At 65.1% G+C, this 115,343-nt stretch carries 81 protein-coding genes and 3 tRNA genes (2 of these 84 cut by a window edge); 24 read left to right on the top strand and 60 right to left on the bottom strand.

From position 1 onward, the window contains the following. The 12 genes from ACQR03_RS02505 to ACQR03_RS02450 form a co-directional block, all read right to left on the bottom strand. Positions 1–308, bottom strand: partial view of an ABC transporter ATP-binding protein gene (locus tag ACQR03_RS02505; RefSeq protein WP_315749615.1) — the 5' end (the start) only. 1,765 nt of this gene lie to the left of the window's left edge; the window shows 308 of its 2,073 coding nt (coding positions 1–308); its start codon is at positions 306–308; the stop codon falls past the left edge of the window. A 238-nt stretch (positions 309–546) separates the two neighbouring features. Further along, positions 547–2,610, bottom strand: a complete 2,064-nt coding sequence (locus tag ACQR03_RS02500; protein ID WP_315714567.1) for an FAD-dependent oxidoreductase — start codon at positions 2,608–2,610, stop codon at positions 547–549. 338 nt (positions 2,611–2,948) lie between these two features. After that, a complete protein-coding gene (rpoC, locus tag ACQR03_RS02495) occupies positions 2,949–7,148 on the bottom strand; it encodes a DNA-directed RNA polymerase subunit beta' (protein WP_316185887.1) in 4,200 nt (1,399 codons plus the stop codon). A gap of 131 nt (positions 7,149–7,279) precedes the next feature. Next, positions 7,280–11,398, bottom strand: coding sequence for a DNA-directed RNA polymerase subunit beta (rpoB, locus tag ACQR03_RS02490; protein WP_315714569.1), 4,119 nt, complete (start codon positions 11,396–11,398; stop codon positions 7,280–7,282). Between the two features lie 548 nt (positions 11,399–11,946). Continuing rightward, the gene (gene rplL, locus ACQR03_RS02485) at positions 11,947–12,324 is read right to left on the bottom strand and encodes a 50S ribosomal protein L7/L12 (RefSeq protein ID WP_172108050.1); all 378 of its coding nucleotides are present in this window, start codon (positions 12,322–12,324) and stop codon (positions 11,947–11,949) included. 60 nt (positions 12,325–12,384) lie between these two features. Then, the gene (gene rplJ / locus ACQR03_RS02480; protein ID WP_008963452.1) at positions 12,385–12,903 is read right to left on the bottom strand and encodes a 50S ribosomal protein L10; all 519 of its coding nucleotides are present in this window, start codon (positions 12,901–12,903) and stop codon (positions 12,385–12,387) included. Between the two features lie 712 nt (positions 12,904–13,615). After that, positions 13,616–14,263: an Isoquinoline 1-oxidoreductase subunit gene (locus ACQR03_RS02475; RefSeq protein ID WP_315749613.1), complete on the bottom strand. Its 648-nt coding sequence runs from the start codon at positions 14,261–14,263 to the stop codon at positions 13,616–13,618. Beyond that, positions 14,260–16,440 carry a xanthine dehydrogenase family protein molybdopterin-binding subunit gene (locus tag ACQR03_RS02470; RefSeq protein WP_315749611.1) on the bottom strand — a complete coding sequence of 727 codons (2,181 nt, stop codon included), beginning with the start codon at positions 16,438–16,440 and terminating at the stop codon, positions 14,260–14,262. The genes ACQR03_RS02475 and ACQR03_RS02470 overlap by 4 nt, the downstream gene beginning before the upstream one ends. 2 nt (positions 16,441–16,442) lie before the next feature. Beyond that, the gene (locus ACQR03_RS02465; RefSeq protein ID WP_315714572.1) at positions 16,443–16,907 is read right to left on the bottom strand and encodes a (2Fe-2S)-binding protein; all 465 of its coding nucleotides are present in this window, start codon (positions 16,905–16,907) and stop codon (positions 16,443–16,445) included. 164 nt (positions 16,908–17,071) lie between these two features. Beyond that, positions 17,072–18,022 (bottom strand): 2-hydroxyacid dehydrogenase, encoded by a 951-nt coding sequence (locus ACQR03_RS02460; protein ID WP_315749610.1) that lies wholly within the window; start codon positions 18,020–18,022, stop codon positions 17,072–17,074. Positions 18,023–18,057: 35 nt separating this feature from the next. Beyond that, the gene (locus ACQR03_RS02455) at positions 18,058–19,770 is read right to left on the bottom strand and encodes a bifunctional protein-serine/threonine kinase/phosphatase (protein ID WP_315714574.1); all 1,713 of its coding nucleotides are present in this window, start codon (positions 19,768–19,770) and stop codon (positions 18,058–18,060) included. A 38-nt stretch (positions 19,771–19,808) separates the two neighbouring features. Further along, a complete protein-coding gene (locus ACQR03_RS02450; protein WP_315749608.1) occupies positions 19,809–21,068 on the bottom strand; it encodes an MFS transporter in 1,260 nt (419 codons plus the stop codon). Positions 21,069–21,669: 601 nt separating this feature from the next. Here ACQR03_RS02450 and nirB point away from each other — a divergent pair. The 3 genes from nirB to ACQR03_RS02435 are packed head-to-tail and all read left to right on the top strand — an operon-like array spanning position 21,670 to position 27,147. Next, the gene (nirB, locus tag ACQR03_RS02445; RefSeq protein ID WP_315714576.1) at positions 21,670–24,129 is read left to right on the top strand and encodes a nitrite reductase large subunit NirB; all 2,460 of its coding nucleotides are present in this window, start codon (positions 21,670–21,672) and stop codon (positions 24,127–24,129) included. Then, positions 24,126–24,452, top strand: a complete 327-nt coding sequence (gene nirD, locus ACQR03_RS02440; RefSeq protein ID WP_315749607.1) for a nitrite reductase small subunit NirD — start codon at positions 24,126–24,128, stop codon at positions 24,450–24,452. Before nirB ends, nirD begins: the two co-directional genes overlap by 4 nt. Positions 24,453–24,462: 10 nt before the next feature. Then, a complete protein-coding gene (locus ACQR03_RS02435; RefSeq protein ID WP_315749605.1) occupies positions 24,463–27,147 on the top strand; it encodes a nitrate reductase in 2,685 nt (894 codons plus the stop codon). Between the two features lie 128 nt (positions 27,148–27,275). Here the strand turns inward: ACQR03_RS02435 and rplA are convergent, their stop codons facing one another. From rplA to secE, 4 genes are all read right to left on the bottom strand, one after another. Further along, positions 27,276–27,968, bottom strand: coding sequence for a 50S ribosomal protein L1 (rplA, locus tag ACQR03_RS02430; protein ID WP_315714579.1), 693 nt, complete (start codon positions 27,966–27,968; stop codon positions 27,276–27,278). 6 nt (positions 27,969–27,974) lie between these two features. Next, complete coding sequence (rplK, locus tag ACQR03_RS02425) at positions 27,975–28,403, bottom strand: 50S ribosomal protein L11 (protein ID WP_012045056.1); 429 nt, start codon at positions 28,401–28,403, stop codon at positions 27,975–27,977. Between the two features lie 235 nt (positions 28,404–28,638). Beyond that, complete coding sequence (gene nusG / locus ACQR03_RS02420; RefSeq protein ID WP_284423110.1) at positions 28,639–29,196, bottom strand: transcription termination/antitermination protein NusG; 558 nt, start codon at positions 29,194–29,196, stop codon at positions 28,639–28,641. Further along, positions 29,196–29,387, bottom strand: a complete 192-nt coding sequence (gene secE, locus ACQR03_RS02415; RefSeq protein ID WP_006611822.1) for a preprotein translocase subunit SecE — start codon at positions 29,385–29,387, stop codon at positions 29,196–29,198. Before secE ends, nusG begins: the two co-directional genes overlap by 1 nt. Before the next feature lie 425 nt (positions 29,388–29,812). On the opposite strand from secE, the gene ACQR03_RS02410 reads away from it, so the two are divergent. Continuing rightward, complete coding sequence (locus tag ACQR03_RS02410; RefSeq protein WP_434840919.1) at positions 29,813–31,054, top strand: ABC transporter substrate-binding protein; 1,242 nt, start codon at positions 29,813–29,815, stop codon at positions 31,052–31,054. 89 nt (positions 31,055–31,143) lie between these two features. Here the strand turns inward: ACQR03_RS02410 and ACQR03_RS02405 are convergent. After that, positions 31,144–31,219, bottom strand: a tRNA-Trp gene (locus ACQR03_RS02405). 150 nt (positions 31,220–31,369) lie between these two features. Between ACQR03_RS02405 and ACQR03_RS02400 the strand changes: the two genes are divergently transcribed. Then, positions 31,370–32,605, top strand: coding sequence for a serine hydrolase domain-containing protein (locus tag ACQR03_RS02400; protein ID WP_434840918.1), 1,236 nt, complete (start codon positions 31,370–31,372; stop codon positions 32,603–32,605). 87 nt (positions 32,606–32,692) lie between these two features. Here ACQR03_RS02400 and ACQR03_RS02395 read toward each other — a convergent pair whose 3' ends face one another. Further along, a complete protein-coding gene (locus tag ACQR03_RS02395; protein ID WP_315714582.1) occupies positions 32,693–33,460 on the bottom strand; it encodes an SDR family NAD(P)-dependent oxidoreductase in 768 nt (255 codons plus the stop codon). A 175-nt stretch (positions 33,461–33,635) separates the two neighbouring features. After that, a complete protein-coding gene (locus ACQR03_RS02390; protein WP_434840917.1) occupies positions 33,636–34,343 on the bottom strand; it encodes a histidine phosphatase family protein in 708 nt (235 codons plus the stop codon). Between the two features lie 146 nt (positions 34,344–34,489). On the opposite strand from ACQR03_RS02390, the gene ACQR03_RS02385 reads away from it, so the two are divergent. Continuing rightward, positions 34,490–35,275 (top strand): SDR family NAD(P)-dependent oxidoreductase, encoded by a 786-nt coding sequence (locus ACQR03_RS02385; protein WP_315827325.1) that lies wholly within the window; start codon positions 34,490–34,492, stop codon positions 35,273–35,275. Positions 35,276–36,236: 961 nt separating this feature from the next. On the opposite strand, the gene ACQR03_RS02380 is transcribed toward ACQR03_RS02385, so the two are convergent. Then, the gene (locus ACQR03_RS02380; RefSeq protein ID WP_434840916.1) at positions 36,237–37,193 is read right to left on the bottom strand and encodes a phosphotransferase family protein; all 957 of its coding nucleotides are present in this window, start codon (positions 37,191–37,193) and stop codon (positions 36,237–36,239) included. Positions 37,194–37,496: 303 nt separating this feature from the next. Here ACQR03_RS02380 and ACQR03_RS02375 point away from each other — a divergent pair, with 303 nt between their 5' ends. Further along, a complete protein-coding gene (locus ACQR03_RS02375; RefSeq protein WP_434840915.1) occupies positions 37,497–37,790 on the top strand; it encodes a hypothetical protein in 294 nt (97 codons plus the stop codon). Between the two features lie 116 nt (positions 37,791–37,906). Here ACQR03_RS02375 and ACQR03_RS02370 read toward each other — a convergent pair whose 3' ends face one another. Together ACQR03_RS02370 and ACQR03_RS02365 are read right to left on the bottom strand one after the other, a co-directional pair. After that, the gene (locus ACQR03_RS02370; RefSeq protein WP_315714587.1) at positions 37,907–38,965 is read right to left on the bottom strand and encodes a phosphotransferase family protein; all 1,059 of its coding nucleotides are present in this window, start codon (positions 38,963–38,965) and stop codon (positions 37,907–37,909) included. A 280-nt stretch (positions 38,966–39,245) separates the two neighbouring features. Continuing rightward, on the bottom strand, positions 39,246–40,481 hold the full coding sequence (locus ACQR03_RS02365; protein ID WP_315749560.1) for an acyl-CoA dehydrogenase family protein: 1,236 nt from the start codon (positions 40,479–40,481) through the stop codon (positions 39,246–39,248). Positions 40,482–40,711: 230 nt separating this feature from the next. Here ACQR03_RS02365 and ACQR03_RS02360 point away from each other — a divergent pair, with 230 nt between their 5' ends. Both ACQR03_RS02360 and ACQR03_RS02355 read left to right on the top strand, forming a co-directional pair. Next, positions 40,712–41,374, top strand: coding sequence for a TetR/AcrR family transcriptional regulator (locus tag ACQR03_RS02360; RefSeq protein WP_315714589.1), 663 nt, complete (start codon positions 40,712–40,714; stop codon positions 41,372–41,374). A 51-nt stretch (positions 41,375–41,425) separates the two neighbouring features. Then, positions 41,426–41,665, top strand: coding sequence for a hypothetical protein (locus ACQR03_RS02355; RefSeq protein WP_315749556.1), 240 nt, complete (start codon positions 41,426–41,428; stop codon positions 41,663–41,665). Between the two features lie 236 nt (positions 41,666–41,901). Here ACQR03_RS02355 and ACQR03_RS02350 read toward each other — a convergent pair whose 3' ends face one another. Next, a complete protein-coding gene (locus ACQR03_RS02350; RefSeq protein ID WP_434840914.1) occupies positions 41,902–43,128 on the bottom strand; it encodes a CaiB/BaiF CoA transferase family protein in 1,227 nt (408 codons plus the stop codon). 346 nt (positions 43,129–43,474) lie between these two features. Here ACQR03_RS02350 and ACQR03_RS02345 point away from each other — a divergent pair, with 346 nt between their 5' ends. After that, positions 43,475–44,041, top strand: coding sequence for a hypothetical protein (locus ACQR03_RS02345; protein ID WP_315714592.1), 567 nt, complete (start codon positions 43,475–43,477; stop codon positions 44,039–44,041). A gap of 120 nt (positions 44,042–44,161) precedes the next feature. Here the strand turns inward: ACQR03_RS02345 and ACQR03_RS02340 are convergent, their stop codons facing one another. Continuing rightward, positions 44,162–44,902 carry an NUDIX hydrolase gene (locus ACQR03_RS02340; protein ID WP_316192732.1) on the bottom strand — a complete coding sequence of 247 codons (741 nt, stop codon included), beginning with the start codon at positions 44,900–44,902 and terminating at the stop codon, positions 44,162–44,164. A gap of 107 nt (positions 44,903–45,009) precedes the next feature. Between ACQR03_RS02340 and ACQR03_RS02335 the strand changes: the two genes are divergently transcribed. Together ACQR03_RS02335 and ACQR03_RS02330 are read left to right on the top strand one after the other, a co-directional pair. After that, positions 45,010–46,047, top strand: coding sequence for an SPFH domain-containing protein (locus tag ACQR03_RS02335; RefSeq protein WP_434840913.1), 1,038 nt, complete (start codon positions 45,010–45,012; stop codon positions 46,045–46,047). Beyond that, complete coding sequence (locus tag ACQR03_RS02330) at positions 46,034–46,966, top strand: sugar kinase (protein ID WP_315714595.1); 933 nt, start codon at positions 46,034–46,036, stop codon at positions 46,964–46,966. Before ACQR03_RS02335 ends, ACQR03_RS02330 begins: the two co-directional genes overlap by 14 nt. 105 nt (positions 46,967–47,071) lie before the next feature. On the opposite strand, the gene ACQR03_RS02325 is transcribed toward ACQR03_RS02330, so the two are convergent. The 4 genes from ACQR03_RS02325 to ACQR03_RS02310 all read right to left on the bottom strand — a co-directional run bounded on the left by ACQR03_RS02325 (position 47,072) and on the right by ACQR03_RS02310 (position 52,353). Beyond that, positions 47,072–49,033, bottom strand: coding sequence for an alpha amylase C-terminal domain-containing protein (locus tag ACQR03_RS02325; protein WP_434840912.1), 1,962 nt, complete (start codon positions 49,031–49,033; stop codon positions 47,072–47,074). Between the two features lie 20 nt (positions 49,034–49,053). After that, complete coding sequence (locus ACQR03_RS02320; protein ID WP_316164528.1) at positions 49,054–49,425, bottom strand: tRNA-binding protein; 372 nt, start codon at positions 49,423–49,425, stop codon at positions 49,054–49,056. 503 nt (positions 49,426–49,928) lie between these two features. Further along, positions 49,929–50,840 carry an AraC family transcriptional regulator gene (locus ACQR03_RS02315; protein ID WP_434840911.1) on the bottom strand — a complete coding sequence of 304 codons (912 nt, stop codon included), beginning with the start codon at positions 50,838–50,840 and terminating at the stop codon, positions 49,929–49,931. Positions 50,841–51,360: 520 nt separating this feature from the next. Further along, positions 51,361–52,353: an AraC family transcriptional regulator gene (locus ACQR03_RS02310; RefSeq protein ID WP_315714599.1), complete on the bottom strand. Its 993-nt coding sequence runs from the start codon at positions 52,351–52,353 to the stop codon at positions 51,361–51,363. A 662-nt stretch (positions 52,354–53,015) separates the two neighbouring features. Here ACQR03_RS02310 and ACQR03_RS02305 point away from each other — a divergent pair. Beyond that, complete coding sequence (locus ACQR03_RS02305; RefSeq protein ID WP_434840910.1) at positions 53,016–53,390, top strand: hypothetical protein; 375 nt, start codon at positions 53,016–53,018, stop codon at positions 53,388–53,390. 631 nt (positions 53,391–54,021) lie between these two features. Here ACQR03_RS02305 and ACQR03_RS02300 read toward each other — a convergent pair. The 8 genes from ACQR03_RS02300 to ACQR03_RS02265 all read right to left on the bottom strand — a co-directional run bounded on the left by ACQR03_RS02300 (position 54,022) and on the right by ACQR03_RS02265 (position 63,171). Further along, positions 54,022–54,996, bottom strand: coding sequence for an ABC transporter ATP-binding protein (locus ACQR03_RS02300; protein ID WP_316172066.1), 975 nt, complete (start codon positions 54,994–54,996; stop codon positions 54,022–54,024). Beyond that, positions 54,993–55,982, bottom strand: a complete 990-nt coding sequence (locus tag ACQR03_RS02295; RefSeq protein ID WP_434841198.1) for an ABC transporter ATP-binding protein — start codon at positions 55,980–55,982, stop codon at positions 54,993–54,995. The genes ACQR03_RS02300 and ACQR03_RS02295 overlap by 4 nt, the downstream gene beginning before the upstream one ends. Before the next feature lie 34 nt (positions 55,983–56,016). Then, positions 56,017–56,868, bottom strand: a complete 852-nt coding sequence (locus ACQR03_RS02290; protein ID WP_410051823.1) for an ABC transporter permease — start codon at positions 56,866–56,868, stop codon at positions 56,017–56,019. A gap of 59 nt (positions 56,869–56,927) precedes the next feature. Then, positions 56,928–57,869 carry an ABC transporter permease gene (locus ACQR03_RS02285; RefSeq protein ID WP_315714604.1) on the bottom strand — a complete coding sequence of 314 codons (942 nt, stop codon included), beginning with the start codon at positions 57,867–57,869 and terminating at the stop codon, positions 56,928–56,930. Positions 57,870–57,884: 15 nt separating this feature from the next. Further along, positions 57,885–59,486 carry an ABC transporter substrate-binding protein gene (locus ACQR03_RS02280; RefSeq protein WP_316202192.1) on the bottom strand — a complete coding sequence of 534 codons (1,602 nt, stop codon included), beginning with the start codon at positions 59,484–59,486 and terminating at the stop codon, positions 57,885–57,887. A gap of 228 nt (positions 59,487–59,714) precedes the next feature. Continuing rightward, positions 59,715–60,674, bottom strand: a complete 960-nt coding sequence (locus ACQR03_RS02275; protein WP_316172068.1) for an N-carbamoyl-D-amino-acid hydrolase — start codon at positions 60,672–60,674, stop codon at positions 59,715–59,717. 75 nt (positions 60,675–60,749) lie between these two features. Further along, a complete protein-coding gene (locus ACQR03_RS02270; RefSeq protein ID WP_316202193.1) occupies positions 60,750–62,279 on the bottom strand; it encodes an aldehyde dehydrogenase family protein in 1,530 nt (509 codons plus the stop codon). A 10-nt stretch (positions 62,280–62,289) separates the two neighbouring features. Further along, positions 62,290–63,171, bottom strand: coding sequence for an NAD(P)-dependent oxidoreductase (locus ACQR03_RS02265; RefSeq protein ID WP_316202194.1), 882 nt, complete (start codon positions 63,169–63,171; stop codon positions 62,290–62,292). A gap of 108 nt (positions 63,172–63,279) precedes the next feature. Between ACQR03_RS02265 and ACQR03_RS02260 the strand changes: the two genes are divergently transcribed. Continuing rightward, positions 63,280–64,236 (top strand): LysR family transcriptional regulator, encoded by a 957-nt coding sequence (locus tag ACQR03_RS02260; protein ID WP_316202195.1) that lies wholly within the window; start codon positions 63,280–63,282, stop codon positions 64,234–64,236. Positions 64,237–64,319: 83 nt separating this feature from the next. Further along, a complete protein-coding gene (locus tag ACQR03_RS02255) occupies positions 64,320–64,643 on the top strand; it encodes a hypothetical protein (RefSeq protein WP_315827313.1) in 324 nt (107 codons plus the stop codon). Between the two features lie 142 nt (positions 64,644–64,785). On the opposite strand, the gene ACQR03_RS02250 is transcribed toward ACQR03_RS02255, so the two are convergent. The 3 genes from ACQR03_RS02250 to ACQR03_RS02240 form a co-directional block, all read right to left on the bottom strand. Then, positions 64,786–65,133, bottom strand: coding sequence for an integrase core domain-containing protein (locus ACQR03_RS02250; protein ID WP_434912207.1), 348 nt, complete (start codon positions 65,131–65,133; stop codon positions 64,786–64,788). Between the two features lie 40 nt (positions 65,134–65,173). Beyond that, positions 65,174–65,458 carry a transposase gene (locus ACQR03_RS02245; protein ID WP_434912206.1) on the bottom strand — a complete coding sequence of 95 codons (285 nt, stop codon included), beginning with the start codon at positions 65,456–65,458 and terminating at the stop codon, positions 65,174–65,176. 266 nt (positions 65,459–65,724) lie between these two features. Beyond that, a complete protein-coding gene (locus ACQR03_RS02240) occupies positions 65,725–67,050 on the bottom strand; it encodes an NAD(P)/FAD-dependent oxidoreductase (protein WP_434841506.1) in 1,326 nt (441 codons plus the stop codon). A gap of 241 nt (positions 67,051–67,291) precedes the next feature. Between ACQR03_RS02240 and ACQR03_RS02235 the strand changes: the two genes are divergently transcribed. Continuing rightward, a complete protein-coding gene (locus tag ACQR03_RS02235) occupies positions 67,292–67,768 on the top strand; it encodes an Lrp/AsnC family transcriptional regulator (RefSeq protein WP_008962239.1) in 477 nt (158 codons plus the stop codon). Positions 67,769–67,776: 8 nt separating this feature from the next. Here ACQR03_RS02235 and ACQR03_RS02230 read toward each other — a convergent pair whose 3' ends face one another. The 7 genes from ACQR03_RS02230 to ACQR03_RS02200 form a co-directional block, all read right to left on the bottom strand. Continuing rightward, on the bottom strand, positions 67,777–69,429 hold the full coding sequence (locus ACQR03_RS02230) for an ABC transporter ATP-binding protein (protein ID WP_315827312.1): 1,653 nt from the start codon (positions 69,427–69,429) through the stop codon (positions 67,777–67,779). Further along, positions 69,430–70,284, bottom strand: a complete 855-nt coding sequence (locus ACQR03_RS02225; RefSeq protein ID WP_434841507.1) for an ABC transporter permease — start codon at positions 70,282–70,284, stop codon at positions 69,430–69,432. Then, a complete protein-coding gene (locus ACQR03_RS02220; RefSeq protein ID WP_316202808.1) occupies positions 70,281–71,231 on the bottom strand; it encodes an ABC transporter permease in 951 nt (316 codons plus the stop codon). The genes ACQR03_RS02225 and ACQR03_RS02220 overlap by 4 nt, the downstream gene beginning before the upstream one ends. Before the next feature lie 82 nt (positions 71,232–71,313). Continuing rightward, positions 71,314–72,921: an ABC transporter substrate-binding protein gene (locus tag ACQR03_RS02215; RefSeq protein WP_315827310.1), complete on the bottom strand. Its 1,608-nt coding sequence runs from the start codon at positions 72,919–72,921 to the stop codon at positions 71,314–71,316. A 50-nt stretch (positions 72,922–72,971) separates the two neighbouring features. Beyond that, the gene (locus ACQR03_RS02210; RefSeq protein ID WP_315714617.1) at positions 72,972–73,691 is read right to left on the bottom strand and encodes an HAD-IA family hydrolase; all 720 of its coding nucleotides are present in this window, start codon (positions 73,689–73,691) and stop codon (positions 72,972–72,974) included. Between the two features lie 156 nt (positions 73,692–73,847). Next, on the bottom strand, positions 73,848–75,224 hold the full coding sequence (locus ACQR03_RS02205; protein WP_315749522.1) for an aspartate aminotransferase family protein: 1,377 nt from the start codon (positions 75,222–75,224) through the stop codon (positions 73,848–73,850). A 13-nt stretch (positions 75,225–75,237) separates the two neighbouring features. Continuing rightward, positions 75,238–76,080, bottom strand: a complete 843-nt coding sequence (locus ACQR03_RS02200) for a GNAT family N-acetyltransferase (protein WP_315749520.1) — start codon at positions 76,078–76,080, stop codon at positions 75,238–75,240. Between the two features lie 169 nt (positions 76,081–76,249). On the opposite strand from ACQR03_RS02200, the gene ACQR03_RS02195 reads away from it, so the two are divergent. Both ACQR03_RS02195 and ACQR03_RS02190 read left to right on the top strand, forming a co-directional pair. Beyond that, complete coding sequence (locus tag ACQR03_RS02195; RefSeq protein WP_315749518.1) at positions 76,250–76,918, top strand: haloacid dehalogenase type II; 669 nt, start codon at positions 76,250–76,252, stop codon at positions 76,916–76,918. A gap of 14 nt (positions 76,919–76,932) precedes the next feature. Continuing rightward, positions 76,933–78,207, top strand: a complete 1,275-nt coding sequence (locus ACQR03_RS02190) for an NAD(P)/FAD-dependent oxidoreductase (RefSeq protein WP_315749516.1) — start codon at positions 76,933–76,935, stop codon at positions 78,205–78,207. Between the two features lie 21 nt (positions 78,208–78,228). On the opposite strand, the gene ACQR03_RS02185 is transcribed toward ACQR03_RS02190, so the two are convergent. After that, entirely contained in the window at positions 78,229–79,152 is a 924-nt protein-coding gene (locus tag ACQR03_RS02185; protein ID WP_315749515.1) for a 2-hydroxyacid dehydrogenase, read from the bottom strand. Between the two features lie 215 nt (positions 79,153–79,367). On the opposite strand from ACQR03_RS02185, the gene ACQR03_RS02180 reads away from it, so the two are divergent. Beyond that, positions 79,368–80,264, top strand: coding sequence for a GNAT family N-acetyltransferase (locus ACQR03_RS02180; protein WP_315749513.1), 897 nt, complete (start codon positions 79,368–79,370; stop codon positions 80,262–80,264). Between the two features lie 130 nt (positions 80,265–80,394). After that, on the top strand, positions 80,395–80,832 hold the full coding sequence (locus tag ACQR03_RS02175) for a DeoR/GlpR family DNA-binding transcription regulator (protein WP_315750028.1): 438 nt from the start codon (positions 80,395–80,397) through the stop codon (positions 80,830–80,832). A gap of 203 nt (positions 80,833–81,035) precedes the next feature. Here ACQR03_RS02175 and ACQR03_RS02170 read toward each other — a convergent pair whose 3' ends face one another. Continuing rightward, positions 81,036–81,302, bottom strand: coding sequence for a hypothetical protein (locus tag ACQR03_RS02170; RefSeq protein WP_315749512.1), 267 nt, complete (start codon positions 81,300–81,302; stop codon positions 81,036–81,038). Positions 81,303–82,510: 1,208 nt separating this feature from the next. Here ACQR03_RS02170 and ACQR03_RS02165 point away from each other — a divergent pair. Next, positions 82,511–83,674, top strand: coding sequence for a hypothetical protein (locus ACQR03_RS02165; RefSeq protein ID WP_316202810.1), 1,164 nt, complete (start codon positions 82,511–82,513; stop codon positions 83,672–83,674). Between the two features lie 57 nt (positions 83,675–83,731). Here ACQR03_RS02165 and ACQR03_RS02160 read toward each other — a convergent pair. From ACQR03_RS02160 to ACQR03_RS02150, 3 genes are all read right to left on the bottom strand, one after another. Further along, positions 83,732–83,805: transfer RNA gene (locus tag ACQR03_RS02160), tRNA-Gly, on the bottom strand. 425 nt (positions 83,806–84,230) lie between these two features. Further along, positions 84,231–84,839, bottom strand: coding sequence for a TMEM175 family protein (locus ACQR03_RS02155; protein WP_315714627.1), 609 nt, complete (start codon positions 84,837–84,839; stop codon positions 84,231–84,233). A 158-nt stretch (positions 84,840–84,997) separates the two neighbouring features. Further along, positions 84,998–85,789, bottom strand: coding sequence for a hypothetical protein (locus tag ACQR03_RS02150; RefSeq protein WP_315749510.1), 792 nt, complete (start codon positions 85,787–85,789; stop codon positions 84,998–85,000). Between the two features lie 372 nt (positions 85,790–86,161). On the opposite strand from ACQR03_RS02150, the gene ACQR03_RS02145 reads away from it, so the two are divergent. Continuing rightward, positions 86,162–88,051: an acyltransferase family protein gene (locus ACQR03_RS02145; protein WP_315749508.1), complete on the top strand. Its 1,890-nt coding sequence runs from the start codon at positions 86,162–86,164 to the stop codon at positions 88,049–88,051. A 6-nt stretch (positions 88,052–88,057) separates the two neighbouring features. On the opposite strand, the gene ACQR03_RS02140 is transcribed toward ACQR03_RS02145, so the two are convergent. After that, a complete protein-coding gene (locus ACQR03_RS02140) occupies positions 88,058–89,956 on the bottom strand; it encodes an acyltransferase family protein (RefSeq protein WP_316202811.1) in 1,899 nt (632 codons plus the stop codon). Between the two features lie 234 nt (positions 89,957–90,190). Between ACQR03_RS02140 and ACQR03_RS02135 the strand changes: the two genes are divergently transcribed. Beyond that, positions 90,191–90,661 carry a hypothetical protein gene (locus tag ACQR03_RS02135; RefSeq protein ID WP_315714971.1) on the top strand — a complete coding sequence of 157 codons (471 nt, stop codon included), beginning with the start codon at positions 90,191–90,193 and terminating at the stop codon, positions 90,659–90,661. Positions 90,662–90,753: 92 nt separating this feature from the next. On the opposite strand, the gene ACQR03_RS02130 is transcribed toward ACQR03_RS02135, so the two are convergent. The 7 genes from ACQR03_RS02130 to ACQR03_RS02100 all read right to left on the bottom strand — a co-directional run bounded on the left by ACQR03_RS02130 (position 90,754) and on the right by ACQR03_RS02100 (position 113,944). Beyond that, the gene (locus ACQR03_RS02130) at positions 90,754–105,813 is read right to left on the bottom strand and encodes a VCBS domain-containing protein (RefSeq protein ID WP_434841508.1); all 15,060 of its coding nucleotides are present in this window, start codon (positions 105,811–105,813) and stop codon (positions 90,754–90,756) included. Positions 105,814–106,225: 412 nt separating this feature from the next. Then, entirely contained in the window at positions 106,226–106,537 is a 312-nt protein-coding gene (locus ACQR03_RS02125) for a hypothetical protein (protein WP_315749503.1), read from the bottom strand. Positions 106,538–106,656: 119 nt separating this feature from the next. After that, the gene (locus tag ACQR03_RS02120; RefSeq protein ID WP_434841509.1) at positions 106,657–107,637 is read right to left on the bottom strand and encodes a transglutaminase-like cysteine peptidase; all 981 of its coding nucleotides are present in this window, start codon (positions 107,635–107,637) and stop codon (positions 106,657–106,659) included. A gap of 301 nt (positions 107,638–107,938) precedes the next feature. After that, the gene (locus tag ACQR03_RS02115) at positions 107,939–109,273 is read right to left on the bottom strand and encodes an HlyD family type I secretion periplasmic adaptor subunit (RefSeq protein WP_315749499.1); all 1,335 of its coding nucleotides are present in this window, start codon (positions 109,271–109,273) and stop codon (positions 107,939–107,941) included. Position 109,274: 1 nt separating this feature from the next. Next, positions 109,275–111,458, bottom strand: a complete 2,184-nt coding sequence (locus ACQR03_RS02110; protein WP_315714635.1) for a type I secretion system permease/ATPase — start codon at positions 111,456–111,458, stop codon at positions 109,275–109,277. Between the two features lie 252 nt (positions 111,459–111,710). After that, on the bottom strand, positions 111,711–113,240 hold the full coding sequence (locus ACQR03_RS02105) for a TolC family outer membrane protein (protein WP_315729346.1): 1,530 nt from the start codon (positions 113,238–113,240) through the stop codon (positions 111,711–111,713). Positions 113,241–113,858: 618 nt separating this feature from the next. Further along, positions 113,859–113,944 (bottom strand) — tRNA-Tyr (locus ACQR03_RS02100). Positions 113,945–114,160: 216 nt separating this feature from the next. On the opposite strand from ACQR03_RS02100, the gene rlmB reads away from it, so the two are divergent. Further along, positions 114,161–114,991, top strand: coding sequence for a 23S rRNA (guanosine(2251)-2'-O)-methyltransferase RlmB (gene rlmB, locus ACQR03_RS02095; protein WP_315714637.1), 831 nt, complete (start codon positions 114,161–114,163; stop codon positions 114,989–114,991). A gap of 57 nt (positions 114,992–115,048) precedes the next feature. On the opposite strand, the gene ACQR03_RS02090 is transcribed toward rlmB, so the two are convergent. After that, positions 115,049–115,343, bottom strand: partial view of a hypothetical protein gene (locus ACQR03_RS02090; RefSeq protein ID WP_315749495.1) — the 3' portion only. Its footprint extends 152 nt past the window's final position; only the last 295 of its 447 coding nucleotides appear in the window; its start codon lies off the right edge, out of view — the gene reads right to left on this strand; the stop codon is at positions 115,049–115,051.

Below are 115,343 nucleotides of genomic sequence, written 5' to 3'. Positions count from 1 at the left end.
GCGAGCAGCGGCGAGACGAAGCCGTAGATGGTTGCAAGCGCACCGGCGGCCTCGCGGGCCGTGTAGACGACGAGATCCTCGTCGTCGTCATCATCGTCGAGGTCGAGGCCGGCCTCTTCACCGTCCTCCTCGTCATCGTCCTCATCGTCGCCGACGACGTCAGCCTTCTCTGTCGCCGACGTCTTCGCTGTTCCGGATTTTGGAACGGCAGGCACGGCCGCCGCCGGCCCCCGCTTGTCCAAATCATCGGCAGGATCAGCTGCCGTTGCGGACGTCTGATTTCGCGGCGGTGAAGATTTGGGCGCCATTCAACGAACCGATCCTGCACGGCCAGTATGACCGTAACGGATTAAAGCGGCTCGGCTTTACCACCTGTGTCCGCCTGCCGCCAGCATTCTCGCCATACGGTGCCGCACCCGCCGCGACCAAGACGCGGCCCTGTCACGCAACCAGCACGGTCACAAGCGCCGCGGACGCAAGACAGCATCGAGATGCCGGTCAACGCCCGCGGCCCTGCCTCGAAATGCCGGCGGCTGTGCCGCGAGCCTAGTCTTCGTCCTCGACCTTGTCGAAGAACGAATAGCGCAGGCTGTCGGCGTCGGCGTACCACTGGCCGGGCCCCTTGTTGGCCGCGAGTGTCGCTGCCCACACCTCGTCGGTGCAATCGCGGCGGTGCATGGCCAGATCGAACCCGTTGCCGAAGAACAGCTCCGACCACTCCCACCAGGTGCCGAGCTTCTTGACCCCACGCAGCAGGTCGTAGCGGTCGACCAGCGCCGGAGCCATGTCCGAGGTGATCGAGCCGAACACGAGGCCGGTCTTGACGACGCGGTTGAGCTCGCGGATCGCGCGCGCAACCTGCTTGTCACCGAGATGGCAGAGGCTGGTCTCGAACACGAAATCGAACTCACCGGTCTTGAATGGCATATCGGTGATCGAGCCGAGCTTGTTGTATTTCCTCAGCGCCTTCGGCGTCTTGCCATGGATGTAGCGGTTGTTCTCGATGCCCCAGGCATCGATGCCGCGCTCGCGGAGCGCTCCCACCAGTTCACCGCTCGCGGAGCCGGCGACCAAGAGCTTGTAGCCTTTGCCCTTGCCGGCCCGGTTCCAAACGATCTTGATCAGGCTGGTCAGATAGTCCGGATCGGTGAACTGCGACCACGCTTCGCTGTACGGCCCCTGCCCGCGATAATTGTCGAAATAGTCACGGTCGATCTTGTCGGACAGCGGCGTTTCGGCCTGCGAGCGGGCGCGGCGCAGCCGCATCATTTCGGTCAGGATGATGTCGGTGGCGGCGTCCGACGAATCGAGCAGCCCGTTCAGGGTCGAGTCGAACAGATAGTCACCGACCACGACGATGCCGGGGTGCTCCTTCGGCTCAGGCCGGTGATTGGTCATGACGTCGCGTACCGGCAGACCGCCGGGCAGCGCGTTGACGGACGACAGCCAGCGGTGGATCTTGCCTTCCATGAAGTGTGCGCGCGCGTCGCCGAGCGCAGCAGGGAGCGACTTCAGCGCGGCATCGATCAGCTCCTGGTCCGAGAGGTTGGCGAAGGCGAGCGCATCCGAGCCCGCGATCAGCCAGTTGAGCACGCCGTGCTTGCCGACATCGTGGCGCGAGCCCTCGTTGTAGATGCAGCAGCCGCCGAACGCCTCCGACATGAACCAGGAGCCCGGAATCTTCTCGCCCCAGAACGGCTCGTCGAACAGGATCGAGACGCGCAGATAATGCGCGGGACGATCGAAATAGGCGATGTGCTTGACCATGGACTGGCGCAGCTTCTCGCCCTCCCAGCCGACCGTCGACAGCCAGGAATGCGGCAGGCACACCAGGACGAGATCGAACTCGCGCGTCTCCGGCCCCTTGCCGTTCATCATGTTGAGCCGGTAGCGACCCGCCTCGGTCTTGCCGATGCGGAGCACGCGATGATTGAGCTGGATGTCGGCATCGACCTCGGAGCGCAGGCACTCGATCAGTTGCTCGTTGCCGTTCTGAATCGAGTACAGGCCGATATAGTCGTCGATATCCATGACGAAGTTCTTGAGCGCATTGAGGCCGTTGGTGTTGTGGGCCTCGGTCGCGAGGTCGGAGCGCGACATCACCTTGAAGAAGCGCTTGGCCGTGGGATCCTCGACCTCCTCGTCGAGCAGCTCTTCGCAGGTCTTGTAGGCCCAGGGGTGCTCGTTATCGTGGGCGCCGACGCCCTCGTAATATTCGACCGGCGACATCACGTCGGTACAACGCTTGCGGAACGCCTCGACCGCAGCGGCCGTCTTCGGGCCGTATTTGCGGCGCAGCCCCGGCACGTCGTCGAGCAGCTCGCCGTCGAGTTGGACCTGCAGCGCATCCATCGGAATCGTCTGCAGCCCGAAATGCTGGATCAGCTCGCGCAGCGGATCGGGGCCGGTCATCGAGTAGTCGTAGATTTCCGCGACACCAGCCTCATACATCGCCGGTGCGGTATCGAACTTGCGCGTCACGATCTTGCCGCCGAGCCGGTCGGATGCCTCGTAGATCGTCACCTTGCAGAGATCGCCGAGTTTGCGCCTCAGATACCAGGCGCTCATCAGGCCACCCGGACCGCCACCAACAATCGCAAGGTCAAGCATCGAAGTTCCGCCATCTCCGGCTGTCAGCGACGTTGCCGGTCGTCCATACAGGGGTCCTGCCACCCTCGGGGCTCGATCGGCCATAGCGTAACCGGCCCGCAAAAGATTTGCGCCGGAGCAAATCGGCGCATCGCCACGGGAATCGACGGAAATCAGCTCAGCGGATCTGATGCTTCCAAAAGCGCCTCTGTCCCTGAAGGGAAGATGAACAACGGGGCAGCAGCGCGGCAACAGGAGAAGAAAATGTCAAAAAAAGGCCGGCAAACGCCGGCCTTTTCTACGCGTGATGAACGCACGGCAGACCCCGACACCGTCGGGGTCATGCCGCAACCGTCCGTTTACTCCGCCGGCGGCAGCGCGAGCGGCTGAGGCTCGGGCTGCGCCGGCACGATCGCCGCCTGCTTCTCGCGCTCGTCGAGAATCAGCTTGTCGCGCTTCAAGGCGACTTCGCGGATGCGGGCCATCGAGGCGCCGGTGCCGGCCGGGATCAGACGTCCTACGATGACGTTCTCCTTGAGACCCTCGAGTGGATCGATCTTGCCGTTGACCGCCGCCTCGGTGAGGACGCGGGTGGTCTCCTGGAACGAGGCCGCCGAGAAGAACGACCGGGTCTGCAGGCTCGCCTTGGTGATGCCGAGCAGAACCGGAGTGCCTGTGGCCGGCTTCTTCGCCTCCTCCACGGCCTTCGCGTTCAGCAGGTCGAACTCGATCTTGTCGACCTGTTCGCCCGAGATCATGTCGGTATCGCCCTGGTCGGTGATCTCCACCTTCTGCAGCATCTGGCGGACAATCACCTCGATGTGCTTGTCGTTGATGAGCACGCCCTGCAGCCGGTAGACCTCCTGGATCTCGTTGACCAGGTAGGCCGCGAGCTCCTCGATGCCCTTGATCGCCAGGATGTCGTGCGGCGCCGGGTTGCCTTCGACGATGAAGTCGCCCTTCTCGACGATGTCGCCATCCTGCAGATGGATGTGCTTGCCCTTCGGGATCAGGTACTCGCGCGGCTCCTCGGTCTTGTCGACCGGCTCGATCGAGATGCGACGCTTGTTCTTGTAGTCGCGACCGAACCGGATGGTGCCGGCGATCTCGGCGATGATCGCGGCATCCTTCGGCTTGCGCGCTTCGAACAGCTCCGCCACCCGCGGCAGACCGCCGGTGATGTCGCGCGTCTTGGCGCTTTCCGTCGAGATACGCGCGAGGATGTCGCCCGGCTTCACCGTCGAGCCGACGTCGACCGACAGAATCGCGTCGACCGACAGCATGTAGCGGGCATCGCCGCCGCGGGCGAGCTTGAGCACCTTGCCGTCCTTGCCCTTGATCACGATGGCCGGACGCAGATCCGCGCCACCGCGCGTTCCACGCCAGTCGATGACCACGCGCTTGGCAATACCGGTGGACTCGTCGAGCGTTTCCGAGATCGACAGCCCCTCGGTCAGATCCTCGAACCCGATCGTACCCTCGGCTTCCGTGAGGATCGGACGGGTGTAAGGGTCCCACTCGGCGATGCGCTGGCCGCGCTTGATCATGTCGCCGTCGTCGACATGCATGCGCGCGCCGTACTGGATGCGGTGCGTCGCACGCTCGGTGCCGTCGGGGTCGACGATCGTCACGACCATGTTGCGGACCATCGCGATCAGATGACCCTCGCTGTTGCGGGCGATCGCCTTGTTCTTGATGACCACCTTGCCTTCGAAGTTCGATTCCACGAAGGACTGCTCGTTCAGCTGCGCCGCACCACCGATGTGGAAAGTGCGCATCGTCAGCTGGGTGCCGGGCTCACCGATCGACTGCGCGGCGATGACGCCGACGGCCTCACCGTGGTTGACCGGCGTGCCGCGCGCCAGATCGCGGCCGTAGCACATCTTGCAGATGCCGTTGACCAGCTCGCAGGTCAGCGCCGAGCGGATCTTCACCTCCTGCACGCCAGCCTGCTGGATGGCGTCGATGTGGCTCTCCTCCATCAAGGTGCCGGCCTTGACGAGCACCGCGTTGGTCGCGGGATCGCGCACGTCGTCGCAGGGCACGCGGCCCAGGATGCGCGAGCCGAGCGAGGCCACGACCGTGCCGGCATCGACGATGGCGCGCATCTTGATGCCGAGATGGGTGCCGCAATCGTCCTGCGTGATGATGCAGTCCTGCGCGACGTCGACCAGACGACGGGTCAGGTAGCCCGAGTTCGCGGTCTTCAACGCGGTGTCCGCGAGACCCTTGCGGGCGCCGTGGGTCGAGTTGAAGTACTCGAGAACCGAGAGACCTTCCTTGAAGTTCGAGATGATCGGCGTCTCGATGATCTCACCCGACGGCTTGGCCATCAGGCCGCGCATGCCGGCGAGCTGACGCATCTGGGCCGGCGAACCGCGGGCACCGGAATGCGACATCATGTAGATCGAGTTGATGTCGGCATCCGCCCCCGTCGCCGTCTTCTTGGTGACGGAGATCTCCTTCATCATCTCCTTGGCGATCTCTTCGCTGGCCTTCGACCAGGCGTCGACGACCTTGTTGTACTTCTCGCCGTGGGTGATCAGACCGTCATTGTATTGCTGCTCGAAATCCTTCGCCAGCGTACGGGTGGTGTCGACGATCTTCCACTTGCCCGCCGGCACGACCATGTCGTCCTTGCCGAACGAAATGCCCGCCTTGAAGGCGTTGTAGAAGCCGAGCGCCATGATGCGGTCGCAGAAGATCACCGTCTCCTTCTGGCCGCAGTGACGATAGACCTGATCGATCACGCCCGAGATCTCGCGCTTGGTCATCAGCTTGTTGATGACCTCGAACGTGACGCGCGGATGCTTCGGCAGGAGATGGCCGAGCATGACGCGGCCCGCGGTGGTTTCGATCCAGCGCTTGGCGATCTTGCCGGTCTCGTCCATGCCCTCCCAGCGATACTTGATCTTGCTGTGGAGATGGATGGCCTTGGCGTGCAGCGCATGCTCGAGCTCGGCCATGTTGCCGAACGCCATGCCCTGGCCGGGCATGCCCTCGCGCATGATCGAGACGTAGTAGAGGCCGAGCACGATGTCCTGCGACGGCACGATGATCGGCTGACCGTTGGCCGGATGCAGGATGTTGTTGGTCGACATCATCAGGACGCGCGCTTCCAGCTGCGCTTCGAGCGACAGCGGAACGTGCACGGCCATCTGGTCGCCATCGAAGTCGGCGTTGAAGGCCGAGCAGACCAGCGGATGCAGCTGGATCGCCTTGCCCTCGATCAGCACCGGCTCGAACGCCTGGATGCCGAGGCGATGCAGCGTCGGCGCGCGGTTCAGGAGCACCGGATGCTCGCGGATGACCTCGTCCAGGATGTCCCAGACCTCCGGACGCTCCTTCTCGACCAGCTTCTTGGCCTGCTTGACCGTCGTCGACAGGCCCTTGGCGTCGAGCCGCGAATAGATGAACGGCTTGAACAGCTCGAGCGCCATCTTCTTCGGCAGGCCGCACTGGTGCAGGCGCAGCTCGGGACCGACCACGATGACCGAACGGCCGGAGTAGTCGACGCGCTTGCCGAGCAGGTTCTGACGGAAGCGACCCTGCTTGCCCTTGAGCATGTCGGCGAGCGACTTCAGCGGACGCTTGTTGGCGCCGGTGATGACGCGGCCGCGGCGGCCGTTGTCAAACAGCGCATCCACCGCCTCCTGAAGCATGCGCTTCTCGTTGCGGATGATGATGTCGGGCGCGCGCAGCTCCATCAGCCGCTTCAGGCGGTTGTTGCGGTTGATGACGCGGCGATAGAGGTCGTTGAGGTCGGAGGTCGCGAAACGGCCGCCGTCGAGCGGCACCAGCGGGCGGAGGTCCGGCGGGATCACCGGAACCACGGTCATGATCATCCATTCCGGTTTGTTGCCGGAGTGGCGGAACGCCTCGACGATCTTCAGGCGCTTCGCGAGCTTCTTGTGCTTGATGTCGGAGTCGGTCTCCTGCATCTCCGCACGCAGCGTCTGCTCGAGCTTCTCCAGCTCGAGGCCGCGCAAGAGCTCACGGATGGCCTCGGCGCCGATCATGGCGGTGAAGCTGTCCTGGCCGTATTCGTCCTGCGCCTTGAGGTACTCGTCCTCGGACAGCAGCTGACGGTCCTTGAGCGCGGTCAGACCCGGCTCGAGAACGACGTAATATTCGAAGTACAGGATCCGCTCGAGATCCTTCAGCGTCATGTCGAGCAGCAGGCCGATGCGCGAGGGCAGCGACTTCAGGAACCAGATGTGCGCGACGGGAGCGGCGAGCTCGATATGGCCCATGCGCTCGCGCCGGACGCGCGACAGGGTCACCTCCACCGAGCACTTCTCGCAGATGATGCCCTTGTACTTCATCCGCTTGTACTTGCCGCACAGGCACTCGTAGTCCTTGATCGGCCCGAAGATGCGGGCGCAGAACAGGCCGTCGCGCTCGGGCTTGAAGGTACGGTAGTTGATCGTTTCCGGCTTCTTGATCTCGCCATAGGACCAGGACAGAATCTTCTCCGGAGACGCAATCGAGATCCGGATCTGGTCGAAGACCTGAGCCGGCGTCGTCGGATTGAAGAGATTCATAATTTCTTGGTTCATCGTATTCTCCTCGCGGGCCGATCGGGGGTCGGCCGCAAATTCGAAAATCTCTCAACGGGCGCCTTGTCCTGACCCGCGGGGGAAGGCGCCGGCACCCGGCCGTCCGAGACGGCCGGGCATGACCTCTTGAACTACTCGGCGGCTTCCGACGTCGGCGCCGGTCCGAGCTTGGAGTTGTGCAGGTCGACGTTGAGGCCGAGCGAGCGCATTTCCTTGACCAGCACGTTGAACGATTCCGGAATACCGGCCTCGAACGTGTCGTCGCCGCGCACGATCGCCTCGTAGACCTTGGTGCGGCCGGCGACGTCGTCCGACTTCACCGTCAGCATCTCCTGCAGCGTGTAGGCCGCGCCGTAGGCTTCGAGCGCCCACACCTCCATTTCGCCGAAACGCTGGCCGCCGAACTGGGCCTTGCCGCCCAGCGGCTGCTGGGTGACCAGCGAGTACGGGCCGATCGAACGCGCATGGATCTTGTCGTCGACCAGATGGTGCAGCTTCAGCATGTAGATGTAGCCGACCGTCACCTTGCGATCGAACGCATCGCCGGTGCGGCCGTCATAGACCGTCGACTGACCGGATGCGTCGAGGCCGGCGAGCTTCAACATCTCCTCGATGTCGGCCTCCTTGGCGCCGTCGAACACCGGCGTGGCGATCGGCACGCCGCGGCTCAGATTGTGACCAAGCTCGATCAACTCGTTGTCGTTGAGCGACTTGATGGTCTCGTCATCGCCGTAGATCCGCTTCAAGGTCTCCTTCAGCGGCTTGACGTCCTGCTTCGACAGGTAGGCATCGACCGTCTGGGCGATGCGCTTGCCGAGGCCGGCGCAGGCCCAGCCGAGATGGGTCTCGAGGATCTGCCCGACGTTCATGCGCGAGGGCACGCCGAGCGGGTTCAGCACGATGTCCGCATGGGTGCCGTCCTCGAGGAACGGCATATCCTCGATCGGCACGATCTTGGACACGACGCCCTTGTTGCCGTGACGGCCCGCCATCTTGTCGCCCGGCTGGATCTTGCGCTTCACGGCGACGAAGACCTTGACCATCTTCATCACGCCGGGCGGCAGCTCGTCGCCACGCTGCAGCTTCTCGACCTTGTCGAGGAAGCGCTGTTCCAGCCCCTTCTTCGACTCGTCGTACTGCTTCCGCATGGCCTCGATCTCGGCCATCAGCTTGTCGTTCGGCGAGGCGAACAGCCACCACTGCGACTTCGGATACTCGTCGAGCACCGCACGCGTGATCTTGGTATCCTTCTTGAAGCCCTTCGGCCCCGAGATGCCCTGGCGGCCGTCCAGCATGTCGGCGAGACGGCTGTAGACGTTGCGGTCCAGGATCGCCTGCTCGTCGTCACGGTCCTTGGCCAGACGCTCGATCTCTTCCCGCTCGATCGCCAGCGCACGCTCGTCCTTGTCGACGCCGTGACGGTTGAAGACGCGGACCTCGACGATTGTGCCCTGCACGCCCGGCGGCACCCGCAGCGAGGTGTCGCGAACGTCGGAGGCCTTCTCGCCGAAGATGGCGCGCAAGAGCTTTTCTTCCGGCGTCATCGGGCTCTCGCCCTTCGGCGTGATCTTGCCGACCAGGATGTCGCCGGCGCGCACCTCCGCGCCGATATAGACGATGCCGGCTTCGTCGAGGTTCTTCAGCGCCTCTTCCGACACGTTCGGAATGTCGCGCGTGATTTCCTCCGGACCCAGCTTGGTGTCGCGGGCCATCACCTCGAATTCCTCGATGTGGATCGAGGTGAAGACGTCCTCCTTCACGATCCGCTCGGAGAGCAGGATGGAGTCCTCGAAGTTGTAGCCGTTCCACGGCATGAACGCGACCAGCACGTTGCGGCCGAGCGCGAGCTCGCCGAGATCGGTCGACGGACCGTCAGCGATGATGTCGCCCTTCTTGACGATGTCGCCGACCTTCACCAGCGGACGCTGGTTGATGCAGGTCGACTGGTTCGAGCGCTGGTACTTCATCAGCCGGTAGATATCGACGCCCGACTTGGTCGGATCGAGATCTTCCGTGGCGCGGATGACGACGCGGGTGGCGTCGATCTGGTCGATCACGCCCGAGCGGCGCGCCGCGATCGCGGCGCCCGAGTCACGGGCAACCACGCCTTCCATGCCGGTGCCGACGAACGGCGCCTCGGCGCGAACCAGCGGCACCGCCTGGCGCTGCATGTTCGAGCCCATCAGCGCGCGGTTGGCGTCGTCGTTCTCGAGGAACGGGATCAAGGCCGCGGCAACCGAAACCAGCTGCTTCGGCGACACGTCCATGTAGTCGACCTTGTCGGGCGTCATCGGCACGACTTCGCCGGCATGACGGCAGACCACGAGGTCCTCGGTGAAGCGGCCCTTGGCATCGAGCGGCACGTTGGCCTGCGCGACGCGGTAGCGCCCCTCCTCCATGGCGGACAGATACACTACCTCGTCGGTGACGCGGCCGTCCTTGACCTTGCGGTACGGCGTCTCGACGAAGCCATACTTGTTGACGCGGGCGAACGTCGCCAGCGAATTGATCAGGCCGATGTTCGGACCTTCCGGCGTCTCGATCGGGCAGATGCGGCCGTAATGCGTCGGATGCACGTCGCGCACCTCGAAGCCGGCGCGCTCGCGCGTCAGACCGCCCGGTCCGAGCGCCGACAGGCGGCGCTTGTGGGTGATCTCCGACAGCGGGTTGGTCTGGTCCATGAACTGCGACAGCTGCGACGAGCCGAAGAACTCGCGCACCGCGGCGGCGGCCGGCTTGGCGTTGATCAGGTCCTGCGGCATCACGGTGTCGATGTCGACGCTCGACATGCGCTCCTTGATGGCGCGCTCCATGCGCAAGAGACCGATGCGGTACTGGTTCTCCATCAGCTCGCCCACCGAGCGGACGCGGCGATTGCCGAGATGGTCGATGTCGTCGATCTCGCCCTTGCCGTCGCGCAGGTCGACCAGGGTCTTGATGACCGCCAGGATGTCTTCCTTGCGCAGAGTGCGCTGGGTGTCCGGCGCATCGAGCTCGAGGCGCATGTTCATCTTGACGCGGCCGACCGCGGAGAGGTCGTAGCGCTCGGCATCGAAGAACAGCGACTGGAACATCGCCTGCGCCGAATCGAGCGTCGGCGGCTCGCCCGGACGCATCACGCGGTAGATGTCGAACAGCGCGTCCTCACGCGTCATGTTCTTGTCGGCCGACAGCGTGTTGCGGATGTAGGGGCCGACATTGACGTGGTCGATGTCGAGCAGCGGCAGGTCCTTGTAGCCCTGCTCGTTCAGCACCTTGAACAGCTTGTCGGTGATCTCCTCGCCGGCCTCGGCATAGATCTCGCCGGTCTTCGGATTGACGAGATCCTCGGCGATGTAGTTGCCGAGCAGCTCCTCGTCCGACATGCGCAGCGCCTTCAGCCCCTTCTCCTGGAGCTGGCGGGCGGCGCGAACGGTGAGCTTCTTGCCGGCCTCGAGCACGACCTTGCCGGTGTCGGCGTCGATCAGGTCGTTGACGGTCGAATAGCCGCGGAAGCGGTTGGCGTCGAACGGAACGCGCCAGCCTTCCTTGATGCGCTTGTAGATCAGCTTCTTGTAGAAGGTCGACAGGATCTGCTCGCCATCGAGACCGAGCGCGAACATCAGCGACGTCACCGGCAGCTTGCGGCGACGGTCGATGCGCGCGAACACGATGTCCTTGGCGTCGAACTCGATGTCGAGCCAGGAGCCGCGATACGGGATGACGCGGGCGGCGAACAGCAGCTTGCCCGACGAGTGGGTCTTGCCCTTGTCGTGGTCGAAGAACACGCCCGGCGAACGGTGCATCTGCGAGACGATGACGCGCTCGGTGCCGTTGACGATGAAGGTGCCGTTCATGGTCATGAGCGGAATGTCGCCCATGTACACGTCCTGCTCCTTGATGTCCTTGACCGACTTCGCGCCGGTCTCCTCGTCGATATCGAACACGATGAGGCGCAAGGTCACCTTGAGCGGCGCAGCGAAGGTCATGCCGCGCTGACGGCACTCGTCGACGTCATATTTCGGCGGCTCGAACTCGTAGCGGACGAACTCCAGCATCGAGGTGCCGGAGAAGTCGGAGATCGGGAATACCGAGCGGAACACCGCCTGCAGGCCCTCATCCGGCCGGCCACCCGTGGGCTCGTCCACCATCAGGAACTGGTCGTAGGACGCCTTCTGAACCTCGATGAGGTTCGGCATCTCCGCGACTTCCTTGATGTGTCCAAAGAACTTGCGAACGCGTTTGCGACCGGTGAATGTCTGCTGCGCCATCGTGGCCTCTCATTTCGTCGCCCGGAGGGGCGAACCTTCCGAAACAGCGGCTGCCACCGCCCCTTCGGGTTGAATTTCGATCCATTTCGAGGATCTGAGGCCCAGAGCCGGAACGGAAATGTCCCAGATCTGTTCTTCAGACCAGCAAAACGCAAAACGACGCGCGAGGCGCGAGGACGCACCCGCTCGTCACAACCATCTCGTCACGGACTGCAAAAGCCCGAAATTGCCTATCTCCCAACGGCTTACGGACGGAGACGCCACTCCACCGATCAACCGGCTTTTCGTGCTGCCGACCCAATATGGGTTGACAATAATCGAGATTCGAGAGCGAAGCCCCTAAATCTCCACACTTTTCCGTGTTCGGCCCACAACGGACGGTTCCGTTGCACGCCTTTTGCAGTGATTCCGAGCCGCGCCCAATACCCCTGCAAAACTCCTTGTCCACATGATGACCGGGCGATGTTACCACCCGATCATCATAATCTGTCGAAAGCCCCCGACCTGCCCATGGCAGCCCAGGGACTTCGTTCGCGCAATCGAAGCGATTACTTGAGCTCGATCTTGGCGCCGGCCTTCTCGAGCTGAGCCTTGATCTTCTCGGCCTCGTCCTTGTTGACGCCTTCCTTGACCGGCTTCGGAGCACCCTCGACCAGGTCCTTGGCTTCCTTCAGGCCCAGGCCGGTGATGGCACGGACTTCCTTGATGACCTCGATCTTCTTGTCGCCGGCCGAAGCCAGGACAACGGTGAACTCGGTCTTCTCTTCCGCCGGAGCGGCAGCGGCGCCACCAGCGCCCGGAGCGGCGACGGCCACGGCGGCCGCGGCGGACACGCCCCACTTCTCTTCCAAGAGCTTCGCGAGCTCAGCAGCCTCGAGAACGGTGAGGGCCGAGAGGTCGTCGACGATCTTCTGCAGGTCAGCCATTGATGTAGTCCTTTAGTGTGGTTCGGTTCGAAACCAGGTTGTGAGTGTTTGCGAAGGGCGTCAGGCCGCTTCGCCCTTTGAGGCATGAGCCTGAATGACGCGCGCGACCTTGGCCGCGGGAGCGTTGGCGAGCTGGGCCAGCTTGGTCGCCGGAGCCTGGATCAGGCCGACGAGCTTGCCGCGCAGTTCGTCCAGCGACGGCAGCGAGGCCAGAGCCTTCACGCTGTCGACATTCAGGACGGTTGAGCCCATCGAGCCGCCGAGAATGACGAACTTTTCGTTCGCCTTGGCGAATTCGATGGCAACCTTGGGCGCCGCGACAGGATCGTTCGAAGTTGCGATCACGGTCGGCCCCTTCAACAGGGGACCGATGCCGACGACGTCCGTGCCTTCAAGAGCAATTTTGGCGAGACGGTTCTTCGAGACCTTCACCGACGCACCAGCCTGCTTCATCTGCTTGCGCAGGTTCTGCATCTGAGCCACGGTGAGGCCGGAATAGTGAGCGACGACGGCAACGCCCGTGGTCTTGAAGACCTCGTGCAGCTGCTCGACCGCCTCTTTTTTTGCCGCTCGTTCCACAGCAAGCTCTCTCCGGTTGGCGGCCTTCGCCCGAAAGCGGGACCGCCGGGTTGCACCCGCCATCCCACCAAACCTGACCTCCGGACGGAAGAACCCGAGGACACGAAAGGCAAAACGGCGATGAATAGCCTGCCCTTCCGAAAGCCCTGAGAGCCCGCGGAGTGTCGAGGTTCGAACCAAACCTGCATGCCACCACGACAAAGGCAGTGGACATGCCGAAATCCGGTCTTCACCCGTCTATGCAGGCTGGATGATTAAGCCATTGAGGAAACTGGATTTCCGCGCCGGCGCCTGCAGTCTCGGACAGGATTCGGAGTGATCGGCGAACCGACCTCCCCTGCGGCATTCGAGAGCAGAAAGATCCTTCTTCCTTCCGAGAAATCCAAACGGATATCCTCAAAAGGAATGCTGGCTCCTCTCAACTTTCGGAATGCGCGCACAGGCGCGCCAGCAACAGCCGGCCCGCCTGGAAGCCGGTTCTTTAACGGGTCCATTGCGACTTGCCAAGACCCCAAGAGCAAAAATCGCACCAGTTGGGCCATGCCGTGGAGCCGGGTGGGAGCCCCGTCGCCCGGATGAGCGGCAGCCGGCGCGCGGGACGCGCGTCGGCGATAGCGACATGCGGGGTCTCACGTGCTCTGCCGGAAAACCCGGATGTCGCTGCGCTCATCAGGGCCGAGGGGCATTGCACGCGCAGGGGCGCAATCCCGCCTCAGCCCTTCGGACAGGCCGCTCCGGCGTCGGCCCAGGCCTTGATCAGCTCGCCGAACTGCTTCTGGGTTCCCGGGGCCGGGGTCCGCCCAGCTCCCGGATTCCAGCCCCAGCCGACCAGCTCATCCTCAGCCATATGGTGAATCAGCTGCGCCATGGTCTTGCCGCCGTTGCGATTTGGATCCTTGATCTGTGCGCAGATCTGGCCGAGCGACTTGCCCTGCCAAGCCATCTCGATCGGGGCCAGCTGCCACTTGGGATTACCGGGCACGCGCGCCGCGTCGAAATTGGCCTCGTGGTGGCAGGTCGTGCAGGCGAGCCCGCCGGGGGCACCCATGCCGGCCTCGCCGCGGACCACCAGCGGCTGATGCGGAATCATCCTGTCGGTCTGGGTCGGCCGGTCGCCGGCCGGGTGGCAGTTCATGCATCGCGGTGACTGCAGCACCTTGCCGGCCTCTTCGAACAGCGCCACGGCGCGCTCGTCCTTGCTCTTGATCCTGGCGAAGTCCGCCACCGGCTTGAGCCCGCCGGCGACGTGCGTGGCCTCGGGCGCCGCATCGGCGCGCCGCAGTGCCGGCAGGGCTACGATCGCAACCGCAGCCAGGCTGCCAGCGAGCAGCGCCATCGTCGCCGTTCTGAACAGGCTCATGCGGTGTCTCCCGGCCGGATCGGCAGTTGGGTCGGGCGCGGCAGACCCAGCCTGGCCATGGCGTTGGCGACGGCAGGTCCCAGCGGCGGCACGCCAGGCTCGCCGACTCCCGAGGGTTTCTCGGTCGACGGCACGATCGCAACCTCGATCTGCGGCATCTCGTGGATGCGCAGCGAGCGGTAGGTGTCGAAATTGCCCGACACCGGTCGTCCCTCGTCGAGCGGCTGCTGCGCATAGAGGATGTGGCCGAGCGCAAAGCCGATGCCGCCCTCCATCTGGGCGCGGATGATGTCGGGATTGACTGCGACGCCGCAGTCGACCGCGCACCACACCTTGTGCACGACCGGTCCGTCGGCCCCCATCGACAGCTCGACCACCTGGGCGACGTAGGTGTTGAAGCTCTCGACCACGGCAACGCCGCGGGCGCGGCCCGCCTCGAGCTTGGCGCCCTTCCAGTCCGCGAGCTCGGCGACCGCCTTGAGCACACCGGCGTGACGCGGCTTGTCGGCCATCATCGCCAGTCGTCCCTCCACAGGATCCTGGCCGGCGGCTTCGAGCAACTGATCGACGAACGCCTCGACGGCGTAGCCAGTATGGGTGTGGCCGACCGAGCGCCACCACAGCACGGGCACGCCGACATCGACCTGATGCAGGTCGCAGCGGAAATTCGGCACCTGGTAAGGGATCTCGTTGGAGCCCTCATAGGCCGTCGAATCGAGGCCGTTCTTCATGGTCATCGCCTCAAACGGCGAGCCCTTCATGATCGACTGCCCGACGATCGTATCCGACCACGCCACGATCTTGCCGTCGCGGACCACACCGCGCATTCGGTGCAGGCTGAACGGTCGGTAGTAACCGCCGCGCATGTCATCCTCGCGGGTCCACACCAGCTTGACCGGACGTCCCGGCCCGATCGCCTTGGCGACCTGCGCCAGCTCCATGGCGACGTGGGTCGACTGCTGCGCCCGCCGGCCGAAGCTGCCGCCGGCGAGAATCGTCTTGAGATCGACCTTGGCGATGTCGAGCCCAAGCACCTGCGCGATCACGGCGTGATCAGGCGTCGGAAACTGGCTGCCATAGCGCGCCGAGGCGGTATCGCCCTTCCAGTGAATGAAGGCGTTGATTGGCTCCATCGGCGCATGGGCCAGATAGGGAAAGACGAACTCGGTCTCGATCAGCTTGCCGCCCTTGGCGATCTCGGCGTCAACGTCGCCCTCCTGCTTCACCAGGGCGCCCTGCTTCTTCGCACGGGCGCGAAACTCCTCCAGCAGTTGCGCCGTGCCGCGCGTCTCCGCCTTGCTGTCGTCCCAGGTGATCTTGAGAAGGTCACGTGCCGTCTTCGCCGGCCAGAACCCCTCGGCATAGACGGCTACACCGTTCGGCACCTCCTTGACGTCGACCACTCCCGACACGGCCTTGGCCGCCGACGCGTCGAACGACGCCACCGTGCCGCCGAACCGCGGCGAGCGCGCCACCAGAACGGTCAACGTCCCCGGATCCTTGATGTCGAGCGTGTACTCGGCCGAGCCGTTCGACTTCGCCACGCTGTCGAGCCGGGTCACCGCGCCTTCCTTGCCGATCAGCTTGAAGGCGGAGGGATCCTTGAGCTGCGGGTTCGCCGGCACCGGCTGCTGCATCGCCTTGGCGGCCAGCGCGCCGAAGCCGCTCTGCTTGCCGGACGGATGCTTGATGAGGCCCTTCTCGACCGTGATCTCCTCGGCCGGGACCTTCCATTCGTCGGCGGCCGCGGCCACCAGCATCGCGCGCGCGGCGGCGCCGACCTTGCGCATCTGCTCGTAGGAATTGGCGATTGCGCTGGAGCCGCCGGTACCCTGCACCCCGAACAGCAGGTTTTTGTAGAGCACCGGATTCGAGGGCGCATGATCGGCGCGCATCTGCGACCAATCGGCATCGAGCTCCTCGGCCACCAGCGTGGCCATGCCGGTGAACGGGCCCTGCCCGAACTCGATGTGCTTGCAGAGAACGGTGACAGTGTCGTCCTGGCCGATCACAAGGAACGTGTTCGGCGCGATGTTGACGGACTTCGCCGCGTCTTGCGCGTAAGCGACACCATTGCGGGCGACATAGGTGGCGAGCGCCAGCCCCGCTCCCGCCTTCAGCAGCGAGCGGCGGGACAATGTCGGAGCGGACGTGGCGGGCTTCATATGCACATTCATGATCAGCCCTCCAACGTCTTGGCTGCGGTATGGATGGCAGCGCGGATGCGCACATAGGTGGCGCAGCGGCAGATGTTGCCGTTCATCGCGAGATCGATGTCCTCATCGGTCGGCTTGGGATTAAGGCCGAGCAGCGCGACCGCGCTCATGATCTGGCCGGACTGGCAGTAGCCGCATTGGGGCACGTCGAGTGCCGCCCAGGCCTTCTGCACGGCCGCACCTTCCTTGCCGCTCAGCCCTTCGATGGTGGTGATCTCGCTCTTGCCCACCGCCGACACCGGCAGCGAGCAGGAGCGAACGCTCTGGCCGTCGAGATGCACGGTGCAGGCACCGCACTGCGCCACGCCGCATCCGTATTTGGTGCCGGTCAGCCCGGCATTGTCCCGGATCGCCCATAACAAGGGCGTATTCGGGTCGACGTCGATCTGATGCTCGCGCCCGTTGATCTTGAGGGTGAACGCCGCCATGCCGCTCTCCTGAATTGCAGGAGAGGAACTTAGAAGCGTTTGAAAATCACTCGCAATTCACAGAGGCGTGCAGTGCGTCAGAATATTTCTGCACCACGCGTGGAACTTATCTGCGGTCTGCGCGTTTGGCGTTGCGGTGCTGGGGGAGCGCCATCTGCGCTTGCCTATCCGACCCGAAACGGCAGTGGCTCCCCTGCAAAGAACGCCGTGAGATTGGCCACCACGCATTCCTGCATCGCCACGTGAGACTCGCGGGTGTTGCCGCCGATATGCGGCGTGACCACCACGTTCTGCAACGACGTCAGCCCATCCGGGGCGTACGGCTCGGTTTCGAATACGTCGAGCCCGGCGCCAGCGATGATGCCGTCCTTCAGCGCTACCAGCAGCGCCCCTTCGTCGATCACGGAGCCACGCGAGATGTTGACGACATGGCCATCGGGCCCGATCTTCTTCAGGAGATCGGCATCGACGACGTGCGTGGTCTCCGCGCCGGCGCGGACCGCGATCATCAGCACGGTGCACCATTCGGCCAAGGCATCAAGGCTTGAAAAATACTGATACGGCAGATCGTCGTGGCACGTGCGGCTGAAATAGCCGACCTCGGTCTCGAAAGCGGCGACGCGCGCGGCGATCTTGCGGCCGATTTCGCCCATCCCGTAGACGCCGACCTTGCAGCCGGACAGACCAGGCGGCGGCTTCAACAGCGGCGACGGCCGGGCCTCCACCCAGCCACCGGTGCGCACATAGGAATCCGCCGCCGTCAACCGCCGCACGCTCGCCAGCATCAGCATGAGCGCGACATCGGCGACCGCTGCAGCGTTCGCGCCGGGACTGTGGCCGACCACGATATTGCGCGCCGCGGCCGCCTTCAGGTCGACGCCATCATAACCCGTGCCGTAACAGACGATGGCCCCGAGCGCCGGCAGCCGGTCCATGTCGTCGTCCCCCAGAGGCGTGCCGCCGGCTGTGATCAAAGCCCGGATCTGCGCAACCTCCTCCGCCGGAAACACCTCGTGCGCCGGCGTGCCGCCGCTGTCGAGCAGCTCGAAGCGATCGGCGAAGCGCTGGGTCAGCGACTTCGGCAGGCGGGAATAGATCAGGACCTTCTCGGGCATCGGGATTACCTATTCGGGCGGTCGCACGTCGCCACTCAGTGTCGCGTCAGCAGGCTCAGCAGAATGATGATGATGATGAATTGAAGCGCGCAGAGCATCCTCCAGAACAACAGCGGGTTGCGGTCGTGAAGCGAGCGACGCTTGGCGATCGCCGGACCCGCCCATGACGCACCGTTCTCCAACTCGTGGGCGAATTCGATGGCATCACCGTAACGCTGTGCAGGATCGACGTTCAACGCCTTTCCGATCACGGCGTCGAGCCAGGCCGGCAGTTCCGGTCGGTAGCGTGAAATCGGCACCGGTTTGCCGAAGCGCGGGCGCGAGAACGGCTCGATCTCGCCGAACGGATAAGAGCGCGTGAACATGCGGTAGACGGTGACGCCGAGGGCGAACAGGTCGGACGCTTCGTCACCCGGCTTACCGGCGAACAGCTCCGGCGCCATGTAGCTCGGGGTCCCCGGAATATCCTCGGCCGGAAAGTCCTCGAACCGCGGCACGCGCGCGACCCCGAGATCGATCAGGCGCAAGCCGCCGTTCTCGAGCAGGATCACGTTGTCCGGCTTGATGTCGCGATGGATGATGCCGGCCCGGTGCAACGCCACCACCGCGCGCACGAGCTTGGTCGCGATCGCGGTGCCCTCCGCAAGCGACAATCGGGGCGGCCGGTTCAGACGCTGCTCGAGCGTCTCCCCCGCGTAGAATGGCATTGCCGAATAGAGCCGGGTCTGGCGCTCGACGGGAAGCTCGATGATCTCGCCGATCCAGATGCTGCGCACACGCGCAGCGACCCAGGCTTCGCGAATGAACGCCAGGCGGAACGAACCTTCGCTCGCGACGCGCGGATGCGGAAATTTCAGGACGACCTCCCTGTCACCCTGCCCCGCGTCGATCGCCTTGAACAGCCGGGAGTAGCGGCCATCGGACAGGAGTTCGCCAAGCCGGAATCCGTCGATCACGTCACCGGGCGAAGGCAGCTCGCCGATCGGCAGGGACGAGATCGAACCGGTGAGCTCGTCGCGGTCAGCGGGCGGAAGATCGACGACGTCGAGCACCAGCGCCGTCGAATTGTCATTGCTGCCGGCCGCGAGCGCGGCGGCGACGATCCCGCGCGCGGAATCGTCCGGGGGCGTGCGCTCGGCGAGGATCTCCTGAAGGCGCGAATCCGGCAGGATGCCGTGGATGCCGTCGCTGCAGATCAGAAACCGGTCGTGCTGACGCATGCCGAGCGTCGTGTAGTCGAAGCGGGCGAACTGCTCGAAACCGATGCCCCGGTTGAGGACGTGGGCAAGGTCAGCGCGGCCCGCGACATGGTCGGTCGTCAGACGCTCGAGGCGCCCTTCGCTCAGGCGGTAGACGCGAGTGTCCCCGACGTGGACGACGTGGCAGGTTCGCCGCGACAGCACCACCGCGGAGAAGGCGCAGCTCATTCCATGCAACTCGGGGTCGACGCGGCCCTGCGCATGGATCCAGCTGTTGATGGCTTCCAGCGCACGCGCGGCTCGGCTTCGCACGCCCGCCGTCTCGGGCAGAGAATGATAGGCATCGATGAAGCCGCGGACGGCGAGCTCCGCCGCCTCGCGCCCACCCTTGTGGCCGCCGACGCCGTCGGCGACGGCGGCGACGATATCGCGATCCGTCGCCCCCTGCAGGCCAAGGCGGGCGCCGACGTAATCCTCATTGTTCGGTCGCTTGCCGGTCTCGCTAGCGAAGCCGACGCGAACCTGAAGATTGCGATGCGCGCCGGCCACGCCTGAACACCTTGCCTATGGAGCGACGGCGCGTCGGGTCAGACGCGCGCGCCGGAAACGGCGCCCCACGTGGTGCGCCAACGGACCTTGACCATGGCAAGTCCGACGAAACCGAGCAATGCCAGCAAACCAAAGAACAGGAAGCCGGCCCCGAATCCGCCGGTCATTCCCTTGGCCGTGCCGAGCGCCTGGGCGAGGAAGAATCCGCCGATGCCGCCTGCGCAGCCGACGAGACCGGTCATCAGGCCGATCTCGTGGCGGAAGCGCAGCGGAATGAGCTGGAACACCGCGCCGTTGCCCATCCCGAGCGCGAGCACGCCGATCGAGAACAACAGCACCGAAATCCACGCAATGCGTGGCATGTTCATGAGCTCCCAGCCCGCCTGGGTCGGCGCAGCCGGCCCTTCCGGCATGAAGGCGATCACGACATAGGCGGCGACCACAATGCCAAACAGGATCGAGAGCGACCGGATGCCACCGATCCGGTCCGCAATGAGACCGCCCACCGGACGGAAGCCGGAGCCGAAAGCGACGATCAGCGCCACCAGCAATCCGGCCGCCACTCCGGAGACATGATACTGCACCGAGAAGTACAGCGGCAGGGCGTTGGCGAGGCCGACGAAGCCGCCGAAGGTGATGAAGTAGAAGAACATGAACCAGCGGCTGTCGGGATCGCGCAGCAGGCCGCCATAGGCCTTGAGCGAGACCGGCTTGCGTTCACCGGGCGCATCCTTCGCGGCGACGATGTAGTAGATCAGGACCACGACCATTGGGATGAGCAGCACCCCGAAAACGGCCTGCCAGCCCCAATGTTCGGCGATGGTCGGCGCGAGCAGCGTGTCGAGCACGACGCCCATGTTTCCGGCCCCTGCGATCCCCATCACGATGCCCTGATACTGCGGCGGATACCAGCGGCTGGCCTGAGGCAGCGCGACGGCGAACGAGGCGCCGCCGATGCCGAGCACGACGCCGAACAGCTCGACGGCCAGCTTGCTGGGGAGTCCGAAATAGGCAACGCAGGCGGTCGCCGTCATGACCACCAGCTGCGCGATCACGCCCGTGCGCTTGGCGCCGATGGTGTCGGCCAGAATGCCCATGGGAACACGCAGCAGCGCGCCTGCCAGCACGGGGATCGCGACCAGCGTGAACTTTTCGTTGACCGCAAGATTCATGTCGCGGGCGACATAGACGATCAGCGGTCCGAGTGCGACCCAGGCCATGAAGCTGATGTCGAAATAGAGGAAAGCAGCCAGCAGTGTCGGCCAATGACCGGCCTTCTTGAAGTCGTCGAGCTTCATGGTCTCAAACCTCGTGACGCAGGCGCGCGCGAGCAGGCTCGGCAGGAGCTGCGTAAAGGGGACAAATTGTCGGGTGAGTTGAGCGGCGGTCTCGTCGTTGAGATACGCCCGGTCCTGCCCGCCTTTCAGCAAGTTTCGCACCAACTTTGGTGATTCACGTTTTTCTCAACCCGTACCGGCGCTTGGGACTTCGAAGCCGCAGTTCTACGGATCGCTGATGCTCAACATGAACGCAGGGCCCGCCTGCACCGCGCGCACAGTGATGGCTTTTTGAGCGCCCGCCGAAGCCGACGCGATCGGTACTCGAACGGCAGGGCCTCCATCGAGGATGCACATAATCTGATCTGCCGCGGCTACTATTTGAGCGCAGGTGTCGCCAGCGGCGCGCGCAAGCGGCGGCTCAACCCTTGAATTACCGCGATTTCCGGCGACGACCCGAATGGCACGAGATTTGAATTAGTTGGCTCGCGACCGTCATTGGCGACGATCAGCTTTGCCCGCAGTTGGGCCTCCCCCAAAATTCAAACATGACCACAGCGACCGATGGGCCGATGCCCGTTCGCGTCGCCGCTGGATATCGCTGGCATTCGAAAGGCAGACCATGCTCGACAAGACGATCAAGCAGAAACTGGTGGTGATCGGCAACGGCATGGCCGGCATTCGCACGGTGGAGGCACTGCTGGAACGGGCGCCTGATCTCTACGACATCAGCGTCTTCGGCGCCGAGCCCTACGGCAACTACAACCGCATCCTGCTGTCGCCGGTGCTCGCGGGCGAGAAGACCGTCGACGACATCATGCTGAACACGGAGCAGTGGTACGAGGACAACCAGATCACCCTGCGCAAGGGCGAGACGGTCACGATGATCGACCGCCGGAGCTGCGAGGTGGTCACCGAAACTGGCGAACGCTATCCTTATGATCGGTTGCTGATCGCGACCGGCTCGAGCCCGATCGTTCTTCCGGTCCCCGGCGCCGCCCTGCCCGGCGTCATCGGCTTCCGCGACATCAAGGACGTCGAGCACATGGTCGAAGCCTCGACGCGACATCGCCACGCGGTCGTGATCGGCGGCGGCCTGCTCGGCCTCGAAGCCGCCAATGGTCTGATGAAGCGCGGCATGAAGGTCACGGTCGTGCATCTTCTCGACACGTTGATGGAGCGCCAGCTCGACCCGGTCGCCGGCGGCATGCTGCGCAAATCGCTGGAGGAGCGCGGGCTGGAGTTCAAGATGCCGGCGCAGACGCAGGCCATCCTCGGCGAAACGCACGTCACCGGCGTCCGCTTCACCGACGGCACCGAGGTCGCGGCCGATCTCGTGGTGATGGCCGTGGGCATCCGTCCCAATATCGAACTGGCAAAGAAGGCCGGGCTGTACTGCGAGCGAGGCATCGTGGTCTCCGATACGATGCAGACCTATGACGGTCGCATCTACGCCGTCGGCGAATGCGTGCAGCACCGCCGTCAGACCTATGGTCTGGTGGCGCCGCTGTTCGACCAGGCGAAGGTCTGCGCCAATCATCTGGCGATGAAGGGATTCGCCACCTATGACGGGTCAGTGGTCTCGACCAAGCTGAAAGTCACGGGCATCGACCTGTTCTCTGCCGGCGACTTCGCGCCGGGACCCGACAAGGAGGAGATCGTCCTGCAGGATGCCAATCGCGGCGTCTACAAGCGGATCATCCTGCGCGACAAGAAGATCGTGGGCACCGTGCTGTACGGCGACACCATCGACGGGCCATGGTATTTCCAGCACATGCGCGACGGCACCGATGTCTCCCACATGCGCGAACGTCTGGTGTTCGGCTCGGCGCATCTCGGCGACGGTGGCCACGGCGGACAGAACTCGGTTGCCGCCATGAGCGACGAGGCCGAAATCTGCGGCTGCAACGGAGTCTGCAAGGGCGCGATCGTCAAGGCGATCAGCGAAAAGAAGCTGTTCACGCTCGACGACGTGCGCGCCCATACCAAGGCGTCGTCCTCATGCGGCTCGTGCACCGGCCTGGTCGAGCAGGTGCTGGCGTTCACGCTCGGCGGCGACTACTCGGCGGCGCCCAAGGTGAAGCCGGTCTGCGCCTGCACCGACCACAGCCATGACGACGTCCGGCGCGTCATCATCGAACAGCAACTGAAGTCGATCCCCGCTGTCATGCGATTCATGGACTGGAAGACGCCGAACGGCTGCCATTCCTGCCGACCCGCCTTGAACTACTATCTGCTCGCGACCTGGCCCGGCGAGTATCGCGACGACCAGCAATCCCGCTTCATCAACGAGCGCGTTCACGCCAACATCCAGAAGGACGGCACCTACTCCGTGGTGCCGCGGATGTGGGGCGGCGTGACCACGCCCGGCGAATTGCGCGCGATCGCCGACGTCGCCGACAAGTTCAACATCCCGACCGTCAAGGTGACCGGCGGACAGCGTATCGATCTGCTCGGCGTCAAGAAGGAAGATTTGCCGGCGGTATGGGCCGATCTCAACGATGCGGGTATGGTCTCCGGCCACGCCTACGCCAAGGGTCTGCGCACCGTGAAGACCTGCGTCGGGTCGGAATGGTGCCGCTTCGGCACCCAGGACTCCACCGGCCTCGGCATCAAGATCGAGAAGTTCATGTGGGGATCATGGACGCCCGCGAAGGTGAAGCTCGCCGTCTCCGGTTGCCCGCGCAACTGCGCGGAATCGACCTGCAAAGATGTCGGAGTGATCTGCGTCGATTCAGGCTACGAGATCCATTTTGCGGGCGCCGCCGGCCTGCACATCAAGGGCACGGAATTCCTGACCAAGACGGCGACCGAGGACGAGGCGCTCGAGATCATCGTCGCGCTGACCCAGCTCTATCGTGAACAGGGCTGGTACCTGGAACGGATGTACAAATGGTGCGACCGCGTCGGCTTCGACAACATCCACAAGCAGGTGGTCGAGGACGTCAAGAACCGCAAGGCGCTGTTTGAACGCTTCGCCTATTCGCAGCAATTCTCGCAGAGCGATCCATGGGCGGCGCGCGCCCGTCGCGGCGTCGATCGCAACGAGTTTACGCCGATGGCCGAATTGGAGCTCGCATGACCACCTGGTTTCAAGTCGGCCCGCTCGACGACATTCCCCCGCTCGGCTCGCGCGTCGTGCGCACGCCGCGCGGCAACATCGCGGTCTTCCGCACCGATGGTGACGAAGTCTTTGCGCTGGACGATCGCTGTCCGCACAAGCAAGGCCCCTTGTCGCAGGGCATCGTCCACAACCGCCGTGTGACCTGCCCGCTGCACAATTTCGTCATCGAGCTCGCGACCGGACAGGCCGTGGCACCCGACCAGGGCTGCACGCCATCCTATCCCGCGAAAGTCGAGGATGGCGTGGTATGGCTGTCCCTGCAGCAGACGGCCGCGGCCTGAACGGTATCGCATGAGCGTCAGGACGACATGCCCCTATTGCGGCGTCGGTTGCGGCGTCGTCGCCGATCGGGACGGCTCAGGGACCATCAGCGTCCGAGGCGATCCGCAGCATCCCGCCAATCTCGGCCGGCTGTGTGGCAAGGGATCGGCGCTGGCGGAAACGATCGATCTCGGGGGACGTCTGCTCGAGCCGGTCGTGAACGGACGGGCAGCCGGCTGGGATGAGGCGCTCGACCTCGTCGCGAGCCGTTTCACCGAAATCATCCGCGACCATGGACCGGATGCCGTCGCATTCTATGTTTCGGGGCAGTTGCTGACCGAGGACTATTACGTCGTCAACAAGCTCGCCAAGGGCTTCGTCGGGACGGCGAACATCGACACCAATTCGCGCCTGTGCATGGCGTCGAGCGTCGCGGGCCACAAGCGCGCGTTCGGCAGCGACACCGTTCCGGGCTGCTACGAGGACCTTGAGCAGGCCGGCCTGCTGGTCCTGGTCGGCTCCAACGCCGCGTGGTGCCATCCGGTGCTGCACCAGCGCATGCTGGCGGCCAAGGAGCACAATCCCGGCTGCCATATCGTCGTTGTCGATCCGCGGAGGACCGCGACCTGCGAAGGCGCCGACCTGCATTTGCCGCTGCGTTCCGGAAGTGACGCGGTGTTGTTCAACGGCCTGCTCGCCTATCTCGCACGCGGCGGCTATGCGGACGACGGCTTTGTCAGTGAGGTCACCAGCGGCGTTGAATCGGCGCTGCAGGTCGCCGGCCGGCAGACAGTCGCCGAGACCGCGGCGGCCTGCGGGCTGAGCGAGGGCGCGGTCGAGCTGTTCTTTTCATGGTTCGCGAAGACGGAACGCGTTGTCACGCTCTATTCCCAGGGCGTCAATCAGTCGAGCAGCGGGGTCGACAAGGTCAATGCGATCATCAACTGCCATCTCCTGACTGGCCGTATCGGCCGTCCCGGCATGGGACCGTTCTCGCTGACCGGCCAGCCCAACGCGATGGGGGGCCGCGAGGTGGGCGGCCTCGCCAACCAGCTCGCCGCGCATCTCGATATCGAGAATGCCGAGCACCGCGAGCTGGTGAAGCGATTCTGGCGGTCACCGGTGGTCGCGCCAAAAGCGGGGCTGAAGGCGGTCGAAATGTTCGATGCGATTGCCGATGGCCGCATCAAGGCAGTCTGGATCATGTCGACCAACCCCGTGGTCAGCCTTCCCGACGCCGATCGGGTTCGTGCCGCGCTGGATCACTGCGCGTTCGTGGTCGCGTCCGATTGCATGCGCGACACCGACACCAACCGGCATGCCGATGTCCTGCTGCCCGCGCTCGCCTGGGGCGAGAAGGACGGCACGGTGACCAATTCGGAGCGCCGGATCTCGCGGCAGCGGGCGTTCCTGCCCGCACCAGGCTCGGCGCGTGCCGATTGGCGCATCATCTGCGACGTCGCGCAGCGGATGGGGTTTGCCGGTTTCGACTATGGCAGCGCCGCCGAGATCTTTCGCGAGCACGCGGCACTGTCCGGCTTCGAGAACAATGGCACGCGCGATTTCGACATCTCGGCCCTGAGCACGCTCGACGGCCGCGCCTATGAGGCGCTGGCGCCGATCCAGTGGCCCGTGACGCGGGACTTTCCGACCGGCACGGCGCGGATGTTCGAGAACCGGCAATTCTTCACCGGGGATCGCAGAGCCCGTTTCGTGGCAGTCACGCCGCGACCGGCGCGGAACGCCACCAGCCGGGACTATCCGCTGGTCCTGAACACCGGGCGCATTCGCGACCAGTGGCACACCATGACGCGGACGGGAAAATCCGCGCGGCTGCTCGCGCACATCTTCGAGCCTTGCGCCGAATTCCACCCGGAGGATGCGCGCCTGGCCGGTCTGGAGAACGAGGCGCTGGTGCGGCTTACGAGCCCCTGGGGCAAGATGGTGGCGCGCGTCGCGATCTCGACCGAGCAGCGGCGGGGCTGCGTGTTCGTTCCGATGCATTGGAACGAGGAGTTCGCCGGCGCTGGCCGTGTCAACGCGCTGGTCAATCCCGCGACTGATCCGCTGTCGGGTCAGCCCGAGTCCAAGCATACGCCGGTGAAGGCGGAGCCCTATGCGCCGAACTGGCACGTCTTCATCCTGAGCCGGCAGGAGATCCGCCGTCCGCCATGCGAGTACTGGGTGCAGGGCAAGGTCGGAGCGTGTTTCCGGCTCGAGCTTGCCTTCGACCAGCGGCCTGCGAGTTGGCGCGAGTGGGCCGCCGAACAGCTTGGGATCGCCGGAACGGAGATCGATTGGATTGCGTATCGCGACCCGGCCGCCGGCCGGTTCCGCTACGCAGGCGTATCGGATGGCCGGCTGCAGGGCTGCGTCTTCGTCGCGCCCGACCAGCGGCTGGGATCGCGGTCGTGGCTGATCGGCCTGTTTGCCGAGCAGCGGCTGTCACCGAACGCCCGCAACGCCCTGCTCGCGGGCCAGCCATTGGCGGCCGCCGACGACATCGGTGCGGTCATCTGCTCCTGTTTCGGCATTGGTCGTAACCAGATCTCGTCGGCGATCCAGAACGGCGCAGGGAGCGTCGAGGCCGTCGGCCAACGTCTGAAGGCCGGGACCAATTGCGGCGCCTGCAAGCCCGAGATCGGCAAGCTGCTGGCGGCTGCGAGGCCCAGCATGCGATCCGAGGCCCGGACATCCGAAGGCGCCCGGGGCTGAGCCTCGTTGTGTTTTGCGCCGGCCCGGCTGCAATTTTGCAGCGGGCGTGCCGCTCACTTGGGGTGCGGAAATGCGAAGGGCGGGATCGATTGCCGATCCCGCCCCACTGCTGACGATGTCCGAAGGTGTTACGCGAGCAAGGTGCCCGGCTCGACCTTGACGCCCGGGCCCATCGTCGAAGACACGGCGACGCGCTGGACGTAGGTGCCCTTGGCGCCGGCCGGCTTGGCCTTCACCACCGCATCCGCCAGCGCCTTGATGTTCTCGACCAGCTTGTCCTCGGCGAACGAGGCCTTGCCGACGCCGGCCTGGATGATGCCGGCCTTCTCGACGCGGAACTCGACCGAGCCGCCCTTGGCGCCCTTGACGGCGCCAGTGACGTCCATGGTTACGGTGCCGATCTTCGGATTCGGCATCATGCCGCGCGGACCGAGCACCTTACCGAGACGGCCGACCAGCGGCATCATGTCGGGGGTGGCGATACAGCGGTCGAAGTCGATATTGCCGTTCTGCACCTTCTCGACCAGGTCCTCCGCGCCGACCACGTCGGCGCCGGCGGCCTTGGCTTCCTCGGCCTTCGCGCCGCGGGCGAACACGCCGACGCGGAGCGTACGGCCGGTGCCGTTCGGCAGCGTGACGACGCCACGGACCATCTGGTCGGCGTGGCGCGGATCGACGCCGAGGTTGATCGAGACCTCGATGGTCTCGTCGAACTTCGACACGGCCCGCTCCTTGATCATCTTGATCGCGTCAGCAAGCGGGTAGAGCTTGGTGCGATCGATGCCCTCGCGGGCCTTCTTCAAACGCTTTCCGAGTGCCATGGCGCCTTACCCCGCAACTTCCAGACCCATCGAGCGGGCGGAGCCCTCGACCATCTTCATGGCCGACTCGATCGAGTCGCAATTCAGGTCCTTCATCTTCTTCTCGGCGATCTCGCGCACCTGCGCCTTGGTCACCTTGCCGGCCTTGTCGCGACCCGGGGCCTTGGAGCCCGACTGGATCTTGGCGGCCTGCTTGAGGAAGTAGGACATCGGCGGGGTCTTCATCTCGAAGGTGAAGGACCGGTCCGCATAGATGGTGATGACCACCGGGATCGGGGTGTTCTTCTCTTCCTTCTGGGTCTGGGCGTTGAACGCCTTGCAGAACTCCATGATGTTGAGACCGCGCTGACCGAGCGCCGGACCGATCGGCGGCGACGGATTGGCCGCGCCGGCCGGAACCTGAAGCTTCAGGTAACCGGTTACTTTCTTTGCCATTATGACTCTCCAATGCGTTCGCGATTCTGCCTGATGCGAACGCAACGCCTTGGGGCGACAAAACCCGTCAGGCGAGGTTTGGGACCGTGGTCCGGCGCGCTTGGCCCGGCTGGCAAAGCCGGTCACGCCTCCCACGAACGAAATCGCCCCCCGTTCGGGGAGCGAAGCGCGCCCGATACACGAGATCGGACGAAAAGGAAAGCCCGGGACGCCGAGAGAGCCGGCAGCCCGGCCCTTAACCGACGATCTTCTCGACCTGGTTGAATTCCAGTTCGACCGGCGTCGCACGGCCGAAGATCGACACCGCGACCTTGACGCGCGAGCGGGCCTCGTCGATTTCCTCGACCACGCCGGAGAACGAGGCGAACGGGCCGTCGGCGACGCGGACGTTCTCGCCGATCTCGAACGACACCGAGGATTTCGGCCGCTCCACGCCTTCCTGCATCTGGTTCAGGATGCGCATCGCCTCGCCTTCGGAGATCGGCATCGGCTTGTTCTCGGCGCCGAGGAAGCCGGTCACCTTGGGCGTGTTCTTGATCAGGTGGAACGCCTCGTCGGTCAGCTTCATCTTCACCAGCACGTAGCCAGGGAAGAACTTGCGCTCGGCGTCGATCTTGCGGCCGCGGCGCACCTCGGTGACCTTCTCGATCGGCACCAGCACCTGCTCGAACAGGTCCTCGAGATTGCGCTGCTTGGCCTGCTCGCGGATCGACTCCGCGACCTTCTTCTCGAAGTTCGAATAGGCGTGGACGATGTACCAGCGCTTGTCGGAGCTTTGCGTTGCGGTTGCCATCAGTGGATGCCCAGCACGAGGGTGATGAGATAACGGATGATCTGATCGGCGGCGAAGAAGAACACCGAGGCCAGCGCCACCATCACGAACACCATGATCGTGGTGATGGTGACCTCGCGACGGCTCGGCCACGAGACCTTGGCGGTCTCCGAGCGCACTTCCTGCAGGAATTTGAACGGGCTGGTAGCCATCGTCAGGGGTCCGCGTCCGTCATCGGACGATTGAAGAGTTGACTGGGAAAACCGAACAGCCGTCCGTGGCCCACCCTCTTGTCGGAGAGATGAGCCGAATCCACGGGCTCGCTTGTTCGGGGAGTGAAAAGCCGCGCCGGATATCCGCTTTTGTCGCGGGCCGGCTGCAGGTTGCCAAGATATCTACTGTCCGGCCGGCCAAAGGTCAAGATATGGGCATGCCGGGCGTCGGCGGTCATTCCCGTGGCAGGCCCCCGCCAGGCTCGCAACAACGCGGTTTTTCGTGTCGCGGCAGGCCATTTCCGCACCACGGCAGGTTGAGCAGTTGCCGCGACGAAATGCCCGCGGTGGAGCGGTTCCTGCTCTTGCCGGGCCTGCGGCGCCCGCTCATTCTCGTCCGCACGAGAACAATCCGGAGGAAACCCATGACCTTTGCCCCGCGCAAGGGACGGACGCGCCTTGCCGCCGTCAGCCTTGCTGCTCTCGGTCTTGCCGCTCTCGCCCTCACCGCCGTCCCTGCCTGTGCCCAGGCCCAAGCCCCGCTCAAGATCGGCGTGCTCGGCGACTTCTCGTCGGTCTATTCGGACATTGGCGGCCAGGGCAATCTCGAGGCGACCAAGCTCGCGGTCGAGGCGTTCGGCGGCAGCATGTTCGGCAAGCCGATCGAGGTCATCAGCGCCGACCCGCAGAACAAGGCCGACATCGCCGCCGCGATCGTGCGCAAATGGTACGAGAACGAGGCCGTCGACATGGTGATCGACATGCCGACCTCGGCCACCGCGCTGGCCGGCATGGAGATGTCGAAGCAGTTCGAGAAGCTGATGATCGTGACGGATGCCGCGAGCTCCGACATCACCGGCAAGTCCTGCTCGCCCTACACCGTGCACTGGACCTACGACACTTATGGAAACGCGCACACGGTCGGCAGCGCGATCGTCAAGAACGGCGGCAATACCTGGTTCTTCATCACCGCCGATTATCTGTTCGGCCATTCGATCGAACGCGACACCGGCGACGTCGTGCGCGCCGCCGGCGGCACGGTGGTCGGCAGCGCCCGGCATCCTCTCAACAACCAGGACTTCTCGTCCTTCCTGCTGCAGGCGCAGGCCAGTAAGGCCAAGATCATCGGCATGGCCAACGGCGGTGGCGACACCATCAACACCATCAAGCAGGCCGCCGAGTTCGGCATCGTCGCCGGCGGCCAGAACCTCGCCGGCATCGTGATGTTCATCTCCGACATCCACAGCCTCGGCCTGAAGCTGGCGCAGGGCCTGATCATCACCGAGGCCTATTACTGGGACCTCAACGACCGCACCCGCGCGTTCGGCAAGACGTTCTTCGAGCGCATGAAGCGGATGCCGACCATGAACCAGGCCGCGACCTACAGCGCCACCCTGCACTATCTCAATGCCGTCAAGGCCGCCGGCACCCGCGACACCAAGCCGGTGCTCGCGAAGATGCGCGAGACCCCGGTGCGTGACGCCTTCACCGACAACGGCATCCTGCGCGAGGATGGCCGCATGGTGCACTCGATGTTCCTGTTCGAGGTGAAGAAGCCCGAAGAGTCGAAGGGCCCGTGGGACTATTACAAGGTGCTGGCGGAGGTGCCCGGCGACCAGGTGTTCCGGCCGATGAAGGACGGCAACTGTCCTTATGTGAAACAATAAGGGGTTTCTGAAATGCATTCGGGGCTCGCGCGTTGCGGGCCCCGGCCTCACCTGTCTCGTCGATTTTTGGCTTAAGTGCTTGATCTCGCTGGCAGGAGTGGAGAGGCTCGAACTCCCAACCCCCGGTTTTGGAGACCGGTGCTCTACCAATTGAGCTACACTCCTAGCGAGCCGGGACAGTGTCGCCGGTTCGCGCGCTTTGAAGCATAGACCTCACCCCGAATGCAAGGGTGCAATGGGGCAAATCGACTGGTCAGACCACAACTTCCGCGCCAGACTTGATGCAAACCGACAACAGGACTTCAGGGAGAGCCCATGACCCCGCCGACTGCCGCATCCAGCGCGCACCTTTCCGCGCTCCGCTCGCTGACGCCGCCGCTGCCGGATGACCGCCCCGAGGCGCTGGGCCTGTCCCAGGCTCGGCTGCAGCGAGCTTCGGATGCGTTCAAGCGCGAGGCCGACAAGGGAACCATCCCCGGAGCCACCCTGCTGGTCGGCCGCCGCGGCCGGATCGGCTGGTTCGACGCCATCGGCCGGCAAGCGCCCGACGCCGACACGCCGATGCGGCCGGATTCGATCTTCCGCATCTTCTCGATGACCAAGCCGATCGTCTCGCTCGGGATCATGATGCTGGTCGAGGACGGCGAGCTGTTGCTGTCCGACCCGGTCGCCAAGTTCATCCCGGAATTCGGCGAGCAGAAAGTGGGCGTCGAGACCGGCGGCAAGCTGGAGCTTGTCCCGGTCGCCCAGCCGATGACGGTCCAGGACCTGCTGCGCCACACCTCGGGCTTGGCGTATGAGCACACCGGCACCGGGCCGGTGCACCAACTCTACCAGCAATCGCGAGTGCGCAGCCGCAAGATCACCAACGCCGAGCACGCGACGATCGTCGCCGGCCTGCCACTGATCTGCCAGCCGGGCGCCGAGTTCAACTACAGCCGCTCGACCGACATCCTCGGGCGCATCATCGAGGTTGTCTCGGGCCGGACGCTCGGCCCCTTCCTTTCCGAGCGCATCCTCGAGCCGCTCGGCATGAAGGAGACCGGCTTCTCCACCGCCGAGGCGAATGCTGGCCGGCTGGCCGAGCCGTTCGCCAAGGACCCGTGGACCGGCGAGGCGGTCAACCTGTTCAAGATGACCGAGCAGCCGCTGATGGAATCCGGCGGCGGCGGGTTGGTGGCGACCACGATGGACTACGCCCGGTTCTGCGCGATGCTGCTCGGCAAGGGCAGCCTCGACGGCACCCGGCTGGTCGGCCGCAAGACGCTGGAGCTGATGGCGTCGGACCACCTCGGTCCCCATGTGAAGACGCAGGGCACGCTGCTGTCGCCCGGTCACGGCTTCGGCCTCGGCTTCGCCGTGCGTCGCGAGGCTGGCATCGCCCCCTTCCCCGGCTCGCCCGGCACCTTCTTCTGGAGCGGCATCGCCGGCACGTTCTTCTGGATCGATCCGAAGGAGGAGCTGTTCTGCGTGTTCATGGCGCAGGCCCCCGGACAACGCGACTATCTGCGCACGCTGGTGCGCGACGTGGTGTACGCGGCGGTGGAATGAGGGCGGCGCGCAGCAAATGCTGTCGTCCCGGCGGACGACAGTTGAGAGTGTGGCGGCATCATCGCGCACCACACCCGTATGTCCCCCTCAACTGATCGTCGCGCCGCCGTCGATCACCATGGTCTGGCCGGTCATGAAGTTGCCCGCGGCGGAGCCCAGGAAGACCGCAGCACCCGCGATCTCGTCGGGGATGCCGATGCGGAGCAGCGGCGAGCGCGCGGTCGAGGCCTTGAGGTTCTCCGGATTGTCCCACAGCGCTTTGGCGAAATCGGTCTTGATCAGGCCGGGCGCGATGCAGTTCACGCGCACATTGTGCGGGCCGTATTCGCAGGCGAGGTTGCGCGCGAGCTGCATGTCGGCAGCCTTGGAGATCGCGTAGGCACCGAGGATGGTCGAGCCCTTCAGGCCGCCGATCGACGACACGATGATGATCGAGCCGTCCTTGCGCGCGATCATCTGCGGCACGACCATGCTGATCAGCCAGTTGTTGGCGACGATGTTGTTGTCGAGGATCTTGCGGAACTGATCGTCGGAGATGCCGGCGAGCGGCCCGTAGTAAGGATTCGACGCCGCGTTGCAGACCAGCACGTCGATCTTGCCGTAGATGCGGTTGGCCTCGTCGACGAGGTTCTGCAGGTTCTCCTTGCTGGAGATGTTGGCGGCGACTGCCGCCGCCGTGCCTGCACCGAAGCGGTCATTGATCTCGCGCGCCACCTGGTCGCAGACATCGGCCTTGCGCGAGGAGATCACCACCTTGGCGCCGTGCTCGGCCATGCGCTCGGCAATGGCGAGCCCGATGCCACGCGTGGATCCGGTGATGACGGCGACCTTGCCGGTCATGTCGAACAGGGTCATGGGGAGTTCCTCCTACTTATTTGGCTGTTGTCGGTTTCGAAATTGGCACGGCGACGTCCACGAGACTTTTCCGCGGTGCCAGTGACTGCGCCCTCTCCCACAAGGGAAGAGGGTGCACTGCCCGTGTGGCGGGCGAGATTTTTGAACGACGCGCATAGCAACTCACTATCTCGTTTCACGCCAGCTTGCTCGTCGTCACCTCCGGCCCGGCCGGCTGGTGCATCGCGCGGTGCGCGGCGTCCGCGATCCAGGGCTGCTGATTGACCATCGGCAGCCGCCATGTACTCGTCTCGCCGGCCACGATGTGGTCGAGCCGGGTCACCGAGCAATTGTCGATGTCGAAGGCGAGCCCCTTCTCGACCAGGCCGCCGAGCGCCAGGCCAACAGCCGCCTTGATGGTGCCGCCATGGCCGACGGCGATGACGTCGCGGCCGGCTTCCGAAACCGTGATGCGCGCAATCGCCGCCGTCACGCGGGTGTACAGATCCATGTAGCTCTCGCCGCCCGGCGCCGGCTCATCGATGTCGGCGAACCAGTGGCTGCCCGCGGGACGGCTGGCCAGGAACGCGGCGCGGTTCATGCCCTGCCATTGCCCGAGATGCTGCTCGGCAAAAGCGGCCTCCCTGATCATTGCCGCGGGACGCGGGAATCCGGCGGCCCAGATCGCCTCCGCCGTCTGATGCGTGCGCATCAGATTGCTCGCATACCACACCGCGCTGCGCGGCAGGATTTTCGCGACCGCCTCGAACACCTCGCGATCGGAGGTATCGCAGGCGATGTCCGACTGGCCGTAGATGTTGCCGCCGTCGCTGCGCACCGGCGCGTGACGCACCCACCACCAGCGCGTGGTGACGACAGAAGGTTTCGTTCCATCAGCCGACATCGCTCAGACCCTTCCCTCCGCTCGTCTCCCGCTGTACGTGAAGGCCCAGATCGTCTCAAGCCGCTTGGCGATCTCAGCACGTTTGAAACGGCGTTTGAATTCCGTTGCGCGGCACGCAACTGATCACAATTGAAGCAGGAGGAAACATGGGCCGCCTCGAAGGCAAATCCGTCATCATCACCGGCGCCGGCAGCGGCATCGGCCGCGCCGCATCCTTGATGTTCACGAAAGAAGGCGCGCGACTGATCGCGGTCGATCGCAGCGAGGCCGTCAAGGAGACGGTCGAGATGGTCAAGCAGCAGGGCGGCATTGCCGAAGCCGTGCTCGCCGACGCCGGCTCCGAGGCCGATGTCTCGGGCTTCATCGACCGCGCCGTGGCGACCTACGGCAAGCTCGACGTGATCTGGGCCAATGCCGGCATCTCCGGCGGCTTGATCCCGATCGCCGAGCAGACCGTCGAGCACTGGCAGGAGATCCTGCGCATCAACCTGATCGGCCCGTTCCTCGCGGTGAAATACGCGATGCCGCACATGGTGCGGCAGCAGCGCGGCGCCATCGTCTGCACGGCCTCCGTCGCGGGCCTGAAATCCGGCGCCTCGGGCCATCCCTACGCGGCGAGCAAGGCCGGCGTCATCAGCCTGGTGCAGACCACGGCGTACTCCCTCTCCGGCACTGGCGTGCGCATCAACGCGGTGTGTCCCGGCCTGATCGAGACCGGCATGACCAAGCCGATCTTCGACGGCGCCAAGGAGCGCGGCACCGAGGGCAAGATCGGCCAGCTCAATCCGCTGAAGCGCGCCGGCCAGCCGCATGAGATCGCCGCCATGGCCCTGTTCCTCGCCAGCGACGAGGCCTCCTACGTCAACGGCCAGGCTTTCCCGGTCGACGGCGGCCTCACGGCGTCGATGCCGTACGCGGGAAAACCGATCTAGCGCTGTCGCCCCTCGCACTGGTGTCGACATCGCCTCTCCTCTGTCATCCGTCATGGCCGGGCCTGTCCCGGCCATCCACGTCGGTCGGCACGCGAGGAGCGACGGGATGCCCGGGCCTTCGCCGCGCCGAAGCGGCTTCGGCCGCGCAGGCGGGACAAGCCCGGGCATGACGAGCTTGGGACTGCCGGCATCGCGCCCCACAAATCGCTCGCTGTCGAACTCATCGACATGCGTGAGCGATCTCGCGACGCCCCCGCGCCCGAGTGATCCTGAATTTCACCGCCCTTCCATCGAAGGGCGCAGGGAAGGCCAGGCGTCGGCCGACGCCTGCGGCCCGCCTGCGTAAAAAAATGCAGGCGGCAGGTACCACAGGTGCAGCCGGAAAACGCCCGGCCTTCCCTGCGCGATGGTCTTCACGCTTATACGCAGTCTGCCTGGTGCGCCGGGCTTTCTGGCCACCATTGTCCGCGCGGCGCGCAAGCGCCGTCGCGACGTAGCACCAGCATCGGGGTGCCAGCACGCTGCGACTTCACGTCCGCGCCATGCCGTTCGTCCGCGCATCCCTCCGGACACGCTGCGACATGATCGCGGCCACCGCTCCCGCCCCGCGTGTCGTGACGATCGCGCGCAACGCCCCTTCGGTGGGACGGGATGGGCGCATCAGATCATAAATTCCGAAAAAGCGAAAGCAAAATCTTTTAGCCTTCCGGACTGGACGAGACCATCACATTGACCGCGCTCGCGAACTTTCTTCATCGGCGACGATGATTGCAGTCATAACCGCAGCCTGCGCGGGGCCGACAACGCCACGCTCGCACATGCCGATTTGCCCGACGGGCAAGCGTTGGCCGAACGGACCTGGATCACGATGCGCTTCCAAGGAAACGCATCATGATCTCATCTCTTTTTGTTTGAGCATGATCCTTTCGGAAAACCGGTTTCCACTTTTCCGGATCATGCTCTAGCCGCTCACAAGGCGGTCGAGGTCCTCGATGAGCGGCGCGAGCTTTTCGGCCGCCCCAAACTGCCGATACCAGCACCACAGCTCCAGCGAGAACAGCAGACGATAGATCGCGAGCGTCGGCTCGATCTTCGTTCGGCTCATCGGACCATAGCCGCCCAGAAACGCCTCGCGCTGCTCCGGCGAGAGATAGTAGATCGCCTTGGCGACATCCTTGAGCGGGTCGCCGGCCAGCGCGCCCTCGAAATCGACCACACCGGTGAGCTCGACCCGGCCCCCGGTGACGCGCGCAAGCACGTTCCCGGGATGAAGATCATTGTGACACAGCACCGGCGCGCCGCAGGCGGCGAACAGATCACTCGCGTCGGCCACCTGGCGCGCGATGCGCGCGGCGAGATCAGCCGGCCCGCCGCGGCTGCGGAATTCGCCCAGTTTGCGTTCGAACTGGGAGGTGAGATAGCTACGATTGTCGGCATGGCCCGACATGATGCCGTCGGCGCCGATGTAGCCAAACGCATCCATCGCAATGTCGTGAAAGGCACGCGACAATCGACCGACCTGCTCGAAAGCCTCACGCCGCTCCGGCGCGGACAGCGCTTGTTCGAGAGGACCGAGCGGATCGCCGTCGAGCCGGCTCATGACCACGTAGTCCAGGCCGATCAGCTCGCGCGAGGCGTCCGCCGCGCGCAGCCGCGGCGCCGGCACCGGCAGGCGGTCCCGGACCAGATCGAGCAGGCGCGCCTCCTTGCGCATCTTCCAGCTCATGCTGTCAGGATAGATCTTCAGCACCAGTGACGGCTGGCCGCCTTGCAGAGCCAGCGCATACACGGCACTGATCTCCCCACCATACAACAGCGACACCGAAGCGACCCGCGCGTCGATCTCCGCGCGCGCAAGCATCGCATCGGCGGTTGCGGGATCGACCTCGAGATCCGGGCGAATCGAAACCGGCGACATGGCAGCAAAGCTCCGCTCGCGGGACATTCCTGCGAGATGGCCTGCGACGACCGTTTCCTAACTGCGCGCGCCCGTCGTGGTCAAGCTCCCGGCAGTCAGGTCAATGCGCCGCGCGGACCAACCCGTGTCGATGGAGCGTGGCGGCAAGACCATCGCGTCGCCATGAGCCACGCTCGGGTTCAAGCATGCCCCCCTAATGACCGGCGATTTTTTACGCCCACGTCCTCGAACCCCCTTCTCCGAGCCGCCGTCGAACCTCGCAAGCGGACCATTCCGGCCTCGCCGAAACGAAGGATGGTTAACATGTCGAGACTATCGAAACTCGCGCTGCTCACCCTGATGGCCGCCACGGCGGCTGGCCCGCTGGTGACGAACGCAAGCGCCCGTGAATTCCAGTGGCCGGGCTGTGAGCTCGTCTCCTGGACAGCCTGCGGCACCGAGGTCCAGGTGCAGCAAGCCATGCGCCGTCAGAGCCGCGACACCTCGCCGATCTACATGAAGCAGACCGATCCGCGCTACAGCGGCGCGATGACCACGGCCGGTGGCGGCGGTGGAGGTGGAGGTGGAGGTGGTGGTGGAGGCGGCGGCGGGCGGTGATTGGCCTAGCCGGCGCGCGGAATTCGTAGCCCGGATGGGCGGAAACGACATCCGGGTTCATCGCCGCAGCGCGTGTGACCCCGGATGTCGCTTTGCTCATCCGGGGCTACAGGAGACTACACCGCCCCCGCCTTCTGCGCATAGGACCAGGCCTGCTTGGTCATGGGCACCATGCGCTTGACCGACTCGATGGCCTTGTCGTTGGCGGCGGTGCCGTCGCGGATGCGGCCGATGATGCCCTGCAGGATGCCGGCGAGCCGGAACAGATTGTAGGCGAAGTACCAGTTGAGATCGGGCAGCTCGGTGCCGGTGACCCCACGATAGATCTCCGCCGCCTCTTCCATGGTCGGGATGTTCAGCGCTTTCAGGTCGACGCCGTCGAGGCCCGGCATGATCCACTGCATCAGCAAATAGGTGAAGTCCGCCATGGGATCGCCGAGCGTCGACAGCTCCCAGTCGAGTACCGCGATGACGCGCGGCTCGGTCGCGTGGAAGATCATGTTGTCGAGCCGGTAGTCGCCATGCACGATCGAGACGCGCTGCTGCGCCGGCAAGGTGCGCGGCAGCCACTCGATCAGCTTCTCCATTTCCGGCAGATGCTCGGTCTCGGAGGCGCGATATTGCTTGGTCCAGCGGTCGACCTGGCGGGCAAAGTAGTTGCCGGGCTTGCCGAAGTCGGCGAGGCCGATCGCCGCCGGATCATAGCTGTGCAGCCTGGCCAAGGTCTCGATCTTGCTGGTGAAGATCGCGCGCCGCTCGGGCGCTGCGACATGCGGCAGGGTCGGATCCCAGAACACCCGACCCTCCTCCATCGACATGATGTAGAAGGCAGCGCCGATGACGCTGTCGTCGTTGCACAGCGCATAGGCCTTGGCGACCGGAAAGCCCTGCTTGCCGAGCGCGGCGATGACGCGGAATTCGCGATCGACCGCGTGCGCCGACGGCAGCAGCTTGCCGAACGGCTTTCGTCGGAGCACGTAGGAACGCGCCGGCGTGTTCAGACGATAGGTCGGGTTCGACTGGCCGCCCTTGAACTGCAGCACGGTCAGCGGGCCCTGATAGCCTTCGACATGCTCGGCCATCCAGGCCGCGAGCTTGGCCTCGTCGAAACGATGCCGCTCCTCGACCGGCTTGGTGCCGGAGAATTCTTCGTCCTTCTTGACGCCGTCGGCCACGACGAGGCTCCCTTCTCACGTGTTCGTCATTCCGGGGCAGCCCGCAGGGCTGAACCCGGAATCTCTATCTTGGCGGACCCATCTTTGGATTCCGGGTTCGACGCTGCGCGTCGCCCCGGAATGACGCAAGTGGTGCGTCACCGCTCGGCATTAGAATTCGTAGGGTGGGCAAAGCGAAGCGTGCCCACCCTGTTGCTTTGAACTCGAAAGTGGGTGGGCACGCATCCGCCCCCGCGCTCTGCGCGGCGACGGACGCTTTGCCCACCCTAGAAGTCGACGCTCAATGCCGCGGCTCGTTGGCGTATTTCTTCATCTCGAGCCGGGCAATGGCGCGGTTGTGCACCTCGTCCGGGCCGTCGGCAAGACGGAGCGTGCGGATGTTGGCGTAGTCCTTGGCGAGACCCGCATCATCCGACACGCCGGCGCCGCCGAACGCCTGGATGGCGTCGTCGATGATCTTCAGCGCCATGTTGGGGGCAGCGACCTTGATCATCGCGATCTCGCCCTGGGCGGTCTTGTTGCCGACCTTGTCCATCATGTCGGCCGCCTTGAGGCACAACAGCCGGCACATCTCGATGTTGGTGCGGGCCTCGCCGATGCGCTGCTCCCACACCGAATGCTCGATGATCTTCTTGCCGAAGGCCTGGCGCGTCATCAGCCGGCGCACCATCTTCTCCAGCGACTCCTCGGCCTTGCCGATGGTGCGCATGCAGTGATGGATGCGGCCCGGACCGAGACGGCCCTGCGCGATCTCGAAGCCGCGGCCCTCGCCGAGCAGGATGTTCTCCGCAGGAACGCGGACGTTCTCGAGCAGCACCTGGGCATGGCCATGCGGCGCGTCGTCGAAGCCGAACACCGGCAGCATCTTCTCGACCTTGATGCCGGGGGTGTCGAGCGGCACCAGGATCTGCGACTGCTGCTGATGCTTGGCGGCCGACGGATCGGTCTTGCCCATCAGGATCGCGATCTTGCAGCGGGGATCGCCGACGCCCGACGACCACCATTTGCGGCCGTTGATGACGTAATGATCGCCGTCACGCACGATCCGCGTCTCGATGTTGGTGGCATCCGACGAGGCCACGGCCGGCTCCGTCATCAGGAAGGCCGAGCGGATCTCGCCGTCCATCAGCGGGCGCAGCCATTTGCGCTTCTGCTCCTTGGTGCCGTAGCGGATGAAGACTTCCATGTTGCCGGTGTCGGGCGCCGAGCAGTTGAACACCTCGGACGCCCAGGAGATGCGGCCCATCTCCTCGGACAGCAGCGCATATTCGAGATTGGTGAGGCCGGCGCCGCGGAACTCGTCGTCCTCATGCGGCGACGGCGGCATGAACATGTTCCAGAGGCCTTCCGCCTTCGCCTTGGCCTTGAGGTCCTCCAGGATCGGGATCACCTTCCAGCGGTCGCCCTCGGCGTCCTGCTGCTTGTAGATCGGCACCGCCGGGCGGACATGCTTGGTCATGAAGCTGCGCACGCGCTCCAGCCATTCCTGCTGCTTCGCCGACATCGTGAAGTCCATGGGACTCTCCTTGGGTGTTTCCTCTGAAACTTTGGCCGCAGTGTCGGCCCGCCCACGGCGTCCGTGCAAGTGTGATCTTGCGCGACACGACCGCGCGAACCGTCGCTGCAGCGCCGAAATGTCGCCCCACGGAAGAACCGTGATTGACATTGCGGCCGTCTCAAACAATAGTTTCATACAATTGTTTGAAACGCAACTCCCACCCCGCTTCATCGTTCGGGAGGACGAGCATGGCGACCGACCAGACCCGGACTGCGATCCTGATCGCCGCCGAGCGGCTCTATGCCGAACGCGGCTTCTCCGACGTGACCTTGCGCGACATCGTGGCGGAGGCGAACGTCAATCTCGCCGCGGTGAACTATCATTTCGGCTCCAAGGACGAGCTGATCGCCGAACTGTTCGTGACCCGCTCGATCGCGCTCAACCGCGAGCGCCTGCGCGAATTGCGTGAAGCCGAGGATGCGGGCGGCGGTCGCGCCGACATCTCCGACATCCTGCGCGCCCTCGTGGGCCCGATCCTGCGCGGCTGCCTTGGCCCTGAGAACCAACGCTCGGCGGTGGCGCAGTTCATGATCCGCGCCTCGATCGAATCGGTGCCGCCAATTCGCCGCATCAAGACCAAGGAAATCGACCATTTGCGCAAATTCGCCGGCGCAATGCAGCGCGCCCTGCCCGACAGCTCCGAGGTCGATCTGTTCTGGGGCCTGCATTTTGCGCTCGCCATGGCGCATCACACCATCCGCGAGAGCGAGCGCCTCACCAAGCTCTCCGACGGCCGATGCGACCTCGACGATGTCGAGGATGTGATCGCGCGGGTGGTGCGCGGCGCCGTGCTCGGCTTGACCACGCGCGATCAGACGGCAAAGTCGAAGGCCAGGATTGCAGCGCGCTGAGCGCCGATCGCCACAGATGACGTCGCCACCAATGACAATGGAACTCGCCCGATGACGGTCCGTTCGCGATTGATCCTGGCCGCTGCGGCCAGTGCGCTCGCCATGATGATGGCGAGCGAGCCGGCGCTGGCGCGCGGCGCCGCCGCCAGCATCATGAACTCGCCCGGCTATCAGCGCCGCTTGCAGGAATCCCGGCAGCAGCTCGGCACGCCGCCGCCTGCCCCATACGTGGCAGAGCCGCGCTATCACCGCCCCAAATCGAAGCGGCATAGGCATCACCGCACGCGATAGCCGCGCGTCCGCCTGCTCCATTCCCGCTGTCATTCCGGGGCATTCGCGCGCAAGATGGCGAAGCCATCTTGAAACAGCGCGAATGAGCCCGGAATCCATAACCACGAACAGCAGTCGTTCGGAGACAGCGGCCACGTCCAGCTCGCTCTACCATGACCGCTTGTGGCTATGGATTCCGGGCTCGCGCTTACGCGCGCCCCGGAATGACAAACGGAGAGAGCGGGGATCCGGAGGAGCTACACCACGCCCTGCTGCTTCAGCGCCGCGATCTTCGCCGCGTCGTAGCCGAGCCCCGACAGCACGTCCTGCGTATGCTCGCCGAGCAGCGGCGGCGCGCGATACTCGGTGATCGGGGTACCGGAGAAGGTCAGCGCGTTGCGGATCAGGGACAGATGCGGCTCGAACGGGTGTTCGACCTTCACCTCCATGCCGCGCGAGCGGACATGCGGATCGGCGAACACGTGGGCGAAGTCGTTGACCGGCCCGCACGGCACGCCCGCCTTCTCCAGTTCCTCCAGCCAATGCGCGACCGAGTTCTTCAGGAACAGGCCGGCAAAGATCGCCATGATCTCCTTGCCGTTGACGACGCGGTCGTTGTTCCTGACGAATTTCGGGTCGGTCGCCAGTTCTGGCGCCCCTAACACCGCGCAGGTGCGCGCGAACTGCGCGTCGTTGCCGACCACCAGCATCAGTTCGCCGTCGGTGCAGCGGAACACGCCGGCCGGCATGCCGCCATTGCCCCAGGTGCCGCGGCGCGGCGGCGACTTGCCGTTGATCAGGAAGATCTGGGCATAGTGCGACAGCGAGGCAATCACGGTGTCGAACAGGCAGACGTCGATATGCTGGCCGCCGCCGCCATTGACGTCGCGGTGATACAGCGCGGAGAGGATGCCGATCGAGGTGTTCATGCCGGTCATGTAGTCGACGATCGAGGGACCGACCTTCATCGGCCCCGCCCCCGGTTCGCCGTCCATGTGGCCGGTCACGCTCATCAGCCCGCCCATGGCCTGGAAGATCGCATCGTAGCCCGCCCGCGGTGCATACGGCCCGGTCTGGCCGAAGCCGGTCACCGAGCAATAGATCACCTCGGGATTGACGGCGCGGATCGCCTCATAGTCCAGGCCATAGCGCTTGAGATCGCCGACCTTGTAGTTCTCCATGAACACGTCGCAGTCCTTGGCGAGCGCGCGGATGATCTCCTGCCCCTCCGGCGAGGCAATGTTGACCGTGACGGACTTCTTGTTGCGGTTGGCGCAGATGTAGAAGGAATTGTTGTTGTTGGCCTTGCCATCGGGGTCCCTGAGGTAGGGCGGACCGAACGCGCGCGCATCGTCGCCGGTGCCGGGCCGCTCGATCTTGATCACCTCGGCGCCGAGATCGGCCAGCATCTGCGCGGACAGCGGTCCGGCCAGCACGCGGGTCAGATCGAGAATCTTGATGCCAGAAAGCGGCAGGGCCGACATGGAGTTCCTCCGGAAGCTTTATTCCTTGTGGCGGACATCCCGAGCGAGAGCCCCGCCTGTCACCCGCGGATACACCATTTCCCGCGCCGGAGCACTGCGCTGGCGGCATGCCGCCTTGCCGTGGACCGTCGCCCGCATGAGCGCAGCGACATCCGGGGTCGCCACCGGCGCTCATGCCGAACCCGGATGTCGCTGCGCGCATCCGGGCTACGCAGCCATGCTGACTTTCTTGCTTCGTTTTGTGTGCAGCCTGCGGCGGGACACATCCAGAAACACGGAACAAGGAGCTGTTAAGCGTTCCGGTCGCACCTGGGCGCAGGTTTGATGTCGCAACCCGGAGCACGCCATGACGTCGATCTCTGCATCCTCCATGAGCGGATATTCGCCGCTCGACCTGCTCAAGCAGGAACTCACCAAGGAAGTCTCGGCCGGCAAGGTCAGCTCCGCCGACCAGACTGCGCTGTCCTCGGCGCTCGACGACATCGATTCCGCATTGCAGAGCGGCAGCTCGTCGTCATCGTCGAGCTCCAGCGCGCCGCCGTCGCCCAAGGAGATGCAGTCGAAGATCGACGATCTCATCCAGAGTGAGGTCGACAGCGGCAAGCTGACCTCGGACCAGGCGACCGAGCTGAAGAACGTATTTGCCAACGCCTTCTCCGGCGGTCCGGGCGGCGCGGGTGGCGCCGGCGGTCCGCCGCCGGCCCCGCCGAGCGATGAGTCCAGCACCGACACCACGTCGAGCACCTCCTCCTCGTCGTCTTCATCGTCCTCGTCCCAGGTCGAGGAGCTGTTGAAGAAGCTGCTCGAGGCGCTGCAGAGCTCGAACAACAGCAAGACCTCATCCTACAGCGCCAGCGGCACGAGTTCGTCGAGCTCGACCAGCAAGTCGCTGGTGGTGGACTTCTCGGCCTGACCGGCGAGAGATGGAGCCGTTTGGCCCGGATGAGCGCAGCGACATCCGGGTTCTCCGAGACTCCGCGTGAGACCCGCATGTTGCTTCGCTCATGCGGGGCTGGAAGAGGCGACCACGCCGTCAATCCGGCGCGTTGAACGTTCTGGCGAAATACACCGGCGCCGCCGCCGCCTTCAGCCGATAGAGCTGCGCCGGACGGTTCGGCCCCTTGCGCATCTTGGCGATCGGCTCGATCAGGTCGGCCGAGAGCATGCGGGTGCGAAAGGCGCTCTTTTCCAGCGGACGATCGAGCACGATCTCGTAAGTCCGCTGCAGCTCGGGCAGTGTGAACTCCTCCGGCATCAGATAGGCCGGCAGCGAGGTGTACTCGACCTTGTTGCGCAGCCGCTGCACGGCGGCCTGCAGGATCTCGGCATGATCGAACGCGAGATTCGGCTTCACGCTCATGCCCACGAGCGGAAACCATTGCGCATCGGCCGCGAGCGCGGCCTCCGCCGCTGACGCCGGGATCAGCGCAAAATACGCATGCGTCGCCGACCAGCCGCGCGGATCACGGTGCGCACTGCCCCAGCTGCCGAGCTGCTCCAGATAGGTGCTGATGACGCCGGTCTTCTCGGCAAGCTTGCGCCGCGCGCAGGCTTCGAGATCGCGATCCTTGTCGACATCGACGAAACCGCCCGGGAGCGCAAACGCGTCCGGGAACGGCTCTCCCTCGCCGTGGCCGCGCCGCACCAGCAGCACGTGCAGCGCCTCCAGCCGGATCGTGAAGATGACGATGTCCACCGTGGTCAGCGGCCGCGGAAAATCCAGTCCGCCCGCTCTCGCAGCCGCTCCGCCGCCCTGCCCCTGCCGTGCTGCCATACCGTCCGCCCCCGAATTTGTCCCTTGACACTAGCACACTTAGTTGTACTGTCCAACTTACTAAGTTGGCGTAACACACTTATGCCATTGAACGTCAGGAGGCCGCCATGTTCGGCTTACGCTTCATCAAGGCCCAACCCACCACCTATCTCCTCAAGTACCGCGCCGGCAGCGTGGTCGAGGAAGGTGCCGGGCTCTCCACCTTCTATTACGGGCCCGCCACTTCCCTGGTCGCGATCCCCATCGGCAGCCGCGACGCCGCCTTCATCTTCCAGCAGATCGCCCGCGACTTTCAGACGCTGACGATCCAGGGCCAGGTGACCTACCGCATCGGCGAGCCGAGGAAGGCGGCGGCGATGCTCAACTTCACGCTCAAGCGCGACGGCAAGACCTACGAGTCCGATGACCCGGAGGAGCTGCCGCAGCGCGTGCTCGGCGCGGTCGAGGTGCTGGCGCAGCAGGCGGTCAAGGACATGACCCTGAAGGAAGCGCTGCGCGCCTCCGACCGCATCGCCGAAACGATTGCGGCCGGATTGAAGCGGCGCGCCGACATCGAGGCGCTTGGACTGGAGATCCTCGGCGTCGCCGTGCGCGCGGTGAAGCCGACGCCGGAGACCGCCAAGGCGCTGGAGGCCGAGGCGCGCGAGGCGATCCTGAAGACCGCGGACGAAGCCATCTTCGCGCGGCGCAATTTCGCCGTCGAGCGCGAGCGGGCGATCCGCGAGAGCGAGCTCGACACGGAGATCGCGGTCGAGCAGAAGAAGCGCTCGATCCGCGAGACGCAGATGGATGCGGAGGCCAGCGTCGCCGCGAAGAAGAACGAGCTGCGCGAGGCCGGCATGGTCGCCGATATCGGGCTGGAGGCGAAGCGGAAGGATTTCGTGTCGCTGAATGCGGCGAACACCCGCACCTTGGCGGATGCCGAAGCCTATCGCGTCGGCGCGCTGATGAAGATCTTCGAGGGCGTCGACACCCGCGTGATCCAGGCGCTCGCCGCCACCGGCATGCAACCCGGCCAGTTGATCGCGCAGGCGTTCTCGGGCCTCGCCGAAAAGGCCGAGAAGATCGGGCAGCTGAACGTCTCGCCGGAGCTCCTGAACAGCCTGATGCAGAAGCCCGCGGAGGCCGCCCGTGTCCGGCAATGACCGCAAGGTGGTGCTGGTCGTCAGGAGAACGCGGCTCGAGGAGCTGATCACCAGATTCCTCACCGCGGACCAGGCCCGCTTCTATGTCGAGCATCTCGGCGCCGACTTCTCCGACTACGAACGCGAGCACGCGGCCTACCAGGCCGCGCGCTTGACCAGCGTCCAGACGCTGGAGCGCTGGGGCCGCTACCAGATCGTCGACCGCGGCTTCCTGCCGAACTTCATCTTCGGCCCCGCCGACATCGTCGCGGCGCTCGGCCCCGACGGGCTCGTCGCCAACACCATGAAATATCTCGACGGCCAGCCGCTGCTCGGCCTGAACCCGGACGCGGCCCGGCATGACGGCGTGCTGCTGCCGTTCGCGCCGGCCGATCTCGCGAGCCTGCTGCCGGAGGTTGCTGCCGACCGGCGCGCGGCCAAGGCGGTGACCATGGCGCGCGCGAGCCTCGCCGACGGCCAGGTGCTCCATGCGGTCAACGACCTCTTCATCGGCGCGCGCACGCATGTCTCGGCCCGCTACGAGATCGCGACCCGCGAGCATCAGGAGCGGCAGTCCTCCAGCGGCCTGATCGTCGCGACCGGACTCGGCTCGACTGCGTGGTTCAAGAGCATCGTCACCGGCGCGCTGGCGATCGCCGGCAACTTCGGCAGCCCCACGACGGGCGGCGACTACACCGCCCTGCCCTGGGACGCCCGGAGCTTGCGCTTTGCCGTGCGCGAGCCGTTCCCGAGCAAGACGTCACAGACATCCCTGGTCTGCGGAGGGCTGAACGGCGCCGAAACACTGCGCCTGCGCTCGCTGATGCCCGAGAACGGCGTCATTTTCTCCGACGGCATCGAGGCGGATCACCTCGATTTCAATGCGGGGACGGAAGCGGTGATCGGGATCGCGGAGCGCCAGGGCCGGTTGATCGTGTAGCCACACGGCGAAGCTCGTAGGCCGGATGAGCGCAGCGACATCCGGGATCATCGCAACAGTCGTGGGACCGCGGATATCGCTGCGCTCATCCGGGCTACGCGTCCGTCACTCCCTCGCGAACACCAGCACGCCATTCGCCGGAATCGTCACGTCAGCCGAGCTGCGCTGGCCGTGCAGCGGCGGGCCGCCTGCGGTGACCGAGCCATTGTTACCAACCACATCCGGATTGACCCAGTTGTCATAGACGTCGCTGTTGAATACCTCCTTCCACTGCCCCGCTGCCGGAAAGCCGATCGCGTAGTCGCGCCATGGCGTCTCGCTGAGGCTGACGATCACCATCACGTCGTCGCCCTGGCCGTCCCAGCGGTGGAAGGCGAGCACGCGGTTGCCGTCATGGACGTGGACGATGGCGCATCCCTCCGCGGTCAGCGCCGGATGGGTGCGGCGGATCGCGATCAGCTCGCGCGTGAAGCGGATCGCATCAGCGGTGATCTTGTCCTCGCCGTCGAGCAGCGCCCAACTGATCGTCGTGTCGGGGTTCGGCGTGTCGCTCCATGGTTTGTCCTCGAACAGTTCCTGGCCCATGAACAGCATCGGGATGCCCGGCGCGGTCAGCAACAGGCCCGTGGCGACGCGGCTGCGGTTGCGCGCATACCAGCAGCGGCTGTCGACGGGATCGGCGAGGCGCGGGATGCGCGGCTCGCGGCCGGCATAGACGATGTCGTGGTTCTCGATCGAGTTGACCGCGCGCCAGCGCTTGTCGAGGCTGAGATCGGCGATCGCCGCGGCGATCGGCTGCATCGGGACGACGGCGCCCGCGCCGCCGGCCGCGCTCGCGACGGCGCCGCGCACCGCGAGCCGCAATCCGTCGCTCCAGGTCGCATCGAAGCCGGCGCCGCCATGCGCGATGTCCCTCACCACCCACGGGTTCACCGGCCAGTATTCCGCGATCTGGATCGCATCCGGCTTCTCCGCGCGCAGCGCTTCGGTGAGCTGCTGGCAGGTCGCCCAGCCGCCGAAGCGGTCCATCACGCTGACCTCGTCGAAACGCAGGCCGTCGGCGTGATACTCGCGATAGAACATCACGGCGTTGTCGACGAGATACCGCCGCACGTCGGCGTTCCAGTAGGCGAACACCTGGCCGCCCGCCCAGCCCTGATCGGTGAAATACAGGCTGCGATTGGGATCGCCATAGGCCTGACGGTCGAAGAACCAGATGCTGCTCTCGTCAAAACCGCCGCCGGCGTGGTTGTAGACGACGTCGAACAGCACGGCGATGCCATGGACATGACAGACGTCGATCAGCGCGCGGAGCTGGTCGTCGCAGTGACGCACCACGCCGATATCGGCGTAAGGTGTCGCGCCGGCTGCGACGAGGATCTCGTTGGTGCGTTTGAAGTAGGCCGCGAGATGCGCGTCTTCTGCCTCCCCGTACTCGGTCTCCGGGCTGAACAGGTCGGTGCCGTTGTAACCCATGCTGAACATGGTCGGGAATTCCTGCACCGGCAGCAGCTCGATCGCGTTGACGCCGAGCTTCGCCAGATGCGGCACTCGCTCGATCACGTCGAAGAAGCAGCCGTCGGGATTGCCCGCCTTCATGTCGAAGGTGCCGACATGGAGCTGATAGATCACGAGCTCGTTGTTGGGCGGCGGCGTGTAGTCGGTGTCGTGCCAGGGAAAAGCGTGCGGATTGCGCAGCACCGAATGCGCCTGCGGAAACGGCGGATCGACCGTAAGCAGCCGTGCATGCGGATCGCGCTTGTAGCCGGAGCTGCCTTCACCCTCGACGAAGTACATATAGGCGTCGCCGTCCTTCAGAGACGGCACGAAGATCGCCCAATGGCCGTTGCCGATCGGCGCCAGCCGGCAGCTCGCGTCCTGCGCCCAGTCGTTGAACGGGCCGGAGACGTAGACCGCCTTGGCATGCGGCGCGAACACGCGGAAGGTGGCGCCGCCGGTCACCAGGGTGCCGCCCATGGGAGCCTGGAGAAGATGCATCTGCCTGAGCGAAATCCTGAGGCCTTCGGGGAACGGCGGCAGCGTAACAGGTTCGAGCAGCATATCCATGGCGGTCGGCTCTCCGCGCGTCAGAACAGCCGCGCGCCGTTCGGCACGCGCTTGTCGGGCTGGAACAGCACGACGTTGCCCTGTTCATCGGGAAAGCCGAGCGTCAGCACCTCGGACATGAACTTGCCGATCTGGCGCGGCGGGAAGTTGACGACGCCGGCCACCTGGCGGCCGACCAGGGTGGCCGGATCGTAGAGCGTGGCGATCTGGGCGCTGGAGCGCCTGGTGCCGATGCCGGGCCCGAAATCGATGGTCAGCTTCAGCGACGGTTTGCGCGCCTCCGGATAGGGCTCGGCCGCGACGATGGTGCCGACGCGGATGTCGACGGCCAGGAACTGGTCGAAGCTGATCCCTGCCGCCGCCGGCGCTGTGGGATCATGGGCAAGATGCATGGCGGCCTCATCGAACGCGACCGCGCGGGAGGGCTTGCGGTGCCGACGCGGTCTGGGCCGGAATCTTTAATCGCCATAAGGTCTCCTGACAATGCACCCGCCCGGCGACGGCACGGCATATGGACGATTGGCTGTATTGGTGTGGCAGGCCGGTCGCAGGCTGCGAAGCCTTCAATCGCAGGCTGGGCAAGCGGGGGGTTGCCGCTGCCCCGCATCGCCGAGCGGGAGGTGCGTGAATCGCCATGGCATGTCGCTAGCGGCGAATCGCCGCGTGCACGCCTTGACCCGCCCTGCAGCATGTCCGCCGCCGAGCGCATGACTATGACACGTCGCCCGTAATGTCGCAGTTCGGTCGCTTTGCCTCCAGACGCAGCACGGTGGCCCAGCCTGGCTGCGAATACTGGACATCATCAGCAAGCTTCGCCGGGCACAACCTGCCCACCGCGCGTTGCTGGCCCCGGCGCTCTTTGGAATGGTCCTGCCCGGCGCCTCTGTCAGGCGAGCTAGGCGGCTCGCCGCGAGCGCGACAGAGTGTCGGATGGAAGCTCACCGAACATCTCGCGATAGTCTCTTGCGAAGTGTCCGAGATTTCCGAAGCCGCAATTGAAGGCGACTGCAGAGACGGAGGTGCGCTGATCTGCCCCCGAGAGCCTCTGTTTTGCCTGTCGCAATCGCACCGTTTTTGCAAACGTCGTCGGAGAGTATCCGCGGCTTTTTTTAAACGCCGCATACAGCGCGCGGATGCTGACGCCTGTCTGCGATGCCAGCTCCTCGATCGTGATGGCGCGCCCACAAGAGGCCTCGATATACTCTTCGGTCAGCCGAACGATCCGCGGCGCGACGTCCTTTTCGTCTCTCTCCAACAGCTCGCTGAAATTGTGGCGGTGAGCCGACAGGAAGGAAACGATGAGAGCCTGCTCCAGTTCGGCCAGCACCGCGCGCGGCAGCTCTGTAGCCGTCGCATCCAGCTGATGAGCGAGGAACATCGTCAGATCGCGCAAAACCAGAGCGTTCGGCTGCACCGCAGCCGCCATGGGATCGAACCTGAGGACGCCAGCCGGCTTTGCGCCCAGGAGCGTCGTCAACGACCTTTCCAGCGCCCCCGTACTTATTCGAAGAATGAGCTGCGCATAACCTGGCTCGAACACAATCCTGATCGGTTCACCCGGCGGAATTATACAGGCCTGCCGCTCAGTTATCGCGATCGCCGTACGATTTAGAACGGTCAAAGCTCTGCCTTTGAGGCCAATTTGCAGGCGCGCGAAGTCGCCCTCCGGGAACTTAACGACCGACGTTCCCCCGTCATATGAACAAAAGCCAAGGCCGATATTCGCAAGCCGAAGGTAGTTGCCCACCCCCAGGAAGCCATCTGGCTTGGTGACTGTGAAGCCAGTTGCCCCGTAGACGGTACGCAACGCGTGCTCCATCGCCTCCGGATCGTCTGTACGAATGACGGGAGCCCGGCTCAGCAGGCTTACGGATTGATCTAGGTTCATCGGAAGATGGTACCTCGGTTTGACCGAACTGATACTCCGGGAAAACACCGGTCAGCGGCGAGGTGTCGCAGTTCCATCTTCTTCATCGATGCGCTTCAATTTCCTTCCAGATTACTACTTGGCCTCATCTCATGAGGTCTGCGCTGGACGACGCGGCAACCCTCCCGCCTACCCCCGAGAGAATATCCGCCATGAAGTTGAAGCTCGCTGCGCGTATCCAGCAGCGACGTCAGGTGAACGTGACCCGAACAAGTTGAAAAGCGCGGCGCTTTCTACGAGACGAGAATATTCGAAAGACCTGACCCGCTTCTTGGCGCCTCGCCGCAGTCGGACGGCGTCATCATGATTGGCTCTCAGCTTGAGTTGGCGACCCGCGCTTTGCTTCGCCGCTGCCCAAGCGCTATTGGGACTGGCCTGACCGACGCTTCTGTAAGGCGAGCTAGGCGGCTCGTCGCGAGCGCAACAGAGTTTCGGATGGAAGCTCACCGAACATCTCGCGATAGTCTCTTGCGAAGTGTCCGAGATTTCCGAAGCCGCAATTGTAGGCGACTGCAGAGACGGAGGTGCGCTGATCTGCCCCCGAGAGCATCTGCTTTGCCCGTCGCAATCGCACCGTTTTCGCAAACGCCATCGGCGAGTATCCGCGGCTCTTCTTGAACGCAGTATAGAGCGCGCGGATGCTGACGCCTGTCTGCGACGCCAGCGCCTCGATCGTGATGGCGCGGTCCCAAGAGGCCTCGATATACTCCTCGGCCAGCCGGACGATCCGCGGCACGACATCCTTTTCGGCTCTCTCCAACAGCTCGCTGAAATTGTGGCGGTGAGCCGACAGGAAGGAAACGATGAGAGCCTGCTCCAGTTCGGCCAGCACCGCGCGCGGCAGCTCTGTAGCCGTCGCATCCAGCTGATGAGCGAGGAACATCGCCAGATCGCGCAAGACCAGAGCGTTCGGCTGCACCGCAGCCGCTATGGGATCAAACTTGAGGACACCGGCTGGCTTTGCACCGAGCAGCGTCGTCAATGTCTGCTCCAACGCCCTCGCGCTTATTCGAAGAATGAGCTGCTCATAACCTGGCTCGAACACAATCCTGTTGGGTTCGCCAGGCGCAACTATGCAGGACTGCCGCTCAGTTATCGCGATCGCCGTGCGATTCAGAACGGTCAAAGCGCTGCCTTTGAGGCCAATTTGCAGCCGCGCGTAGTCGCTTTCCGGGAACTTGACGACCGCCCTCGCCCCGCCATAGGCACAAAAGCCAAGGCCGATATTCGCAAGCTGAAGGTAGTTGCCCACCCCCTGGAAGCCATCTGCCTTGGTGACTGCGAAGCCAGTTGCCCCGTAGACCGTACGCAACGCGTGCTCCATCGCCTCCGGATCGTCCGTACGAATGACGGGAGCCCGGCTCAATAGGCTCACGGATCGGTCCAAGTTCATCGGTCTGTCCTCACTCACGGCTCGCTTGAATACTGAAGAGTACGTCCTCCGGACTGATCCAAGTCAACTCCGCGAAACTCCCGTCACGCGGGAGGCGGCCAGGCGCCGCAGCTCGATCATGTTCCCGACTTCTCACATGTTAACTTGAGCAGGTAACTGGCTAGTGTTGCGGCTAATTCTGAGCAACGTTTGCAGAGTTTGGACTTGAGAATAACTTCAAAATCGCCGCGCGACGCGCTTCAATCTCGTTGAGATGAGCAGGCAGCAGGTTCTGTAGAGTGCGACCGTAAGAGAGGAGATGAACGTGGCGGCACGGGAACCGGCATCCCGGCGAAGTGGAACTCATGAGTTCCGTGCTGGACGAGGCGGTGATCCCCTGCCCAAGGCCGGGCAAAACTCCACCACGAAATCAAGACTCGCTGAGCGCATCCTCGCAGCGACAGACAGGGTTGAACGTGACCGAGCGAGCCGAGACCCGCGGCACTTTTGGGAGACGATAATGTTCGGAACACCAACACACCTAACCGGCGACGCTCGGCGCTTGAGATTCTCGATCTTGCGAAGCAGGTCACCGAAGCGATGAACTTATGCCCTTGTCACAACGCGAACCTGGCAACGTCCACACGCCTGTCGATATGAGGCGAGATGAAGTGAGTCCAATCATGCTTATCAAGACGGTCACGTTGCATTCTCTTAGTTATCTTGTAGGCATTACCAGTTCAGTGGCGGTGCACCAGGTCATCCCCTCGCCGGGCACAGCGAGCGTCTTCCAGTCTGGCACCGCTGCAATAGGTCATCAGCAGGTCGCCAATCGCTCGACCAAGAGCGATAAGTTGCCAATCAGGCAGGCAAAGCGTCAACTCAACGTGCCAAGTTTCAATTTCGGAACCAACTGTAAACCGCCGATTGATGTCCGTGGGCGCTGCTTTGCAGACGCCGGAGGGACCCGCAAGGTCGCGCTGACCGCTCGCGGCCCCCTTCGCGGCATACCGATTGTTTTGAACCAAATTGGTCCTGATGCGACAGATCTCGTGTAGTGGTGGTGCAGGCAAAATGACCGATATTCGAGGCGGCGACCTGTCCAATCATTCGGTATTGAAATCGCTAAGCAGAATCCGCACAGCAAAGCTACACCTCGGTCGGCCGACGTCGCACCAATCGACAGAGGCCGCCCTGCTGTCGCAGATCGCGCTTTGCGACGTTCTATTGGACGAAATTCAATCGGTCGCCCGCAGCCTGAAGCGGGCGAGGCCGTGCCCCGGTGAGCCGACGCCTGGTCGCAACCGGGCGCGGCTGCGGTACCATTCCTCAAGACATGATCTGCAGCGACGACGCGCGGCGCAGCGATGCCGCATGCCGTCGAAGTTTCGTTCGGTCGCCACCTAGCCCGGACGAGCGCAGCAACATCCGGGTTCGCCGACACGGCACGCAAGACCGCTGGCGCCGACACGCGTCCTGCGCGCCGGCTGTCGCTCATGCGGGCTACGCGCTGCGCCCATATCCGCGCGAGAAACGCACCATCTCTCCTCCCTCATTGCGAGCTGCGCTCGCAATGAGGATTGGCGCGGCAGTCTCGTGCGTCAAGCTGTCATTCGCACCGGGCGCAGTGGGCAGGTCGCTTCGCGGCTTTCGCCGCGTAGCGCCTTTGCCCACCCTACGCTACTACAACTACGCATTCTCCAGATGGCACGCCACCCACTGGTCCTCGCCCTTCAGACGCAGCTCGGGCGCCTCCATTCGGCAGCGGTCGAATGCGAGAGGGCAGCGGGTGTTGAAGCGGCAGCCCTTGGGCGGGTTGACGGGGCTGGGAACGTCGCCCTTGAGAATGATCGGGGTGCGCTCGGCGCCGGGTTCGGGAATTGGGACGGCTGAGAGAAGCGCCCTGGTGTAGGGATGGCCGGGAGACGCAAAGATCTGCCGTCTGGGGGCGAGCTCGACGATGCGGCCGAGATACATCACGGCGACGCGGTGCGTCATGTGCTCGACGATGGCGAGGTCGTGGCTGATGAACAGCAGCGCGAGGCCGAATTCGCGCTGCAGGTCCTGCAGGAGGTTGACGATCTGCGCCTTGACGGAGACGTCGAGCGCGGAGACCGCCTCGTCGCAGACGATCAGGTCGGGCTTGGCGGCGAGCGCCCGCGCAATGCCGATGCGCTGGCGCTGGCCGCCGGAGAATTCGTGCGGGCGGCGGTTCACGGCGTCGCGCGGCAGCCGGACGATCTCCATCAGCTCGGCAATGCGCGCATCGCGCTCGGCCGCAGTCTTGGCGAGGCCGAAATTGTTGATCGGCTCAGCCAGGATGTCGCGGATCCGCATGCGCGGGTTGAGGCTGGAGAACGGGTCCTGGAACACGACCTGCACGCGGCGGCGCATGTCGCGCAGGCTGCCCGGGCCGAGATCGTCGATCCGCGTGCCGTCGAGCACGATCTGGCCGGCCGTGATGTCGAACAGGCGCAGGATGGCGCGGCCGACGGTGGACTTGCCGCAGCCGGATTCGCCGACCAGCGACAACGTCTCGCCGCGCGCGATCTCGAACGACACGCCGTCGACGGCGTGCACCCGGCTCTTGGCTCGCCCAAACAGGCCGCTGCGGATCGGGAAATGCTTCTTGAGGTCGTTGACCTGGAGCAGCGGCATGGTCATGCGGCGGCCTGCTCCTTGGCAGCGAAATGGCAGGCGGCGATGTGATGCTTGGCCTTCTGCTCCAGCCCCGGCGCATATTGGCGGCAGACGTCGGTGGCAAGCGCGCAGCGGCCGGCGAACACGCAGCCCTCGATGCGCTGCTTGAGGTCCGGCACCTGGCCGGGAATTTCCGCGAGACGCCTGGTCTCGCCCGACAGCGACGAGCCGAGCTTGGGCAGCGCGCCGAGCAGGCCCTGCGTATAGGGATGGCGCGGCGAGCGGAACAGCTCCCTGACCGGCGCTTCCTCGACCTTGCGGCCGGCATACATCACCATCACGCGCTCGGCGACCTCGGCCACGACGCCGAGATCGTGGGTAATCAGGATGATCGCGGCGCCGACGCGCTGCTTCAGCTCCAGCATCAGCTTGAGGATCTGCGCCTGGATGGTGACGTCGAGCGCGGTGGTCGGCTCGTCCGCGATCAGGAGCTTCGGGTTGCAGGCCAGCGCCATCGCGATCATCACGCGCTGGCGCATACCGCCGGAGAGCTGGTGCGGATATTCGCGCACGCGGCGTGCCGGCTCGGGGATGCCGACCAGCGTCAACATCTCCACCGCGCGCGCCTCGGCCTGCGCCTGATCGAGCCCCTGATGCAACCGCAGGGTCTCGCCGATCTGGCGGCCGACCGTCAGCACCGGGTTGAGGCTCGTCATCGGCTCCTGGAAGATCATCGAGATGTCGTTGCCGCGGAGCTGACGCATCTCGCGGTCGGAGAGCTTAAGAATGTCCCTGCTCTCGAGCTTGATCGAGCCCGCGATCTTGCCCGGCGGCTCCGGGATCAGCCGCATCATCGACATTGACGTCACCGACTTGCCGCAGCCGGATTCGCCGACGATGGCGAGCGTCTCGCCGGGGTTGACGTGGAAGGAGACGCCATCGACGGCACGGTTGATGCCGGTCGGTGTGCGGAAATGGACCTGGAGATTCTCGACCTCGAGCAGCGGCATCATTTGAGCTCCCGGCGATCTCTGACTGCGCTGCTCATGGGCTCTTCGCCATGCGCGGGTCGAGCGCGTCGCGGAGGCCGTCGCCGACAAGGTTGACGGCGAGCACGGTCACCGAGAGGAACGCGGCGGGGAAGAACACGATGAAGGGCTTGACCTGCCACAGCGCGCGGCCTTCGGCCATGATGTTGCCCCAGGACGGGATGGTCGGCGGCGTGCCGGCGCCGATGAAGGACAGGATCGCCTCGGTGATCATCGCGCTGGCGCAGATGTAGGTCGCCTGCACCAGCATCGGCGCCATGGTGTTGGGCAGGATGTGGCGCAGGATCACCATCGGCGTGCGCGTGCCCGAGGCGACCGCGCCATCGACATAGGGCTGCTCTCGCAAGCTCAGGACGACACCGCGCACCAGCCGCGCGACGCGCGGGATCTCGGCAATGGTGATGGCGAGGATGACGTTGCCGACGCTGCCGCGCGTCAGCGCCATCAGCGCCACCGCGAGCAGGATCGGCGGTATCGACATCAGCCCGTCCATGCAGCGCATCAGGACGCCATCGGCCCAGCGCAGGAAGCCGGCGACGAGACCAATGGTAAGGCCGATCAGGGAGGCGCCGAGCGCCACCGCGAGGCCGACCGTCAGCGAGACGCGGGTGCCATAGAGCACGCGGGAATAGATGTCGCGGCCGAGCGCATCGGTGCCGAACCAGAAATCCGCCGACGGCAGCCGCGTGCGCTTGGCCGGCGCGATCGCGGTGGGATCGACGGTGAAGAGGAATGGCGCGAACACGCCGATGATGACGAGCAGCAGCAGGAGCGCGCCGCCGATCGCAACCGTCGGATGGTTGCGCAGGAAGCCGATGGCGCCGCGCCGGATCTTCGGCGCGACCATCAGGTCGGGCAGAACAGGCGCGAGGACGAGGCCTGGCGGCGGCGATATGGAGGTGGCGGTCAATAGCGGATCCTCGGGTCAACCAGGGTGTAGGTGACGTCGATCAGGAGATTGACGAGCACGTAGACGAAGCTGAACAAGAGCACGATGCCCTGGATGACCGGATAGTCACGGCGCAGGATGGCATCGATGGTGAGCCGGCCAAGGCCCGGAATGGCGAACACGCTCTCGGTGACGACGGCGCCGCCGATCAGGAGCGCGATGCCGATGCCGACGACGGTGACGATCGGCACCGCGGCATTCTTCAGCGCATGAATGAACAGGATGCCGCCCTGCCCCAGGCCCTTGGCGCGCGCGGTGCGGATGTAATCCTGCTGCAGCACCTCGAGCATCGCGGCGCGGGTGATGCGCGCGATCAGCGCGATGTAGACGCAGCCGAGCGCGACCGCCGGCAGGATCAGGTTCTGCAGCCACGGCCAGAACCCTTGGGCCAGCGGCGTGTAGCCCTGCACCGGAAGCCAATCGAACTTCAGCGCGAAGACGTAGGCCAGGATGTAGCCGACCACGAACACCGGGACCGAGAAACCGAACACGGCGAAGGCCATGATGATCCGATCGATCCAGGTGCCCGCCTTCCAGGCCGCGATGACACCGAGCGGCACGGCGATGATGATCGTGAGGACCAGGGTGACCATCATCAGCGACAGCGTCGGCTCGATACGCTGGGCAATCAATGCCGACACCGGCAGGTTGGTGAAGATCGAGGTGCCCAGATCGAAGTGCAGCAGACGCCAAACCCAGCTGCCGAACTGGACCAGGAATGGCTGGTCCAGTCCGAGATTGGCTCTGATACGCTCGACGTCGGCCGGGCTCGCCTGGTCGCCTGCGATCACAACGGCCGGATCACCCGGCGCGATGTAGAGCAGGCTGAAGACGAACAGCGCGACGATCGCCATCACCGGCAGCGTCGACAGGACTCGGCGGAGCGCATAGGTGAGCATGGGAGGTCTTTCGCCCTATGCGGTCTTCGACACGCCCCAGAACAAGGGGATCGGCCCCTTGGTCACGCCCGAGACATTCTTGCGCCAAGCAGTATAGCCGAGGAAGAACCCGGTGGGTGCGAACACCACGTCGTCGATCGCCGCCTTGTTGATGCGGCCGGCGACCGCCTTCTCCTCGTCGAGCGACTTGGCGTTGAACCAGTTGGTGATCTCCTTTTCCACCGGCTCGCTGGTCGGCCAGCCGAACCAGGCCTTGTCACCATTGGCCCGTAGCGCGGTGTAGGCGGCCGGGTTGATGCAATCGGCACCTGCGTGCCAGGTGTGGAACATGTGCCAGCCGCCTTGCGAAGGCGGCGTCTTCTGCGCGCGGCGGGCGCCGACGGTGCCCCAATCGGTGGCGACGAAGTCGACGGTCATGCCGAGCTTCTTGAGGAGATCGGCGGTAACGTCGCCGAATGCCTTGGTGATCGGCTGGTCCTGCGCGACGACGCAGGTGATCGGCTCACCCTTATAGCCGGCCTCCTCAAGCAGCTTCTTGGCCGCCGCGAAATCGCGTTTGCCTTTGAGGATGTCGCCGCCCGCCTCGGTATAGAGCGGCGTGTCCGGCGTGAAGAAGCCGGGCAGCGGCTTCCACAGCGCGTTGTCGTCGCCGACCAGCGCGCGCATATAATCTTCCTGGCTCATCGCCATGAGGATCGCCTGGCGCGCCTTCACGTTGTTGAACGGCGCATGCAGGTGGTTCATGCGGAACGAGCCGACATTGCCGAGGGGATCGCCGATGTCGACGCCGATGTTCTTGTTGCCCTTCAGCACCGGCACGAGATCGGTGATCGGGTTCTCCCACCAGTCGACCTCACCGTTCTGCAGCGCGGCAGCCGCGGTCGCAGGATCCGGCATGATCACCCATTCGACGCGATCGACCAGCACCTGCTTGCCGCCGGCGAGCCACACCGGCTTCTCCTGGCGCGGCACGTAGTCGGTGAACTTCTCGAACACGGCCTTGGCGCCCGGCACCCACTCGCCCTTGACGAATTTGAACGGGCCAGAGCCGACATATTCCGACATCTGCTTGAACGGGTCGGTCTGCGCAATGCGCTCGGGCATGATGAAGGCGCAGGGCGCATTGCCCTTGCCGAGCGCGAACAGCATCTTCGGATAGGGCTGCTTCAACACCCATTTGAAGGTCTTGTCGTCGACGGCCGTCAGTTCGTTCTGCAGCGCCTTCAGCATCAGGCCCATCGGATCGCGCGCCGACCAGCGCGTGAGGCTGGCGACGACGTCCTTGGCGAGCACCGGCTCGCCGTCATGGAATTTCAGTCCCGCGCGCAGCTTGAAGGTCCAGGTCAGGCCGTCGTCGGACACCTGCTCGGATTCCACCATCTGGCGCTGCGGCACGAACTGGTCGTCGATGCCGTACAGCGTGTCCCACACCATCGCGGCCGCGTTGCGCACGACATATTGCGTGCCCCAGATCGGATCGAAATTGGCGAGATTGGCCTGTGGCACAAAACGCAAGGTGCGTGCGGCAGCGCCTTGTGCGATCGCCGGCGCCGCAATCCCCGTCAGCGCCAGACCACCCGCGCCCGCCAATCCCTTCAATACCGTCCTGCGATCCATGTTCTCTCCTGATGCAACACGCCAAGTTCAATTGCCGAATTTGTAAGCAAGGCCCATGCCATGCACGTGGAGTGCATTCATTTGAACGCAAATGAGGCACGGGGCGCAAGCATTTGCGTAGCCCGGGCGAGCGCAGCGACTCCGGGTTCTCCGGCACAGTTCATGCGAACCCGCATGTCGCTTTCGCTCATGCGGGCTACGGAAAGTGCCGTGCAGCAACATCGTGCGTCACGCCTGCTTTGTGACGGGCGAGCCGTCGGCCATCAGCGTCTCGCCCTTGCGCTCGACGATCATGCCGTAAGCCTGCGGCTGGCGATGGACGTCGAAGTTGAAGACCGTCTGCTTGTAGGATCTGCACAAATCGAGGTCACAGCGCGCCAGCGCGATCTCATCGCCCTTGGTGGCACAGGCCGCGACGATCTCGCCGGAGGGTGCGATGATGCAGCTGCCGGCGATGTGGTCGATGCCCTCCTCGATGCCCCCCTTGGCGACGCCGATGACCCAGGTGCCGTTCTGATAGGCACCGGACTGCATCACGAGGCGGTTGTGGAACAGCGAGAGATCGTCATGCTCCGGCGCGGGCGGATTGTGCACCGGCGTGTTGTAGCCGATCAGCACCATCTCGACGCCCTGCAGTCCCATCACGCGATAGGTCTCCGGCCAGCGGCGGTCGTTGCAGATCGCCATGCCGATGACGCCACCGAAGGCGCTGGAGACGCCGAAGCGCTTGCCGGGCTCGAAATAGCGCTTCTCCAGGTGCTGGAACTTGCGCCACGGCTCGTGCTCGGCATGTCCCGGCAGATGCACCTTGCGGTATTTCGAGACGATCGCGCCGGTCTTGTCGACGAGAATGGCGGTATTGTAGCGGTGCACGATGCCGCCCTCGAGCGCCAGCTCGGCATAGCCCAGGCAGAAGCCGATGCGCAGCTCCTTCGCGAGCGCGAACAAGGCCTGCGTTTCCGGCCCCGGCATCTCGCGCTCGAAATAGAGGTCGATCTCGGCCTGATCGGCCATGTACCAGCGCGGGAAGAACGTCGTCAGCGCGAGCTCGGGATAAACGATCAGGTCGCAGCCATTGGCGTGCGCCTGCCGCATCAACGCCATCAGTCGCGCAACCACCGCGGTCCGTGTTTCGCTCTTGGCAATCGGGCCGAGCTGACCAATGGCGACGTTGACGAAGCGCGGCATGTTTCCGTTCCTTATTTCGGAACTAAGTGGTCGTTCCGTGGCGCGCAGCTCTTGCACCGATCATGCCATGCCCGCTCAGTCGCGCAAGCCCGGCGCGTAGCCGAACGCCACGGCCGGCTCGGCCGCGGTCTCGACCCACACGCTCTTCACCTGCGTGTATTCGTACAGCGCCTCGATGCCGGAGGAGCGGCCATGGCCGCTGTTGTTGTAGCCGCCGAACGGCGAGGCGACGTTGATGGTCTTGTAGGCGTTGATCCAGAACGTCCCGGCCTTGACCTGTGCTGCGACGCGATGCGCGCGCGCGACATCCCTGGTCCACACCGCGCCCGCGAGGCCGAACTCGCTGTCATTGGCGATCGCGATCGCCTCCGCCTCGGTGTCGAAGCGGATCACGGCGACGACCGGACCAAACACCTCCTTGCGCGCGATACCCATGGCGTTGGTGACGTTCTTGAGCACGGTCGGCTTGACGAAATATCCGCCGTCCTGCGCCACGCCATTTGCGCCAGCGACGATCTCCGCCCCCTCCGCCGCGCCTTCCCGGATCAACGACAGCACGTGATCATATTGCCTGGCGTTGTTGATCGGACCGATCTCGGTGTCCGCCGACAGCGGATCGCCGCATCTGATCTTCGCTGCACCTTTTGCGACCAGATCGACGAAGCGGTCATAGACCGCGCTCTGCACCAGCAGCCTGGAGCCGGCGACGCAGCTCTGTCCGGCGCCGCCGAAGATCGCGGCCTGCGCGCCGACGGCGGCGCGTTCGAGATCGGCATCGGCGAACACGATGTTGGCGGACTTGCCGCCGAGCTCGAGCACCGACGGCAACAGCCTGCGCGCCGCAGCCTCGCCGATCAGCCGCCCGGTCGGTACCGAGCCGACGAACACCACCTTCCTGACCGCGGGCTGCGCCAGCGCCGCCTGCCCCGTGGTGTGGCCGAAACCGGCGAGCACGTTGACGACGCCCTTCGGCAAGCCCGCGCGTTCGGCGATGCCTGCCAGCGCCAGCGAGGTCAGCGGCGTCAGCTCCGAGGGCTTGAGCAGCACGGCGTTGCCCATGCTGATCGCCGGCGCGATCTGCCAGCCCGCGGTGAAGATCGGCGCATTCCACGGCGTGATCTGCAGCACCACGCCCATCGGCTCGCGACGCGTGTAGTTGAGATGGCTCGACGGCACCGGGATGACGTCGCCGTGGAATTTGTCGGCCCAGCCGGCATAGTACTCGAACATCTCCGCGACCTTGGCGACCTCGCCCCTGGTGTCGCGGATCGGCTTGCCGGCGGACAGCGCTTCCAGATGCGCCAGCGGCTCGGCCGCGGCGAGGATCGCCCGCGCCACCGCCTGCATCACGCGGCCGCGGCCCGCGGCGGTCAGCTTCACCCATTCCGCCTGCCCCGCCCCCGCAGCAGCAGCCGCCTTGGCCGCCACGTCGGCACCGGCATCGGCATAGGTGAACAGCAATCTGCCGGTGGCGGGATCATTCACCGAGACCGTCGCGCCATCGCCGACGATCAGGTCACCGCCGACATGGGAGCCAACGGCCTCCAAGTCAGGCCAGAACGGCAGCGTGGCGGCGCGCAGGCGGGGATCGATGAAATGGGTCATGGCGGCACGCTCACGGCTTCGCCATCGGACCGAGCTGTAGCTCGACGATGCGGTTGAAATCATCAGTGTCGGCGATGCTGGCGGCGCTGTCCGCCCAGATGCGCGCGGTGTCGGTGGCCATCGGCAGCGACAGTCCGAGCTCCCCGATGAGCTGCGCCGCGAGCCTGACGTCCTTGCGCATCAGCTGCATGGTGAAACCGGAATCGAAGGCGCCGTTGAGAATCCAGTTGGGCACGTTGACGATCGTGACGCCGGAGCGGCCGGAGCCGGCATTGAGCCCTTCGAGCAGCCGCACTGCATCAACGCCCGCCGCATCGGCGATGCGTAGCGCCTCCGCGGCGGTCAGCAGATGCGCGGCGCAGAGCAGATTGTTGACGATCTTGGCGACGTTGCCGGCGCCGACGCCGCCGACATGGACGCGCTTGGCGCTCACGCGCTCCAGCACCGGCAGCACGCGCGCGAGATCATCGCCGTCGGCGCCGATCACCATGGTCATGGTGCCGGTCGCCGCGCCCTTCGGCCCGCCGCTGACCGGCGCATCGACGAAGCCCATGCCGCGCGCCTTGAGAAGGGCTGCGAGCCGGCGCGAGGTCTCGGGATGCGAGGTCGAGGTGTCGACGATGACGACGCCGGCCCTGGCATGCGCGAGGATGCCGCCGGCGCCTTCCACGACATCGGCGACGATGCCGGCGGTCGGCAGCGACAGGATCACGATGTCGGCGGCGGCGATCACGCTGCCGATGCCGTCGACAACTACAATGCCCTCGGCCGCCAGCGCCGCGCGCGTCGCGGCCAGCGTGTCGTAGCCCGTGACGGCAAAGCCCGCGCCCTTCAGCGTCAGCGCGATGCCGCGCCCCATGTTGCCAAGTCCGATGATGCCGATCGCGGTCACGTGGCCTCCTGCCCAGATTTGCCTCGCCAGCGTAGCCGCACGATTCCGGGGCAGACATCAGCGCCGCCCGCCGCTAGTGTTGACCTCAGGTCAACAGCTTCCAAAGCCATGTCCGCCCTGCTCGATCACCACCGCCTGCACTATCTGCACGAGGCGATCCGCCTCGGCTCGGTGCGCGCCGCCGCCGAAGCGCTCGACGTCAACGCGTCGGTGATCAGCCGGCAGATCGCGCTGCTGGAAAAGGAGCTCGGCCTCACTTTGCTCGAGCGCCTCAGCCGCGGCATCCGCGCCACCGAGGCCGGCGCGCTGCTGGTCGAGCGCTTCCGGCAATGGCAGGCCGATCAGGCCGACACCGTCGCCAAGCTGCGCGAATTGCAGGGGCTCAAACGCGGCCATGTCGACATCGTGCTCGGCGAGGGTTTCGTCAGCGACCTGATGTCCGGCCCGCTCGGCCAGTTCTGGCAACGCCATCCCAACCTCACCATGGCGTTCGATCTGGCCGGCACCAACGAGGTCGTCAATGCCGTCGCCGAGGATCGCCATCACATCGGCCTGGTGTTCAACCCATCAGCCGATCCGCGCATCCGGATCGCGACCGCGAGCCGGCAGCCGCTCTGCGCGATCATGCCGCCGGATCATGCGCTCGCGCGGCTCGGCCGTCCCTTGCGCTTGCGCGAGCTCGCCGATCACCCCCTCGGACTGATGCATCCGAGCTACGGCACGCGTCAGGTCGTGGCAATGGCGGAGGCCGCCGAGCGCATCGCCCTGTCGCCGAAGCTCACCACCAGCTCCATCAACGTGCTCCGCCACTTCGTCAGGAGCGGCCTCGGCCTGACGCTCCTGCCGGCCTTCGCGATCGCCGCCGATCTTGCCGACGGCTCCCTTGCCGCCGTGCCGGTGGACAACCGCCTGCTGGCCTCGAGCGAAGCCTGCGTCATCACCCGGCGCGGCCGCGAGCTGCCGCATGCCGCCAGCCATCTGCTGCGCTTTCTCAGCGGCCAGATGCGGGCGTTCCGGGTCGGAGGACCCGCCGGCAAGACCAGGACGCGCGGCGCCGGACGTTGATCCGCACAGATCATCACGGATCGTTTTCCGTTGCGCTCGCGCGTGGGATGCGATTGGATGTTGTAATTTAGGGAATCGACCTCATGCGCCACGCTCTCGCGATCGCGTTCGGCCTGTGGGCGGCGACAGCAGCTCAGGCCGAGACCTGCCAGCTCATCGGCAACCAGATCCTGTGCGACGACGGGAGGTCGGGGCAGCGGATCGGCAACAACACTTACTGGAATGACGGCTCCTCGTCACAGCAGATCGGGCGCTTCACCTACAACAACGACGGCAGCAGCTCGCAGCAGATCGGCAACCACACCTACTACAGCGATGGCACGTCGTCGCACACGGTCGGAAGCACGACCTACTTCAGTGATGGCAGGACGTGCCGGCGGATGGGCAAACAGATTCATTGCGACTAGTCAGCCGCCCCGACCGGACCGCTGCAGCAGATTTTCGGCAGGAGGGCGCTGGAGCGGGTGAAGGGAATCGAACCCTCATATTCAGCTTGGAAGGGTTTCGGCGCCTGAATGTTTTCAGGGCCCATGACCTTGCCCCCAAGTTTTATCCAGATCTGAGTTCGGTCGGGCGGTTTGATGTGCCCATCTGGGCGGTCGTAGCGGCGGGAGCTGGCGCGGAGCTCTCGGCATAGCGCAGCTCCAGATCCCGACGCGGATTGCAGGTGGCGGCGAACTCGGATGGCGTCTTCCATCCGAGCTGGGAGTGCGGCCGAGCGTCGTTATAGTCGGTCCGCCAGCATCGGAGCGCGACGCGGGCCTGAGCAAGCGAGGTGAACAGCGTCTCGTTCAGCTGTTCATCCGCAGGCGACCGTTGAAGCTCTCGATGAAGGCGTTCTGCATGGGTTTGCCCGGCGCGATGTAGTGCCAGGCGACACGGCTCTGATCGGTCCATGTCAGGATGGCATTGCTCGTGAGCTCGCTGCCGTTGTCGCTCACCACCATCTTGGGCTTGCCGCGCTCGGCGACCGGCCGGTCCAGCTCCCGGGCGACCGGGGCGCCCCGAGAGTGAAGTGTCGGCCACCAGCGCCATTCTCGTCCTCCAGCGTCTTCAGACGCTTGGCCTCCGAGACGTCCATTCCGCCGAACTTGGCCTTCCACTTGTAGATGCTGGCGTCGCTCACGCCATGCTTGCGGCAGAGATCGGCGACCGGAACGCCAGCCTCGTGCTCCTTCAAAATCCCAATGATCTGCTCTTCCGTAAAGCGGCTGCGCTTCATGCTCTGGTCCTCGTTGGGCCAGAACGAACTTCAAACTGGATTAAGCCCCAGGGGCAAGGTCAGCGAATACCAACAAAATCAGAGAGTTGAGAACTCGTTTGGGAGGAAAAGGCATCATTGTTCTGCAACGCCTTCCAAGAGCAGGCCCCAAACGGACTGGACGAAGTCAGCCGCAGACCGAAGGGCCGCAGAGCGGCGAACCGGTGAATTCGGCGAACCGAACGGTCTGGCGCAGTCGGGGGCTTAACGTCCCGGAGACGCAACCTTCAGAAGTCTGCGACCGTCTTGGACTCATGCCGGGCGAAACGCGCGGGCGCGTAGGGCCTGGGATCGACGATCGGTTTGGCGGAGGTCACGAGATCGGCGATGAGATGGCCCGCACCTGGCCCGATGCCGAAGCCGTGGCCACTGAAGCCGGCGGCGACGATCAGGCCGGGCAGCGCGGCGAGCTCGCCGATCGCAGGCACGCCGTCGGGCGTGGAATCGATGTAGCTCGCCCACGCCGCCGTGACGCGGCTCTGCTTCAAGGCCGGCAGCAGCTCGACCGCGCGCGCCCGGGTCAGGCGGATGGTGGCCTGGTCCGGCCGGGGATCGAGGATGCGGGTCAGCTCCATCGGCGTCGGCGCGTCGAGCCGCCAGCGGCCGACCGTCTCGTGGCCGGCGCGCAGGCCTTCGACCCCGCCGGGCAGCAGGCTGCGCCAGCGCCTGGCGAACATCGGCAGGAAGTGCGGCGCGAAGCGCAGCTGCTGAAGTGTAGGATCGACGCGGCCGCGGCCGCTGATCGCGAGCGTATGGCCGCCGTCGCCGCGCCGGGTGATCGAGACGGCGGCGGTGTGCAGCGCCGGGGGCAGCGGCTCCGCCGACGGCGACAGAGCGAGCGCCGAGGCGCGGATCGAGGCCATCGGCAGTGCGACACCGAGCTGATGGCAGAACGACGAAGCCCAGGCGCCGGCGGCGAGCACCGCGACCGGCGTGCGGATGGTGCCGCGCTCGGTGATCACGGCCGACAGCCGGCCGCCGCTGGTCTCGACGCCGCGCACGGCGCACATCTGGTGCACCGAGCCGCCCTGCTTCAGGATCGCGCGCGCCACCGCGGGCGCGGCATCGGCGGCGCTGGCGGTGCCGTCGGTCGGCGAGAACACGCCGCCCTTCCAGCTGCGCCCGGTGGCAGCGCCGCGCTCCGTGGCCTGGCGGCTATCGAGCATGTGCGTGGTGACGCCGGCGGTTTTGGCCAACTCGCCCCAGCGCGCCCAGCCGGCGAGCTCCGCCTCGTCATTGCTGAGATAGAACAGGCCGCAGCGCGAGAAGCCGGTCGCCTCGCCGCTCTCGGCCGCGAAGCGCTCCCACAGATCGAGGCTCAGCGTCGCCATCGGCAGCTCGCGCGCATCGCGGTTCTGCTGCCGGCACCAGCCCCAATTGCGGCTGGACTGCTCGGCGCCGATGCGGCCCTTCTCGATCAGCGCCACCGCGAGCCCGCGCCGCGCGAGGTAATAGGCCGTGAACACGCCGACGATGCCGCCGCCGATGACCACGGCATCTGCACGCGCGGGCAGCGTTGGCGATGTCTCGACGTGCACCAGCGGTGCGGGCATGCGGTCTCTCCGGCTGTAGGCTTGGACAGGTTAGAGCGGTATCAGGCCGCACGGGCGCCGGATTCGCGGCCGGGACGGCATATCATTCTGCCGGCCGGCGCAGCGCCGGCGTATTGTTTTGCATCGCATAATCCCGGCGGATACGGCCCCATTCTTGCTTTACGGACATTTCGTTGGGCCAAGCGCAGAATTTTCTGCTGTAATGGGGACCCGACCTCGCGCCACACGGGACCACGGCTTCATGAAGCTCGATCGCATCGACATCAAGATCCTGCACGAACTGCAGAAGAACGGCCGCGTCACCAATGTGGAGCTGGCCGAGCTGGTCAATCTGTCACCGAGCCCCTGCCTGATGCGGGTGAAGAAGCTGCAGGCGGAAGGCTATATCGAGGGCTACTCGGCGCAGATCTGCGTCTCCAAGCTCGGCCAGACATTGACCGTGTTCACCGAGGTCACCCTGAAGAACCACCGCCAGATCGACTTCGCCCGCTTTCTCGCCGCGGTCGAGAAGATCGACCAGCTGATCGAGTGCCACCTCGTCTCCGGCGGCTACGACTACATGATGAAGTTCGTCACCGCGGGGATCGGCGAGTACCAGACCATCATGGAGCGGCTGACCGACATGGACATCGGCATCGAGAAGTACTTCAGCTTCGTCGTGCTGAAGTCGCCGATCGTCAAGCCCTATCTGCCGCTGACCAGCTTGTTCCAGATGTAGCCGCGCGGTCAGCGCTGGCAGTATTCGCGGACCTGCTCGGGATCCTGGCGCAGATTGTCGAGCCAGGCGGGATCGAGCTTCGGCACCGACGACAGCAGCAGCTTCGTGTAGGGATGCTCCGGCCGCGCCATGGCCTCGGGCGTGATTTGCTCGATCTTGCGGCCCCGATACATCACGACGATATCGTCGCAGATCGCCTCGACCACCGACAGATCGTGGCTGATGAAGACATAAGCGAGATCGAGCTCGCGCTGCAGCTCCTTGAGCAGATCGATGACCGCCGCGGCGACGACGGTGTCGAGCGCGGAGGTGATCTCGTCGCAGATGATGAGCTTGGGATCGGCGGCCAGCGCGCGGGCGAAGTTGACGCGCTGCTTCTGTCCCCCCGAGAGCTCGCCCGGACGGCGCAGCCGCAGGCTGCGGGGCAGCTTCACCATGTCGAGCAGCTGATCGATGCGGGCGCTGCGGTGCTGGCGCGGCATGCCGTGATAGAATGTCAGCGGCCGCCCCAGAATGTCCTCGACCGTATGCGCCGGGTTCAGCGCCGTGTCGGCATGCTGGAACACGATCTGCACCTGGCGGAGCTGGTCCGCATCGCGGCTGCGCGCGCTGCGCCCGAGCTCGCGGCCGTCGAACACGACGCCGCCCGCAAACGGCGGCAGGATGCCGGCGATGGCGCGGGCGAGCGTCGACTTGCCGCAGCCGGATTCGCCGATGATGCCGAGATTGCGTCCGCGCGCGACGCGCAGGCTGACGTTCTCGACGGCCACGATCGCGGGCAGGCCGTCCGAGCGCAGCGGACCGTAGCCGACCGACACCTCGTGCACTTCGAGCAATGCCTCGGCCGCCACGGACGCCTCCGCTCGCGGTTCATGATGCGGCGCGATGGCGGCGAGCAGCTGGCGCGTATAGGGGTGCTGCGCGCGCTCGAGAATGTCGGCGGTCGTCCCGCTCTCCTGCACCTCGCCATTGCGCAGCACGACGATGCGGTCGGCGATCTGGGCGACGACGGCGAGATCATGCGACACGTAGATGCCGGCGATGCGATGCGCGGAGATCACCGACTTGAACGCGCGCAGCACCTCGACCTGGGTGGTGACGTCGAGCGCCGTGGTCGGCTCGTCGAAGATCAGCACCTTCGGGCTCGCGATCAGCGCCATCGCCGCGGCGAGCCGCTGCAGCTGGCCGCCGGACACCTGGTGCGGATAGCGCTCGCCGATCGTGTCGGGGTTGGGCAGCGACAGCGCACGGAACAGCGCCGCGGCCTTGCTGCGCGCCTCCTCCACCGGCATCACGCCGTGGATGCGCACGACCTCGATGACCTGATCCATGATGCGGATTGCCGGATTGAACGCCGCGGCGGCGCTCTGCGGCACATAGGCGATCTTGGCGCCGCGCACGGCCGCCTTGTCCTTCTCCGAGAGTGTCACCATGTCGACGCCATCGACCGTGACCGAGCCGCCGACGATCTGGCAGCCGGCCCGCGCATAGCCCATCAGGCTCATCGCGATGGTGGTCTTGCCGGAGCCGCTCTCGCCGATCAGCGCGACGATCTCGCCTTCGGCGATGTCGAGATCGACGCCCCTGATGATCTCGATAGTGCGGCCGGAATCGGTGGTCGCCTCGACGCGAAGATCGCGGATCTGCACCAGGCTCGTCATCTACGACGCCTCCCGGTCGCGGATCTTGGTCGGCAGATTGTCGATCAGGAGATTGACGGCGATGGTGAGGCTTGCGATCGCCAGCGACGGGAAGATCACGGCCGGCGCGGCATAGGGCAGCCCGCCGATGTTCTCGCGCACCAGCGCGCCCCAATCGGCATAAGGCGGCCGCACGCCCAGGCCGAGAAAGGACATTCCGGACAGCAGCAGCACGATGAACACGAAGCGCAGGCCAAGATCGACCAGCACCGGGCCGATGATGTTGGGCAGGATCTCGGCGCGGATCAAATAGAACAGGCTCTCGCCGCGGATCCGAGCCACCGTGACGAAATCCATAGTGTTGATGTTGACCGCGAGCGCGCGTGCGAAGCGGTAGGCGCCGGGAATGTAGATCACCGCCATGGTCACGATCAGCACCGGGATCGACGAGCCGACCGCGGCGACGACGACGAGGCTGAACAGCTTGCTCGGAATCGAGCTCAACGCGTCGAGCAGCCGGCTCAGCACCATGTCGACGACCCCGCCGGTGATCGCCGCAATCATGCCGAGCGTGACGCCCGACACGCCGGCGATGATCACGGAGGCCACCGAAATGCCGAGCGTATAGCGCGCGCCCATCAGGATGCGCGAGGTCATGTCGCGTCCGAGATAGTCGGAGCCCAGCCACAGCTCGCGGCTCATCGGGCCGAAATAATCGGTGTCGACGATGTCGCCGATCGGATGCGGAATGATGGAGGGCGCGACGAACGCCACCACGATCCAGAACGCCACGACCAGCGCCCCGGCAACCCCGACAGCGTTGATGCGGTAACCGAAGCGCCGGGTTCGCGAGGCGGATTTCGCGGCGCTGCTCATCGCAGCCTCGGATTGGACAGGATGGCGATGATGTCGGCCGTGGTGGTCAGCAGCAGGAAGCCGAAGCAGAAGATGATGGCGCAGCTCTGGATCAGCGGCAGGTCGCGGGTCGACACCGCGTCGACCATCAGCTTGGCGATGCCGGGATAGTTGAAGACGGTCTCGATGATGATGACGCCACCCAGGAGATAGGACAATGACAAGGCCACCGCATTCACGATCGGGCCGAGCGCATTGGGCAGCGCATGGCGGAGCACCAGACGGCTGCGCGAGGCGCCCTTCAAGAGCGCCATCTCGACGTAGGGCGTGTTCAAGGTCTCGATCACGGCCGCCCGGCTCATCCGGATCATCTGCGCCGAGATCACGATGGTTAGCGTCACGACCGGCATCGCATAGGCGCGGGCGAAATCATACGCGGTGCGGATCTCGCTGATGAAGGACACCGCCGGCAGCCAATTAAGATAGACAGCGAACAAAAGCACAGCGAGGGTCGCGATCATGAACTCCGGCACCGACACGATGCCGATGACGGCGATGGTCAGACAGCGATCATACAGCGTGTTGCGCAGCATCGCCGCGGTGATGCCGAGAGTCAGCGCCAGCGGCACCGCGACGGTCGCGGTGAGGCCGGCGAGCTTGAGGGTGTTGACGAGGCGCCCGCCGATCAGCTTCGCGACTGGCATGTTGTTGGCATATGACACGCCGAGATCGCCCTGCACGACGCCGGCCAGCCAGCGCAGGAAACGGAAAATGGCGGGATCATCGAGATGCATCGCCTTGCGCAGCCCCTCGACCGCCTCGGGGGTCGCGGCCTGGCCGAGCAAGATCGTCGCGGTGTCGCCCGGCAGCATCGCGGTGGCGAAGAAGACGGCGAATGAGACAATGATCGCGGTGACCAGCGCGATCGCCAGCCGGGCCAGGATGAGGGATGCGATCCGATGTTTCAAACTTTGGGTCCGCGAGCCTGATCAGATCATGGTCATCGCGGCGCCGCCCCGAGTGACCGGCGCCACGCGACTCAGACAACATTCACGAATCGAGCCAGACATACTCGGCGAAGGCATATCCCATCATGCCGCCGAGCGGGCTGGGCTCCAAGCCCTTCAGTCTCGACGAGGTGGCATCGATATTGGAGATGTACGCCGGAATGATGGTGCCCGCCTCCTCCGCGATCATCGCCTGCATCTCGGCATACATCTGCTTGCGCTTGGCCTGGTCGAGCAGGCCGCGCGCCTCGAGCATCATCTTGTCGAACCTCTCGGACTTGAAGCGGCTCTCGTTCCACGGCGCCTCGGAGGCATAGAGCAGCGAGAACAGGATGTCCGGCGTCGGGCGCGGATTGATGTTGCCGAAATGGACCGGCGCCTTCAGCCAGTAATTGTCCCAATAGCCGTCCGAGGGAACGCGCTGCACGTCCAGCGTCAGGCCGATCGCCGCCGCCGAGGCCTGGATCACCATGGCCATCTCGATCGCCGAGTTCGCCGCTTCCGAGGTCACGACCGGGATCGACGTGCCGAGCACGCCGGCCTTCTGGAACAGCGATTTTGCCTTGTCCGGATCGAACGGCTTGGGCTTGAGGTCGGGGTTGTGGAAGAAATTCGCCGGCGAGACCGGCTGGTCGTTGCCGACGACGCCGAAGCCACGCAGCACCGACTTGACGATCTGCTCGCGGTTCACCAGGTGCTTCATGCCGTCGATGAAGTCCTTCTTGTTGCCCGGCGCCATGTCGAGACGGATGTTGAGGTCGGTGTAGTTGCCGGTCGTCGATTTCGACAGCGCGATCCCCTCCTTGCCCTCGATCAGCCGGAGCGAGCGCGGGTTGATGCTGGCGGCGAGCTGGATGTCGCCGGAGAGCAGCGCGTTGACGCGCGCATTCTCCTCCGTGATCGCGATGAACTCGATCTGATCGAGATAGGGGCCGTCCTTGAAATAGTTCTTGTTGCGTACGCCGATGGAGCGGACGCCCGGCTCGAACGCCTCGCGGACGAAAGCGCCGGTGCCGTTGCCCTTGGAGAAATCGGTGGTGCCGTCAGCGACGATCATGAAGTGATGCAGCGCCAGGATCATCGGCAGGTCGGCGTTGGGGCTCGCCAGCGCGATCTCGACGGTGGTCTTGTCGACCGCCTTGAAGCCGGTCATCTGCGCCGCGATCTTGGCGACCTTGGAGCCTGTCGCCTTGTCGAGATGCCGCTTCAGCGAGAACACGACGTCGTCGGCCGTCAGCGGCTTGCCGTCGTGGAAGGTGACGCCCTTCTTGAGCTTCACGGTCCAGGTCTGCGCATCCTGGGACTCGACGGATTCGGCGAGCTCCATCTGCGCCGCGCCGCTCTTATCGAGCGTGGTGAGCCGATTGTAGAACGAGCAGCAGCGCACATAGTCGGTCGAGAAAGACGCCTTGGCCGGATCGAGCGTGTCGGCCGTCGAGGTGGACCAGCCAGCCGCCTTGATCGAGCCGCCCTTCTTCGGCGTGGCCGCGAATGCGCGCTCGGCGCGACCGAGGATGGTGCTGCCGGAAGCGAGCGCGACGCCATTGGCGAGCATCATCTTCAGGAGATCCCGGCGCGAGGCGCCGCGCCGGATTGCCGCCTCGACCAGCACATCGTCACTCGGAGTCCAGTTGGTGATCCCTTTGCTCATGTCATCCGTCCCCTGTTCGATCCGGCAGAATGAAAATCGTCAGTCGCACATCATTTGGCAGGCACCTGGTCCACCGCGTCGGCCAGCTCGGCCATCGAATGGAAGTGGAAATCCGGCTTGGTGAAGGACGCCGGCGCGATGGTGCCGCCATAGCCCTGCTTGTCGTGGCGCCGCTCGATCCAGCAATTGATGACGCCGAGCTGCCGGGAGATGCCGATGTCGTGATACTGGCTCTGCGCCACATGCAGGATCTGTGACGTCGAGCCGCCGTCACGTTCGATGAAATCGAACACCTGAGTGAAGAAGGCGGGATCCGGCTTCTCCGTCCCGGTGTCGTCGACCGTGAAGCTCGCGTAGAACGGCGAGCCCAGCTCGCGCTCGAAATGATCCAGTGCCCAGCGCCGCGCATTGGTCATCGCGATCAGCTTGTAGCGCCGGGCGAGACGCGCCATGGCGGCGGCGCTGTCCGGGAAGGCCTTCCAGCGTGCGGCGGAGTCGCGGAAGCGCTCGCCGAGCGCGGTCTGCCTGGGCAGATCGAGTTGTGGTGCGATGATGTCATAGACCCGGACGAGATCATCCGGAAAGCGGTCGGCGTCCGCCGCGTAGCGTGCCGCGCGGTACAGGCTCAGCGCCTGCTCACCGTCGATTGCCTTGTTTGCTTCCGCCGCGATCTCGCCGAGGCTCGAGACGATCCCGCTTTCGAAGTCGATCAGCGTGCCGACCACGTCGAAGGTCAGGTACCTGAATTGAGCAAGATCGAGCTTGGTCATTCTGTGAGGCCCTTCCGCGTCATCGGTCCTAGTGTGAAGCCGGGTTCCGGCGAAAACTTCCGAATTGCGAGGACCCGACGGCAGAAAATTGCGAATAGGAGGAGCCGCCGACATATCGGCCCTGCTGCACACGCACCGATATGCCCGTGCCCACCTTCACGCCATGGCCTCGCGGACGTCCGGATCGGCCAGGGTCTGATCCAGCGTCCGTGCGGTGCGTTCGAGGATGGCATCGATGTCCGCGTCGCTGCAGCACAGCGGCGGCGCGTAGCCGAGCACCCCTGTCGGGAAGGCACGGATGACGAGGCCGTTGGCCCAGGCGCGATCGAAGATGCGGCGCGACGGCTCGGCGCTCGCCGGCAGCGGCGTCTTCTTCTCCTTGTCGGTCACGAGCTCGATGGCCGCCAGCAGGCCACGGCCGCGCACCTCGCCCACCAACGGATGGTCCTGCAGCGCGCGCAGGCCCGCCATCAGCCGCGCACCCGCCCGCCGGCCATTCTCCAGCAAGCCATTCTCATAGAGATCAAGCACGGCAAGGCCGACCGCCGCGCTCACCGGATGCGCCGAATAGGTATAGCCGTGCCCAACGGCCGAAGAACCTGCGCCATCGGCAATAACGCCATAGACATGATCGGACATCAGCACCGCGCCCATTGGGACGTAGCCGGAGGTCAGACCCTTCGCGACGGTCATGAAGTCCGGGACGATGTCGTCATCTGTGCAGGCGAACAGCGGTCCGGTACGACCGAAGCCGGTGATCACCTCGTCGGCGACGAACAGGATGCCGTGCCGCCGGCAGCGCTCGCGCATCGCCTTCATCCAGCCGTCCGGCGGCACCAGCACGCCGCCCGAGCCCTGGATCGGCTCGGCATAGAACGCGGCCACCCGTTCGGGACCGCCGACCTCGGCAATCTTGGCTTCGAGGGCCGCGAGCGAGGCCACGATGACGGCGTCGGGATCGCTGCCAACGGGGTTGCGGTACGAATAGTGCGACGGGATCTTGTGCTGCCAGTTCAGTGGCACGCCGAAATTGGCGTGGAAGGCCGGCAGCGCCGTGAGTCCTGCACCGACCGTCGACGAGCCGTGATAGCCCTGCTGCAGCGTGATGAACTGATCGCGCTGCGGCTGCCCCCTCGCGTGCCAATAGTAATGGATGAAGCGGACCGTGCTGTCGACGGCGTCCGAGCCGCCAAGCGTGAAATAGACGTGGTTGAGATCACCCGGCGCGCGCTCGGCGAGCGCGGCCGCGAGCCGGATGGCCGGCTCCGAGGCGAGGCTAAAATAGCCGGTGGCATAAGGCAGCTCGCGCATCTGCCTCGCCGCCGCCTCGACGATGCTCTCATGGCCATAGCCGGCATTGACGCACCACAGCCCGGCGAAGCCGTCGACCAGTTGATGGCCCGAGGCATCGGTCACGATCGCACCCTTGGCGGATTTCAGGACCCGCGCGCCGGCGGCCTCGTGTCCGCGATAGGACGCGACCGGATGCACCAGATGGGCGCGATCGAGTTCGATGAGCGAGTTGCTGAGCATGATGATCTCCGGTTCAGCCGAACGCCTGGCTGGCCAAGGCAAATGATGTCGGGGCGCGCCGCCTCGTGTGACCAGCGGCCGGCCCATGCATGACGATGCCGCCGCCGACATGATCGAGGCCCAAGCTGCCCAGCCATGGTGCGAGTCCCGTCTCGCTGCCGGTGTCGACGCGGATGAACTTGCCCTGTCGCCCAGCGAGGAAATGCGCGACGAGCGACTTGGCGTCCTCGCTACTGAAAGCGACCACGGGGCCAATCACGAGACCGCGGCCGAAGTGACGCAGCGCGGCGAACCCCGCCGCACGGCCCTGGCGCTCCAACACCGCGAACTCTCCGATGGATGCGATATGGGCTATCAGGTCGCGGCGATCCGCGCCAAAGGCCGCGATGTCGAGTGCCGTGATGACGGCGATGTCGTCGGGCGTGGCCGCACGCACGGCGTCGGGCTGTGCGACAGCTTCCGCGAGATGTCCCTGATGCTGCACGATCTCACCGCTGCGGCGGAAGCCGAGCTTCTCATAGAGCTGCAGTCCATCTTCTGTCGCGACGAGCTGCAACCGCCGCTCACCGGCGAGCGCCATCGCCTGCTGCATCAGGCACCGTCCGAGCCCCTTCCCCCGCTCCGCCTCGTCGACAATGACCATGTTGATGGTCCCGGCATCCTGGCCATACGGCGTCATCAGCACGGTGCCGATCACGCGACCGTCCGCCGCGACCGCCACGCAGCCCTTGCTCAGCGCAAGCGCCATCTGCCAGTCCTCGCGACGATGCGGCCAGCGGACCTGCTGCGACAGCCGCGTCGCTGCATCCAGGTGCTCCCCGCTGAAAGCTCTGAAGCTCGCGGCGTCGGACGTCATGTCATGCACTCCCATCTGCACCGGAGTCTGGGCGAGCGGCCCCCGGCAGATCGTCTGAAGGCGATGATGCCGACAACATCTTCCGCCGCCGAACCGGGGCAAAGCCGCATCTTATGCTGGCGGGGCGGCCTATCATCGGACGTCGAGACCACGACCGGCATGAGGATCCATGAGCCGCTTTCGCCCGAAATACGTGACCTTCGACTGCCACGGCACGCTGATCAATTTCGAGATGGCCGAGGCCGCACGCGATCTCTACAGCGCACAGCTCTCCGAGTCGGCGATGACGGAGTTCGTGAAGGTCTTCTCGGCCTACCGCCTCGATGAAGTCCTCGGCGCGTGGAAGCCCTATGCCGAGGTCGTCAGCAACGCCCTGGCGCGCAGCTGCCGCAAGATCGGCATCCCCTTCAAGCCCGAGGATGCCGAGATGGTGTATCAGCGCGTGCCGACCTGGGGTCCACATCCGGACGTACCGGCGGGTCTCGCCAAGGTGGCCAAGGAGATCCCGCTGGTCATCCTCTCCAACGCCATGAACGTGCAGATCCCCTCGAACGTCGTCAGGCTCGGCGCGCCGTTCCATGCCGTGTTCACGGCGGAACAGGCGCAGGCCTACAAACCGCGGATGCGCGCCTTCGAATACATGTTCGACATGCTCGGCTGCGGCCCCGAGGACATCACGCACTGCTCCTCCTCATTCCGCTACGACCTGATGACCGCGCACGATCTCGGCATCACCAACAAGGTCTGGGTCAACCGCGGCCACGAGCCGGCCAATCCCTATTACGGCTACACCGAGATCAAGACCATTTCCGAGCTGCCCGGCGTGTTCGGCCTGTAAGCAGAGTGCCCGCGATGAAATATGTCTCCTACTGGCGCGACACGGCGACCGCATTTTCCGGCGGCCATAGCGGGCCCGTGGAGGGGCATTACGACGTCGCGGTGATCGGCGGCGGCTTCACCGGGCTCGGCGCGGCACTGCAGCTCGCCAAGGCCGGGGCCAAGGTGATCGTGCTCGAAGCCGATCAGGTCGGCTCGGGCGCGTCGGGACGCAATGGCGGGCATCTCAACAACGGGCTGGCGCACAGCTATCCGGCCGCGAAGGCCGAGCTCGGCACCCTGCGCGCGATCGCGCTCTACAAAGCGTTCGACGAGTCGATCGACACGCTCGAGCGCCTGATCGCGGAAGAAAACATCGCTTGCGGTTTCCGCCGCTCCGGCAAGCTCAAGCTGGCATCCAAGCCTGGCCATTTCGCGGGGATCGCGACGAACTTCGAGGCGATCCACCGCGAGGTCGATCCCGACACGGCGCTGCTCTCGCCGGCCGAGCTGAAATCCGAGATCGGCTCGCCCTTTCACGGCGGCATGCTGTTCAAGAAGAGCGCGATGATGCACATGGGCTGCTTCGCCGCGGGCCTCGCCTCTGCCGCGAGTCGCCGCGGCGCCGTCATTGTCGAGCAAGCCGCCGTCACTGAACGGGTGCAGGACACCAAGCACTTTCGCCTCACCACGGCCAAGGGGACGGTGAGCGCCGAGCAGGTGCTGCTCGCCACCGGCGCCACCACGCCGGCGAGCTTCAGCTATTTCCGCCGCCGCATCATTGCCGTCGGCAGCTTCATCATCGCGACGCGGCCGCTGACGGAGGCCGAGGCGGCCTCGGTGCTGCCGGGCCACCGCACCTACGTCACCTCCATGAACATCGGCAACTACTTCCGCCTGTCGCCGGACAATCGCCTGATCTTCGGCGGCCGCGCGCGCTTCTCGGCGACATCGGATCAGCAGTCCGATGCGAGGAGCGGCGCGATCCTGCGCGCGGCGATGGAGCGGATGTTCCCGCAGCTTGCCGGCATCGACATCGACTATTGCTGGGGCGGCCTCGTCGACATGACCGCCGACCGTTATCCGCGCGCCGGTCGCCAGGGCGGGCTGTGGTACGCGATGGGCTATTCGGGTCACGGCGCGCAGCTCTCGACCCATCTCGGCATGATCATGGCCGATGCGATGCTCGGCCGGCCCGACCGCAATCCGATGAAGGACGCCGGCTGGCCGGTCGTGCCAGGCCATTACGGCAAGCCCTGGTTCCTGCCGTTCGTCGGCGCGTATTACAAGACCCTGGACTGGATCCGCTGAGCCGTGACGGCGCGACCGCGATCAGTAGCCGCGGCTGCGGTCGACGAGGCCGACCGGATCGAGCCCGGCGCGGTGTCGCTTGATGTTCGCGGCGACCGCGAGCGCCGCTGCTTCCGGCTGCGTGACGCTGGCGACATGCGGCGTGATCAGGACGCGCGGATGCCGCCACAACGGGTGATCCGTCGGCAGCGGCTCGGGATCGGTCACATCAAGCACGGCGTCCGCGAGATGCCCGGAGTCAAGTGCTCCGAGCAACGCCGCCTGGTCGAGCTGCGCGCCGCGGCCGGTCTGCACCAGCGAAGCGCCTCGCGGGAGCTTGGCGAGCAGTTCGGCATTGAGCAGGCCGCGCGTCTCCTCCGTCAGCGGCAGCAGGCAGACCAAGATGTCTGTCACCGCGAGCAGCGCATCGAGGCCGTCGGCGCCATGGTACGTAGTCACGCCGTCGATCGCGTGCCGGCTGCGGCTCCAGCCCGAGAGCGGAAAGCCGAACGGCTTGAGCCGCTCCAGCACCGCGCGGCCGAGCAGCCCGAGGCCGAGCACGCCGATGCGCCGCACATGTGCCTGCGGCTGCGGGATAGCGCGCCAGAGCTGCTGCCGCTGCTGATCGAAATAGACGGTCCAATTCCGGTGCAGCGCCAGCACGGCCAGTGTCACGTATTCCTGCATCATCCTCACGATGCCGTCCTCGACCATGCGGACGATCTTGACGCTCGCCGGCACCGACGCGGCGCTGAACTGATCGATGCCGGCGCCGATCGAGAACAGGATCTCGATATTGCGATAGGCGCCGAGGTCCGGCGGCACCAGCCAGGTGATCATGTAGCGGACTTCATCGGCATCGACCTGCGCCGGATCGATTTCGAACGGAAGATCCGGAATCTCACGCGCAAGCACCTCGCGAAAGATCGCGCCGCGCGTGCCATCGGAGTTGAACAGGAAGGTCATGCGGTCATCCCAGCGGCCGATCTGGCTCGTCGCGCCTCCGATCATGGCGGTCGCGGCCTGCGTTACGTGCCGAATACAGGGCAGGATTGAGAAGAATGTTGCGAAGTTCGCCCGCAGGCGCCTCAATATGCGGAGGTGACGACAGCATGGTCGCTCTCGACCTCATCGAGGCTGGGTGACGCGTGGCGGGCGGAACGAAGACAGGGACAGCGTGCATGGACAATCCGGACGTCGAATCGCGAATCGTCGACGTGTTCGAGATGCGCCTCGCCGACATCGACAGCGTCGACCTCGCGCAGTTGCTCGCCTTGTCGATCGCCGTCCAATGGCCCCATCGGGAGGAGGATTGGCAATTCATGCGCAGCATCGGCCGCGGCGTCGTCGCGCTCGATGAGATCGGTCGGGCCCTCGGATCCGCCATGTGGTTTCCCTACAGCGACGGCTTTGCTGCGGTTGGGATGGTCATCACCTCGCCGCGGCTGCAGGCCCTTGGCACCGGGCAATGGCTGATGCATCGGGTGATGGCCGAATGCGGCGGTCGGACGCTGCGCCTCAACGCCACGCGCGCCGCCTATCGCCTCTACCGATCTCTCGATTTCAAGCGTGAGCAGACTCTGTTTCAGTGTCAGGGTGAGGCGATTGCCTCGGACGCGGCGCCGGCCGAAGCGGGAAATATTCGCGTGCTGATGGAGGCAGACCTGCCGGCGCTGATCGAACTCGACGCGGCTGCTTATGGCGTCCGGCGAGCCGGGCTGATGACCGGACTGTTTCACCAGTCGCGCAGCTTTGGGCTGTTTCGCGCGGGGCGGCTGGAGACGTTCGCGATGTGCCGGCGGTTCGGACGCGGACATGTCGCGGGGCCGGTGGTCGCATCCTGCGACAGCGACGCGATCGCCGTGTTGGCGCCGCACGTGGCAGCTCACGAAGGCCAGTTCCTCAGGCTCGACACTCATCGAGCGACAGGAGAGTTCCGCGACTTTCTCGCGCGGTCGGGGCTCGCTCTCTTCGATGCCGTCACCACGATGTCGCTGCGGAACGACGTGAAGGGTGCCTTCCTGCGCGGCAACGACCAGCCGAAGATCTACGGCGTCGTCAGTCAGGCCTTCGGCTAGCCCCTGCGTCCCGGAACAGAGCGCGGACCAAGCCCTCAGTCTCCAACTATCAAAACTGCGGAGCCCTCCCGATCTGTCGCCGGCGGCACCCTTGCTACACTGATCCGTTTCCTCGCTATGATTCGCTACACTGCGTTCGACGATGTCCCTCTCGGTGATCTGCTATTCGATGAACGTGGCGGCGCTGGTGGCGCGACGTCCCGCCACGCAGCTGATGCTGATGGGCGGGCTCTATCATCCCTCGTCGCAATCCTTCTCATCGGAGGAAGGCCTGTCCTATTTGCGCAAGCTCGGCATCAACAAGGCCTTCATCTCGGCGGGCGGCGTACATGCGAATAGGGGCGCGAGCTGCTCGAACTTTCATGAGACGGCGGTCAAGCAGGCGGCCATCGCAACGGCGATCGAAAGCATTCTGGTCGCCGATGCGAGCAAGCTCGACAGCCTGAAGCCGGCCTTCTTCGCCGACCTCCATGCGTTTTCCAGGATCATCATTGGCGGGGCCGTATCGCGTGAGCACCGCAAGCCGTTCAAGCATCTCCCGGTCGAGTATGTAACCAGGACCGACTGAGGAAGCCGCTTCGCGCCCTGCAAATTGGCGCGCTTCTGAGGTCGCCGCGACCGAGACGCGTGGGGCGGGGCGGGGTTCGCGGTGTAGCGGCACGCCATCGCCATGCGCAACTGAGATACACGGTCAATGACGGCCCCGTCGCCATGCATCCGGCGCAAACGCTTTCCGCCAGGCGCTGCGGGCTGCTTAAGGGGAACGACTGCTCAAGCGGTCGCGAGGCGCGCCTTACCAACTCGCAAATTTGAAAAGACGCCTCCAAAGAACTGCTGGTTATTGGGAAGCATTTCCACGGTGCAGAAAATCAGTGCCATAAAATTGCGCCCGAGATCGCCGACACGAGGATCGGGTTGACGGTCTTCTGAGTTTTGCGCGGCGTCTACGTCGATATCGATCGCGGACTTTACAGTTTCAAGCATAACTCCGACTTTTAACTTCGGCGGATGGCTCGTCGTGACTTCCGGAATACTCATGGTGGACAAAAGCCGACCATCCACGTTTTGGATGGGCTGTTTGCCGGCGATGCTTGGCCATAAAACACCAGCGCGCGCAAATATTACATCATGGTACGGCTACCCGGACTGCAATCTCGGATCGGGCTGAAGGAACGCAGAAAATCGCTCGAGAAGGACGGTGTCCGAGCTCAATTGAGGCCGACCGAACCCAATTGGGTACGGCTATCGAGCGAATTTGCTGGTACGCCTGAGCCGCTCGGCTCTTCATCGAAGCGGCGTGTAAGGCAAGCGGCTTGCCGTTGCCCTTCCCCCTATCGAACCGCCTTGCCTTAAAGGGCGATGCCTCCGAACGCGGCCGCACCAGTTTTCGCACCAGAAACGAACTGAACAAACCGCGACAGGCGCTATCAACATTGAGCAAAAATGCTGCAAAATCAATAAACCTATTCAATCTCCTCCCGCTCATAATGGTCTGGTTGCAGGTTCGACCTTTGGTGAACAAGCAACAATAAATTCGGCAGCCAAACGGCACCGCCCCGCGGGGCTCTTGCTGAAGGTTCTGCAAATTCGGCAGGGTGAAAATCGACAAGATTGCCGAATGCGAAAAATGTCGGTGATCCTTCCTTTTTGCTTGCCGCAGCATCCAATTGTACGATGTGCCTTCGACGACTATTTTGCTTAGGCATCGCAAATTGCAGTATTTCCAGATGAACAAGTCCTCCGACCTGCTTTGATTGGCGGGTACGCGAAGACCACAGACTGAAGCCCGCAAATTGTCCTTGTAGATGAGTCCAGAAGAAGCGAATCTACAGGTGGCGCGCGTGGTCGAAGGTTGGGTCGATAGCCAGAATTAAAGAAGCCATTTGGAAGAAGCGCAGGAGAGAGCGGCGATCTGACGCTCGATTCTGAATCGGTCTCCAGAATGAGCTTCGACTGAAGGTTGACTGTGCATATGTCCAGAAAGGCGCCGAAGCGAACCCCGAAGCGAGCGTGTGCAAGTACGTAGCAAAATATGGACTTGCTGCCCATCTGTTCTACCATTCTGATGGCAGCGTTGCCGCCGTTAAGCTGAGCAGGCCGGAATTGAAGGCCGCTCAAAACCCCGACGAACAGGCGTCTGAGGATATTAGAAAACTGCTATGAAGCCGCCGCGCAGTGCCCTACCCCTACCTCGCTATGTTGAACGTAAGCCGCGCAAAAGTGGCGGCTGAGGCTACTTCTTCCACGTGCCGTCGTGGGCCAAGAAGGCAGGTTGCACTGTGCATAGCGAACGGCTCGGCACCGACTATAAAGCGGCGATTTTGCGCGCCGAAGCAGTGCTCTTGCCCGACTTCGACGCGTGGCGGACCGGCGGCAAGGCCTTGGCAGCGTCGCCTCCCCATGCGGTCGGAACGCTCGATTGGATGTTTGCCGAATACCGCTCTGATCGCCGCTACGCCAAGCTCGATCCTAAGTCCAAGCGAAATCACGAGGTCGGATTCAAGCTTGTCGGCGGCTACGTCCTGAAAGATGGCAAGCGACTGGGCGAGAAGCGCCTCACCGCAATCGATACGGCACTGACCGACGACCTCTATGAAAAGTTGATCCTCAAGATCACCGACGCTGTGGGAAACGTGAACGAACGCGAGCGTCGCACTACGGTCAACCACGCGATGAAGTCATGCCGCCGCGCGTGGAACGTGGTCGCGCGCCGGCACCCGGGCAGGCTGCCATTGGTCAATCCATTCTCGCAGATGGGACTTCGGTCATCCAATCGTGAGACGCCGACTGCGGCGTACGAGGAGCTGGTCGCCTTCCGTACAAAGGCCGTCGAGCTTGGGCTTCCGTCGCTGGCGACCGCTGCCCTGATCGGCTGGGAATGGCTCCAGCGCGAGACAGACATCTTTGCGACTTTCGACGTGTCGCATTATCGCCCGAAAGGGCGCCCGAATATGGTCCGCATCATCGATGAGAAGACTAGGCAGAAGGGCTGGATACCGCTGTTCGACGATGCAGGTGCACCGGTTTATCCCGAGTTGATGGCGGAGCTCGACGCCATCAAACGCGACCGCATCGGCGGCCTAATGCTGCGCCGGGATTGGGGCGAGCGCGGACCATGGCCGACATGGCCGAAGCCGGATCAGCCGGATTTCACGCACGTGAGCCGCAAGGTCAAAGAAGTCATCCGTGCTGCTGGCCTTCGCGATGATTTGTCGTTCACATCGTTCCGGCATGGCGGCTTTACTGAAGGTGGCGACGCCGAACTGACTGACCGCGAGATGCTGGCACAGGGCCGGCACACGACGGTGAAGGTGCTGCCAAAGTACACCAAGCGCACGACGCGGCAGATCGTCAACGGCGCCAAAAAGCGGCGGGCAGCTCGAACAAAGGAAGGACATTTGTCCGAATGAGCATCAGCCTGCTTGTCCGAATGGAAAGCTGACGGCGCGACAAGTGCCTGAAATCGTTGGAGCGGGTGAAGGGAATCGAACCCTCGTATTCAGCTTGGAAGGCTGCTGCTCTACCATTGAGCTACACCCGCATTGGGCGTTCCCTAACATGGTCCGCGGCGGGTCTCAACCTCTTCGGGGCGAGGTTTCGAAGCGGATGGGTGCCGGATCCGGCCTGACGGAACGGCCCGAAGCGATCGCAGCGCGCGACATCGAGACTGCGGCGCGGCACGCCCGCAGCGGCCCGGTTCCGTAATCGGCCCCCCTACCCTCGCCGCCCGGACCGTCCTATATTGGCGTTACCATCAACAACGAAAGGAGGTGATCCAGTGTCTTTCACCAAGCGCTGTCACCTCGCTGGGATCGCCCGCTGAGCGGCTCTTCATGAGCGACGTTTGAGGGCGTGATTCGTCAGCGGATTGCGCCATCGCGGCTCGGCAACGGGGCGGTCTCGGCCCTGGACCAGCGAGTTCAAGAACGGAAGCGCGGCGGGTCTCACGGCCCGCCGCGTCTTTTTTTATGGCAACTCCGCCTGCTCGCCGGCCGACGGCGCCGGGCTGCGGACGAACCGCCGCGCCAGGAAGCCGCCGAAGCCGAGCATCCAGAAATACTGCACATACTCCGGTGCAAGCGCTGCGATCACGATGCCCGGCACGAACACGATGACGGGAAAGATCGCGCCGGCGATCTCGGCATGGCGGCCGCTTGGAAGCGCGAGCCACCACAGCGCGGCGTTCAGCGACGCAATGATCGTCAGATGCAGGCCATAGAGGACGGCCACCGCGCTGCTCAGCCGGTAGCCGCCGTAGAGCCCATTGGTGACCGGCAGCAGCACGATCGACAACAGGAAGAACAGATTCAGGATGACCACGGGCCGGCCCGCGAACGGCTGCCGGGCCAGCCGCCGGTGGTGGCTGATCCAGAACACGCCGGCGATGATGAAGCTGAGGACCAGCCCGGCAAGCCGCCCGGAATAGGTATGCACCAGGTCGATCCAACCCGGCATATGCGCGAAATTGGGCTTCGGCAGGTCGTAGGCGAGAAGCGTCATCGCAACACCGAAGATGGTGTTGGAGAGCGATTCCAGCCGGCGCATCTCGAACAGGTCGGACTGAGGCTCTGCCATGTCGAATCGGAAGCAACCGCGGCGAGGAACAGAGATGAGGACTCACCTTCTATAGCAGCTCCGGCGCCGCGCCGCCCGACTTCGCTGCCGCCCTTGGGCGGCAGGCTGTCACGTCACTCGCCACCCTCCAGACTAAACCGGCCCTCGAGCGTCAGCCCTCACCGGCAGGCATAGATGTGGCCATCGAAGCCGCGATAGCTGTGCGTCGCCGGATTATAGCTGCGGAATTGGACGCAGGCCGGCAGTCCCGCGGTGCGCAGTCGCGGCCTGCCCTCCGCCTGCAGCCGGGCCGAGGCCGTGGTTGCGGTGGCGGGCCTCGCGATCACGATCATCGGCCGGCTGGCGACCATGCGCGATGTCCTCCCGGCATCCTTGACCGCTGCATCCCTGGCGGCGACCACAACGGCCTGCGCCTGGGCCGCCTTGCCGGACGACGGCTTGCCCGATGAGGCGCCGGCTGGCGATGGCGTCGTCCCAGGCGGATTGGCCGCGGCCGTCTTGGCAGAGGACGGCTTGGCAGAGGGCGGCTTGTTCGCTGGCGCCAGCGCCGATGGCGATTTCACGGACGGCTTGGTCAGGGAGGGCTTGCCGGCGACTGGCTCTGCTACGGCGACCTTCTGAGCCGCATCCTGCGTGTCCGCAACTGCGGCCTGCTTCGGCTCAGCCGACGCGGCGGGTGTCGTCGCAACCGCCTCCGCAGCCGCGGCAGGCTTGACCTCGGGACCGGCCGAAATGTCGGCGCTGGCCGCCTGGCTCGGAACGGACGGCGCGGGATTGACCGACGCGGTCTTGTCGTCGGCTGGGGTCTTGTCCTCGGCGACCGGCGCCCCGGCCGGCTTCTTGATCAGCTTCTTGCATTCCAGCGGGAACACCAGCTCGCCCGATGCCGTCAACCCGATCGGCTCGCATCCGCCGAACGGCCCGCTCTCCTTGCCCTGATCCTTGGCCACCTCGCCTGCGGATGGTGAGGAGCCGCCCGGCTCGGCGCTTCGCGCAAGCGAAACGCCAGCCGCAACCTGAAATAGAACAACGCCGCATAACAATCCGGCCCGGCCGGCCTTCCGCCCCAATGTACGCATGACACGCTCGCTCGACGCATGAACTCCGACAAGGCCATCACGCCATTGAGGCAAGTCTGTGAAGGCAAGCCGCGGATTCCCGCTGCGGTGTCAATTCGATGGCATTGTGTCCTGTCTGCACGACCAACGGTGCCGCAGGAATCCCTCAATGCGGTTGCAATCGGAGCCTACCAGGGTCGCCTGCGTGCAGTGACCGTCGGGGATTGACGGCCGCCGCCAGATGCGAGCGTCCGGACAGCCCCCTTGAGCGCAACCGACTATCGTCCCGACATCGACTGCCTGCGCGGCTTCGCAGTGATCTCGGTGATCGCGTTCCACTACGACATCTCGCCGTTTCGCAGCGGCTATGTCGGCGTCGACATGTTCTTCGTCATCTCGGGCTTCCTGATCACGCGGATCATTCATGCGGAGGTGCGGAGCGGAACATTCTCGTTCGCCGCTTTCTACCGGCGCCGTGCCCGGCGCATCCTGCCCGCCGCCTTCGCGATGCTGTGCGTGACCCTGCTCGGCGCCAGCGTGATCCTGTTGCCGCGGGATGCGGTGTCCGTGGCGCAGCAGGCGCTGGCCGTCCTCGTCTTCTGCTCCAACATCCTGCTGTGGTCGCAGCAGGGCTATTTCGACGCCGCCGCCATCACCAAGCCGCTGCTGCACACCTGGTCGCTCGGGGTGGAGGAGCAGTATTATCTGCTGTTTCCGACGCTGGCGCTCGCCGCCTTCGCGCTGCGGCGGTCGCTGATGCTTGCGAGCTTCGCCACGGTCTGCGCGACCTCGTTCCTGCTCTGCGTGATCCAGACCGGGCTGCAGCCCGCCGCCGCGTTCTTTCTGTTGCCGGCCCGGGTCTGGGAGCTCGCGCTCGGCGCGCTGCTGGCCGTGGAAGCCCTGCCGGCGCCGCAAAGCCAATGGCTCAGGATCACGGCGGCCGCACTGGGCTGGATCGCGCTCGGCGCCGCCGTCAACCTGTTCTCGCCGCACACGCCCTATCCCGGCACGGCCGCGCTGCTGCCGTGCCTCGGCGCCGCCGCCGTGATCTGGGCCAATCCGCCCCCGAGCAAGGCCGTGCTGACCGCGGTCAAACCGATGATCACAATCGGGCTGTGGTCCTACTCGCTCTATCTCTGGCACTGGCCCGTCGTCTCGCTGGCGACGGCGGTCTGGGGTCCGCCGAGCTCGATCGCGGACAAGTTGGCGCTGCTCGGAGCCTGCACCGTGCTGGCGCTGACGAGCTTCCATCTGATCGAGCAGCCGGCGAGGCGTGCGCAGTCGCCGATCGCCGCGCGCGCGCTGGTCGCGAGCGCATCGGTCGTGCTGCTGGCCTCGCTCTCGATCATCGGACTTGCCGGCTTTCCCGCCCGCTTCTCGCCGCAGGAGCGGGCGCTGGCGGAATTCATCAGCTACGATCATAAGTCCGCCTACGAGAGCGGCACCTGCTTCCTCGATCCGGGCCAGACGTTCGCGGCGTTGCAGCCGTCATGCCTTGCCAAAGGGCAGCGCCCGCGCATCCTGGTGTGGGGCGACAGCCACGCCGCTCACCTCACCCATGGCCTGACGCGAGCCCTGCCCCAGGCCTCGCTGCTGCGCGCCAGCCTTGCGCAATGCGTCCCTCACGCCGAAGCGGGCCAGTCCGCCGCCTGCATGGATTTCAACCGCCGGCTGCCTCGGCTGGTGCGCGAGCTCACGCCCGACATCGTCGTGCTGTCGGGCAATTGGACACGCACCGCGATGACGCCGGCCGCACAGGCCAGCCTGCTCGCCACGATCAACGCGATTGCGGACACCGGCAGCAAGGTGGTGGTGGTCGGGCCGAGCCCGCAATTCGATCGTCCGCTGCCGCATTTGCTCATCGCGGCGAAGCGCTTTGGCGTCGGGACCGACGGGCACATGCTGGATCTGCTCGGCGAGGTCGACGACTTCATGCGCACGCTGCTGGCGAACGTGGCGCAGACCGAATACGTGTCGCCGCTCGCGCTGCTGTGTCCGGCGGGAGATTGCGTGCTCCAGACCTCCGACGGCGCGCCGCTCGCCTGGGACGATGGTCACCTCACGGCGCAGGGCTCGGAGCTCGCAGGCGCACGGATCGTCGCGGCGTCGCCGGCATTGGCCGCAGCCGCAAGCGCCGGAGCCGACAGCGAATAGCGCCACCTAATCGTCCGACAAGAAACTCGCGAACACCGGCGCAGCGCGCTCGCCCATCCGCTGGGCCCCTGCCACGGTGAAATGACCGGCATCCTGGAACAACCACACGCCCCCCTCCACGACCGGGCAATCCCGGTCGCAATAGACCTCCGAGGGCCTGAGCAGCGTCACCTTGGCGAGCGGCCTGATCGCCTCCGACAGGACGGCGTCGATGACGCGGTTGGTCGCGATCGCCTCGCTCTTCGGCACGGCATCGCACGGCTTGGCGGGCGCGTGCCAGCGCGGCCCCGGCAGCATGCGCAACTGATCGAAGGCGCAATTCACCGGACGGACCTGGCCGCCGACGACGAGGAAATGCCGGCCGGGCCGGTCGAGCAGACGGATGGTCTCGGCGAGATGACCGGCGACCGCGGCGTTGCGGCCCCGCGCTGCCGGCCCTTCGCCGAGGTCGAGATAATGCTGCCACGCCTGCCCGATCACGACGAAATCGGCCTGCGACTGCCGGATCCGCGGCAGCTCGCTGTCGCGCAGCTCGGCGCAGACCTGGGCGCGAGGTCCCTCGGCGGTGAGCCCCGCGAGGGTGGGACATCCGCTCATGGTGGACACGTGCCCGATCATCCCGCGCGCCTTCAGCGTCGCATCGAGCGCGGCGACATATTGCTGGACATAGGAATCGCCGAGCAGCTCGACGCCGCGCGTGCCCTCGAGATCGCCGAACGCGCACAGACGGCCGACGGTGCGACCGCATTTGTTGAGGCCGAAGCCCTGCAGCTGGAACAGCGCGAGCTGATCGTCGGGCAGCCGCGACACGACGCCATTGGCGCGGAACGTCACATGGGTGAGCGCGGCACCGACGATGAGCACGGTCGCAAAGCTCGCCACCTGCGCGCCCCTCGGCCACGGCAGCCGCCGCAGCGGCCGCTCGACGATGACGAACATCAGCGTGGTCAGCACCGCCATCAGCGCGAGCTGCGCCGCCAGTCCCGCCGCGGTCTGCGCCGCATCGCCGAAGATGAAGCGGACGAAGAAGATCACGGGCCAGTGCACGAGATAGAGCGAATAGGACGCAGCGCCGACGGCGCGAACCGGGCGAGCCATCACCAGCGACGTCGGGGCATTGGCCGCGATGATGACGGCTGTGGCGATGCAGGGCAGCAGCGCGGCGACGCCTGCCTGGAATTGATAGCAGCCGATGAGGAGAAGGCTGCCGAACAACAGAACGTCGCCGCAGGCGGCGGCGAGAGAGCGTGCGCGCGGCGACGCTGCCAGCCGGGCCTCGAGCGGAATGGCGAGCGCGCCGAGGGCGAATTCGAACACCCGGAACGGCGTCAGGAAGAACACGGCGTCCGGATCGCGCGATGACCAGAGTGTGGCCGCGGCAAGGGACAACAACCCGATCGCGGCAATGGCACCGAACACATGCCGGCGCGTGCCGAGCCACATCAGCAGCAGCGGCGCCAGCGCGTAGAATTGAACCTCCGCCGACAGCGACCACAGGTGCAGCAGCGGCAACTGATCCGCGCTCGGCGCGAAATAGGCGCTGGCCTCGCGCCAATATTGGATGTTTGCGATCGAGAGCAGGCCGTGTGTCGCCTCCTTGGCGAGCTGGCGCAGGGCTTCCGGCGACAGGAACAGCCAGCCGACCGCGAACGTGGCCGCAATGGTCACAACCAGCGCCGGCAGGATGCGCCGTGCCCGCCGCAGATAGAAGTCCGACAGCGAGAAGCGCCGCGCGGCGACATCGCGCAGGATCTGCCCAGTGATGAGATAGCCGGAGATGACGAAGAAGATGTCGACGCCGGCATAGCCGGCCTCGAAGCCGGTGATCCTCAGATGGAAGAGAATGACGATGACGACAGCGATCGCCCGAAGGGCATCGATGTCAGCCCGATGACTGCGTTCCAATGTCGTCCACTCCGCGCATTCCTCGAGGCGGACGAGTTGCGCAGACACGGATGGCAACAGCGGGAAACAGTCATGACGTCATCGGACCCATCCGATGACACCGCGCGGGCGATGCTATGGCGGACGTGAAGGAAGTTTGCTGAAGTCGGCCGCAAGTTCGGCAATCCGTTGAACGATCAGCTCGAATACGGCAATCTGGCGACGCTGAGGGACAATGCGGGGCTGAGGACGGTGATGAACCTGTTGCGAGGAGAATGGCGGGGAGCGTTCGCGGGAATAGCCGTCGCGGCGCTGCTGGCGGCGGCCACCGCAGCCTCGGCGCAAGCTCAGACGCCTGCTCCCGCGCCCGGTCCCGCTCAGACCACGGTCGAGCGCAACGCCAAGGGCGTCGCCGGCAAGCCGATCCAGGTCGGCATCTATCTCAACGTCCAGCCCGACTGCTCATCCGGGCCCCTTCCCGCCATCCGCCTTGTGTCGCCGCCCGGCAACGGCACCGTCACGATCAAGCGCGGCAAGGTCAGCGCCACCAACTACAAGCAGTGCCTCGCCCTGGAAGTGCCGGGCTTCATCGCCTTCTATCAGTCGAAGGCCGACTTCGCCGGCACCGACACGGTGACGCTCGAGGTCAAGTTCCCGCAGGGCCGCACCGAAGTGCAGCGGATCATGATCAACGTCGGCGTCGGGCCGGCAGGGCAGAAGATCTGAGCCGAAGCGCATCGGCGCGCCGCCGCCTCCAGCCATGAAAAAGGGCCGCCTCATGGGCGGCCCTTTGCTTCTGCTGTTCCAAGCCGACCGGATCAGACGTGGACCTGCGTCTGGGCGTGGCTGTTGTCGATGATCATCTTGATCACGTCGTCGCCGGCCGTGAGGTTGCCGCCGGTGTCCTTGATCGTCGCGACGTTGGTCCAGCCGGAGCCGGCGTTGATCTGCAGCGTCAGGTCGCCGTTGTTCAGCACGCCGCTGCCGTTGGCGGAGGCCAGGCTGGTGTGCCCGCCGCTGTCGACGAAGCGCACCGCGTCGGCATGGTTGCCGGACACGCTGGCCAAGAGGCCCGAGAGGTCGATGACGTCGCCGGATGTGCCGGTCTGGAAGTCCAGGATGGTGTCGAGCCCGCCGCCGGCGAGATCACCGGCGTTCCACTTGAACGTGTCCGATCCGCCATTGCCGGTCAGCTTATCCGAGCCGGCGCCGCCGATCAGGACGTCGTTGCTCGAGGAACCGTTGATGACGTCGTCATAGGCCGAGCCGATGACGCCTTCCATGTTCTTGTAGGTGTCCTGGCCGATCCCGGACAAGGTCGGGCCGGTAGTGTTGCTGCTGCTCTGCGTCAGCGTGAAGGTGATGCCGGCCGTCGCATCCGAGAAGTCGAGCAGGTCGATCCCTGCCCCGCCATCGATGGTGTCGTTGCCGCCGCCGCCGCGGATGATGTCGTCGCCATCGCCGCCATTGATCGCGTTGACAGCACTGCTGCCGATAAGGATGTCGTCGCCCGAGCCGCCGGTCACGCGCTCGATATTGGCGATCGAGCTGAAGCCGGTGGCCGTGCCGGCGCCGAGATTGACCGTCACGTCCTCGCTGGTGATGTAGGTCAGGGTATCGCTGCTGCTGCTGCCGAGATCGGCGGTCACGGCCTCGATATTGCTGAGCTTGGTTCCGTTGACGTCGGTGATCACGCCGCCGGCAACCGTGACATAGATCAGATCCTGGGACGACGTCCCCTCGATGACGAACGTGTCGGTGCCGATGCCGCCGTCGACGGTGTCGACGCCGTCGTTGACGCCCCAATAGAAGGTGTCGTTGCCGGAGCCGCCGATGGTGACGTCGTTGCCGCTGCCGCCCCGGATGGAGTCGTTGCCGGCGCCGCCGTTGATGTAGTCGTTGCCGGCGCCGCCGAGCAGCGTGTCGTTGCCGCCGAGGCCGTAGATGCCGTCGTCGTCGGCACCGCCGTTGAAGTTGTTGCCGCCGCTCGACCCGATCATCACGTCGTAGCCGTTGTTGGCATTGGCCTCGAGCGGGTTGTCGACCGTGGCGGTGATCGCGTCGCCGTCGTTGGCGCTGTAGCCGGACAGCCACGGGGCTGAACCGACCACCCACGACTTGTCCGACAGCGAGTTGATGGTGAGGTTGAGCGCACCATTGTCGAGCGCATTGAAGGCCAGATAGGTCGATACGGACGATACCGAGTCGGTGGCCGTGACCTTGTAGACATACAGGCCCGCGTCGTTGTTGCTCGGATCTCCGGTGAACTGATTGCCGGTCCGGTGGATCCAGCTGTCGTCGCCGGTCGAGCTGTAGACGAGGCTGTAGGTGTAGGTGACCGTCCCCATTCCGCCCGAGAACAGCGTCGCCGCGTCCAGGCTGACCACGTTCGGCGAGTCGCTGTTCTTCGACAGCGCATAGCGTCCGTCGGCGCTCGTGGTGTCCACCACGGCCAGCGGCGCGGGCTCATTCGTGCCGCTGATGGTCACGTCGATGACCTGGCTGGCCGTGCCGTCGACCGACTTCACCGTCAGCGTGTCATGCTTGACGTCGCCATTGTTGAGCGCCTGCACGTTGGCAGCCGAATTGTTCAGCGTATAGCCCCAGTCGCCTGTCACCGCATTGAAGATGAAGGTGCCATACGTCCCCGCCAGCGAAGCCGGCGTCTGGAACTGGGCTTCTCCGCTATCGACGTCGGTGACCGTCAGGGTCCCGCCTGCCGTCAGCGTGCCGTCCTCCTTGACCGCACCGCTTGCCATGCCCGCGATCGACGCCGCATCGTTGACGCCGTTCACCGTAACGGTGACGGTCTGCATCGTCGTCCCGCCGTGACCGTCATCGATCTTCACCGTATAGGTCTGATCGATATGGTCGCTGGCGCGCAGCGACTGGATGTCGGCGTCATTGACGGCGAACGTCCAGTTCACCTTGTGGCCGGTATTGTCGACCGTGGCGCTGAACGAGCCGTAGTAGTTGCTGCCGGCCGGTGTCGTGTAGGTCACGGTCTGGGCATCGCCGTCCACGTCGGTGAAGGCGATCGCGCCGGACGCCTGCTCCACTCCCGGTGTCACGACCGTGCTGGGCTGCACCGAGATGTCGTCGATGACGGCGCCGCCGCCGCTCGCGAACTTGATGGTGGTCGACGTCGAGGTCGCGGTGAACTGGTAGGTCTGCTCCGTCCAGCCAAAGTTCCAGGCGCTCGTCGTCAGAAGGGTTGTTCCATCAACGGCTGATGTCACGGCCGTGCCGTAGGTCATCACGTAGAAGTCGACGGTATAGGTCACGCCGACGACGGTGCTGATGGTCTGGCTCATCGAGCTCGATGCGCCGTAGAAATCGGCCGAGCCGCCGTCCGTGCGGCCGCCCACGACGGTGACGGCATGGGCGCCCCCGACCGTCCACGCATCCAGCGTGTAGAAGTTGCCGTTGTAGTAGCCGAACGAGCCGTTCTGGATCAGGTTGCCGCTCGGCGCCGCATAGGAGGCGTCCTCCGTGACGCTTGCCGTGGTCGTTCCCGCCCCGAAGGTCGGCGCGTGGTTCGGCGCCGTGACCGAGCCGGTCTGGCCGCTGGTCACGTTCTCGGCAAAGCCCTGGCCGTCGGTGTAGGTGACGTTGGCCGAGATCTTGTGGCCGACGTCGTTGGAGCCCAGCGTGTAGGTCGAGCCCGTCGCGCCGTTGATGACGGCGCCGTCGCGCAGCCAGTGATAGACGACGTTCGACGCGGCACCATCCGGATCGCTGCCGAGATTGGCGGTCAGCGTCTGACCTTGCGTCGCCGTGCCCGACACCGTCACGCTCGCAGCGCCGTCATTGACCGGCGTGATGGTCAGCGTGAAGGCGTCCGAGACGGCATATTCGCCGTCGCTGGCGTAGACCGTGACGTTGACCGTGCCTGCGAAATTGGCCGGCGGGGTGCCGCTGAAGGTGCCGGTCGTGGCGTCGAAGTGCAACCACGCCGGCAGGTTGCTGCCGTCGCTGAGGTTCGCCGACAGCGTCAGCGGGTTCGCGGTGCCATCGAAGCGGCCATCGACATCGGCAAACGTGTTCGACGGGATGGTGAAGCTGAACGGCTGATCTTCGGCCGAGCTGCGGTCCGCCAGCGCGTTCTGCAGGGTCGGCGCGTCATTGTTGCCGATGATCTGGATCGTCACCGTCTTGGCGGTGCCGTCCTCGGTGTAGACGGTGAAGCTGTCGGTCAGCGTGGTCTCGCCTTCCTTCAGCGCCTGGATTCTCGGGTCGTTGTTATAGATGCCGTAGGTCCACCTGCCATCGCTGCCGATGTCGTACCAGCCGTAGCCGTTGGCCGTGTTCGAGGACGTCGCCTGCCACACATCGTTGTGCCCGTCGACGTCGGTCGCATTGAGGTCGCCGCGGGCGATGCCGTAGAGCGGGCTGCTCTGGCTGTTGGCGATGCCGCCCTCCTCGGCGACGGTGCCGGTGGCGTCACCGCTGATCACGGCCGCGTCGTTGACGCCGGTGACCGTGATCTTGAGCGTCGCGGTGTTCGACACCGCGCCCGACGGATCCTTGTCGGTATAGGTGAAGGTGTCCACCGCGGGCACGCCCGCCGCCAGCGCATCGGCCTTGTCGGCGACATAGGTGTAGGAGCCGTCCGAATTCAGCGTCAGATGGCCGTAGGCGCCCTCGATCGAGGTGCCGACGCCCGCCCCCTGCGTCACGCTGCCGGTGCCAGCCACGACGCCGGACACGACGAGCGAGCTGACGGGGTTGTCGACGTCGCTGTCGGCCACCGAGCCGCCGGTCGAGCCGCGGATGACGCCGTTCGCCGCCGAGATGTTGAGGCTGCCATCCTCCAGCACCGCATGGGTGTCGGAGTTCGCCACCGGCGGGTGGTTGGCGGGGATGACCTCGACGCTGACGGTCTGGGTGGCACTCAGATTGCCGCCGCCGACATTGCCGTTGTCGTTGATGGTGATCGTGACCGACCCCGGATGGTCGCTGTTCGGGGTGAAGACGGCAGAGGCCAGATAGGTGTTCAGATCGCTGATCTTGAACCCGCTCATCGAGAGCGTCTGTTCAGCGTTGAAGACGCCGAGCGACGGAATGGACAACGTGCCGCCGGAGATGTCGAACCTCACGGACTCGACGACATCGCCGTCCGCGTCGGAGAAGGTGATCGCGTTCGCTCCGGTGAAAGCGAACGAGGCGCCTTCGTTGGCCGTCACATGCGTCGGGGCATGGATCTCCGGCGCATCGTTGACGGGCGCCACGTTGATCGTCAGCGTGCCGGTGTCCGTCTGTCCGGCCGCATCACGCACCGTGTAATCCACGGTATCCGCGCCATAGAAGTCGGCCTTGGGCTTGTAGACATAGGTGCCGTCGGCATTGAAATGGATCGTGCCGCCCTTGGCCGTCGTGAAGTCACCCGCCACCACGCTCAGCGTGTCGCCCGTATCCGGGTCGCGGTCGTTGTGCAGAACGCCCTGCACCGGATTGGACACGGTCAGCGTCGTGTCCTCGTTCACGCTGGCCGTGTCATCTACGGCCGTGGGAGCATCCTCGATCGGGTTGATGTTGATCGTGATCGTCTGCGTCGCGCTCAGATTGCCGCCGCCGACATTGCCGTTGTCGTTGATGGTGATCGTGACCGATCCCGTCGCGTCGTTGTCGGCTGATGGCGTGAACACCGCCGACGCCAGATAGGTGTTCAGGTCGCTGATCTTGAACCCGCTCATCGAGAGCGTCTGGCTGGCGTTGTAGACGCCGAGAGACGGTATCGCGAACGTGCCGCCGGAGATGTCGAACCTCACGGACTCGACGACATCGCCGTCCGCATCGGAGAAGGAGAACGCGTTCGCGCCGGTGAAGGCGAATGGCGTATCCTCGTTCGTCGTCACCTGCGTCGGCGCATGGATCTGCGGCGCGTCGTTGACCGGGGTCACCGTGACATCGATCGTCTGCAGTGCGGTGTTGACGACGTCGGTGTGGACGTTGCCTTCCGACAACGTAGCCTGGTCGGTAACCTCCGCGACCACCGACAGCGAGAACGTGCCGTTGTAATTCGCGGGCGGCGTGATCTGCAGCGGATGGCTGTCGAACGCGGCGATCGCGGCGGCGCTGTCGATCACCCACTTGCCGGCGTCAGCGCCGGTTCCGGCATGGCCGACCGAGAAGGTCGCGCCGGCCGGATAACCTGTAATAAGCAGCCGCAGGCTTTCGGAGCCGTCGGTGTCGGTGACGGCGGCACTGATGAGCTTCAGGTTGATCGTGGTGTCCTCGGCACCCGAGGCCGGGCCGAGATCCATGAAGCCCAGCGTCAGCGCGTCCGCCTTCGGTGCGACGTCGACCGTGACATGCGCGGTCGCGGTCCCGCCATCGCCGTCGCTGACCGTGTAATCGAAGCCGGCAACGCCCGAGAAGTTCTTGTCCGGCGTGAACACCGGATTGCCGTTGGAGAGCGAAACGGTGCCGTGCGTTGCGTTCGACACGCCGCTGACGGTCAAGGTGTTGTTGTCGACGTCGGTGTCGTTGTTGAGCAGGCTGAGCAGCGCGTTGACCGTGAGCGGGCTGTCCTCGCTCGCTTGCACCGCGTCGTCATGAGCCACCGGCGGCGTGTTGAAGACGCCGGTCAGCGTGCGCGTGCCGTCGGTGAATGCAAAGCTCTCATAGTTCGTGAACGTATCGGTCAGGCCGTTGTGGGTGACCTGCACGCCGATCAGCGTCACGCCGTCGGTGGCGAACACCTTGGTGTAGGTCGCCTCGGCGAACTTGAAGCCGAACTTCACGGTGTCGGTGTCAGATCCGCCGTCGGACACAACGCTGGTGTTGCCGGCAAACCGGAAGAGATCCAGCGTGTCGCTGCCGGAGCCACCGTTGAACACGATGGTCGACGGCGCGATCGCGGTGCCGCTGATATCGGTGATCGTCACCGTGTCGCTGGCAGTGCCGCCGGTGATCGTGATGCGCTCGATCTCGTCGGCGCGGATGGTCGCTCCGTTCGGACCGTCATAGCGCACCAGAATGTCGGTGGCGTTGCTGGCGGAGGGATCGTTCAGCGTCGGATTGATCTCGGTGCCGGTCGAGGTCTTGCCGATGGTGAAATTGCGCGCATTTCCATCGCCCGTGATCGCGAGCACGTCGTAGTTCGGAAAGGTCGTGCCAGACTCCGAGCCGCCGTCGATGACGTCGCTGCCGTCGCCCACCGTGTAGAGGAAGGTGTCGTTGCCGGCGCCGCCGAACAGCCGGTCGCCACCTCCTCCGCCGATGATGATGTCGTTGCCGGCGCCGCCATACAGGACATCGCCGCCCACGCCGTTGCCGCCGACCAGAATGTCGTCGCCATTTGAGCCGTGGGCCTCGGTCACGCCGCCGAGCTTGTCGGTGCCGACCACCTTGTCGGTCACCGCGGCGCGGTCGGTCACGCTGTGAGCCCCGACCGTCTCGCCGAGGACCGTCGCCGAGGTATCGCCGAGATTGACGAACACCGGCGAGTTCGGCGCGTCATAGCGAGTCGTCGTCACCGTGCCGGCAGCATCGACCCGGACGGTGAAATTGTTGGTGAAGACGTCATGGTCGCGATCCTCGACCGCGAAGGCGAAATTGATGTCGAGATACTGGTCGGCCGCGCTCGAGGTCCCGATCGGCGCGGGGTGATCGAGCGGCTGCAGCAAGGTGAAGTTGTAGGAGCCGGTGCCGGCCTCGGACAGCGTCACCGTGAAGACCGCGGCATCAGCCGCGTTGCCGGTCACCAGACCATTCTGGCCGATGTAGCTGCCACCGCTCATGCGATAGGCGGTCAGCGTGGTGTGATCGGCCGACATGACGTAGGTCAGACCGAAGCCGAGCGAGGTCAGCCCGGAGAGCTGGTGGTTGGCCGCATCGTAGGCGCGCACTGGCGACGCGCCGAGGAACGTCACCGACGGACCGGAGCTGTCGCCATCGGCTCCATAGGTGATGCGCAGATCGACCGCGCCGGTCGAGACGCTGCCGGCTGCCTCCGAGATCGCGACGGTGTCGACGTCCTGCGACTGCGGGCTGTCATCGTTGACGGTGATGATGATCTGATCGTGCAGCGCAACGGAATCGCCGTCGGAATCGGTGGCGGTCACCGCCGTCGACAGGTCGAGCGTCAGCGTGTTGTCATGGCCGGTGCCGACATGGTCCAGCGCGCCCTTCAGACGGAACGAATACTGGCCGGTGTTGGCATCGACCTGGAACTCGAAGATCGTGACGCTGCCAGCCTTGGCGATCAGCGTGTTGTCGACCCCGATGCTGTAGGTCAGCGCCACGCCGCCCGACGTCAGCGACAGCAGCTCGGGCGCGAGGTTGGTCTTCTCGACCGTATAGGTGCCGGGCCTGTCGGCGCCGAACGACACCAGCGAGCTCAGATTGCCGGTGAAGTAGGAATCGTTGCCGTTGCCGTCGCCGTTGAGGTCGCCGCCATGGTTGCCGGTCGCGGTCACCACCGTTCCGTTCGGCAGCTCGCTCTCGTAGACCGCCGCTCTCAACACCGTCGCGGTCGCGACGGGGGTGTCGTCGTCGATCGTCACGGCGAATGATGAGCTGGCGCTGTCGCCATCCGCATCGGTGGCGGTGAAGCCGAAGGTCAGCTTGACGTCGTTCTCGTTCTGGCCGGCCGGATGATCGACGTGCTTCAGCAGCGTGAAGCTGTAGCTGCCTGCACCGGAATCATCGAGCGAGACCTTGAACACCTGGCTGGCCACCGACGGCGGGTTGCCGTTGGTCGGATTGCTGCCGGTGTAGCCATAGACCGTATTACCGACGACCCAGAGCTTGACCTGGACGCCCTCGACCGTCAGCGAGCCCGCGTCCGAAGTGGCGTTCTGGCCGTTGCTGATGCCGCTGAACGCGACCGCGCGGTTCACGCTGCCGCTGTTGTTGTCGTCGGCGCCCCAGGAGATCGCCAGCGAGCCGTTGGCCGTGACATTGGCACCGGCGACGTCGCCGGTGGCCGCTCCGGTGTTGCCGCCGGAAAGCCCATCCTCGTCGACGGTCCCGGCATCAGCCGTGCCGATCGCGGGCCGGCCGTTGTCGTCATTGATAGTGACGGTGAAGTTGCCGCCGGAGGCGGTATCGCCATCGGCATCGGTCGCGGTGAAGCCGAGCTTCAGCGACAGTGCATTGGTCTGGCCCGAGCCGACGTGATCGACATTGTCCAGGAGCTCGAAGGTGTAGCTGCCGGAGCCGTCGTCGGACAGCGTTATGTGGAACACCTTGCGGTCGTTCGTCGTGAGCTGGCCGCCATTGTCGTTGGCGACGCCCCAGATCTCGGTGTCCGACACGCGGATGAACTGCACCGCCGTGCCGTTCGACGTCAGCGTCGGGCTGCCTGCGCCGGTGGTCTTGACCACGTCGCCGGTATGGATCGCGCTATCGAACGCGACGCTGCGATTGGCCGCGCCCGAATTGTTGTCGTCCGCGCCCCAATTGATGTTGAGCGCGACATTGGCCGCGGTCTGGGTCTGGAACACCTCCGCCTCGGCGGATCCGGTGGTGTTCTCGGTCACCGTCGCTGCGGTCGGCGAACCGAGCATCGGCACGTCGTCCTTGACCGAGACGGTGAAGCTGTTGCTGGACGTGTCGCCGTCGCCATCGGTCGCCGTGAAGCTGAAGGACAGCTTGACGATGTTCTCGCCGCTGCCGGCGGGATGATCGAGGGTGCCGAGCAGCTTGAAGCTGTAGGAGCCGTCGTTCTGGTCGCTTAGCGACACTTCGAACACGCGGGTGCCGTGGGCGAGATCGCTGCCGGTGTAGCCGACCAGCACGCCATTCTCGAAGCTGTACTTCACCGTCTGGCCGTCCGACGTCAGCGCCAGGTTGCGGCCTGCGCTGTCCTCGGCGTCGACATTCGCGCCTGCACTCGTGTAGCGGAAGCTGACCGAGCGGTCGCCGAGCCCGCCGCCCGAGGTCTTGTTGCTGTCGTCGGAGCCCCAGCTGATGTTGAGGTCGCCGCTGACCGCGGTCGGCTCCTTGGAGGCATCGGTGCCGCCCGGCAGATCGTCCTCGTCGACGGTCCTGGCATCGCCGGCCGCCGCCACCGGCGCGGTGTCGAGCACCGTGACCTTGAAGCTGCTGGTGACGCTGTCGCTGTCGGAATCGGTGGCCTTGAAGCCGAACGTCAGCGGCAGGCTGTCATCGTTCTGGCCGGACGCCGGGTGGTCGATGTTGTCGTACAGCGTGAACTTGTAGCTTCCATCGCCGCTGTCGGACAACTGGACGGTGAAGACGGTGCGGTGATCCGCGGTGACCGCCGTCAGCAAGGTGCCGTCGCCGGAGATCGTGTAGCTGATCGCCGAGCCGTCGGAGGTCAGGCCCGTGGCGCCGGCGGCGGTCGTGAAGGCCACCGCGCGGTTGTGCCCGACACCCGTATTGTTGTCGTCGGCGCCCCAGGAGATGTCGAGGCGGCCGGTCTGGACCGTCGAGTTCGATGCATCCGGATGGCTGGTGTCGTAGCCGTCGGTCGGCAGGCTGGCCTCGCTGACGGTCTCGTCCTCGGCGCAGCCGACGGTCGGCACGTCGTCCGTCACCGCCACCGTGAAGCTGCTCGCGGCGCTGTCGCCATCGGAATCGGTGGCCTTGAAGCCGAAGCTCAGCGCCAGGCTGTCGGTGCCCGACTTGCCATGATCGAGGTTGTCGAGCAGCGTGAACTTGTAGCTGCCGTCGCCGTCATCGCTCAGCGTGACGGTGAAAACGGTGCGGTGATCGGTGGTGACCGCGCTCAGCGTGGTGCCGTCGGACGAGACCACATAGCTGACCGCATAGCCGCTCGACGTCAGCCCGTCCGGTGCGGTCGTGTTGAAGAACGCCACCGAGCGGTTGTTGGTCGCGCCGGAATCATTGTCGTCGGCGCCCCAGGAAATCGCGAGACGGCCGGTCTGCACCGTCGAGTACGGCGAATCCGGGAACAGGACGTCATAGAGATCGGTCGGCAGGTTGGCTTCGCTGACGGTCTCGCTCTCGGCGTGTCCGATCGTCGGGACGTCGTCGACCACGGTGACGGTGAACGTGCTGCTGCTCGAATCGCCGTCGGAATCGGTCGCGGTGTAATCGAAGGTCAGCTTGACGACGTTGCTCTCCTGCCCGGCCGGATGATCGAGATTGCCGAGCAGCTTGAAGGTGTAGGTGCCGGTGCCGTCGTCATCGAGCGAGACCTCGAACACGCGCTGACCGGAATTGAGGCTGTTGCCGGTGTAGCCGACCAGCGCGCCATGATCGAAGGCGTATTTCACCTGCTGACCGTCCGACGTCAGGCCACTGAGGCCGACGTCGCTGCCGTTGGTCACATGGACGTCGTCGGCGGCGTTGGACGTATTGGCGAAGCGAACCGAGCGATCGGCGGCGCCGCTGTCGTTGTTGTCGGCCCCCCATTTGATGTTGAGCGCGCCGGTCACCTGGGGATCGCGGCTGCCGCCATCGTGACCGCCGAAATCGTGACCGCCGAAATCGGGGCCGCAATCGCCACCGCCAGCGTTGAGATCAGCTTCGCTGATGCTCTTGGCCGTCCCGGTATGCGCCTCCGGGCTGTCGTCGTTGACGCTGACCTTGAACGTGCCGCTGACCTGGTCGCCGTCGGAATCCGTGGCGACGTATTTCAATGTCAGCGCGATGCTGTCCTCGGTGTTGGGCACCGGGTGGTCGAGATTGTCGAGCAGCGTGAAGCTGTAGGATCCGGAATCGAGGTCGGACAGCTTCACCGTGAACACGGCGGCATTGGCCTTGTTGCCGGTCCAGTTGCCGTTGCCGTCGATGTAATGCTGTCCATCGAAGCGGTAGGCCGTGATCAACGTGCCGCCTTCGCTGACGTCGTAGGTCAACGCGACGCCGTTCGAGGTCAGGTGCTGCGCGGCGAGCGTGGTGGTGGCGTCGGACGCGAAGGTGACGGCGCGGTCGCCGTTCACCGGGGACGCACCGGTGATCCCGACATTGCCGAGATTGTTGGCGCTGTCGCTGCCCCAGGAGATGCCGAGATCGCCCGTTGCGACGGTGTTCTGGCCGGGGACGTCGCCAGACCCGCCCGCGAGCCCGGTCGGGAGCCCGTCCTCATCGACCACGCCGGTCGCAATCTCCCGGTTCAGCACCGGCGCGTCGTCGTTGATCTTGACCGTGAAGGTGTCGGAGACCGCATCGCCATCCGAATCCGTGGCGACGAAGCCGAGGGTGAGCGTGACGTCGTCCTCGGTGTTGTGGGCCGGATGATCGATATTGTCGATCAGCGTGAAGCTGTAGGACCCCTGCCCCTGGTCGGACAGCGACACCGTGAACACCGCAGCCTTGGCCGGATCACCGGTGGCATGGCCCTCGCCGTCGACGTAGGTGTGATGCGCTTCATCGTAGCGGTAAGCGGTCAGCAGCGTGCCGTCGGGGGACACGGTGTAGGTCAGCGCGACGCCGTTCGACGTCAGATGCTGGCCGGTGAGCGTCGAGATCACGTCGGAGGCAAAGGTGACGGCGCGGTCGCCATTGACCGGCGTACCGTTGATGCCGCCGTCGACATGGCTGTTGGCACTGTCGGCGCCCCAACGGATGCCGAGGAAATCGGTCACCGTCAGATTGGCGCCGGCTGCGTCCTTGCCGTCCGAATAGGAGTTGCCGGGATTGCCGAGACCATCCTCGTCGACCACGGAGTAGCTGACGCGCTCTCCAAACACCGGAGCGTCGTCGTTGACCTCGACATTGAAGCTGCCGTGGATTGCGTCGCCGTCGGAATCGGTGGCGACGAAGCCGAAATACAGCCCTTGATTATCCTCGCTGCCGTGGACCGAATGATCGAGATTGCCGGTGAGATTGAACGTGTAGGAGCCCTGGTCCTGATCCGACAGCGAGACGGTGAACACCGTGGCGCTGGCGAGGTCCTCCGTCGGCTTGCCGTTCGCGTCGACATAGGTCTCGTGGGCGGCGTCGTAGCGATAGGCGGTCAGCAGCGTGCCGTTCTCGGAGACCTGATAGCTCAGCGCAATCCCGTTCGACGTCAGCCCCAGTTCCTCGAGCGAGGGAACGGTGTCGGCGGCGAAAGTGACGGCGCGATCACCCTTGACCGGGGCGCCATCGATGCCGCCGTCGACATGGCTGTTGGCGCTATCGGCACCCCACAGGATCGCGAGCGTCTTGGTCACCGTGAGATCGGCGCCGGCGACGTCGCTGCCTTGCGCATAGCTGTCGCCGGCATTGCCGAGTCCGTCCTCGTCGACCACGCCAGCGCTCGGCGCATCGCCGAACACCGGCGCGTCGTCGTTGACCTTCAGGGTGAAGCTGTCGGTGACTGCGTCACCGTCGGAATCGGTGGCGACGAAGCCGATGTTGAGCGTGATGTCGTCCTCGGTGCCGTGCACCGGGTGATCGAGATTGCCTTTCAGCTCGAACGTATAGGAGCCGTGATCCTGATCGGACAGCGCCACGGTGAACACCGTCGCGTGGGCCGAATCCGTCGGCTTGCCGTCTGCGCCGACATAGGTCTCGTGCTCGGCGTCATAGCGATAGGCGGTCAGCAGCGTGCCGTTCTCGGACACGACGTAGGTGAGACCGAAGCCGTTCGAGGTGAGATTCTGGGCGTCGAGCGTCGCCACCACGTCGGCCGCGAAGGTCACGGCGCGGTCGCCGTTGACCGGCGCGCCATCGATGCCGCCATCGACATGGCTGTTGGCGCTGTCGGCGCCCCAGCGAATGCCGAGCGTATCGGTGACCTTCAGGTCTTCGCCATAGGCGTCGCCGTCGTCCTTGTAGCTGTTGCCGGCGTTGCCGAGGCCGTCCTCGTCGACCACCGAATAGCTCGGCTTCTCGCCGAAGCTCGGTGCGTCGTCATTGACCTTCACCGTGAAGGTATCAGTGATGGCATCGCCATCGGAATCGGTCGCGACGAAGCCGATGTTGAGGGTGATGTCATCCTCGGTGCCGTGCACCGGGTGATCCAGGTTGCCCGACAGCGCGAAGGTATAGGAGCCATGGCCCTGGTCTGACAGCGACACCGTGAACACCACGGCGCCCGACAGGCCCTCGCCTTCCAGCGGCTTGCCGTTGGCGTCGACATAGGTCTCGTGCGCGGCATCATAGCGATAGGCGGTCAGCACGGTGCCGTTCCCCGACACCTCGTAGCGCAGGGCAAAGCCGTCTGAGGTCAGATCCTTTGCCTCGAGCGAGGCCGCCACGTTCGCGGCGAAGGTGACGGCGCGGTCGCCATTGACCGGCGTTCCGTTGATGCCGCCGTCGACATTGTTGTTGGCGTCGTCGGAGCCCCAGCGGATTCCGAGCGTATCCGTGACCGTCAGGTCTTCGCCATAGGCATCATGGCCGTCGGCGTAGCTGTTGCCGGCATTGCCGAGCCCGTCTTCGTCGACCACCGAATAGCTCGGCTTCTCGCCGAAGCTCGGGCCGTCATCCGCGACGTTGACGGTGAAGGCGCTGTTGACGGGGTCGCCGTCGGCGTCGGTCGCAACCACCTTGAAGGTCAGCGGCAGCGAGGCGTCGTTGGCGCCGTTGTGGTCGATATTGTCGGACAGCGTGAAGGTGGCGCTGCCGGAGCCGGTGTCGGACAGCGACACGGTGAAGATGGTGCGTGCGCCCTCACCCTCGCCTGCGGTCGCGATGATCTCGGTGCCGTTGGCCGACAGCGTGTAGGAGATGGCCTCGCCGTTCGAGGTCAGGCCCAGCGCCTGCAAGGTCGCGATCTCGGACGCATCGAACACCAGCGAGCGGTCGCCGTCGACCACGGTGCCGTTGGAGCCGCCATCGACCTTGCTGTTGCCGTTGTCGGCGCCCCAGCCGATGTTGAGGTCCACGCTCGCGGTGGTCGGCTCGAAGCCGTCGCCGCCCACGACCTTGCCGAAGAGCTCGCTCTCGCCGCCGCCTTCGCTTCCGCCGCCGGTGTGCTCGGCGACATTGATCGCCTCGACGGTGCCGGCGACCGGCGAATCGTCGTTGACGCCGATCACGATCGTCACCGGCGCGGTGTCGCCGCTGCCGTCGATGGCGATGACGTTGATGGTGAGATTCAGCGTGTCTTCGGTGCCGAAGACCGGATGATCGAGCGGCTGCAGCAGCGTGACCGTGTAGGTCCCCGCGATCGTCGAGTTGGCGTCGAGCGTGACGGTGAAGACCTGGTTGGCGACGATCGAGGGATCGCTGCCGATATAACCGATCAGCTCCGGCTGGCCGTTGACGGTGGTGATCGCAAAATGCACCTCCTGGCCGCCGGACGTCAGCCCGGCAAGACCAGGCTGTGACGCCGCGAACGCAAAGGCGCGGCCGATCACGTCGGTGCCGAAGTCGACGTTCAGCGAACCGGTGAAGCTCGTCACCGCGCCGCCAATGTCGCCGCTGCCGCCGGGCCGGCCTTCGGACAGGCCGTCCTCGTTGAGCACCACGCTGTCGGCAACGCCGGCGATTGGCGTCGGATTCGGCGTGACCGGGTTGTCGCCGAATTTGGTGGTGGAGTCCTCGGGTCCCAGCAGCCCGAGCGGCGTGCCGACGGTCAGCGGGTCGACCTTGAACGTCCCGAAGTTCGCGCCGGCAGGCACGCCGGGCGCACCGGGCGTACCCGCGGCGGGCAGCACCGACTGGTCGGTGGTGATCGGAAACAACTCGGCGAACTGATCGCCATTGATGATTCGGTCGGGGCCGACTTCGAAGCTGACGTCCTTCAGCGGGGCGCCGTTGGCGTCGAAAACCGGGTCGATCGAGACCGTCGACTGATTGTCGAACAGGATGATCAGGCGGTCGCCGATCTTGACGAAGGTCAGCCGCTCGCTGGCGATATCGCTGAAATCGATCTGGCTCTGGCCGTCGAGATGAATCGTAACGGCTTGGTTGCCCGGCGGTTTCCCGATCTTGAGGTGCTTGGCCGAGGCGCTGGATGGCTGCGTGGACGTGCCGGTCAACTGGGCCAGCAGGACAGGAGCATTCATGCGCCAAAACCTCCAAATATGGGGCGTTTTGGTGGCGCCCCATTTCTAATCGTTAAACTATTATTAAACGAGAATACGGGTCAATATTACCGGTTCTTGTTAATCGGACTTTAGGGACTTTGGGTAAATGCAGTCAAGTGCAGCGGCATTTATGAAGGGAAACAAGGCTGTGCCTATGCTTCCGTCCCCCGCGCGGCAGGGGCGGAACGACAAGAATAAATGGAGGCAGGGCCGGGAGAATTACTGCTAATTGGCAGTTATTCGATCACACAATACTTGGGGAACAACACGCACGCTGTTGGGAATAAAAGCTTGCCGCCATGAAACGGCCGAAATGGAACCGGCCTCTCGCGAATTATTTGCGAAAGGCAGGAACTATTCTTGAGGAGCGTCGAAGTCGCGGCAGATTGCCTCAGATGCGACTGACCACGCAGGCCACCGGTTCGTATTTGCGGAAATACAACAATGCCTGGTCACCGATGCCATCGAGCCACACGCCGCGGCCCGCATAGCGATAGCCGTCGCCCATCGGGACGAGACGGACCGGAATCGCACGGTGAGGATGGAGGTAGAGTTGCGCGGTAACGATCTCGCCCGGCGCGAGCACGGGACGAGAGCGCAGCACGTAGCTGCCGCCATTCTCGCAGGCGATCGAAAACGCAGCGCCCGGCAGCATCACCGCGTGAGCCTGTGCACCGCCGATGAATCCACCGATCGCCGACAAGGCCAATGCCCCGCAAACCATGACTTGCTTGATATTCACCGCAGCCCCCTGCTCGCCAGCTTCCCTGCGCGCATTAAGACCGCAAATGACCTCGGCTACAAGCCGTTCACCTGCGACATTCAGAGCAGCAGCGGCCGCCCCGGATTCCCGCCGCCGATGTCGGCCTCCGCCGCCGGCGTGACGTCGCTCTCGCTTTCGTGGTGCAGCCGCTCGGCATAGGGCGCAGCGAACAGGCTGACGCCGCGGTGATCGATGGCAAACAACGGCATGAAGGACTGCAGATCGCGGCCTTCCATCAGAGCGGCCCGCCGGTTGTCGAGCACGGACCATTTGCCGTCGAGCCGCACGGCGACGACGGCGTGATCCTGCCGCACGGCGAGGTCTCGGACCAGCAGCAGCTTGAGATCCGATTCGGGCGTCCCCGCCGCTAGCAGCAGCGCGTATTTGGCAATCGAGTAGTCTTCGCAGTCACCGAGTCCACTGCGCAAGGTCTGCAGTGGCGAACTCCAGACGTCCGGCAGGCCGTGTTGCTGATCGTCGCTGACGTAGCGCACCGCGTGGTTGACGCCACGATTGATCATTTCCGCGCGCGTGCGGCCGTCGCTCGCCGCAGACGCCGACCGGGTCAGCGCGACGAAGAGGCGCTCCGAGGCCGAGCAGCGCGCGTCATCGCGGTTGCAACGTTCGACCGAGATCCGCTCGCTCGCCATCGCCCCCTGAATGCCGCGCCACTTCACCCACAGCACACCCTCGGGTGCGCGGAACGTCATCAGGCCGAACGGCTCGTCGCTGGGAGTCGCGACCGCGGGTCCCTGCGGAGCGTCGCTGACTGATCCCGCAGGCCCGGCCGGGTCGGTCGATGCGACTTCCACAGCAGCGGAGGCGGAGCGACGCAGGCCGTCATGCTTGGCAAGCACGGCATTGATGGTGAAGAAACGGACGGGCGGTGGTACCGGCAGCGCGCCATCCGCAGTGCCTTGCGGAGATCTACGATTTGAAGTCTCGGCAAACGCAGCGCCGGCACAACCGGCCACGACCGACAACACAAGCGCAAGCCCCAGCGCGCGCGGGAGAACCCGCGCCCGATCGATCCGCAACATCAGTGACGCCCCGTATGCTCCGGGGCATCGGCCGACGTCATCGCGTCGATCCCTGTCCCGGTTGTTATCGGATCAGGGATAGGGCCGGCGCTGCTGCGGGCCGGTTAAACCGCGGTGATGTTCGCCGCCAAGCTGCGAACGCGACTAATCACGGCCGACCAAATCGCGTCGCATTTGAACGATTCAGATTTTGGCAACGCTGTCCGCCGCACGGGGCGCCCCGGATGAGCGCAGCGGCATTCTGGGTCACACGCGCTTTCGTGGAGAACCCGGGTTTCGGTGCGCTCGCGCGGACGCCTGCTCAGCGCTCGCGCAGCGCCTCGTCACGCAGCATGCGGGCAGGCTTGACGAGATAGTCCAGCACCGATTTCTTGCCCGTCAGGATCTCCACGGTCGCGACCATGCCTGGGAGGATCGGAAGCGGCTGCTGGGCGGTGCCGAGATGGTTCTTCTCGGTGCGCACCATCACGCGATAGAAGGTCTCGCCGCGCTCGTTCTTGTCGCCCTTCTCATCGGTGATCGTGTCGGCACTGATGCGCTCGACGCGCCCGTGCAACGAGCCGTACACAGATGAATCATAGGCGCTGAGCTTGACCACCGCCTCGTGGTTGGGACGGATGAAGGCGATGTCCTGCGGACGGATGCGGCCCTCGACCAGCAGCGTATCGTCGAGCGGCGTGATCTCCATCAGGCTGGCGCCCGGCGCGACCACCGCGCCGATGGTGGTGACGTTGAGCTTGTTGACGATGCCGCGCACCGGCGAGCGCAGCTCGGTGCGTCGCACCCGGTCCTGGGCCGACTTGATGTTCTCGTCGAGCACGGCGAGATCACCGCGGGATTTCGCGAGATCGTCTTCGGCCTGCGCGCGGAAGGCGGTGACGATGTTGAGCCGGCGCGAGCGCGCCTCCTGCACCGCCGCCTCGGTCTTCACGATGCTCGCCTGCACCACCGCGAGCTGGCCGCGCATGTCGGTCGCCTGGCGGTCGGCGCGCAGCATCTCGATCTCCGGCACCACCTTCTGGTCGAACAGCTTGCGGGTCAGTCCCAGCTCGCGATTGAGCAGCGCCAGCGTCTCCGAGAAGCGCTTCTCGGTGGCCCTGAGCTCGTCGATCTCCTTGCTCTTCTGCTGTTCCTGCTGCTGCACCACGTCGATGTCCTGCGCGAGCTTGCGTGCATGGGCGTCGAACACCGCGCGCTCGGTCTGCACCGCGCGCGGGGCGTCGGCGACGAGGTCGTCGGGAAACTCGACCGGGCTGCGGCCCTCGGTCTCCGCCGCGAGCCGGATCACCCGGGCCGCCATCGCGCCGCGGCGCTCGCGGATCTCGCCGAACTGCGAGGCGAAATTGGTGTCCTCGATGCGCGCCAGCGGCTGATCCTTCTCGACGATCGCGCCTTCCTGCACCAGGAGGTCGGCGATGATGCCGCCTTCCAGCGACTGCACCACCTGGGTCTGGCGCGACGGCACGACCTTGCCGTTGCCGCGCTTGACCTCGTCGAGCACGGCGAAATGCGCCCAGATCAGGAAGGTGAAGAACAGGCCGAGCGAGGCGAGCAGCAGCATCCGCGCCGTCTTCGGCGTGCGCAGCTCGACGGCAGCCCTGATGTCGTTGGAGAACGCGAAATCGCTGTGCGCCATGTCACCTCGTCCCCTGGACCGGCTTCACCGCGTGGCTCGCGGCCGGCGCCGCCGCGGGCTGCTGCGGACGCAGCATGGTGAGGATCTGCGCGGTCGGCCCGTCGGCGACGATCTTGCCGGAGTCGAATACCAGGATGCGGTCGACCAGCGACAACAACGACGGTCGGTGGGTCGAGACGATGATGGACATCTCGCCTTTGGCCAGCGACTTCAGGCGCTCGAGGAATTCGCCCTCGCTGCGGACGTCGAAATGTGCGGTCGGCTCGTCGAGGAACAGCACGCGCGGCTTGCGGATCAGGACGCGCGCGAGCCCGATCGCCTGCTTCTGCCCGCCCGACAGGCTGCGGCCGCCTTCGGCGATCATCATCTCGTAGCCCTGCGGATGACCGGCGATGAAGGTCTCGACGCCGGCGAGCCGCGCGGCCTCCAGCACCTCCTCATCGGTCGCCGCCGGACGGCCGAGCGTGATGTTGTCGCGCAGCTTGCCGTAGAACAGGTCGGTATCCTGCAGCACGAAGCCGATGCCGGCGCGCAGATCGGCCGGGTCGTATTGCTGGATGTCGATCCCATCGATCAGGATGCTGCCTTCCGTCGGCGGATAGAACGCGGTGGCGAGGCGACCGACCGTGGTCTTGCCCGAGCCGACGCGACCGATGATGCCGATCTTCTCGCCGGGCTTGATGTCGAAGGAGACGTTGTCGAGCGCCTTGGTCTGGCTTCCCGGATAGGAGAAGCTGACGTTCTTGAACTGGATGCGGCCCTGGTTGATCTCGCGCGCGACGTAGATCTTCTCCGGCGGACGCTCACGGTCCAGCGACATCAGCCGGTCGATCGAGCGCAACGCCGACGTCGTCTGGGTGAAGCGCGTCATCAGGCCGGCGATGCCTGCGATCGGACCGAGCACGCGACCCGACAGCATGTTGGCCGCCACCAGCGCGCCGACCGAGAGCTTGCCGTCGAGGATCAGGAACACGCCGACGACGACCAGCAGCAGGCTGCAGAACTGGCTCGCGACGCTCGCCGCTGTCATCGCCATCGAGGCCCAGAACTGGACGTCCTCGCTGGAGCGCGCCTGCGCCGCCACCGAACGCTCCCACACCGTCTGCACCCGGCTCTCGCCGGCCACCGCGCGGACCGTCTCCATCCCGTTGAGCGATTCCACGAGAATGCCGTGACGCGCGGCGGATTGCGCCTGCATCTGCCGCATCGCGCGTTCGAGCGGCCGCTGGATCAGCAGCCCGACGGCGATCATCACCGGCAGCATCAGCAGCGGAATCCAGGCGATGGGACCGGCGATGATGAACAGCACGATGATGAACACGACCGCGAACAGCATGTCGGTCGCCGACACCACGGTGCCGGAGGTAAAGAACTCGCGCACCGAATCGAAGTCGCGGAGCTGATTGGCGAGGATGCCGACCGATGGCGGCCGCTTGTCCATCTTCAGCGACATCACGTGCTCGAAGATGTTCGCGGCGAGCACCACGTCGATCTTCTTTCCGGTCATGTCGATGATGCGGCTGCGCACCACCTTGAGCAGGAAGTCGAATCCGATGGCCAGCATGAGGCCAACGCCGAGTGCGACCAGCGAGGGGATCGCGCCGTTCGGGATCACGCGGTCGTAGACGCTCATCGTGAACAGGGGCGCGGCCAGCGCCAGGATGTTGACGATGAACGCGGCGATCGCGACATGGCCGTAATTGGCGCCGAAGCGGCTGACCACCGACCAGAACCAGTGCGTCTTCGGCACTTCACCGGCTGCCGCCACGCGCGGATCGGCAATTGTGGCGGGCCGCACCAGATAGGCGAAGCCGACATACCGCGCCGCGACCGCCTCGAAGCGCTCGATCGCCGGCTGTTCGCGGCGCGAAGGATCGACGATGGTGAGACGGCCGGCGGCCTCGTCGATCGTCAGCAGGATGCGCGTGGTGCCGTCGTGAAACATCAGCACGCAGGGCAGCACCAGCGCGGGAATATCGCTCAGCGGCCGTTCGACCAGTTGCGCCTCGAGCCCGGCCCGCTGCGCGGCGCGCTCGTAGAGCGCGATGCTGAGCACGCCGCTGTCGAGCGGCAATCCGGACAGCAGCGCGCTGCGGCTCAGGGCGCGGCCGTGATGAGCAGCGAGGTAAAGCAGACTGTCACTGAGAGGATCAGCTGCTGGTGCGGCTGCGCTCATCTGGGGCATCACGTGCGCCGTCTCTTCGAGCTCGAACCTTGTCGGACGAATGTTCAACGACGCCTCGGAAATCCATCTGGCCCACCGAGCAACGCGGACCGGCACCCATTGCTTCTTGCTAATAATTTGCCTTAGCCTAATTCTTTGGCCCGCACTTGGCTTTTCTGAGATTTTTACAGGTGTTTCTCGACAAACTCAGCGCAAAGTAAATGCGTATGGTGAAAAGCCGGCGCGACATGCACCGGCTCTTGTTAGTCTCACCTATTTCGGCGCGTGCCCGTTGGGGCTCTGAGCGTATCCGCCGTATTTTCCAGACGCGACGAACAGCGTCGTATCCTCGGGATCGCTCGAGGCCCACCGATCGCCAAAGGTAATCGGCGCGGGATGCTTCGGCGTACCGTCATGCAGGCCGAACATCGGCACCGGACCGGCGGAGCTCAGCGGCTGCGGTCCGGGCGCCGGCGCACTCAGCCGAATGGGCGCCAGGCTGTAGCCGATGAAGCCACTCGGCGTGTCCACCGGCTCGGTCTCCGGCGGATGCCCGGTCTTCAGGTAGTTCAGCATCTGGCCCATCGCGGCGAGCAGCTGATAGTCGGCAAACACCACCACACCGCGCGCCGACACCAGCGACACGTTGGCGTTGAAGTACTGGTTCTGGGAGTTCAAGAGATCGATCAGCGTGCGCTGGCCGAGCTCATACTCCTTGTTGTAGGCGACGAACGTGCGGCGGGCCGCTTCGACATCGCGGACAAGAGCTGAGACGCGATCGGCGGTGATGATCCGGGCCGCCCAGGCCTTGTCGATCGACTCCAGCGCATCGCGCTGCAGACGAGCATGCTTCTGCTGCTCCTGGATCATCCGCTGCGCGGCTTCTTCGCGGCGCCAGCTGTTCTGGCCGCCGTTGAAGATATCCCAGGATGCAACGACCTTGCCGCTGACCTCGTCGTAACGATTGTTGTAGGTGATCGATTCCTTGCCGGTCGTCGCGCGGCCTTCGAGCGAAAGCGTCGGCAGGAAGGTGCCGGTGGTGGCATCGAATCCCCGCTTGGCGGCCGTCACATCCGCCGCGGCAGCGCGCAGGGTCGGATTGAACTTGTAGGCGATGTCGAGCGATTCCGCCTTGTCCCGCGGCATGTCGGACAGCCGGCCGGGGAAACGCAGGTTATAAGGCTCGACGCCGACGACCTTGCGGTACTTCGCGCGCGCCACTTCGAGGCTGAGACGGAATTCCTCGAGCACGGCCTGCGCTGCCGCAACCCGTTCCTCGGCCTGCTGCGTGTCGCCCTCGCCGGCCCGGCCGCCCTGGAAACGGGCCAGCACGTTCTTGCGCAGTTCGAGATGAACCTTGAGGTTCTTCTCGGCCAGAGCGACCAGCCTGGAGTAGCGCACCACGTCGACATAGGCTTCGGCGGCATCGAGACCAATCAGTTCGGTTCGCTCCAGCACGCGGTACGCGGCGGCATCGACCCGCGCGGCCTGTCGCCACACTTCATTGATCGAGGAAAAGCCATCGAACAGCAATTGACGGACCACCACGCCGGCCTCGCGGCCGCGCAGGTAGCGGCCATTGTTGCTCGGCGCCGGCGAGACATACTGCTTGAGCATCTCCGGTCCGGCGCTCGCATCGAGCCGGACCTGCGGCAGCAGCGTCCCCTGGGACTGGCGAAGCTCGGCTTCGGTGGCCCGCCGATTGGCGGCGGCCTCTCCGACACCGGGATTGGTCTTCACCGCCTGGTTGATGGCGTCCTGGATGGTGAACGGCTCAGCGCCCAATGCCGGGCTAAAGCTCATTCCCACAACACATATGAAAATGGGTGTATATACGATCTTCAACATAGGGAACCGATAACAAACCCGAGATCGGCTCGCAATGTGACTCGCCACATTTGCGGCGAAAAGCCGCCCGGTTGTGGCAGAATAGCTACGCTCCGCCATATTCCTCAGGGCAAAGATTTCAGAATCTGAAGCGAAATCAACGTCGTGGGGATGACGTGAAGCTGAGGCGGTGATTTAAAGTCAGCCATTTATTTCATAAAGAAAAAAATCTCGCGTCAGAGAATGTCGAGTTTTTCGTGTTTGTCTTCAATATGGACCGCTCCTGCGGCATTAACTGAGATGTCGTAGCCGGGGCCCTCACCCGAGACGGCGGAACGGCAACAGGCGATCAGTCGCCCGCCATTGCCACGTCGGCCCCGCAGATGTCGGAAGCCTGGGTTCTGGCGCGTCGTCACGACAGCCGTGAGCGATCGCCGCCCAGGGATCGCGAACAACGAAGGATCCAATGAAGATCGCGACCGGCCGCCAGGACCCAGATGCGCCCCATATATTTCGACGCATAGTCTGCAGGGAAGCAATGGCCAATGGGGTCCATTGTCCTCGAAAAATCTCGTGGAGCTGAGAGGCAGTGAATGGTGGGGGAGGCAGGACTCGAACCTGCGAAGCCATGAGGCGGCTGATTTACAGTCAGCTCCCTTTGCCACTCGGGACACTCCCCCGTATCGATGGCAATTCGGGCCGGCCGCGGAACAGCAGCGTCGGGACCATCAGCGCCATGGAGACGGTAAGACCGCGGGGCCCGAAGGAGCGGGCGCGCGCGGCCGGGGCCCTTATGATCGAACCCGGCCCTCGAAGTCAACCAAGGGACGACGAATTTTCCCGTCTCAGCGGTGCCAAATTGCCAGAATCCGCAGGCCGTGACAGAAGCTCGGGCCATGAGCGAACGCGACCGAAAGCCCCCTTTTCGCCGTCCGGGCGGTAAATTCTCCGGCAAACCGCGCGGATTCGAGCGCCCCCAGCCGTGGCGGGAGCGCGACCAGGACTCGGATGCGCCCGTCATTCTCTATGGCTGGCACACCGTGACCCTGGCGCTCGCCAATCCGAAGCGGCGGATTCGCAAGCTTTACCTGACCGAGAACGCCGCCAGGCGGCTTGCCGACGAGCGGATCGAGACGCGGGTGACGCCCGAGATCGTGCGCCCCAGCCAGATCGACCAGCGGCTCGGTCCGGACGCCGTGCACCAGGGCCTGTTGGCGGAGGCCGAGCCCCTGCCCTCGCCGGACATCGACACGCTCGCGGCCGAGGGACTGATCCTGGTGCTCGACCAGATCACCGACCCGCACAATGTCGGCGCGATCTTGCGCTCGGCAGCGGCGTTCGGCGTAAAGGCGATCGTGACCACCGCCCGCCACAGTCCGGAGGCCACCGGTGTACTGGCCAAGTCCGCATCGGGCGCCCTGGAGCTGGTGCCGATCATCACGGTGCAGAACCTCGCACGCGCGCTGACGCGGCTGAACGAGCGCGGCTTTCAGACGGTGGGACTGGACAGCGCGGGCGAGGAGGACATCGCGGCGGTCGCCTTGCGCGAGCCGCTCGCACTGGTGCTGGGCGCCGAGGGCAAGGGCCTGCGGCAATTGACGCGCGAGACCTGCAGCGTCGTGGCGCGGCTCGACATGCCCGGCGCGATCAAGAGCCTCAACGTCTCCAATGCCGCCGTGCTCGCGCTCTATATCGGCGCGAGCCGGCTCGGCTTGATGTCAAAATGACGAAACGCCCGCGCGCATGAGGCGCACGGGCGTTGGCGCGAACGAACGTCCGTCTGATCAGTAATAGCGGCGCAGCACGCGCTGCCCGTGATAATAAGGCGAAGCGCCCCAGCGATAGGCGTGGCGGCGGTGATGATAGCTGTAGACCGGAAGCGCCTGCTCCTCATAGGCAGGATACGGCGCGAAGGCGCCAGGACCGCTGTAGGTCGGGCCCTGGTTGACATAGTAATACTGCCGGGTCGGCTCGGGCAGCCGCTCATAGCTCGCGCCGCAGGCGCCGCAGCCATGGCCGTAGGTGTAGGTGTAGCCGGGCTGATAGAAATATTGCGGCCGATACGTCACCGTGGGCTGG

It is taken from the genome of Bradyrhizobium sp. HKCCYLS3070, assembly GCF_051167575.1.
Classification (GTDB): Bacteria; Pseudomonadota; Alphaproteobacteria; order Rhizobiales; family Xanthobacteraceae; genus Bradyrhizobium.
The sequence above is the reverse complement of the archived record's forward strand: the minus strand, read 5'-3'. Positions and strand labels throughout refer to the sequence as shown.

Excerpts from the sequence above, each read along its gene's own strand:
- ACQR03_RS02500 (WP_315714567.1), bottom strand. The coding sequence starts at position 2,610 with ATGCTTGACCTTGCGATTGTTGGTGGCGGTCCGGGTGGCCTGATGAGC.
- rpoC (WP_316185887.1), bottom strand. The coding sequence starts at position 7,148 with ATGAACCAAGAAATTATGAATCTCTTCAATCCGACGACGCCGGCTCAG.
- rpoB (WP_315714569.1), bottom strand. The coding sequence starts at position 11,398 with ATGGCGCAGCAGACATTCACCGGTCGCAAACGCGTTCGCAAGTTCTTT.
- rplL (WP_172108050.1), bottom strand. The coding sequence starts at position 12,324 with ATGGCTGACCTGCAGAAGATCGTCGACGACCTCTCGGCCCTCACCGTT.
- ACQR03_RS02475 (WP_315749613.1), bottom strand. The coding sequence starts at position 14,263 with ATGAGCCTGTTCAGAACGGCGACGATGGCGCTGCTCGCTGGCAGCCTG.
- ACQR03_RS02470 (WP_315749611.1), bottom strand. The coding sequence starts at position 16,440 with ATGAATGTGCATATGAAGCCCGCCACGTCCGCTCCGACATTGTCCCGC.
- ACQR03_RS02465 (WP_315714572.1), bottom strand. The coding sequence starts at position 16,907 with ATGGCGGCGTTCACCCTCAAGATCAACGGGCGCGAGCATCAGATCGAC.
- ACQR03_RS02460 (WP_315749610.1), bottom strand. The coding sequence starts at position 18,022 with ATGCCCGAGAAGGTCCTGATCTATTCCCGCCTGCCGAAGTCGCTGACC.
- ACQR03_RS02450 (WP_315749608.1), bottom strand. The coding sequence starts at position 21,068 with ATGAAGCTCGACGACTTCAAGAAGGCCGGTCATTGGCCGACACTGCTG.
- nirB (WP_315714576.1), top strand. The coding sequence starts at position 21,670 with ATGCTCGACAAGACGATCAAGCAGAAACTGGTGGTGATCGGCAACGGC.
- nirD (WP_315749607.1), top strand. The coding sequence starts at position 24,126 with ATGACCACCTGGTTTCAAGTCGGCCCGCTCGACGACATTCCCCCGCTC.
- ACQR03_RS02435 (WP_315749605.1), top strand. The coding sequence starts at position 24,463 with ATGAGCGTCAGGACGACATGCCCCTATTGCGGCGTCGGTTGCGGCGTC.
- rplA (WP_315714579.1), bottom strand. The coding sequence starts at position 27,968 with ATGGCACTCGGAAAGCGTTTGAAGAAGGCCCGCGAGGGCATCGATCGC.
- rplK (WP_012045056.1), bottom strand. The coding sequence starts at position 28,403 with ATGGCAAAGAAAGTAACCGGTTACCTGAAGCTTCAGGTTCCGGCCGGC.
- nusG (WP_284423110.1), bottom strand. The coding sequence starts at position 29,196 with ATGGCAACCGCAACGCAAAGCTCCGACAAGCGCTGGTACATCGTCCAC.
- secE (WP_006611822.1), bottom strand. The coding sequence starts at position 29,387 with ATGGCTACCAGCCCGTTCAAATTCCTGCAGGAAGTGCGCTCGGAGACC.
- ACQR03_RS02410 (WP_434840919.1), top strand. The coding sequence starts at position 29,813 with ATGACCTTTGCCCCGCGCAAGGGACGGACGCGCCTTGCCGCCGTCAGC.
- ACQR03_RS02400 (WP_434840918.1), top strand. The coding sequence starts at position 31,370 with ATGACCCCGCCGACTGCCGCATCCAGCGCGCACCTTTCCGCGCTCCGC.
- ACQR03_RS02395 (WP_315714582.1), bottom strand. The coding sequence starts at position 33,460 with ATGACCCTGTTCGACATGACCGGCAAGGTCGCCGTCATCACCGGATCC.
- ACQR03_RS02390 (WP_434840917.1), bottom strand. The coding sequence starts at position 34,343 with ATGTCGGCTGATGGAACGAAACCTTCTGTCGTCACCACGCGCTGGTGG.
- ACQR03_RS02385 (WP_315827325.1), top strand. The coding sequence starts at position 34,490 with ATGGGCCGCCTCGAAGGCAAATCCGTCATCATCACCGGCGCCGGCAGC.
- ACQR03_RS02380 (WP_434840916.1), bottom strand. The coding sequence starts at position 37,193 with ATGTCGCCGGTTTCGATTCGCCCGGATCTCGAGGTCGATCCCGCAACC.
- ACQR03_RS02375 (WP_434840915.1), top strand. The coding sequence starts at position 37,497 with ATGTCGAGACTATCGAAACTCGCGCTGCTCACCCTGATGGCCGCCACG.
- ACQR03_RS02365 (WP_315749560.1), bottom strand. The coding sequence starts at position 40,481 with ATGGACTTCACGATGTCGGCGAAGCAGCAGGAATGGCTGGAGCGCGTG.
- ACQR03_RS02360 (WP_315714589.1), top strand. The coding sequence starts at position 40,712 with ATGGCGACCGACCAGACCCGGACTGCGATCCTGATCGCCGCCGAGCGG.
- ACQR03_RS02355 (WP_315749556.1), top strand. The coding sequence starts at position 41,426 with ATGACGGTCCGTTCGCGATTGATCCTGGCCGCTGCGGCCAGTGCGCTC.
- ACQR03_RS02350 (WP_434840914.1), bottom strand. The coding sequence starts at position 43,128 with ATGTCGGCCCTGCCGCTTTCTGGCATCAAGATTCTCGATCTGACCCGC.
- ACQR03_RS02345 (WP_315714592.1), top strand. The coding sequence starts at position 43,475 with ATGACGTCGATCTCTGCATCCTCCATGAGCGGATATTCGCCGCTCGAC.
- ACQR03_RS02340 (WP_316192732.1), bottom strand. The coding sequence starts at position 44,902 with ATGGCAGCACGGCAGGGGCAGGGCGGCGGAGCGGCTGCGAGAGCGGGC.
- ACQR03_RS02335 (WP_434840913.1), top strand. The coding sequence starts at position 45,010 with ATGTTCGGCTTACGCTTCATCAAGGCCCAACCCACCACCTATCTCCTC.
- ACQR03_RS02325 (WP_434840912.1), bottom strand. The coding sequence starts at position 49,033 with ATGGATATGCTGCTCGAACCTGTTACGCTGCCGCCGTTCCCCGAAGGC.
- ACQR03_RS02320 (WP_316164528.1), bottom strand. The coding sequence starts at position 49,425 with ATGCATCTTGCCCATGATCCCACAGCGCCGGCGGCGGCAGGGATCAGC.
- ACQR03_RS02310 (WP_315714599.1), bottom strand. The coding sequence starts at position 52,353 with ATGAACTTGGACCGATCCGTGAGCCTATTGAGCCGGGCTCCCGTCATT.
- ACQR03_RS02305 (WP_434840910.1), top strand. The coding sequence starts at position 53,016 with ATGCTTATCAAGACGGTCACGTTGCATTCTCTTAGTTATCTTGTAGGC.
- ACQR03_RS02300 (WP_316172066.1), bottom strand. The coding sequence starts at position 54,996 with ATGACCATGCCGCTGCTCCAGGTCAACGACCTCAAGAAGCATTTCCCG.
- ACQR03_RS02295 (WP_434841198.1), bottom strand. The coding sequence starts at position 55,982 with ATGCCGCTGCTCGAGGTCGAGAATCTCCAGGTCCATTTCCGCACACCG.
- ACQR03_RS02290 (WP_410051823.1), bottom strand. The coding sequence starts at position 56,868 with ATGGTCGCGCCGAAGATCCGGCGCGGCGCCATCGGCTTCCTGCGCAAC.
- ACQR03_RS02285 (WP_315714604.1), bottom strand. The coding sequence starts at position 57,869 with ATGCTCACCTATGCGCTCCGCCGAGTCCTGTCGACGCTGCCGGTGATG.
- ACQR03_RS02280 (WP_316202192.1), bottom strand. The coding sequence starts at position 59,486 with ATGGATCGCAGGACGGTATTGAAGGGATTGGCGGGCGCGGGTGGTCTG.
- ACQR03_RS02275 (WP_316172068.1), bottom strand. The coding sequence starts at position 60,674 with ATGCCGCGCTTCGTCAACGTCGCCATTGGTCAGCTCGGCCCGATTGCC.
- ACQR03_RS02270 (WP_316202193.1), bottom strand. The coding sequence starts at position 62,279 with ATGACCCATTTCATCGATCCCCGCCTGCGCGCCGCCACGCTGCCGTTC.
- ACQR03_RS02260 (WP_316202195.1), top strand. The coding sequence starts at position 63,280 with ATGTCCGCCCTGCTCGATCACCACCGCCTGCACTATCTGCACGAGGCG.
- ACQR03_RS02255 (WP_315827313.1), top strand. The coding sequence starts at position 64,320 with ATGCGCCACGCTCTCGCGATCGCGTTCGGCCTGTGGGCGGCGACAGCA.
- ACQR03_RS02250 (WP_434912207.1), bottom strand. The coding sequence starts at position 65,133 with ATGGACCGATCAGAGCCGTGTCGCCTGGCACTACATCGCGCCGGGCAA.
- ACQR03_RS02245 (WP_434912206.1), bottom strand. The coding sequence starts at position 65,458 with ATGAAGCGCAGCCGCTTTACGGAAGAGCAGATCATTGGGATTTTGAAG.
- ACQR03_RS02240 (WP_434841506.1), bottom strand. The coding sequence starts at position 67,050 with ATGCCCGCACCGCTGGTGCACGTCGAGACATCGCCAACGCTGCCCGCG.
- ACQR03_RS02235 (WP_008962239.1), top strand. The coding sequence starts at position 67,292 with ATGAAGCTCGATCGCATCGACATCAAGATCCTGCACGAACTGCAGAAG.
- ACQR03_RS02230 (WP_315827312.1), bottom strand. The coding sequence starts at position 69,429 with ATGACGAGCCTGGTGCAGATCCGCGATCTTCGCGTCGAGGCGACCACC.
- ACQR03_RS02225 (WP_434841507.1), bottom strand. The coding sequence starts at position 70,284 with ATGAGCAGCGCCGCGAAATCCGCCTCGCGAACCCGGCGCTTCGGTTAC.
- ACQR03_RS02215 (WP_315827310.1), bottom strand. The coding sequence starts at position 72,921 with ATGAGCAAAGGGATCACCAACTGGACTCCGAGTGACGATGTGCTGGTC.
- ACQR03_RS02210 (WP_315714617.1), bottom strand. The coding sequence starts at position 73,691 with ATGACCAAGCTCGATCTTGCTCAATTCAGGTACCTGACCTTCGACGTG.
- ACQR03_RS02205 (WP_315749522.1), bottom strand. The coding sequence starts at position 75,224 with ATGCTCAGCAACTCGCTCATCGAACTCGATCGCGCCCATCTGGTGCAT.
- ACQR03_RS02200 (WP_315749520.1), bottom strand. The coding sequence starts at position 76,080 with ATGACGTCCGACGCCGCGAGCTTCAGAGCTTTCAGCGGGGAGCACCTG.
- ACQR03_RS02195 (WP_315749518.1), top strand. The coding sequence starts at position 76,250 with ATGAGCCGCTTTCGCCCGAAATACGTGACCTTCGACTGCCACGGCACG.
- ACQR03_RS02190 (WP_315749516.1), top strand. The coding sequence starts at position 76,933 with ATGAAATATGTCTCCTACTGGCGCGACACGGCGACCGCATTTTCCGGC.
- ACQR03_RS02185 (WP_315749515.1), bottom strand. The coding sequence starts at position 79,152 with ATGACCTTCCTGTTCAACTCCGATGGCACGCGCGGCGCGATCTTTCGC.
- ACQR03_RS02180 (WP_315749513.1), top strand. The coding sequence starts at position 79,368 with ATGGACAATCCGGACGTCGAATCGCGAATCGTCGACGTGTTCGAGATG.
- ACQR03_RS02170 (WP_315749512.1), bottom strand. The coding sequence starts at position 81,302 with ATGAGTATTCCGGAAGTCACGACGAGCCATCCGCCGAAGTTAAAAGTC.
- ACQR03_RS02155 (WP_315714627.1), bottom strand. The coding sequence starts at position 84,839 with ATGGCAGAGCCTCAGTCCGACCTGTTCGAGATGCGCCGGCTGGAATCG.
- ACQR03_RS02135 (WP_315714971.1), top strand. The coding sequence starts at position 90,191 with ATGAACCTGTTGCGAGGAGAATGGCGGGGAGCGTTCGCGGGAATAGCC.
- ACQR03_RS02130 (WP_434841508.1), bottom strand. The coding sequence starts at position 105,813 with ATGAATGCTCCTGTCCTGCTGGCCCAGTTGACCGGCACGTCCACGCAG.
- ACQR03_RS02120 (WP_434841509.1), bottom strand. The coding sequence starts at position 107,637 with ATGTTGCGGATCGATCGGGCGCGGGTTCTCCCGCGCGCGCTGGGGCTT.
- ACQR03_RS02115 (WP_315749499.1), bottom strand. The coding sequence starts at position 109,273 with ATGGCGCACAGCGATTTCGCGTTCTCCAACGACATCAGGGCTGCCGTC.
- ACQR03_RS02110 (WP_315714635.1), bottom strand. The coding sequence starts at position 111,458 with ATGCCCCAGATGAGCGCAGCCGCACCAGCAGCTGATCCTCTCAGTGAC.
- ACQR03_RS02105 (WP_315729346.1), bottom strand. The coding sequence starts at position 113,240 with ATGAGCTTTAGCCCGGCATTGGGCGCTGAGCCGTTCACCATCCAGGAC.
- rlmB (WP_315714637.1), top strand. The coding sequence starts at position 114,161 with ATGAGCGAACGCGACCGAAAGCCCCCTTTTCGCCGTCCGGGCGGTAAA.